At 39.1% G+C, this 82121-nt stretch carries 78 protein-coding genes and 1 pseudogene (1 of these 79 cut by a window edge); 52 read left to right on the forward strand and 27 right to left on the reverse strand.

Going from position 1 to position 82121, the window contains the following annotated elements; translation table 11 throughout:
* On the forward strand, positions 1 to 299 hold the 3' portion of the coding sequence (gene miaA, locus I2F31_RS05145) for a tRNA (adenosine(37)-N6)-dimethylallyltransferase MiaA (protein ID WP_195768451.1). Its footprint begins 646 nt before the window's first position; the window shows 299 of its 945 coding nt (coding positions 647-945); its start codon lies off the left edge, out of view; the stop codon is at positions 297 to 299.
* Between the two features lie 93 nt (positions 300 to 392).
* Positions 393 to 929: an RNA chaperone Hfq gene (gene hfq, locus I2F31_RS05150; protein ID WP_195768452.1), complete on the forward strand. Its 537-nt coding sequence runs from the start codon at positions 393 to 395 to the stop codon at positions 927 to 929.
* A 65-nt stretch (positions 930 to 994) separates the two neighbouring features.
* Here the strand turns inward: hfq and I2F31_RS05155 are convergent, their stop codons facing one another.
* A complete protein-coding gene (locus I2F31_RS05155) occupies positions 995 to 1753 on the reverse strand; it encodes a DeoR/GlpR family DNA-binding transcription regulator (RefSeq protein ID WP_195768453.1) in 759 nt (252 codons plus the stop codon).
* A gap of 73 nt (positions 1754 to 1826) precedes the next feature.
* On the opposite strand from I2F31_RS05155, the gene I2F31_RS05160 reads away from it, so the two are divergent.
* The 7 genes from I2F31_RS05160 (at position 1827) to leuA (ending at position 8948) form a co-directional block, all read left to right on the forward strand.
* On the forward strand, positions 1827 to 2477 hold the full coding sequence (locus I2F31_RS05160) for a TIGR00725 family protein (RefSeq protein ID WP_195768454.1): 651 nt from the start codon (positions 1827 to 1829) through the stop codon (positions 2475 to 2477).
* A gap of 67 nt (positions 2478 to 2544) precedes the next feature.
* Entirely contained in the window at positions 2545 to 3318 is a 774-nt protein-coding gene (locus tag I2F31_RS05165) for an ABC transporter permease (protein ID WP_195768455.1), read from the forward strand.
* A 4-nt stretch (positions 3319 to 3322) separates the two neighbouring features.
* Positions 3323 to 4354, forward strand: coding sequence for an ABC transporter ATP-binding protein (locus I2F31_RS05170; protein ID WP_195773539.1), 1032 nt, complete (start codon positions 3323 to 3325; stop codon positions 4352 to 4354).
* On the forward strand, positions 4351 to 5430 hold the full coding sequence (locus I2F31_RS05175; RefSeq protein ID WP_195768457.1) for an extracellular solute-binding protein: 1080 nt from the start codon (positions 4351 to 4353) through the stop codon (positions 5428 to 5430). The genes I2F31_RS05170 and I2F31_RS05175 overlap by 4 nt, the downstream gene beginning before the upstream one ends.
* 16 nt (positions 5431 to 5446) lie before the next feature.
* Positions 5447 to 6271, forward strand: coding sequence for an ABC transporter permease (locus I2F31_RS05180; RefSeq protein ID WP_195768458.1), 825 nt, complete (start codon positions 5447 to 5449; stop codon positions 6269 to 6271).
* Positions 6272 to 6410: 139 nt separating this feature from the next.
* On the forward strand, positions 6411 to 7184 hold the full coding sequence (locus I2F31_RS05185; protein ID WP_195768459.1) for an AraC family transcriptional regulator: 774 nt from the start codon (positions 6411 to 6413) through the stop codon (positions 7182 to 7184).
* 90 nt (positions 7185 to 7274) lie between these two features.
* Positions 7275 to 8948 (forward strand): 2-isopropylmalate synthase, encoded by a 1674-nt coding sequence (leuA, locus tag I2F31_RS05190; protein ID WP_195773540.1) that lies wholly within the window; start codon positions 7275 to 7277, stop codon positions 8946 to 8948.
* A 48-nt stretch (positions 8949 to 8996) separates the two neighbouring features.
* Here leuA and I2F31_RS05195 read toward each other — a convergent pair whose 3' ends face one another.
* From I2F31_RS05195 to I2F31_RS05205, 3 genes are all read right to left on the reverse strand, one after another.
* Positions 8997 to 9446: a GNAT family N-acetyltransferase gene (locus I2F31_RS05195; RefSeq protein WP_195773541.1), complete on the reverse strand. Its 450-nt coding sequence runs from the start codon at positions 9444 to 9446 to the stop codon at positions 8997 to 8999.
* Between the two features lie 68 nt (positions 9447 to 9514).
* A complete protein-coding gene (locus tag I2F31_RS05200; RefSeq protein ID WP_195768462.1) occupies positions 9515 to 10849 on the reverse strand; it encodes a peptidylprolyl isomerase in 1335 nt (444 codons plus the stop codon).
* The gene (locus I2F31_RS05205; RefSeq protein WP_195768463.1) at positions 10849 to 13281 is read right to left on the reverse strand and encodes an LPS-assembly protein LptD; all 2433 of its coding nucleotides are present in this window, start codon (positions 13279 to 13281) and stop codon (positions 10849 to 10851) included. Before I2F31_RS05205 ends, I2F31_RS05200 begins: the two co-directional genes overlap by 1 nt.
* A gap of 120 nt (positions 13282 to 13401) precedes the next feature.
* Between I2F31_RS05205 and I2F31_RS05210 the strand changes: the two genes are divergently transcribed.
* The 24 genes from I2F31_RS05210 to I2F31_RS05325 all read left to right on the forward strand — a co-directional run bounded on the left by I2F31_RS05210 (position 13402) and on the right by I2F31_RS05325 (position 35433).
* Entirely contained in the window at positions 13402 to 14418 is a 1017-nt protein-coding gene (locus I2F31_RS05210) for an aminoglycoside phosphotransferase family protein (protein WP_195768464.1), read from the forward strand.
* Positions 14415 to 15089, forward strand: coding sequence for an N-acetylmuramate alpha-1-phosphate uridylyltransferase MurU (gene murU / locus I2F31_RS05215; protein WP_195768465.1), 675 nt, complete (start codon positions 14415 to 14417; stop codon positions 15087 to 15089). Before I2F31_RS05210 ends, murU begins: the two co-directional genes overlap by 4 nt.
* An 82-nt stretch (positions 15090 to 15171) precedes the next feature.
* Positions 15172 to 15810 (forward strand): 16S rRNA (guanine(527)-N(7))-methyltransferase RsmG, encoded by a 639-nt coding sequence (gene rsmG / locus I2F31_RS05220; protein WP_195768466.1) that lies wholly within the window; start codon positions 15172 to 15174, stop codon positions 15808 to 15810.
* A gap of 11 nt (positions 15811 to 15821) precedes the next feature.
* Entirely contained in the window at positions 15822 to 16583 is a 762-nt protein-coding gene (locus tag I2F31_RS05225; RefSeq protein WP_195768467.1) for a ParA family protein, read from the forward strand.
* An 11-nt stretch (positions 16584 to 16594) separates the two neighbouring features.
* The gene (locus I2F31_RS05230; RefSeq protein ID WP_195768468.1) at positions 16595 to 17485 is read left to right on the forward strand and encodes a ParB/RepB/Spo0J family partition protein; all 891 of its coding nucleotides are present in this window, start codon (positions 16595 to 16597) and stop codon (positions 17483 to 17485) included.
* A gap of 177 nt (positions 17486 to 17662) precedes the next feature.
* Entirely contained in the window at positions 17663 to 19387 is a 1725-nt protein-coding gene (gene msbA, locus I2F31_RS05235) for a lipid A export permease/ATP-binding protein MsbA (RefSeq protein WP_195768469.1), read from the forward strand.
* Positions 19388 to 19389: 2 nt separating this feature from the next.
* Positions 19390 to 20400: a tetraacyldisaccharide 4'-kinase gene (gene lpxK / locus I2F31_RS05240; protein ID WP_195768470.1), complete on the forward strand. Its 1011-nt coding sequence runs from the start codon at positions 19390 to 19392 to the stop codon at positions 20398 to 20400.
* Between the two features lie 9 nt (positions 20401 to 20409).
* Entirely contained in the window at positions 20410 to 21174 is a 765-nt protein-coding gene (gene kdsB / locus I2F31_RS05245) for a 3-deoxy-manno-octulosonate cytidylyltransferase (RefSeq protein WP_195773542.1), read from the forward strand.
* A gap of 14 nt (positions 21175 to 21188) precedes the next feature.
* Positions 21189 to 22175: a DNA polymerase III subunit delta' gene (locus I2F31_RS05250; protein ID WP_195768472.1), complete on the forward strand. Its 987-nt coding sequence runs from the start codon at positions 21189 to 21191 to the stop codon at positions 22173 to 22175.
* A gap of 23 nt (positions 22176 to 22198) precedes the next feature.
* Positions 22199 to 22543, forward strand: coding sequence for a PilZ domain-containing protein (locus I2F31_RS05255; protein WP_195768473.1), 345 nt, complete (start codon positions 22199 to 22201; stop codon positions 22541 to 22543).
* A 12-nt stretch (positions 22544 to 22555) separates the two neighbouring features.
* Positions 22556 to 23332 carry a TatD family hydrolase gene (locus I2F31_RS05260; RefSeq protein ID WP_195768474.1) on the forward strand — a complete coding sequence of 259 codons (777 nt, stop codon included), beginning with the start codon at positions 22556 to 22558 and terminating at the stop codon, positions 23330 to 23332.
* A 16-nt stretch (positions 23333 to 23348) separates the two neighbouring features.
* On the forward strand, positions 23349 to 23948 hold the full coding sequence (locus I2F31_RS05265) for a TetR/AcrR family transcriptional regulator (RefSeq protein ID WP_195773543.1): 600 nt from the start codon (positions 23349 to 23351) through the stop codon (positions 23946 to 23948).
* Positions 23949 to 24046: 98 nt separating this feature from the next.
* On the forward strand, positions 24047 to 24643 hold the full coding sequence (locus tag I2F31_RS05270) for a 6-pyruvoyl trahydropterin synthase family protein (protein WP_195768476.1): 597 nt from the start codon (positions 24047 to 24049) through the stop codon (positions 24641 to 24643).
* A gap of 18 nt (positions 24644 to 24661) precedes the next feature.
* The gene (gene ung / locus I2F31_RS05275; protein WP_195768477.1) at positions 24662 to 25375 is read left to right on the forward strand and encodes a uracil-DNA glycosylase; all 714 of its coding nucleotides are present in this window, start codon (positions 24662 to 24664) and stop codon (positions 25373 to 25375) included.
* Positions 25372 to 26493, forward strand: coding sequence for an enoyl-CoA hydratase/isomerase family protein (locus tag I2F31_RS05280; RefSeq protein ID WP_195773544.1), 1122 nt, complete (start codon positions 25372 to 25374; stop codon positions 26491 to 26493). Before ung ends, I2F31_RS05280 begins: the two co-directional genes overlap by 4 nt.
* Positions 26490 to 26996: a tRNA adenosine(34) deaminase TadA gene (gene tadA / locus I2F31_RS05285; RefSeq protein ID WP_195768479.1), complete on the forward strand. Its 507-nt coding sequence runs from the start codon at positions 26490 to 26492 to the stop codon at positions 26994 to 26996. Before I2F31_RS05280 ends, tadA begins: the two co-directional genes overlap by 4 nt.
* Before the next feature lie 10 nt (positions 26997 to 27006).
* On the forward strand, positions 27007 to 27681 hold the full coding sequence (gene cmk / locus I2F31_RS05290; protein WP_195768480.1) for a (d)CMP kinase: 675 nt from the start codon (positions 27007 to 27009) through the stop codon (positions 27679 to 27681).
* A gap of 109 nt (positions 27682 to 27790) precedes the next feature.
* Positions 27791 to 29470, forward strand: a complete 1680-nt coding sequence (rpsA, locus tag I2F31_RS05295) for a 30S ribosomal protein S1 (RefSeq protein ID WP_195768481.1) — start codon at positions 27791 to 27793, stop codon at positions 29468 to 29470.
* Positions 29471 to 29630: 160 nt separating this feature from the next.
* On the forward strand, positions 29631 to 29933 hold the full coding sequence (locus I2F31_RS05300) for an integration host factor subunit beta (RefSeq protein WP_195768482.1): 303 nt from the start codon (positions 29631 to 29633) through the stop codon (positions 29931 to 29933).
* A 28-nt stretch (positions 29934 to 29961) separates the two neighbouring features.
* Positions 29962 to 30321 (forward strand): LapA family protein, encoded by a 360-nt coding sequence (locus I2F31_RS05305; protein WP_195768483.1) that lies wholly within the window; start codon positions 29962 to 29964, stop codon positions 30319 to 30321.
* A 34-nt stretch (positions 30322 to 30355) separates the two neighbouring features.
* The gene (gene pyrF, locus I2F31_RS05310) at positions 30356 to 31039 is read left to right on the forward strand and encodes an orotidine-5'-phosphate decarboxylase (protein ID WP_195768484.1); all 684 of its coding nucleotides are present in this window, start codon (positions 30356 to 30358) and stop codon (positions 31037 to 31039) included.
* Positions 31040 to 31208: 169 nt separating this feature from the next.
* Positions 31209 to 32300 carry a cell division protein ZapE gene (zapE, locus tag I2F31_RS05315; RefSeq protein ID WP_228285072.1) on the forward strand — a complete coding sequence of 364 codons (1092 nt, stop codon included), beginning with the start codon at positions 31209 to 31211 and terminating at the stop codon, positions 32298 to 32300.
* A 142-nt stretch (positions 32301 to 32442) separates the two neighbouring features.
* Positions 32443 to 34608, forward strand: a complete 2166-nt coding sequence (locus tag I2F31_RS05320) for a malate synthase G (protein ID WP_195773545.1) — start codon at positions 32443 to 32445, stop codon at positions 34606 to 34608.
* A gap of 165 nt (positions 34609 to 34773) precedes the next feature.
* Positions 34774 to 35433 (forward strand): SOS response-associated peptidase family protein, encoded by a 660-nt coding sequence (locus I2F31_RS05325; RefSeq protein WP_195768551.1) that lies wholly within the window; start codon positions 34774 to 34776, stop codon positions 35431 to 35433.
* Positions 35434 to 35609: 176 nt separating this feature from the next.
* Here I2F31_RS05325 and I2F31_RS05330 read toward each other — a convergent pair whose 3' ends face one another.
* The 9 genes and pseudogenes from I2F31_RS05330 to I2F31_RS05370 form a co-directional block, all read right to left on the reverse strand.
* A complete protein-coding gene (locus tag I2F31_RS05330; protein ID WP_195768487.1) occupies positions 35610 to 36047 on the reverse strand; it encodes an RcnB family protein in 438 nt (145 codons plus the stop codon).
* 237 nt (positions 36048 to 36284) lie between these two features.
* Complete coding sequence (locus I2F31_RS05335; RefSeq protein ID WP_195768552.1) at positions 36285 to 37178, reverse strand: LysR substrate-binding domain-containing protein; 894 nt, start codon at positions 37176 to 37178, stop codon at positions 36285 to 36287.
* Between the two features lie 384 nt (positions 37179 to 37562).
* A complete protein-coding gene (locus I2F31_RS05340) occupies positions 37563 to 39575 on the reverse strand; it encodes an esterase/lipase family protein (RefSeq protein ID WP_195768488.1) in 2013 nt (670 codons plus the stop codon).
* 95 nt (positions 39576 to 39670) lie between these two features.
* Positions 39671 to 40618 (reverse strand): ABUW_2363 family tetratricopeptide repeat lipoprotein, encoded by a 948-nt coding sequence (locus I2F31_RS05345; RefSeq protein ID WP_195773546.1) that lies wholly within the window; start codon positions 40616 to 40618, stop codon positions 39671 to 39673.
* Positions 40619 to 40713: 95 nt separating this feature from the next.
* Positions 40714 to 41520: a serine O-acetyltransferase gene (cysE, locus tag I2F31_RS05350; protein WP_195768490.1), complete on the reverse strand. Its 807-nt coding sequence runs from the start codon at positions 41518 to 41520 to the stop codon at positions 40714 to 40716.
* Positions 41517 to 42362, reverse strand: coding sequence for an RNA methyltransferase (locus I2F31_RS05355; RefSeq protein WP_195768491.1), 846 nt, complete (start codon positions 42360 to 42362; stop codon positions 41517 to 41519). Before I2F31_RS05355 ends, cysE begins: the two co-directional genes overlap by 4 nt.
* A gap of 44 nt (positions 42363 to 42406) precedes the next feature.
* A pseudogene (gene dnaE, locus I2F31_RS05360) lies at positions 42407 to 45880 on the reverse strand (DNA polymerase III subunit alpha); the annotation flags it as partial.
* A 157-nt stretch (positions 45881 to 46037) separates the two neighbouring features.
* Positions 46038 to 47096: a type II asparaginase gene (locus I2F31_RS05365; protein WP_195768493.1), complete on the reverse strand. Its 1059-nt coding sequence runs from the start codon at positions 47094 to 47096 to the stop codon at positions 46038 to 46040.
* Between the two features lie 336 nt (positions 47097 to 47432).
* Positions 47433 to 48668: a pyridoxal phosphate-dependent aminotransferase gene (locus I2F31_RS05370; RefSeq protein ID WP_195768494.1), complete on the reverse strand. Its 1236-nt coding sequence runs from the start codon at positions 48666 to 48668 to the stop codon at positions 47433 to 47435.
* Between the two features lie 152 nt (positions 48669 to 48820).
* On the opposite strand from I2F31_RS05370, the gene msrB reads away from it, so the two are divergent.
* From msrB to I2F31_RS05390, 4 genes are all read left to right on the forward strand, one after another.
* Entirely contained in the window at positions 48821 to 49240 is a 420-nt protein-coding gene (gene msrB / locus I2F31_RS05375; protein WP_195768495.1) for a peptide-methionine (R)-S-oxide reductase MsrB, read from the forward strand.
* Complete coding sequence (locus I2F31_RS05380; RefSeq protein ID WP_195768496.1) at positions 49237 to 49719, forward strand: glutathione peroxidase; 483 nt, start codon at positions 49237 to 49239, stop codon at positions 49717 to 49719. Before msrB ends, I2F31_RS05380 begins: the two co-directional genes overlap by 4 nt.
* Before the next feature lie 147 nt (positions 49720 to 49866).
* The gene (locus I2F31_RS05385; RefSeq protein WP_195768497.1) at positions 49867 to 52800 is read left to right on the forward strand and encodes an insulinase family protein; all 2934 of its coding nucleotides are present in this window, start codon (positions 49867 to 49869) and stop codon (positions 52798 to 52800) included.
* A gap of 83 nt (positions 52801 to 52883) precedes the next feature.
* Positions 52884 to 53963, forward strand: a complete 1080-nt coding sequence (locus I2F31_RS05390) for a phospholipase A (RefSeq protein ID WP_228285080.1) — start codon at positions 52884 to 52886, stop codon at positions 53961 to 53963.
* A 112-nt stretch (positions 53964 to 54075) separates the two neighbouring features.
* Here I2F31_RS05390 and I2F31_RS05395 read toward each other — a convergent pair whose 3' ends face one another.
* Both I2F31_RS05395 and ilvA read right to left on the reverse strand, forming a co-directional pair.
* Positions 54076 to 54522 carry a GNAT family N-acetyltransferase gene (locus I2F31_RS05395; RefSeq protein WP_195768499.1) on the reverse strand — a complete coding sequence of 149 codons (447 nt, stop codon included), beginning with the start codon at positions 54520 to 54522 and terminating at the stop codon, positions 54076 to 54078.
* Between the two features lie 95 nt (positions 54523 to 54617).
* Positions 54618 to 56159 carry a threonine ammonia-lyase, biosynthetic gene (ilvA, locus tag I2F31_RS05400; RefSeq protein ID WP_195768500.1) on the reverse strand — a complete coding sequence of 514 codons (1542 nt, stop codon included), beginning with the start codon at positions 56157 to 56159 and terminating at the stop codon, positions 54618 to 54620.
* A 115-nt stretch (positions 56160 to 56274) separates the two neighbouring features.
* Here ilvA and rpiA point away from each other — a divergent pair, with 115 nt between their 5' ends.
* The 8 genes from rpiA to I2F31_RS05440 all read left to right on the forward strand — a co-directional run bounded on the left by rpiA (position 56275) and on the right by I2F31_RS05440 (position 62951).
* Positions 56275 to 56946, forward strand: coding sequence for a ribose-5-phosphate isomerase RpiA (rpiA, locus tag I2F31_RS05405; RefSeq protein ID WP_195768553.1), 672 nt, complete (start codon positions 56275 to 56277; stop codon positions 56944 to 56946).
* Positions 56936 to 57631 carry a YgjP family zinc-dependent metalloprotease gene (locus I2F31_RS05410; RefSeq protein WP_195768501.1) on the forward strand — a complete coding sequence of 232 codons (696 nt, stop codon included), beginning with the start codon at positions 56936 to 56938 and terminating at the stop codon, positions 57629 to 57631. The genes rpiA and I2F31_RS05410 overlap by 11 nt, the downstream gene beginning before the upstream one ends.
* 110 nt (positions 57632 to 57741) lie before the next feature.
* Entirely contained in the window at positions 57742 to 58788 is a 1047-nt protein-coding gene (argC, locus tag I2F31_RS05415) for an N-acetyl-gamma-glutamyl-phosphate reductase (RefSeq protein WP_195768502.1), read from the forward strand.
* A gap of 45 nt (positions 58789 to 58833) precedes the next feature.
* Entirely contained in the window at positions 58834 to 59586 is a 753-nt protein-coding gene (locus I2F31_RS05420; RefSeq protein ID WP_195768503.1) for a DUF6776 family protein, read from the forward strand.
* A 16-nt stretch (positions 59587 to 59602) separates the two neighbouring features.
* Complete coding sequence (gene clpS, locus I2F31_RS05425; RefSeq protein WP_195768504.1) at positions 59603 to 60013, forward strand: ATP-dependent Clp protease adapter ClpS; 411 nt, start codon at positions 59603 to 59605, stop codon at positions 60011 to 60013.
* A gap of 10 nt (positions 60014 to 60023) precedes the next feature.
* Positions 60024 to 62306: an ATP-dependent Clp protease ATP-binding subunit ClpA gene (gene clpA, locus I2F31_RS05430; protein WP_195768505.1), complete on the forward strand. Its 2283-nt coding sequence runs from the start codon at positions 60024 to 60026 to the stop codon at positions 62304 to 62306.
* 23 nt (positions 62307 to 62329) lie between these two features.
* Positions 62330 to 62677, forward strand: a complete 348-nt coding sequence (locus I2F31_RS05435) for a YnfA family protein (RefSeq protein WP_195773547.1) — start codon at positions 62330 to 62332, stop codon at positions 62675 to 62677.
* Positions 62678 to 62756: 79 nt separating this feature from the next.
* Entirely contained in the window at positions 62757 to 62951 is a 195-nt protein-coding gene (locus I2F31_RS05440) for a hypothetical protein (protein WP_195768507.1), read from the forward strand.
* Positions 62952 to 63000: 49 nt separating this feature from the next.
* Here the strand turns inward: I2F31_RS05440 and I2F31_RS05445 are convergent, their stop codons facing one another.
* Both I2F31_RS05445 and I2F31_RS05450 read right to left on the reverse strand, forming a co-directional pair.
* A complete protein-coding gene (locus I2F31_RS05445; protein ID WP_195768508.1) occupies positions 63001 to 64308 on the reverse strand; it encodes an MFS transporter in 1308 nt (435 codons plus the stop codon).
* 372 nt (positions 64309 to 64680) lie between these two features.
* Positions 64681 to 65988, reverse strand: a complete 1308-nt coding sequence (locus I2F31_RS05450) for an MFS transporter (protein ID WP_195768509.1) — start codon at positions 65986 to 65988, stop codon at positions 64681 to 64683.
* 328 nt (positions 65989 to 66316) lie between these two features.
* On the opposite strand from I2F31_RS05450, the gene I2F31_RS05455 reads away from it, so the two are divergent.
* Positions 66317 to 66487, forward strand: a complete 171-nt coding sequence (locus I2F31_RS05455; RefSeq protein ID WP_195768510.1) for a hypothetical protein — start codon at positions 66317 to 66319, stop codon at positions 66485 to 66487.
* Positions 66488 to 66595: 108 nt separating this feature from the next.
* The gene (ykgO, locus tag I2F31_RS05460; protein WP_195768511.1) at positions 66596 to 66721 is read left to right on the forward strand and encodes a type B 50S ribosomal protein L36; all 126 of its coding nucleotides are present in this window, start codon (positions 66596 to 66598) and stop codon (positions 66719 to 66721) included.
* 523 nt (positions 66722 to 67244) lie between these two features.
* Here the strand turns inward: ykgO and I2F31_RS05465 are convergent.
* The 4 genes from I2F31_RS05465 to I2F31_RS13430 all read right to left on the reverse strand — a co-directional run bounded on the left by I2F31_RS05465 (position 67245) and on the right by I2F31_RS13430 (position 71863).
* Positions 67245 to 67598, reverse strand: coding sequence for a hypothetical protein (locus I2F31_RS05465; RefSeq protein WP_195768523.1), 354 nt, complete (start codon positions 67596 to 67598; stop codon positions 67245 to 67247).
* 726 nt (positions 67599 to 68324) lie between these two features.
* Positions 68325 to 70643: a DEAD/DEAH box helicase gene (locus I2F31_RS05470; RefSeq protein WP_195773548.1), complete on the reverse strand. Its 2319-nt coding sequence runs from the start codon at positions 70641 to 70643 to the stop codon at positions 68325 to 68327.
* Between the two features lie 68 nt (positions 70644 to 70711).
* Positions 70712 to 71299: a tyrosine-type recombinase/integrase gene (locus I2F31_RS13425; protein WP_323127560.1), complete on the reverse strand. Its 588-nt coding sequence runs from the start codon at positions 71297 to 71299 to the stop codon at positions 70712 to 70714.
* Between the two features lie 102 nt (positions 71300 to 71401).
* Entirely contained in the window at positions 71402 to 71863 is a 462-nt protein-coding gene (locus I2F31_RS13430) for an integrase arm-type DNA-binding domain-containing protein (RefSeq protein ID WP_323127561.1), read from the reverse strand.
* Between the two features lie 348 nt (positions 71864 to 72211).
* Between I2F31_RS13430 and I2F31_RS05480 the strand changes: the two genes are divergently transcribed.
* Complete coding sequence (locus I2F31_RS05480; RefSeq protein WP_195768526.1) at positions 72212 to 72682, forward strand: winged helix-turn-helix domain-containing protein; 471 nt, start codon at positions 72212 to 72214, stop codon at positions 72680 to 72682.
* 113 nt (positions 72683 to 72795) lie between these two features.
* Here the strand turns inward: I2F31_RS05480 and I2F31_RS05485 are convergent, their stop codons facing one another.
* The 5 genes from I2F31_RS05485 to I2F31_RS05505 form a co-directional block, all read right to left on the reverse strand.
* Complete coding sequence (locus I2F31_RS05485) at positions 72796 to 73074, reverse strand: hypothetical protein (RefSeq protein ID WP_195773549.1); 279 nt, start codon at positions 73072 to 73074, stop codon at positions 72796 to 72798.
* A gap of 27 nt (positions 73075 to 73101) precedes the next feature.
* Entirely contained in the window at positions 73102 to 73476 is a 375-nt protein-coding gene (locus I2F31_RS05490) for a hypothetical protein (RefSeq protein WP_195773550.1), read from the reverse strand.
* A complete protein-coding gene (locus I2F31_RS05495) occupies positions 73451 to 73987 on the reverse strand; it encodes a hypothetical protein (protein WP_195773551.1) in 537 nt (178 codons plus the stop codon). The genes I2F31_RS05490 and I2F31_RS05495 overlap by 26 nt, the downstream gene beginning before the upstream one ends.
* An 83-nt stretch (positions 73988 to 74070) precedes the next feature.
* A complete protein-coding gene (locus I2F31_RS05500; protein ID WP_195773552.1) occupies positions 74071 to 74229 on the reverse strand; it encodes a hypothetical protein in 159 nt (52 codons plus the stop codon).
* Positions 74230 to 74316: 87 nt separating this feature from the next.
* Positions 74317 to 74631, reverse strand: a complete 315-nt coding sequence (locus I2F31_RS05505) for a hypothetical protein (RefSeq protein ID WP_195768531.1) — start codon at positions 74629 to 74631, stop codon at positions 74317 to 74319.
* Between the two features lie 175 nt (positions 74632 to 74806).
* Between I2F31_RS05505 and I2F31_RS05510 the strand changes: the two genes are divergently transcribed.
* Genes I2F31_RS05510 through I2F31_RS05525 form a run of 4 tightly spaced genes read left to right on the forward strand, consistent with a single transcriptional unit; the run spans position 74807 to position 81402 of the window.
* A complete protein-coding gene (locus tag I2F31_RS05510; protein WP_195768532.1) occupies positions 74807 to 76357 on the forward strand; it encodes a type I restriction-modification system subunit M in 1551 nt (516 codons plus the stop codon).
* Positions 76354 to 77520: a restriction endonuclease subunit S gene (locus I2F31_RS05515; RefSeq protein WP_195773553.1), complete on the forward strand. Its 1167-nt coding sequence runs from the start codon at positions 76354 to 76356 to the stop codon at positions 77518 to 77520. The genes I2F31_RS05510 and I2F31_RS05515 overlap by 4 nt, the downstream gene beginning before the upstream one ends.
* A gap of 60 nt (positions 77521 to 77580) precedes the next feature.
* On the forward strand, positions 77581 to 78126 hold the full coding sequence (locus I2F31_RS05520; RefSeq protein ID WP_195773554.1) for a DUF2939 domain-containing protein: 546 nt from the start codon (positions 77581 to 77583) through the stop codon (positions 78124 to 78126).
* An 18-nt stretch (positions 78127 to 78144) separates the two neighbouring features.
* On the forward strand, positions 78145 to 81402 hold the full coding sequence (locus tag I2F31_RS05525; protein ID WP_195773555.1) for a type I restriction endonuclease subunit R: 3258 nt from the start codon (positions 78145 to 78147) through the stop codon (positions 81400 to 81402).
* A 274-nt stretch (positions 81403 to 81676) separates the two neighbouring features.
* Here I2F31_RS05525 and I2F31_RS05530 read toward each other — a convergent pair whose 3' ends face one another.
* A complete protein-coding gene (locus I2F31_RS05530; RefSeq protein ID WP_195768536.1) occupies positions 81677 to 81847 on the reverse strand; it encodes a hypothetical protein in 171 nt (56 codons plus the stop codon).
* Between the last annotated feature and the right edge of the window lie 274 nt (positions 81848 to 82121).

Below are 82121 nucleotides of genomic sequence, written 5' to 3' on the forward strand. Positions count from 1 at the left end.
ATAAAATGTGGGATATTGGTTTTTTAAATGAAGTAAGATTTTTAATTGAAAAATATGATCTTTCAGCGGATACACCTTCAATGAGAGCCGTTGGTTACCGCCAAGCACTTGAGTTTTTACTGAATGAAGAGTTAAAAGGTGTTAATACTAAAAATATGGAGGATAAAGCACTCTTTGCAACCAGACAACTTGCAAAAAGACAATTCACTTGGTTACGATCTTTGAGTGAAAAACATCGAATTGTAACGTTTTTATCTATAAAACAAGCACAAGAACACTTGCGAAACTGTTACAGATAAAGCAAAATCTGCAAACTGTCTTTTTTATAAATTTTTAAAAAACTAAAGGCGGTTTTGCGCTAGTTTCATTTTTATTTTTTTGGAGTAAATAACATGTCTAAAGGCCAGACCTTACAAGATCCTTTCTTAAACTCTTTGCGCAAAGAGCGTATTCCTGTTTCTATTTTCTTGGTAAATGGCATTAAGCTACAAGGCCATATTGAATCATTTGACCAATACGTTGTACTTTTAAAGAATACTGTCAGTCAAATGGTTTATAAACACGCTATTTCTACTGTTGTACCAGCAAGAAACCCTCGTCCAGCAGGTGCTCCAGCAGGTGGTGCAGCACAAGGTGCAAACTTTAACCAGAATCAAGGTGGTTTTGGTGGTGGTAACCAAGGTGGTTTTGGTGGCGGACATCAAGGCGGTTTTGGTGGCGGACATCAAGGTGGCTTCGGTGGTAACCAAGGTGGCTTCGGCGGTAACCAAGGTGGCTTCGGCGGTAACCAAGGTGGCTTCGGTGGTAACCAAGGTGGCTTCGGTGGTGGTTTTAACCAAGGTAACTTTAGTGCAGCACCTCAAAGTAATAATTTTGAAGCTGAGCAAAAATTTGAAGAAAATCAAGACGAAGATAAAAACAACCGTTAATCGTTCTTGTGTAGGATTATTTTATAATCTGAAGGCCCTAGCGTTTTAGAGCGCTAGGGTTTTTTTTATACCACAATAAGTTTCACCCGGTTGGCTTTAAGCATTTGTGTATACGCTTGGTTGGGTTGTTGATCTGTAATTAAATAATCGAAGTCTGTAATTGATGCAACAATTTTGACGCCTGTTTTTCTAAACTTATCAGAACTTAATAATAAAACGCGTGTGGTTGAAGCCCGCATCATTGACTTTTTGACTTCTACTTTTTCTAAATCAAAGTCAAGTACATTGCCTGCAAGGTCTAAGCCTGATGCAGAAATAATACTCATATCTGCAATATAAGATTTAATTTGGCGATAGGTTTCATCTCCTGTTACTGCACCATCACCTCCACGAATAACACCACCTAAAACCACAACGGTATGTTTATCTTGTTTTGCTAGAATCAGTGCAGCTGATAAGTTGTGTGTAATCACTTGCTTGTTGCTGAGTTTACTCATTGCGTGAGCAACTTGGTCACAAGTTGTGCCTGTATCTAAAAAAAGACTTTCTATTGGTTTTATTCTTTCTAATAAATATTGTGCAATTTGGCTTTTTTCTTTCACCATATGTGAAGATTTAAAGGTATGTCCTAAACGGACATCATTACTATGAATAAGGCTTACACCACCATGAAAACGTTGTAATAGGTTGTCATCGCAAAGCTTTTTAATGTCTCTGCGAATGGTGGGTTGTGAGCATTCAAGTTGTGCTGCCAATTGTTCAATAGAGGTATAGCCATTTTTTTTAACAATTTCGAGTAGTTGGTGTTGTCTAACTTTAGACATGGTTTTCCTTAAAATGTCATAATGATCGTTTATGATCAAATTTAATCATACTTTATGAATTATATATGATCTTATGCGTAAAATAATCTCAAATTTAAAATTTACAGTCTGTGTAGATAGTCACATCTTATACTGCAATCAACGTCCTACACAGATTAGACTCATTTCATTACAGCCTCATTTAATAGATGCTTTGACACAATGTAATGATACGAAACAGTGTCTGATGTTGCTAAAACAATACTCGCAATACTTACAAATTGCACCTGTTGGCGTGATTGGTCCCAAAGAGGCATCTGAGCAAGAGTATGCCTTTGCTGAGAAGTTAGGGGAGTATTTGGCTGATATTGGATTGCCCGTGATTTGTGGTGGTCGTAATGGGGTGATGGAAGCGGTATGTAAAGGCGTATATCAGAAAGGTGGCATAAGCATTGGCTTGATTCCAACAGATCATATTTTTGATGCAAATAAATATGTAAAACAAGTTGTTACCACAAATATGGGGCCCACAAGAAATTCTTTGATTGCATTATCTGCCTTCAGTTTAATTGCTGTAGGTGGTGGTATGGGTACTTTGAGTGAAATGGCTTACGGTTTGCATTACAGCAAGCCTGTGTTTGCAACATCGACTGCACCTGCTGTTGAGGGGGTAGTGGTGAGTGATGATCTCGATGACATTGTGTCGGCAGTGGTTGCTGTATTATTAAATTTTTATGACCAATAATATATTTCATTGTTTTGTCATGTTTTGAAAATATGATCATAAACAATCATTTTAATCCTTTGTGATCATGAAAAAAGTCACCTATTTGTATTTAATCTATTTGTTATTGCCTATTGTACTGTTAATTGCAGGTTCTTTTGGGCAGAGTTGGACAAATAGTTTGCTCCCAACAGGGTTCACTACACAGTGGTATCTGGAGATTTGGCAGTCTACAGCGTATAAGCGTGCATTAATCACCAGTTTAATTGTATGTGTTTGTGCCTGTTTACTCAATTTTATCATGATTACACCATTGGTTTATCAGCTACACATCAGTGAAAACAAGAGAGTACAGCGTATTACACGTACTTTGGCTTTATTACCTATTGCTGTGCCTGAGCTGATTTTAGCATTTGGTTTTATTTTATTTTTTAGTCAAGAAGTGACGCCTTGGCTAGGTACAACATGGTTGCTTGTACTTGGTCATTGGGCGATTACATTTCCATATTTTTATTTTACTGTGACTGCTGAAATTTCTCGCTCACCTTTGGTGTCTTTAGATCAGGTTGCACAGTCATTTGGTGCCAATGGGTTCACTCGGTTTAGAACAGTATTTTTACCGCTTGCATCAAAGTCAATTTTCTCAGGCTTAGTCACTGTCGCAGCAATTTCACTGGGGGAGTTTCAACTCAGTAATTTTATTGCAGGTTTTATGAACCGTACTTATCCAACTTTATTGCTACAAGCCTTTTATGGTGCAACAGGTTTGGCATGTGCAGCAACAGTGATCTTACTTTGTATGGCAACCAGTATGTCGTTGTTGTCAAGCTGGCAACCTTGGAATAAAAGAAAGGGGTTTTAATCTCATGATAGAGTTTCGTTCAGTATCTTTTACTTATCCGAATAGTAGCGTTGGTGTTGATAATATTTCTTTATCGGTTGAAACAGGCGAAATTGTTGCAGTATTGGGGCAAAGTGGTTGTGGCAAAACCACGTTACTTAAACTGTTGGCTGGTTTTGAGCAACCGAATGCGGGTGAAATTTGGATTAATCATAAAAACCAGCATAACCTTTCATGTGCTGAGCGTAAGCTAGGTATTGTTTTTCAAGATTACGCACTGTTTCCACATTATAGCGTGGCACAAAATATTGCGTACCCTTTAAAAATTAATCGAGTAAAAGACATTCAAGCCAAAGTTCAAAAAATGATTGATTTGGTTGGTTTAGCGGGTATGGAAGGGAATTATCCAAGTCAGTTGTCGGGTGGTCAAAAGCAACGAGTTGCATTGGCTCGAGCTTTAATTTTTGAGCCACAAGCTTTGTTGTTGGATGAGCCATTATCTGCGCTAGATGCTTCACTTAGAGAAGAGATGCGTACAGAGATTAAGCGCATTCAAAAAGCATTAAATATTACGACATTTCTCATTACCCATGACCAAGAAGAAGCCATGACCATGGCCGATCAAGTTGCTGTGATGGGGAAAGGTAAAATTGAACAATCTGCATCACCGCAAGATATTTATCATCGACCAAATTCTTTGGCTGTTGCTCAGTTTGTCGGTAAAGCAAATGTTTTGGTTGGTACGGTACTTACGCAAGACACTGTACAAACCGCGTTAGGGGTTTTAAGCATGACAGCAACATCTTTGGCTGTGGGTTCAAAAGTCAATGTGATGGTTAGACCTGAAAAAATGATCATTAATCCATCTGTCAGTGAAGTAAATGTGATTGATGTAAATAAAGTTGTAAGTTCTCAATTTCTGGGTGGTTTTAATGAGTATGTGATTGAAAGTCATGGTGAGTTGGTAAAAGTACATACCGCTTTCCCTTGCGATCAATTACAGCACATTTCAATCCCTGCACATGCAATACATCTAATTATGGAAAATTCGTTATGAAATCAACATTGTTAAATACAATGCTCGGTGCAGTATTGTTTATGTCAGCAACATCTACATTTGCTAATCCTTTGGAAGGTGGTGAGTTGTATCCAAATGAGCAGCAACAGTATGAGAAAGCTCAAAAAGAAGGCATGGTGGTGTCTTTTGATACTGGGCCAACTTGGGCAAACTGGAGCAGTTTGTTTACAGATTTTAAAAAGCGTTATCCTGGTGTTGAAATTGTTTATAATGACTTGGGTTCAGCAGCAACGGTAGTTGCTTTGGAGAAATCAAAGCATCGTCCACAAGCAGATACGGCATATTACTTTGGTGCATCTGCAATTGATGCTTCTAAGAAAAACTTATTGGCATCTTATAAGCCTGTTAACTTTGACAAAGTCCCGCAAGTGTTTAAAGAGGGTAATGGTCAGTGGTTTACTGTGCACTCGTTAACGGTTGCAATTTTAGTCAATAAAAAACTGGTTAAAAATGTACCTGAGTCATGGGCTGATTTACAAAAGCCTGAATATAAAAATAGTATTGTGTATCAAGACCCGCGTACTACAGGCCAAGGTCAGGTTGTGGTCTTGGCTGCAAACTTGAGCCAAGGTGGGGATATGAAGAATATTAACCCTGGTGTTGAATACTTTGGTAAGCTACAAAAATCTGGCAATGTTTTACGTGTTGTGGGCACAACACCATATGCACAGTTCTTAAAAGGTGAAATTCCAATTTGGATTGGTTATGAAAATGACGGTCTAAAAGCGATGAATAAAGATGGTATGGGTGATCAGGTTGCCGTTGTGATTCCAAAAGAAGTGTCTTTAGCTGCACCTTACGCCATGTCTTTAGTTAAAAATGCGCCAAACCCAGAAGCAGCAAAACTTTGGGCGAATTATGTAATGTCATCAAAAGGCCAAGCGCTATTTGCTGAAGGTTTTGTTCGCCCTGTTGTGACAAGTACACCATTACCTGAAAGTGTGAAAGATAAGCTTAAACCAGCACCTCAAATTAAACCACTCGATTTGAATGCGGCGGCAGAGATTAAACCTGAGCTCGATAAGCGTTGGGCTTCTGCTGTACTTTCACAATAAATTTAAGGAGACCATTGTGAGTTTTAAAAAAATATTTAATGGTTGGCTGGCAACTGTACCTGTATTGGTCTGTTATTTGTTTTTTTTCATTGCTCCAGTGGTCTTTGTATTTTATGAACCGTTGCAGGCACCTGTTGCAACATTTAACCGAATGTTATCAGACAGCTATTTATTAAGTAGTATTACGGGCAGTATCGTACTTTCAGTGATGACCTCTTTGGCCTCACTTGTGGTTGCTTTGTTTATTTCATTTCATTTAAGCCGTTGCCCTGAGGCAACGAGACAGTTTTTTAGTGTACTGATTTCTTTACCATTGGTGTTTAGTGGCTTAATTGTTGCTTATGGCTTTATATTGGTCTTTGGTCGAGCTGGCTTTGTGACGCAGTTGTTAGGTCAAGTGGGTTTTTCAGAGCAGTATATTGGTAATGTTATTTTTACACCTGTGGGCTTGGGTATGGCATATTGTTATTATCTGATTCCAAGAGCAGTATTTATTTTATTGCCTGTATTTCAAAGCTTTGATTGGCGCCAGATTGATGTATCTAAAAGCTTTGGTGCAACGACATTGCAAAGTTATCGCTTTATTTTATTTCCGCAAGTTTTGCCAGCAATGATCACGTCTTTGTGTGTGATGTGCTCTGTGGCTTTAGGGGCATACGGTACGGCGTTGGCACTGTCAGGTACGCAATTGAATATTTTACCACTGGTTCTGTATAGTAAAATTTCAGATGGCGGTACTGATTTTCCTGTGGTTGGTATGTTGTCTATAATTTTAATTGCATTATGTTTAGCTTTTACATTTATTTCGGACTATTTAACCCGTAAGTATGATTATAAATAGCCTAAGATGATAGGTCGGTTTTTGAAAATATAAGTTTTATGTTTTAATCGCTGTATTGTATAAGTGTATGCAATATGGCGATTTTTTTATTACTTATAAAAAGATAAGTTGATTCAACGAGTAAAGAGAGAAGCATATTGTGCACTATTTTCATGGGCAACTTAATTATCCAGTTTATGCATATGCTCAGTCATACAACGATGGCTACTCAGAAGGTAAGCATCGGCATGATCGTATTCAGTTATTGCATACATTATCTGGTGTGATTCATGTAAAAACTGATGAAGGCATTTGGGTGATTCCGCCAACAAGAGGGATATGGATTCCTGAAGGCAAAGCACACTCAATCACAATTCATGGCAATGTAGAAGCGCGGGGCGTGTTTATTGATTCATTGGCTCGAGCAGATTTAAGCGCCGTGTGTAGTGTTGTTGCCATTCCTAAGCTGTTGTCTGAGTTGATTAATCAGGCAGTACATATCTCAGATGAAATTTTACCGCACACGAGAGATGAAAGGTTATTACAGTTAATTCTTGATGAAATTCGGTTTTTAGAAGAGGTACCGTTTCGATTACCCGAACCACAGTCTGCAGTGCTGAAAAGCATTTGTACTTATATTTTAACAGACTTGTCAGTTGTACATCATTTAGATCATATTGCTAAACAATATCATGTCAGTAGTAAAACACTTGCAAGGCTTTTTCAAAAAGAGATGAATATGAGTTTTACGGTATGGCTTACACAGGCAAAACTATTAAAAGCACTAACTGATTTAGAAAGCAAAAAACCAATCTTAAATATTGCGTTTGATTTAGGTTATGAGAGTTCAAGTGCTTTTTCTTATATGTTTAAAAGAGAAATGGGTTTGACACCCACAGCATATTTGAAGAAAAGTCATGGTGAAGTTGTCTGAATGTATAGATAAATTGTCTGTTCTTCGAAAGATGAAATAAATTGTATCAGGCATGATCAACATAAATACATTATATAGCGTTGTTTACATATGTTGATACATCCTGAAAATAAATATAGAGCATCTAGCTGTTTAGATTTTCCACAAAGAACATGGCCTAATCGTAAAATAATGGTTGCACCGACATGGTGTTCAACGGATTTAAGAGATGGTAATCAGGCACTTGCTAACCCCATGGATCAAGCTAAAAAGATTAAGTTTTTTCAAATGCTTGTAGATTGCGGGTTTAAACAAGTTGAGGTTGCATTTCCTGCATCATCAGCCACTGATTTTAATTTTGTACGTCATTTAATTGAAGATAATAAGATTCCCAATGATGTAACGATTCAAGTGATGACGCAGGCTAGAGAAGATTTAATTGAAAGAACATTTGAGTCTTTGGTTGGTGTGCATTCGGCAATTATTCATGTTTACAATGCAACGGCTGAGGTGTTTCGGCGAATTGTTTTTAATAAGACCAAGCAAGAGGTGATTGACCTTGCGGTGAACTCGGTGAAACAGGTTAAAGCATTGTGTTTAAAGCACTCTGAAACTCGTTGGACATATCAGTACTCTCCTGAAACATTTTGTTTTACAGAAATTGAGTTTGCACTTGAAATTTGTGAAGCTGTAGCAGAAGTTTGGCAACCCAGTCCAGATTTCCCGATGATTATTAATTTACCAACAACGGTTGAGGTCAATACGCCAAATGTTTTTGCTGATCAGATCGAGTATTTCTGTAACCACTTTTCTAAAAGATCATTGGTGGATATTAGTGTTCATCCTCACAATGACCGAGGAACAGCAGTTGCTACAACAGAATTGGCGTTACTTGCAGGAGCTGATCGGGTTGAGGGGTGTTTGTTTGGTAATGGTGAGCGTACAGGAAATGTAGATTTAGTGAATCTTGCTTTAAATATGTATACTCAAGGTGTTTCTCCTCAGTTAGATTTTTCTAATATTCAAAATATTGCTGATATTGTAAGCTCATGTAATGCATTGCCTATTCACCCAAGACATCCTTATGTGGGAGAGTTGGTCTTTACAGCATTTTCAGGGAGTCATCAAGACGCCATTAAAAAAGGCTTTCAAGCAAGGCAAAGTCAAAATCACTTATTTTGGGAAGTGCCTTATTTAGCAATAGATCCAGCAGATTTAGGCTGTAGTTATGAAGCAGTCATTCGTGTAAATAGTCAATCTGGAAAGGGTGGTACAGCTTGGGTATTACAGCAAAATCATGGTGTAAACCTCCCTAAAAATTTGCAAAAAGATTTTAGTCAAGTGGTACAAAGTGTTGCCGATGGTCGCCAACAGGAGTTGTCTTATGCTGAAATTTGGAATTTATTTATAAAAGCGTATGACGTTGAAAATTATGTATTAGCGTTAATACGTTATCAATCTTTTAAAAAAGGCGATATATACGAGGTGAAGCTATCAGTTAAATGGCAAGATGAAGTCATATCTTTAGATGGAAGTGGCAATGGTTTATTGTCAGCGGTGATTGATGCTCTAAATGTTAAATGGGCATCTACAGTCAGTATTTTTGAGTACTTTGAGCATGCTTTAGGTCAGCAAAGTACGAGCCGATCAATCAGTTATATTTCTTGTATAGATAAAATCAGTAAAGTTCCTGTATGGGGGGTTGCAATTAATACTGATATTGCGACTGCATCTATTCAAGCGTTGCTTAATGCTTTTTCAAAGTTGGTGCTGTTATCTAAATAAGTTCTTTAGCCCGTATTTAATACCTAAATATGGGCTAAAGTGATTCTTTTAATAAGAATATTCAAAGAACATCGTCTGGTTTTGTTCAATAAAACCCATACGCTTATACAGTGTTTGAGCTGCCAAGTTGTCGAAGCCAGTTTCTAAAGCTAAATATTTAGCTTGGCTTGTTTTGCCTAATTCAATGGCTTTTGTCATGAGTTGTTCTGCAATGCCTTGTCTACGGTAATTTTTATCTACATACAAATCATTTAAAAGCCAAGCCTTACTTGCAGACACAGATGAAAATGTTGGATAAAGCTGCACAAAGCCCATGACACAATTTTCTTGATTTTTTGCAATAAAGATTTTTGAATCTTTTTGGTTGAGCCTTTCTTGTATAGAATGACGTGCTAAAGAGAAGTTATGTTTTTGATGATAAAATACTCTATAGGCATTAAAAATTTCTGCTAATGCATCAAGGTCATTTAATTGTGGTTCTACAATATCAATTGTCATTTTTATTCCAGTTTTATCTATTATAAATGAAAAAATCGCCCTAATAAGGGCGACTTTTTAGGTGGCTATTATTGAGCAGTTGGGTTTGTAATATCTGCTTTACGGTCTAAGCTTGGGTCTTTAATTTGAACATAAGTATTGGCACGTAATTCACGTAACCAACCATCAAGTTCGGTATCAAACTGCTGTTCGCCTAAATATTGGCGAGCAAGGCGACGTTGATAGTCTTTGGTCATGTCTTGTTTACGTGTATCTAGTACTTGCAAGATATGCCAGCCAAATGGGCTTTGGAATGGTTTACTGATTTGACCAACAGGCGTTACTTTCATTTGCTCTTCAAATTGTGGCACCATGGTCCCTAGGTTAACCCAACCTAAGTCACCACCATCTGCTGCTGATCCCGGATCATTTGAAAACACAGAAGCCAATACGGCAAAGTTTTCACCTGCTTGTAGACGCTTGTAAATGCTATCGATCTTTTGTTTTGTTTGATCTGCACTGAGTACTTCAGAGGGTTGAATTAAAATATGGCGAACATGATATTGTTCAACAATCACTTTTTGGTCACTTGCTTTACGGTCAAGTAATTTCAAAATATGTAAGCCATCTGCCGCAGGAATAATCTCGGTTGTTTGACCCGGTTGAATTACTGCTGCACGAGCCGCAAGCTCTGCAGGAATGTCTGCGAGATTGCGGTAACCCATATCTGCGCCATCAACTTTAATACTACTGTTAGAGAAGCGTTTGCTAATGGCTGCAACATCATTTGATTGTGCTAAAGCGGCTTTGACTTCATCAGCAGTTTTATTTAACAGCTCAGTATTACCATCAGTTGATGCAACACGTAGGTGTATAAGGTGTGCTTGGCTACCAATAGCTGCTTGGCCTTGAGGGGTATTTAAGAAGTTATCAATATCTTGGTCACTGATGCGAATACGTGACATGACCTGTTGCTGACGTAAGGTGTTAATCGCAAGCTCTTGGGCAATACGCTTTTGTACAATTTGATATGCACCTGGGTACTGTGCATCTAGACGCTGTTTGAATGCATCTAGAGTTGTTACACCTTGTTGGTTGGCATATTGTAAAACGGCAGCATTTAACTCAGTATCAGTGGGCTGGATGTTATACTTTTTAACCAATTCAAGCTGTGCTTGGTGCACAATAATATTACTTAATGCTTGTTGTTGTAGCGTTTTTTCATCTGGAATCGGTTGATTTTTTGCTTGTAACTGTTGTTTTAAATCATTGGTGATTTGATCTAAGTCACTTTTTAAAATCGCACTATCGCCTACAACAGCAACAACTTCATCGCTTGTTGCCGCAAAAACAGGCACTGAACTAGAAATAAAAAGTGCAAGTGTTGTTGCTTTAAAAAATCGTTTAAGTTGTTGGTTCATCATTAAGGTTGTATCCAAGTTTGGTTAGATTTGTTAAAACCAGTGATTCGCTGCTCTAATAAAGAGGCAAGGCGATTATTTAATGCACCTAAACCTTTTAGAGTAAATTCAGCCATCACAGCATTTGTTCTTTTGGTAGATGCACTTTTGATGTCATCTAGGTCATTAAAGTATGAACGACCGTAAACTGAAACTGCCCAACAGCATGAATCATAATTTACACCAAGTAAATATTCACGAGCAATATGATTGTTAATATCGTACTGTACGTGTCCAATAATACGCCAATCATTTTTTACAGGTTGTATTAAAGATGCAACCACTTGATCATATGTTTGTTGGGTGTTGTTGGTATTTTTACGTTTGTAATAGCCTAAGTTATAAATTTGTCCAGTATTGGCTAAATAGTAGGCTTGAAAATTGGCTTGAGAAACATTTTTACCATTAAAGGCAATATTAGAGCTAATAGTGAAGCTATTAGATAACTGACTAGACAGTGCAAATACAGGATCAGAAGTTTTTTCTGTTTGTACGCTGTCACTTGAACTTAACAAGACTTTTCGGTCAGAAAAATAAAAACTTTGTCCAACAGCAGCTTTGAGGCGCTCTAAACCTTGTTGGTCAAATAAGCTATAGCTTATGCCTAAAGACATAAAGTTATTGTCATCTAAACGGTCATGGCCATAAAAGCGGTAAGGGTTAAACAGCTGGTCATAACTGAGTGACGGCGTTGTGGTATCAAAATTAGGATAGTCTGTTTGGTCTTTGTATGGCGCATAGGCATAAAACAAACGTGGGGTAATGGTCTGTAAGTATTTACCTTGTTTTTCAAAATTTAGGCCGGTATCTAGGGTAAATTGAGGCACAATAATATTTTTATTCTTGCTACCACCAGGGTTGTTGTCTTGAGCATCTTGGTCATAAAAGTAGTTAAGTGAACGTACAGATGCTTCAGGAATAAAAAAGCTCCACGGCGTTCGGTAGTTATAACGTGTAGCAACAGAGTTATAAATACGTGTGCCACTGTCCTCTAAAGCACTGCCATCATTAATGGTTTTTTTGAAGTATGCGGTGTCGTTATGTGCTTCAAACTGCCAACCTTGTGGGTTTACGGTTTTGTAGTTGAGTAAAAACTGTGGTAAGCGAGCATAAGGCTTGTCTTTATCTTTAATGGTTTTATCGAGTGTTTGATAGCTTTCTATTTTTAAGCTTGCATCTAAGCCCTCAATGGCACGTGCAAAATTGACTTGAAAGAGTCGTTTTTGGTTTAAGTCCGTCGTCACATTTGGATCATTTTCTAAATCATAGAGGTAGTCTATATCTGATAAATAGTTGTATTCAAAATATGTAGAGAAATATGGGTTGATATCCCAATAATGTTTAATCGCTAAAGAGTCACGGTCTTTATCTGAATACGATTTGTCATTTGGTAAGTATCCTGCATTAATACTACCTTGACCATAATACTGTGTTTTAAAGTTAAACTTGCCTTCAAGCATGCCACCATGTTCTTCTAAATAGCGTGGTGTGATGGTCGCATCATAGTTTGGTGCAAGGTTTAAATACACAGGCAGGCCGAGCTGTACCCCAGAGCTACTTGACCAACCAAAGCTTGGTGTAAGTAAGCCTGTAGTTCTGCGGTCATCTATTGGAAAGTTGTAGTATGGCAGTACCATCACGGGTACATTTTTTACATAGAGTCGAGTATCTTTGGTTGTGCCTCGTCCTGTATCTTGGTTGAGCTCAATTCTTTTGGCTTTAATATGCCAATCAGGATTATTCGTTGGGGCACACGTGGTGTAGGTGGCATTTTCTAAAACAATTTGAGTAGGCGAGCTGCGTGCAATCTGCTGTGCATAGCCATGTGCATGGTTGAGCTCAGAAATATAGTAGCTATTGTTTAATTCACCGGTCTGTTTACGTAGGTTGTAGTCAATGCTATCACTTTGTGACACGAGGCCATTTTGTGCCATTTGTACATTGCCTTGTGCAGAAGCAAGGGTCTGTGTTTTATCAAGTGTGAGTTTCTGTGCTTTAACTTGGCGACCTTCTTGGTCAACAATCACATTGCCTTCAAGAACAGAGTCCCCATTGGGGTTGTAGTGTGCGTAATCTGCACTAACATGCGTTTCACTGTCTTGTACAGCTTTTGCTGTCGTATTTGTTGCAATCGGTGTAATCCAAATACCCTGACAGTAGTTACTGTATTGCGGATTGGTTGGGCGTTTTTCGACACTGACATCATTTTTATTAATATAGTATTGATCGAAAAAAGCTTGCCCTGCATTGGCCTGTGCTAACTGCTGTTTAAGCTGTTGATTATTTAGCGTAGAGGGACTGTCATTTGAATCGGCATAGCTTGATTGTATAGACCCACTACACAAAAGTGCTAAGATCGCAGTTGCTAAAGGATTAAATTTGAACTGTTGCTTCATTTGCTTCATTAACCAAGTATGCTTTTTTGCAATTAATTATTAATGCATCATAGAGAAAAAGTACATAAGTAGCTACACTTATGACTCCAAAAAGTTTGACTGTGGTCGATTATTTTACAAATGAATATACAACGTGAACAACAGATAAAAGTATGGCTGACTGAAGTTCTAGGCTCAGAACAATTTGAAATCAATTATTTAGCAGGTGATGCAAGTTTTCGTCGCTATGCACGTATCAAACAAAATAATAAAACATTTATGTTAATGGATGCACCGCCAGAAAAAGAAGATTGCGAACCATTTGTGCGTATTGATGAGTTTTTAGCACATCACGGCGTGCGTGTACCACAGATTCAAGCCAAATCACTTGAGCACGGTTTATTACTTCTAGAAGACTTTGGTGATGTGGTATTGGCACAAAAGTTAAATCAAGACACTGTACAAGAGTATTACACGCAATGCTTCACACAGCTCAGTGCATTGCAAGCCATAGATGCCACAGCACAATTGCCACATTATAGCCGTGAAAAACTCCTCATAGAAATGCAACTGTTGACCACGTGGTTTATACCATCAATTGGACTGCAATTGAGTAAGTCAGAAACCAATACCATTGAGGAAACCTTTAATCTTTTACTAGACAATGCATTAGCACAGCCACAAGTGATCGTTCACCGTGACTTTCATAGTCGTAATTTAATGGTATTAGAGAATCAAAGCACCTTAGGTGTGATTGATTTTCAAGATGCGGTCATTGGGGCAGATACCTACGATCTCATTTCACTGGTTAGAGATGCGTATGTGCGGTGGCCAGTTGCACAAGTCAATGCGTGGATTGAGCAATTCTATGTGCAATTGCCAAGCTCACATAAGCAACAGCGTGATATGGCACAATTTAAAAAAGATGCAGATTTTATGGCCTTACAGCGTCATATTAAAATTTTAGGCATTTTTGTGCGATTGTTCGAGCGTGATGGCAAACAAAATTATTTAAAAGACCTACCTTTGGTGATGTGGTATGTATTGGAGCAAAGTCAGCGTTACCCAGAGCTAAATGCATTTTATCAGTTGCTCGAACAAAAAATTCGCCCTGCATTTGAGCAAAAATATGGTGCATGCCCAAAGGTGACCTTATGAAAGCCATGATTCTTGCGGCAGGACTAGGCAACCGCATGCGACCACTGACTTTACATACTCCAAAACCTTTATTAAGAGTGGGTGGTAAGCCATTAATTGTTTGGCACATTGAAAATCTAAAGCGGGCAGGCATTACAGATATTATCATTAATACCGCTTGGCTTGCAGGTGAGTTGCATAAAGCCTTAGGTGACGGTCGTGCTTTTGGGGTTCAAATCACATGGTCAGACGAAATAGAAGGCTTAGAAACAGCAGGTGGCATTATTCGTGCTTTACCTCATTTAGGGGAAGAGGCATTTGTTTTAGTGAATGGTGATGTTTGGACAAATTTTGAGTTTAAACATTTGCTCAATGTTGAACTTGGTACAGCACTTGCACATTTAATGCTGGTTGATAATCCACCGCAACATCTAAAAGGTGACTTTATGTTGTGTGATGGTTTTGCACAGCAAATAGAGGATGCCACGGCTCAAACATTTACCTATAGTGGTATTGCAGTATTGTCACCACAATTATTTGCAGGGCTTGATGATGGTAAAAGACCACTTGCCCCCTTACTAAAAACTGCGATGCAAACCAAGCAAGTAAGTGCAGAAAAGCTTATAGGTCAATGGGTTGATGTGGGAACACCAGAACGTTTGGCGGATTTAGACCAGCGTTTACAATCATAACTGCATATTTGCTAACCAGCATACGCTATGATTGAAAAGATAAATCGGTATACTTTGCCTAAATTAAATGAGAGAGTCAGTTATGCATCTGTTTTTTCAAACGCTCAAGCAAGGCACAAAAGCGCTTGGCTTGACACTCAGCGATGACACGTTGAACATGTTGTTAAAATATCAAGATGCATTGGTACTGTGGAATAAAGCCTATAACTTAACCGCGATACGTGAACCAAAAGACATGTTGGTTAAACACTTGCTTGATAGTTTGAGTATATTAAATCAATTGCCACAAGGCAGAATGTTAGATATTGGCACAGGTGGTGGTATGCCAGGCATGTTGGTGGCACTGTGCCAGCCTGAGCGTGAGTGTGTGTTACTTGACTCAAATGGTAAAAAGATTCGCTTTTTAAAACAATTTATTGCAGACATGAAACTCAGTAATGTTACTGCGGTACAAACACGTGTAGAAGATGTAGACATGATTGCCCAATTGGGTAAGTTTGATGTATTAACCAGTCGTGCTTTTGCTTCATTGTCAGACTTTGTGGAGGCATCTACGCCGTATATGCATGAGCAAAGTGTGATTTGTGCCATGAAAGGGCTCGTGCCAAGCGATGAAATAGACGTGTTAGCCTCTAGATTTGAGATCCAAACCATTGCACTGAAAGTACCTCATTTAGATGAGCAACGTCACTTAATTATTTTAGAACAAAAACAAGGGTAGGGTTGTATTGTATGGCTCAGGTGATTGCAATAGCAAACCAAAAAGGCGGTGTCGGCAAAACAACCACAGCAGTAAACCTCGCAGCATCTTTGGCTGTACTTAAAAAACGTGTTTTACTCATAGATATGGACCCACAGGGCAATGCCACGATGGGTTCTGGTATTCAAAAAAACGACTTAATTTACTCAATTACAGATGTTTTGTTGGGTGAAGCACCGATTGAAAATGCCATTATGGGCTCAGAGGTCGGCTATAAAGTATTGGCGGCCAATCGTGAGTTGTCTGGTATTGAGCTCATGATTGCTGAGCAAGATGAACGTGAGTTTATCTTAAAAAAGGTACTTAAAAATATTGAACAAGCATTTGATATTATTTTAATTGATTGTGCACCAAGTTTGAGTTTAATTACCATTAATGCCATGGCTGCCGTTAATGGTGTGATTATTCCAATGCAATGTGAGTATTATGCACTAGAAGGCTTAGCAGATTTGACTCAAACCATTGATCGTATACAACAGGCGGTTAATCCAAACTTAGAGATCATTGGTGTTCTTCGTACCATGTATGATGCACGTAGTGCACTTACACGAGATGTTTCTGATGAATTAAAGCAATATTTTGGTACAAAGTTGTATGACACAGTGATTCCTCGTAATATTCGACTAGCAGAAGCACCTGCACATGGCTTGCCTGTGCTTTACTTTGAAAAAAGTTCAAAAGGTGCGGTGGCTTATCTTAAATTAGCAGCTGAGATCATTAAAAAAATAAAGTAAAGGGACAATCTATGGCGGTAAGTAAGCGTGGTTTAGCAAAAGGTCGTGGTTTAGATGCATTGCTCGGTTCAATACAAAAAGAGCGTTTGAGTATTGAGTCACAATCACAAGATCAAGGCCAACTGAAGCTGGTTGATGTCAACCTATTACAACGTGGTACATATCAGCCACGGCGAACCATTCGTGAAGATGAGTTGGTTGACTTATCTGCATCGATTAAAAAACACGGTGTCATGCAACCGATTGTGGTTCGACCTGTAGAGGGGCAAGAACAGCCTTACGAAATTATTGCTGGTGAACGCCGTTGGCGTGCTGCAAAAATGGCTGGGTTGACAGAAATTCCTGCGATTGTACGTCACTTAAATAACCAAGTTGCCATAGCATTGGCTTTGATTGAAAACATTCAACGCCAAGACCTAAATCCGATTGATCAAGCACTGGCCTTACAGCGTTTTCACGACGAGTTTGGTTTAAGTCATCAAGAAATTGCAGATACCGTAGGTAAAGCCCGTACCACCATTAGTAACTTATTGCGTTTACTGACTTTGCAAGATGCTGTAAAAGACCTGATGCAAGAAGGCGTGTTAGATATGGGCCATGCCCGTGCTATTTTAACTCTGAAAGCATCAGAACAAGAAAGAGTTGCCCAAATTGTGGTTGAAAAAAGCTTGTCTGTACGTCAAACGGAACAGTTTGTACGTGAGCTAAATCAACCTAAAATTGCACCCAATAATGCAGTGAAAAAGGCATCTCCAGACATTGAGCAGTTAACCCAACAGCTTTCTGATCGTTTTAATGCCAATGTGAAACTTGACCATAATAAACATGGTAAAGGAAAATTAGTGATTCATTACCATTCATTAGATGAGTTAGATGGTATTTTGAATATTTGCTTACATTAACGTGCAGTGCTGCTCCTACTACAACGATAATCTGTAAGGCATAGATTAGACGTTTTATTTTCGTATGTGTATTCACTTCTGTTAATATGTGCACAGTATGTAGATCGCCATGCAAGGTAAAAAACTTTTGTCGTGAATGTATCTAACAGGGTGAAAGTGCCTATTTAGAGGTTATGTGTGAAACAAGATTTTCAAGTTTATTTTCGTCTGATTGCCTATCTGAAACCGTATTGGGGATATGCACTTTTAGTGCTGATTGGCTTTACACTCAGTGCTGCAACCGAAGTTTCTATTGCTAAGCTGTTAGAATTTATTATTAATGCCATTCAAAATAAAAATACTGCTGAAACCTCTTTATTTCCTTTTTTAATTGTTCTACTTATATTTGTGCGTGGTGTTGGCTCATTTCTCGGTGACTATTTCTCTGCGTTAATCTCTCGTAATCTTATTTTTACCATTCGAGAAGAAGTCTTTTCTAAGTTACTTCGTTTACCATCAAACTACTACCTAGAAAACTCAAGCGGTCATATTACTTCAAAAGTCTTATTTAATATTGAGCAGTTAACAGCTGCATCTTCTGAGTCTGTACAAACCTTATTTAAAGAGGGTTTAATTACACTGGGCTTACTTGGCTATTTACTGTATCAAAACTGGCGTTTAACTTTAGTGATCTTGGTTTTTGCACCGCTGATTGGTTTGAGTGTTAGTAAAGCCGCCAAGCGTATGCGCCGTTTATCGACCCAAGTGCAAGACACTATGGGAGATGTAAACCATGTGGTACAAGAGTCTATTTTGGGGCAGTCAGTCGTTAAAGGATATTGTGGGCAAACGCTAGAAGAACAAAGACTACACACACACTCTATGGCAAATCTGAAGCGAGGGTTGAAACTACTTGTCGTGAATGTGCTGAATACTCCTGTTGTACAACTAATTATGGCATGCTCTATGGCCATTATTATGTGGTTAGCATTACGTCCCGAAGTGCTTGGCAATACATCAGCGGCACAGTTTGTGTCATTTATTACTGCAGCAGGTATGTTGAGTAAGCCGATTAAAAACCTAACCACAGTGAATGAGAAATTACAGCGTGGTTTGGCGGCTGCTCACTCAGTGTTTGAAATACTTGACTTGGCTGAAGAAAAAAATACAGGAACGCTACAGCCAAAACTGCAAGGAAATATTGAATTTAAACATGTAGACTTGGTTTATCCAGATGGCTCACAAGCGATTCATGACTTTAATCTGAAAATTGGTGCGGGTCAGACAGTAGCTTTGGTTGGGCGCTCAGGGGCAGGTAAATCATCTTTAGTGAATTTAGTCACCCGTTTTCAAGAAGTAAGTAAAGGCGATATCTTTTTCGATGATCATGCGATACAAGACATCGAATTAAATAGCCTACGTCGTCAAGTAGCGATTGTGAACCAGCAAGTGTTTTTATTTGATCGTACCATCAAAGAAAATATTGCCTATGGTCAGTTGGGCGATGTAGATGATGAAAAAGTCATCGCTGCTGCTAAAATGGCATATATTCATGACTTTATTATGACCTTGCCAGAAGGCTATAACACACGTTTAGGTTCGCAAGGTCTGAACTTGTCAGGTGGTCAACGTCAACGTATTGCCATTGCTCGAGCAATTTTAAAAGATGCGCCGATTTTAATTTTAGATGAAGCGACCAGTGCGTTAGATAATGAATCGGAATACTTTATTCAGCGTGCATTTGAAGAAGCCATGCGTGAGCGAACCACCATCGTGATCGCACATCGTTTATCTACCATTGAAACAGCAGACCAAATTGTGGTGATGGATCATGGTCGAATTATAGAGCAAGGTACACACCATGAGTTGTTAGCGCAACGTGGTGCATATTACCAGCTGTATCAGCGAAATTTTGAGGAATAAAAATGGCGTTGGCAGACTTTATTCAACAGGCGTGGAACAAACAATCTAAGTGGTTGAAACTGCTACGCCCGATGTCTGCATTGTATGGTTATGTGTCTGAACGTCGTAAACAACAATACCTTGTAGGTAAGAAGGAAACCTATACTGCACCTGTACCAGTCATGGTTATTGGTAATATTACCGTTGGGGGTAGTGGTAAAACACCACTACTGATACAACTGGTGCAGTACTTGCAACAAAAAGGTGTGCGTGTGGGGGTCATTAGCCGTGGTTATGGCGGAAAAGGCCCTTTTCCGATGTGTGTGACTACAGAAAGTACAGCCCAGATGGTAGGCGATGAGCCTGCTTTGATTGTCGCGAGAACACAAGTACCTATGGTGGTTGGGCCGAATCGAAAGCAAGATATAGAGCTGTTATTGTCAAAATATGCTGTTGATTTCATTCTAAGTGACGATGGTTTACAGCACTGGGCTTTGGGTCGGCAAATTGAATGGATTGTACTTGATGCGAAGCGTGGCTTAGGTAATGAGAAACTATTGCCTGAAGGATTTTTACGCGAACCTAAAAGTAGGTTAAATGACAGTACGGTCATTGAGCACAGTACTTTCAATGACTGTGAAACAGCATTAAATATGCATTTAGCGGTAGGAAGGCCGTATTTATTGAACCCTAATACAGCAAATAACCACAATTTTTCTGCCAGTGGTTGTATGCATGCTGTTGTAGGGATTGGTTATCCGCAACGTTTTTATCGGTCGCTGTCTGAAATTGGTGTCACAGATATTATTGAGCATGCATTTGTAGATCACCATAGTTACACTATACAAGATTTACAGTTTAATGATGATTACCCAGTGATTACCACTGAAAAAGATGCGGTAAAAATTAAAACTTTACTCAAAGATCAGATCTTTACACGACCAATTTGGGTGCTTCCTGTCAATGCTGTGCTTTCAGAGCCATGTTATCGCTTACTCAAAGATCAGCTGGCATCAGTTCATATTTCTATTTAGGCTTCAATTATGAAACACATTGTTATTCCTGCTCGCTATGCCAGTTCAAGATTGCCGGGTAAGCCTTTGCTACAAATACATGGTCGTGCCATGATTTTACGTGTGGTTGATCAAGCAAGAAAAGTACAAGGCTTTGATGATTTATGTGTGGCTACAGATGATTTACGTATTGCAGAGCTATGCCAAAAAGAAGGTGTTGATGTGGTACTTACAGATGCAAAACATGCATCTGGTACAGACCGTTTGAGTGAAGTGGCACGTCTTAAGGGTTGGCATGAGCAAGATATTGTGGTGAATGTACAAGGTGATGAACCATTGTTACCTGCAAGTTTAGTGACACAAGTGGCTGACCTATTAGAGAAAAAGTCACAGTGTTCAATGTCGACCTTGTGTGAGCCGATTCATACTCTAGATGAGTTTAAGCGTTACAGTATTGTAAAAGTAGTGATGTCACAGCACCAAGAAGCCTTGTATTTTAGTCGTGCAACCATTCCTTATCACAGAGATGCTACACAATCGCCTGAGCAGGCTTTACATGATCATAGTTTTCGGCATTTAGGCTTATATGCATATCGAGTACAACTGTTAAATGAATATGCCACATGGCAGCAAACGCCTTTAGAGCGGTTAGAGTCATTGGAGCAATTGCGAGTTTTAGAACAAGGGCACCGTATTGCGATTGATATTGCTCAAGCTAGTCTGCCACCTGGTGTAGATACACAGCAAGACTTAGATCGCCTAAATGCGTTAAGTCCCGACACCTTTTTCATATAAGTGGCCTGATATCTATGTCAGATCAGTTTTTTAAACAGCCCATGGTCTATGCTTGGCAACAAGAGACTTGGCAACGTTTAACCCTGCGTTTTCCAGATATTGGGCATGGTATTTTATTGTATGGAAAAAAAGGTGCGGGTAAAAAAGATTTTGCTCTGCATTTTGTAGCGTGGTTATTGTGTTTAGATAAAAAACCACAGGCCGCGTGTGGTGTATGTGCAAGTTGTCAGTGGCTAAAGTCAAACACGCACCCTAACTATGTGCATATTTCTACAGATGATGACAGTAAGCAAGTACATGCTCAAATTAAAATTGATAAAATTCGTGAAATACAACCTTTTGTGCAACAAACAGTTGAGGGGTGGCGGGTTGTTCTGATTGAACCTGCCGAAGCACTCAATACGGCAGCGGCCAATGCACTGTTAAAAACGTTGGAAGAGCCGGGTGAGCGTACCATGATTATCTTGTTGACTGATCATTTGCTTAAACTGCCTGCCACCATTCGAAGTCGTTTACAGCGTTACGCACTTGATCGTCTTTCGACTGAGGAAGCATATACGCATGTGAGCCAACATGCACCTGAGCTTAATCAGCACCAAATACAACTGTTATTAAACTTGGCTTATGATATGCCATTACGTGCACTAGAACTTGCCCCTCAAGCATGGTTGGAGCAGCGACAGGCACTGCTTCATGACTGGTTGTCTTTGGTTAAGCATAAAAATGGTTTGGTTCGCTATGCCAATAAATGGGCAAAAGCACTCAGCTTTATAGAGCTGTGCCAGATGATGCAATACTTGATTACAGATATGATTGCCTTAAAGCTAAATCAACAGATTAAAAACATAGATCTTAATTTTTCTGACATTTTGTCTTATTATGATTTAAACACTTTATTTAATATCTCCCACAAGCTACAAGATGCAAAAATGTACATGCAACAAAATATTCAAAGTCAATTAATGATTGATGATCTGTTTGTCATGTTATTGAATCTATAGCCTGAAGACTTGAAGGAAATGCTATGCAAACCATGCAACGAGGCGGTGTATTGCAGGTGAATATTACCAATATTGATATTTTACAAGCCAGCTATATGCCATATGTGACGGGTGGTGGGCTTTTTGTACCTTCTGCACAAGCAGTTTCTTTAGGTGAAGATGTTTTTATTTTAGCGACACTTCCGGGGCAGAACCAAAAAATACCACTGACAGGTAAAGTGATTTGGATTAACCATGCTCCGACAGAGACTAAGCCACAAGGTTTTGGTATTCAACTGGCAGGTGAAAAAGGACGTTTTTATCAAGAAGAAGCTGAAAAGCTGTTAGGAAATCGTTTATATAGCCAAGCACCGAGTTACACTATTTAAAAGGAAACCATTTTGTTTGTAGACAGCCATTGTCATCTTAATTTACTTGATCTGACGCCGTATGAAGGTGATTTAAATCAGGCATTAGCCGAAGCGAGAGCAGTCGGTGTACACCGGTTTATGGCGATTTCAGTCGACATTGATGACCATATTGTACTTGGTGAGATTGCGGCGCAACATGTAGATGTAGGCTATAGTGTGGGGGTACACCCTTGTGAGTCGCCTGAAGTCATGCAAAAAGCATCTGTTGACTATTTAGTACAACTTGCACAGGCTGAAAAAGTGTGGGCATTGGGTGAAACAGGCTTAGATTATTATCATAGCACTGAATATGTTGCTGAACAAAAAGCATGTTTTGCTCGCCATATTGAAGCTTCAAAAATTGTTAAAAAGCCTGTGGTTGTGCATACTCGTGCTGCCAAAGCGGACACAGTAGATTTAATTCGTGCTGAAGGTTCAAACCACGGAATCTTACACTGTTTTACTGAAGACTTAGACACGGCAAAAGCAGTGTTAGATTGTGGGTATTACATTTCATTTTCGGGTATTGTGTCATTTAAAAATGCACAAGCGCTCAGAGATGTTGCAGCTTACGTTCCTTTAGATCGCTTGCTCATAGAAACAGACAGTCCATATCTTGCACCTATGCCATTTCGTGGCAAAAGTAATGAGCCAAAATACGTGCCTCATGTAGCACAAGCTTTAGCAACCGTTTATGGCAGAACAGCAGAAGAAATTGGTGAAATTACCACCCGAAACTTTGAGCAATTGTTACAAGGTTCGGCATAACTAAGGGAAGTGTGGTATGCCAAGTCATTGCCAAAGCAAATTTAAACAGCGAGAAGAGCAAATTTTTAAAGTTGCAGAACAATTGTTGATTGAATATGGCGATATTGGCATGACTTTAGCTGGACTTGCCCAAGAACTAGATATCGCCAAAGGAACTTTGTATAAACATTTTAGTAGTAAAGATGAATTATTTTTGCAACTGATTTTAAGAAATGAATATTTACTTTATGAGTGTATGCGAAATAGCCCCCCACGTTTTGATGCACAGCTCAATGGCTTAATTCGTTATCATTTAGATGATGCTGAACGTACCATTTTGTATCATAACCTAGAAGAAAAGTTGTCTGGCGTTGGTGGAGAAACCAAACAACTGTTTCGCCAGATTTATCAAGTCAGAAAGCAAAGGCTTAAAAAAATTATTTATACAACAGATGTTTATTTACGTCAGCAACAATCTAAAGTCAGCGTAAGAGACTATTTGGCTATGACATGGTCGCTTATTTTTGGTGGTGCATTACTTCTGAACTCTAGTTTTTATCAACGCTATTTAGGCTCAAGAGAAACATTAAAAATAAGCTACTTTAAACAAGCCCTTGAAATTGCAAATAAAAAATAAATAAACAACATCAATGCGATTGAGCGGTTAAAAAATACTGCAATATGTTATATTTGATTTATAATCTAAATTCTCCCCTAAACTAAACACAAGTGCCTATGTTAATCCGAAAGTTATTTAAATTTGAAAATGCCCATATTGTACGTAACTGTAGTTCAGACCGTTGCAAACGTTCATTGCATGGCCATAGTTACAAAGTAGAGCTATTTTTAAAAGCCAATGCACTTGATCATGGTCAAATGGTATATGACTTCGGTTTGCTTAAAGGAGTGATTAAAGACTTATTTGACAGTTTTGATCATGCCATTTGTTTTTGGAACCAAGATGATCCTGCTTACATTCAAGCGTGTAAACAATTTAGTGCAAGATGGGTGAGTTTACCTGTTTCACCATCGGCAGAGCAGTTTTCAAGAGTATTTTTCTTTCTTGCTCAGCAAGTGTTGGCAAATACAAATATGAAAAACGGGGAAGGTGATGTCGAAGTCTATTCTGTGATTGTGCATGAAACTGATACAGGATATGCACAAAGCTTTATTGAAGACATCAATAACCCACAAATGGGCGTATTAACGCTCGATGACATTGAATTTTCAGAACAAATACAAGTGGAATGGACAGACCCACAAAGTTACAACAAACTTAAAGGTGGCGAAGCATTTGAAAACCCTCAAGTAGAGCCACAAGTTAAAATTTAAAAACTAGATGATACTGTAATGCAATTAAACGAAATACAACAACAGAAACTTGACCGAGTGCAGCTTGATAGTAGCTGGAAAGATAAACTTCAAGATTTTTTGTTGAGTCCTAAAATGGACCATCTTAGAGGTTTTTTACTTGAGCAAAAACAAGCGGGTAAAGTGGTTTATCCACCAAGCGCACTTATTTTTAATGCCTTTCAACTTACACCGCTTCATCAGGTAAAAGTGGTGATTTTAGGGCAAGACCCATATCACGGTCCGAATCAAGCACATGGCCTCAGCTTTTCCGTGCAAAAAGGTATGCCTATACCTCCATCGTTGCGTAATATGTTTCATGAGCTATCTACAGATTTAGCAATTAGCCCAAGTCCGCATGGTGACTTGACATCATGGGCACACCAAGGGGTATTACTTTTAAATAGCGTACTGACGGTTGAAGCAGGGCAACCGACATCACACCAAAAACAAGGTTGGGAAGATTTTACAGACCATGTGATAGATGTCATTAATGAACATACATCAAATGTTGTATTTATTTTGTGGGGAGCATATGCACAACGTAAAGGGCAACGTGTTGATCGGGAAAAGCATCTTGTACTGACAGCGGCTCATCCATCACCACTTGCAGCCAACCGCGGTGGTTTTTTCGGTTGTAAAGCATTTTCTAAAACGAATGATTATTTAAAAGCACACCATATTGCTGAAATAAACTGGCAGTTAAATCCATGACAACATACAGTGACTATCACCCAGATGTGAATGTAAAGTCTTATCCAAATGGTTGGATTAATATACAGCTTGACAGACCAAACGCTTTGCATGCATTAGACTTAAACTTGGTCAAAGCACTCATTTCCTTATTTAAACAAATTGCAGAAGACAATACGGTTAAAGCCATTTGGTTTGACTCAAGTACACCAAAAGCATTCTGTGCAGGTGGCGATGTAAGAAAACTACGCCAACAAGTCATTGATGGTGAGCAAGATAAGGCCACGGAGTTCTTCAAACAAGAGTATCAGCTTGATCTCCTTCTACATTATTACGCCAAACCGATCGTTGTCTGGGGTGGGGGCTATGTGATGGGTGGTGGCTTAGGCTTGTTTATGGCGGCCCCTTTTCGTTTAGTGACCCCTGCATCACGCTTAGCCATGCCTGAAATTAATATTGGTTTATACCCAGATGTAGGTGCAACTCGCTTTTTGGCAGACCGTGGACGCATTGGCTTATTTCTGGGCTTAACGGGTACGATGATGACTGCCTCTGGTGCATATGCTATTGGTTGGGCAACACATATTTGTGCCATGAAGAAAGAGCTTGTATTTAATAGATTACTACAAATTGCTTGGCAAGATTACCCTGCGGGTACATTTAGAGCACTTGATGATGTACTTCATAGTCTACATAGACCCGTAAGCGTAGGCCCACTGCAAACAGCACTAGATGCGATTCATACCGTATGTAATGGACTGAGCTTTGAACAAGACTATGATGCCATTTGTCAGCTCAGTGAAGCACATAGTGACTGGTTACGCCAAGCAGGTGAAAGCTTAAAAGAAGGCTCGCTGGTGACAGCTGCACTGACGTGGTTACTTTGGCAATGGGGTAAATTTGGCCATAGTTGGGCGGATACCTTTGAGTTAGAACAACAAATTTCTACTTGGAAAATTAACCATGTTGATTTTGTAGAAGGTGTACGTGCAAGGTTGATTGATAAGGATTTATCACCAAAGTGGCAAACATCAGAAAACCGTAGTTTGAAAAGTATTTTTAGTGAGCAAGTACCCATTACAACCATAGAAAGTTGGAATGACTTACTCAGAGATTACGACATCATTGAGAGAATATGACTGCATTAAATGATCAATCCGCATCATTTACAGCACAGGACTTTAAATGGATGCGGTTGGCCTTTGAACAAGCAGAACAGGCCGCTCTGCAACAAGAAGTTCCTGTGGGTGCAGTGATTGTGAGTGAAAACCAAGTCATTGGTTTAGGCTCAAACGCTCCTATATCTCGTTGTGACCCCACAGCACATGCAGAAATTGTGGCTATTCGGCATGCTTGTTTAGCGATAAATAACTATCGACTGCCTGAAGATGCCACTTTATATGTGACGTTAGAGCCATGTACCATGTGTGTTGGGGCATTAATACATGCCCGAATTCATAAAGTCATTTTTGCGACTCCTGAAAACAAATCTGGGTCGTTGGTCAGTGCAAGGCGTTTGCTTGAAGATGGCTACTATAACCACCGTTTTGAAGTCGATTCAGGGTGTATGGCAGATGAGTGTGCAACTCAGCTCAGTCAATTTTTTAAACAACGGCGACTGGCAAAAAAAGCACTAAAATAAAGGCAAATCTATGAATATTATTACGATTGATGGGCCAAGTGGCTCAGGTAAGGGAACACTTGCAACGAAGTTGGCACAGCATTATCAATTTCAGTTATTAGACTCAGGTGCAATTTATCGATTACTTGGTTTAAGCTTGGCTGAGCAAGGCTTGCTCAATACGCTCAATGGAAATATTGCAGAAGCTGTACACGTTGCAACCCATTTAGATATTGAATTTATCCCTTCAAATGCAGGCATTTTGACGTATTTAAATGGTCAAGATGTATCGAAGCAGATTCGTCAAGAAGACGTCGGACAGTTTGCCTCAAAAGTTGCCGCTGTTGCACCACTTAGAGATGCTTTATTGGCGCGTCAACGCCAATTTGCAACATTGCAAGGTTTAGTGGCAGATGGCCGTGATATGGGTACAGTGGTATTCCCACAAGCACAAGCAAAAATTTATCTGACGGCATCTGTAACATCTCGTGCAGAAAGAAGATACAAGCAGTTGCAGGCTATGGGGGTTGATGCTAAACTGAGCGCCATTTTAATCAACATCGAAGAGCGCGACCGCAGAGACATGGAGCGAGAAGTTGCTCCGTTAAAGCCTGCGACTGATGCAATCATTATAGATAGTTCTCATTTGTCTATCGATACTGTGTTTAATCAGATGTGTGCTTATATCGATACAAAGTTGATTTAACTTATTTTTTTGTTTATATGTTGCTCGATCAGTTCTAAAGTAGACAACGTATAGACGTAACTAAACAGGCCTTGACTGATCCAAGACCGCTGAACATATCAGGTATATCATGACCGAATCTTTTGCAGCCCTCTTTGAAGCAAGCGAATTAAATCTTAATGTTGAAAAGGGTGCAGTCATCCAAGGTGTTGTTGTAAACATCGATGCTGACTGGGTAACTGTTGACACTGGCCTTAAATCTGAAGGCGTTGTTGACCGTGCAGAATTCTTAAACGACCAACGTGAGCTAGAAGTTCAAGTTGGCGACACTGTTGATGTTGTTGTTGAAGCACTTGACAACGGTATGGGTCAAACAGTTCTTTCACGTGAAAAAGCAAAACGTGCTGAAACGTGGACTAAACTTGAAAAAATCTTTGAAGACGGCGAAATTGTTACTGGTCTTATTTCTGGTAAAGTTAAAGGCGGTTTCACTGTTGACATCGGTCCTGTACGTGCATTCTTACCAGGTTCTTTAGTAGACACTCGTCCAATCCGTGATACGACTCACCTTGAAGGTAAAGAGTTAGAGTTTAAAGTCATCAAACTTGATGCGAAACGTAACAACGTTGTTGTATCTCGTCGTGCAGTAATGGAAGCTGAATCTTCAGCTGACCGTGAAGCGCTACTTGCTCAACTTGAAGAAGGCCAAACTGTTACAGGTACAATTAAGAACCTTACAGACTACGGCGCATTTGTTGACCTAGGTGGTATTGATGGTCTTCTACATATCACAGATATGGCTTGGAAGCGTATTAAGCACCCTTCAGAAGTTGTAGAAGTTGGTCAAGAAGTCACTGTTAAAGTCCTTAAGTTTGATCGCGATCGTAACCGTGTTTCTCTAGGTCTTAAACAACTTGGCGAAGATCCTTGGTTAGCGATCATGAACCGTTACCCTAAAGGTTCTATCGTGAAAGCACGTGTAACTAACCTTACAGACTACGGTTGTTTCGCTGAAATCGCTGAAGGCGTTGAAGGTCTTGTTCACGTTTCTGAAATGGATCACACAAACAAAAACATCCACCCATCTAAAGTTGTTCAGATTGGTGATGAAGTTGATGTTATGGTTCTTGAAGTTGATGAAGAACGTCGTCGTATTTCTCTTGGTATTAAACAAACTCGTGCTAACCCATGGGAAGAGTTTTCTAAAAACCATGACAAAGGCGAAAAAGTTTCAGGTACGATTAAATCAATCACTGACTTTGGTATCTTCATCGGTTTACCAGGCGGTATCGATGGTCTAGTTCACTTGTCTGATATTTCTTGGAATGAGCAAGGTGAAGAAGCAATCCGTCGTTACAAGAAAGGTGACACTGTTGAAGCAGTTATCTTGTCTGTAGATGCTGAAGGCAACCGTATTAGCTTGGGTATCAAGCAATTAAACAACGATCCGTTTAATGACTTCCTAGCGACAAACGAACGTGGTGCTTTAGTTAAAGGTACTGTGATTGCTGTTGATGCTAAAGCTGCAACTGTAAAACTTGCTGACGAAGTTGAAGCACAATTGAAAGCGTCTGAAATCAACCGTGATCGCGTTGAAGATGCGACTAAATTCTTAGAAGTTGGTCAAGAAATTGATGCGAAAATCATCAACGTTGACCGTAAGTCACGTACAATCAACTTGTCTATCAAAGCGAAAGACGAAGCTGAAGAGCGTGAAGCTGTTGCAAACTTACGTCAAGCAGCGCCTGCTGCTCAAGACAATGGTCCTAAAACCATTGGTGACTTGATTAAAGCACAGCAACAAAAGTAAGAATAAAAGTAAAAAATTAGTGTAACTAATTGATGCTTTATATTTAATTACTGTTAACGGTAGTGTAGTATTGACTTACTGCACTACCGTTTTGTATTTAAACAAGTTATTATTTGATAACGAACAAATAAAAGTCGCTAAAAATCAATGAGGTCGTTAAATGACTAAAGAAGCACTCAATAAATCAGATTTAATAGAGCGTATTGCTCTGAAAAATCCACATTTGGCTGAACCATTGGTCGAAGAAGCAGTAAGAATCATGATTGATCAAATGATTGATACGCTGTCGGCAGATGATCGTATTGAAATTCGTGGTTTTGGTAGCTTCGCGTTACATCACCGTGATCCTCGAGTGGGACGTAACCCTAAAACAGGAAAATCTGTTGAAGTTGCAGCCAAATCGGTACCGCATTTTAAACCAGGTAAAGCACTGCGTGATGCTGTAAATGAGCAAGTGAAATAATTAAAACTACATTTTATATGGTGATATTATGCGTTTTATCTTATTAATTTTACTTATTTTAGTCTTTGTATACTCTCTGGCATTGGTTTTATTTAATGGTACAGAAGTCTCTGTGAACTTATGGTTTGCAACAGTACCAGAAATGCGAGTAGGTTTACTGATTCTAATTACATTAGCGATAGGCGTTGTATTAGGTTTACTGATTGGCGTACAAGTATTTAAAGTATTTCAAACACGTTGGGAAATTAAGCGTTTAAATAAAGAAATTGAGCGTTTAAGAAAAGAGCAAGTTGAAGTAGCTCAATTGGCTGCCAAAGAAGCAGCTGCAAATACAAGACATGAAAAAACTGTTTTAGATATTAACTCAAACAATCAAAGCCCATTATAATGGGCTTTGATTTGTTATTTGTTGAGGTTATACCTTGAGTATTATTGTTGCTTTAGATTCGAAAAGTAAAAAAGAAGCTTTACAGCTTGCTGACCAGCTCGATCCTGCACTTTGTCGAGTAAAAGTAGGTAAAGAGCTTTTTACTCATGAAGGACCTGATGTGGTAAAAGCTTTACATCAACTCGGGTTTGACGTGTTTTTAGATTTAAAGTTCCATGATATTCCAAATACGACTGCACAAGCTGTATGTGCGGCGGCAGACCTTGGTGTGTGGATGGTGAATGTACACGCATCAGGTGGGCGAAAAATGATGGAGACCTGTGTAGAGCGGTTACGTGCAGGGAATTATCAAACACAACTGATTGCAGTGACTGTACTGACATCTATGGCACAAGAAGACTTAAAAGATATTGGTTTAGATGTTAATCCTGTAGATCATGTACGTCGTTTAGCACGCTTAACGAAAGATTCAGGTTTAGATGGTATTGTCTGTTCAGCTCAAGAGGCTGCCTTTTTACGTGCAGAACTTGGATCTGACTTTAGTTTAGTAACGCCAGGTATTCGACCTGAGGGTAGTAGTAGTGATGACCAAAAACGAATTGTGACTCCACCGCAAGCGATAGAAGCGGGTGCAACACATTTAGTGATTGGTCGACCAATTACTAAATCTGCTCATCCTCGTGAAACATTACAACAAATTATACAATCAATCACGTAAGCATATTTTGAGCTAAAAAACCCATAATGATATGGGTTTTTTTATGTATAGTGAAACTTCATTAAAATCATTGACTACTACAAAACAGCATATTTACATCTTCTAAAACAGATATAGTCTAAGTCGAATTTTTGCTATGCTTCATATTATTTGTTAGATGCTTTTTATTATGGATCAGCACTCACCACTCGTTATTTATCAAAAAGCCATAGATCTAGGGCAGTTGACCCCAGATACTGCACAAAAAAAAGCAGTAGATGCTTTAGATTTATTGTGGCAACAGTTGTTAGCTGAAGCAAAAGCATCAAAAAGCATTTTTTCATTTTTGCGTAAAAAGCAAAGTCCACAAGGTGTATATATGTGGGGTGGCGTTGGCCGTGGTAAGACATGGTTGATGGACTTGTTTTTTGAAGCATTGCCTTTAGAGCGTAAAATGCGTTTACACTTCCACCACTTTATGCAGTATGTGCATCAGCAACTTCATGAACGGGTCGGACAACAAAACCCTTTAGATGCTGTCGCAGATCATATTTTTGAGCAAGCACAAGTGATTTGTTTCGATGAGTTTTTTGTATCTAGTGTGCCAGATGCAATGATTCTGAGTGATTTATTCCAAAAGCTCTTTCAAAGAGGCGTGAGTTTGGTCGCAACGTCAAATATTGCACCTGATGGTTTATATAAAGATGGCCTGCATAGAGATCGGTTTTTACCAACGATTGCGTTGTTAAAACAGCATTGTCATATTTTAAATGTAGATGCGGGTGTGGATTATAGGTTGCGTGAGTTACATCAAGCGGGCCTATTTCAGAGTCCTTTAAATGAACATACCGCAGAGTGGGTACAAGCACGGTTTAATGATGCCGTTGGAGTAGACACGGTAGAACATACAGCGATTGAGATTAATCATCGTGAAGTTCTAACCTTGGCACATACAGAAAATACCCTATGGTGTCATTTTAATGAACTATGTTTAAAACCACGAAGCCCAAGTGATTTTATTGAAATAGCGAATAGGTATCCTACCGTTTTTGTGAGTGAAATACCGAATTTGACGGATCAATTGGCTGATGGTACACGACGGTTTATTTATCTGGTTGATGAATTTTACGACCGTGGTGTGACGCTAATTTTAACATCACAAGTACCTATTTTAGAGTTATATCAGGGAGAGAAGTTAGCGTTCGAAATTGAGCGAACACGTTCTAGACTATTAGAGATGCAGTCTGATGAGTATTTAAACAAAGGGCATCGCTTGGGTTGATTTTTAGCTAATCTGGTGTGGTTTTTGCTTTGCAATAGCTAGACTAAATGCGTACTGCGATTTTTAACAAGATCACGTAATGTATTGATAATACAACAATACAGCTTAGTGTATTCAAGAATAGATCAGATTAGGAAAGAAAATGACGCAACGTGTACAGATTGGTGATTTGGCAATAGACCAAATCCTTTTTGATTTTATGGAAAAAGAAGCACTGCCAATTGCAGGTTTAAATAGTACGAGTTATTGGACCGAGTTCGAACGTATTGTAAAGGCGTTTACAGGTAAAAATAAGCAACTTTTGCAAAAACGTCAAGATTTCCAATCTGCACTGACCAAATGGCATACAAATAATGTATTTGAGTTAGAAAAATATAAAGAATTTCTCTATGAAATTGGTTACTTATTACCTGAAGTTGCTGATTTTTCTATTGAAACTGCCCCTGTAGATGCTGAAATTTCTACTATTGCAGGCCCTCAATTGGTCGTTCCTGTACGTAATGCACGTTATAGTTTAAATGCTGCCAATGCACGTTGGGGCTCATTGTATGATGCTTTGTATGGTTTTAATGTCATTTCTGAGCAAGATGGTGCAACCAAAACAGCACAATATAATCCTGTGCGTGGTCAAAAAGTGATTGCGTTTGCAAAGCAATTTTTAGATGAAAATTTTGCTTTAAAAGTAGGCTCACATGCAGATGCTGTAAAGTATCATTTTGAAAATAAGCAGTTGGTTGTTGTGCTAGAAGACGGTCAAATCACTACACTTGCAGATGATTCACAATGTGTAGGCTTTAATGGGGAATCATCAGCACTTACTGAATTAGTATTTAAGCGTCATCAACTGCATGTCATTATACAATTTGATGTGAACCATTTTATTGGTCAGACAGATAAAGCACATATCAAAGATATGATTTTAGAGTCTGCTGTGACCACCATTCAAGATTTAGAAGACTCTGTTGCAGCAGTGGATGCCGAAGAAAAAGTAGAGGGCTATCGTAATTGGCTTGGCTTAATGCAGGGTACACTGAAAGATCGTTTTGAAAAAAATGGTCAAGTCCTAGAGCGAACCCTAAATGCTGACCGCTCTTATCAAACGATTAATGGTGAAACTGTAAACCTACATGGCCGTTCAGTCATGCTTCTACGTAATGTGGGGCACTTAATGACAAACCCAGCCATTTTAGTTCATGGTGAGGAAATTTTTGAAGGCATTTTAGATATTCTTATTACACCAATGTTAAGCAAGGTTGATATTTTAGGTCAAAATACGCTAAGAAACTCTCGTACAGGGTCTATGTATATTGTGAAACCTAAAATGCATGGTCCTGATGAAGTAAAATTTGCTGTTGAATTATTTGAGCAAGCTGAGCAATTGATCGGATTACCACCCAAAAGCCTGAAAATAGGTATTATGGATGAAGAGCGTCGTACCTCTGTAAATTTAAAGGCATGTATTGCTCAGGCTAAAGACCGCGTCATTTTTATTAATACAGGGTTTATGGATCGTACAGGTGATGAAATTCATACCTTTATGGTAGCAGGGCCAATGGTCAGAAAGGCAGATATTAAACAGCAAAAATGGTTTGCTGCCTATGAAAACCGTAATGTTGCAATTGGCTTAGCCTGTGGTTTACAAGGTAAAGCCCAGATTGGTAAAGGCATGTGGCCTAAGCCAGATCAGCTCTTTGAAATGTATGAAAGTAAAATAGAACATCCACAAGCGGGTGCTTCTTGTGCTTGGGTGCCTTCACCATCGGGTGCAGTGATTCATGCCATACATTACCATCAATCTAGTGTGTCTGAAAGACAAGATGAGCTTGCAAAACAAGAGATGCTTAGTTTAGATGATTTACTCACACCACCTTTAGCGGAACAGGTAAATTGGACAGCTGAACAGATTAATCAAGAGCTTGAGAACAATTGCCAAGGTATTTTAGGGTACGTAGTACGCTGGGTTGACTTGGGTATGGGGTGCTCTAAAGTGCCAGACATTCACAATGTGGGCTTGATGGAAGATCGAGCAACGTTACGTATTTCTTCACAGCATATTGCCAACTGGTTGCATCATGGTATTGTGACTGCAGAGCAAGTCCGTGAAACATTAAAGCGTATGGCTCAAATTGTAGATCAGCAAAATGCACATGATCCAAAATATAAAGCGATGTCTGAAAACTTAGCCAATAATATTGCATTCCAAGCGGCATCTGACTTGATTTTTAAAGGAGAGGTTCAGCCTTCGGGGTATACCGAACCACTGTTACACGCTGCTCGTTTAAAGCTAAAAGGTTATGTTGCAAGCTAATCTAGTCTAATCTTCTATTACACCCTAAATATCGTCTATATTTAGGGTTTTTTATATTAAATATAGGATTTTTCTATCTTTTGTATCTAAAAAAACACGTATGTAAGAATACTCAGTCATGATAAAACAGGTTAAAATAACAGTAAGTTTATTTAATCAATGATTATGTGTGCAAATTTTAGACCCTTGACGCTCAGTCAACAGCAACAATTAAACTTACCAGAAATTACTTTTGACTATGTAAAGGAAGTTTTTCCTATGGGGCGGTTTCCATTACTCTTTTGCTCAGAACATGGCAAAGAGTGGAGGGAAGTTGTTTTTGGGCTAGTACCAAAGTGGGCAACTGAGCTGGAGATTGCTAAGAAAACGTATAATGCTCGCCAAGAAACTTTATGGGATAAACCTAGTTTTCAAAATGCTTTGCATAAATACAAATTTGGTGTATTTGCTGTGACAGAGTTCTACGAAAGTAAATATGTTGCAGGGCAACCACAGCGTTGGGGTGTTCGCCGTAAAGATGGTGAAGCATTTTATATTGCAGCACTTTATGAAATTTGTAAGATAAACAATGATATTATTCGCTCAGCAACCATGTTGACCATGGATGCGATAGATCATCCGATGATGAGTAAGTTTCATGAACCAGGTAATGTGAAACGTTCGGTGATTGTCATTCCTAAACATCGGTTAGATGAGTGGCTGACCTTCAAAAGCCCTAACATTGCTTCATTTGTGCAAGGCTTTGATGTAGAAGCATTTGAATGCTCTCATGTACCAAAAATAAAATACAGTCAGCCATCACCACAGCTCGATATTTTTAATTAATTTAAATCTCTGAGTAAGTCATTTCTTTTGAGGTGGGTAAATTGATTCAATACTTTGATGGGCGGTCATGAGCGTATATGACCGACCGCTTGCATCAAGTTGGATTATTTCACTTTAAAAGAAGCCTTTAGGCTTTTAAAATCAATGGCTATTTTTAAAATAGAGTTAGGTTGGTTTTAGTGTTGGTGTAGTAAGATTGAGCTAATCACGCCTGTAGCGACCGCTACTAAAATATAGTCACCATTCACATTTAGCCAACGGTGGCCACGAGGTGGTGTTGGTAACTGTTGACGTCTCCAATCATTGACATAGTAGTGTGATGATCGGTATTGTTTTGGTATGTATTGGCCTTTACGCCATTGTGGATTTTCTCCTCGTGGTCCCTGTTGAGCATAATATGGCCCTTGTTGATGAGGACGATCTGGGCCACGATCACGTTGTTGAAATTGAGGTTGTGGTCCATTGGGACTATGTCTTTGTTGGTTGGGTTGACGATCTGAGAAGTCATCTGGGCCACGTTGTGGGTCATTTGGGCCCGCAAAAGCAGCAATACTTGTAAATGTTGTTGATGCAATTAATCCAACAGTGAGTAAGCGTTTTGTTAAAGGTTTCATTCTAAAGTTCTCGTGTCTTTATGACGTTGGAGAGAACATTAACAAAAGATTTTCTATAAATAATGAAGAAAAAAAACCGCTATGTAACGGTTTGAGAGGCTTGTATGACAATGTATCTTCATCTGTATAAATTGTTTTTTGATTAAAAATAAAAATATATCAGTAGGTTATACGTTTTATCTGCTGTATTTTGTATTTAACAAAAGATATATGATGTTACATGTGTATGTATATCAATTACTTTAAATGCTCTACAAGATAGTCAATTAAGACCCGTACAGCAGGAAGTATACCTCGGCGTGATGGGTAGACTAAATGTAAAATACCATGCGGTACGTTCCACTCGGGTAACACATAGTGAAGTTGTTTTTGATTAATTTCATCACAAACAATGGTGTCTGGTAGTAGAGCAATGCCTTGATTTTTTATTGCTAAAGCTTTAAGTAAATTGAGATCAGACCCCATAATGGTGGGTTTAAGCTGTACTTTTACATTGGCTTGTTGATGGTGGCTTAAAGTGAGTGTTTGTTCTGTAAACTCTTCAGACATGCTTAAAAAATGGTGTTTGCTCAAGTCTTGTGGAGACTTAGGCGTGCCATATTGGTTGAGGTAAGCTTGGCTTGCAAATAGGTGTTGTGTTTCTTGTCTAAGTGATCGGACAATCAGGTTCGGATCATCATCAATTTGTGTGCGTACTCGAAGTGCTAGATCGACATTTTCATTCATTAAATCTACACGGCGGTTACTGACGATCATTTGAATTTTTACTTCAGGATACTGTTGTAAGAAATCGGGAAGGATTTGAGGAAGTTGATTTTGTGCAACAGATACGGGAACGCCTATTCGAACAACACCACGAGGTTGCATACTCAAGTGGTTGATCAGATCATGTGCAGCTTGTGCTGCGCTAGTCATTTCTTGGGCATGTCTATAAACGTTTTGCCCAATGTCGGTCACTGAAAATTGTCTAGAGTTACGTTGAATTAAACGTACACCTAAATGCTCTTCAAGTGCATAGACTCGGCGACTGAGTTTAGATTTTGGAATGTCTGTTGCACGTTCTGCAGCACTAAATCCACCATGTTCTACAACCATGGCAAAGTAGTAAAAATCATCAAGCATATTAAGTATTAGATATGAGGCTCTGTTGAGTAGTATCTATGATTTTAGCGATGATTTAAATATTTTTTCGCTTGATCTTTTTATAAGTGGTTGAAAATGACTGGCTAATGCTGAGGAATACTTATTGGGAGAGATAAAAAATAAAAACCGATGATATTAGTAAGTGTATGATTTAAATTATAAAAATTATAGTTTTAGCATGAAACTACATATCAATAAGAGTAATGCAGTATTATTTACTGTGTAAGGAGTTAGATAGTTTTATTTAGCTATACATCAAAAGTTGTTTGAATGGTAAATACAAGGCTACAGCGAGCTTATCTTTTTGCTTGAATATAAAAAGCTAAGCAAAATGCTTAGCTTTTTTAATAGTAGTACATGTAGTAAATAAAACTAAGGCTTTTTTACTTGATACAAGCCATGTTCAATTAAATGCTGTCGTAAAATTCGCCTAAGCTCAAGCACTGCCTCAGGTGTTTCTTGTATAGAGTGCCCACCTTGGATGACTTTTTCAGAAACAGCACCATCTAAATGTGCGCTTTTATATGGCACAATCCCATCTGTCATGATGTTAGGATCTGTACTATTGGTGCTATTTCCCATGACTGAATGATATGGTAGTTTGGCTTTTGGCATAATGCCTTGAGTGAGCTCCATAAATTTTGATTTATAGCTTAAGTCGCTTGGGCCATTTTGTATGAGGCCATTATCTATATGTTTGACAAAATCTTTAGGATCAATATCACCTTGTAATGAGTCAGCGACTGCACCTAAAAAAGCACCAGGTAAACGAATCACTTTACGTGCTACGCGAGTAAACCATAAATCTGCATATGCTGTTCCTCGATGCGGTGAAGCTAAAAAAACAGCTCGATCAAAATTATTAATCGACTTCATTTTTAAGCGATCAACAATAAATGGTATGTTTTTGGGCTGAGCGAGTTGTCTTTGTTTAAAAATTTTAAAGGCTTGTTTGCTAATATCAGCATTACTAACCAAAAGGCGAGATATCACGCCACCCATACTGTGTCCAATCAGTACTGCATTTTGTGCCGCAGGGGCCTTAGGATCCAATTGACCAAATGCTTGTTGGGTAATCGCATAAATTTGGTAACGACTTTCAAGCATAGGCATATTGGTTGAGTAAAAAACTTGCCATACTTGATAATGCTCACGTAATACAGCATCTCCCATAATATCATTGGTTAATCGAATCCATGCCTCGGGGCTACTGGCTAAACCGTGTACCAATACAATCACTTTTTTATTTGGGTTATAAGGCTCTAACATATACAAATGAGGCATTGTCAGTTGCTGATCACGATCAATCAGTGACAAGTATGCTGCTTTACCTAAATTAGTACTTGCTAACCATAGGCCATAGGGTGCAGAGAAGTTTGCTGCAAGTGGATAGGCTTTGCCTTCAACTTGAAGTTGATCAAATTGATAGGGGTCGGTGACTTTAATATATAAAGGTGCATTGCTGAGTAAAGATTTAAGGCTGGTATTGGCTGCAGGTTCTATTGAAATAGTGGTTGCAAGGTATTCTGGTGAGTGAATATTGGGGTTGACGCCATCTTTAAATTTATAGTTCAGAGGGTCTAAAATATATTTGTTTTCTTCACTCATTTTAGGTTTGGCAAGCACAGTCACAAATTCAGAGCCAAAACCGTCTCTGCGGTTAATGGAGCGGAGTCCTGAAAAGTTTAAGTTGTAGCTTGAAATAAAGTCTTCAATTTTTTGGTCTTTAAGCTCGGGGAAGCGACTGAAGTCAATAATATATTGGTTATTGGCAACATTAAAGCCACTGTTGGCTGTATTGGCAGGTTTTTGGGTCGATGACAGCATAATCAGCTTCGCAATGGCCTGATTATAAAAGTCACGAACCTGTACTTGGCGGTTATCAAAAATTCGTTGATCTGGGTGACGCTCAGTCTTAAATAAATAAGCATAGCTATAGCGAATACTGCGGTCGAGCATCTGCATTTCTTGTTGAATACAGCTATTTTGAGCGTTGAGTTTTTCCTCTTGTTTGGCTGATAGTACCTTATCTTGAGTAATTTTAGATTTACACTCAGAAGACTTTTCAAGTGACATCGCTTTGGCTAAATACAATTCACTTGCCGTTGAGAAAAACTGTTCGTTTGGAATCTGTGGAATTTGCTCAATGTCTGATAGGCATGATGTCGGGTCATTGCTACAGATTTTGGCCTCACGGCCTGTCATAGACAAGATATTTAAACTGGCTTCACTAATCTTGTCACGGGTAAGAATACTGTCTCTTTCATTGGAGATGGTCACGTTAAATGCTTGTTGTTTCACACTCACGACCTGACAGCCATGAAGTGCAATTGCACTGGTGAGTGTAAGCAATAGGGGAATTGCTTTTTGTGGGAATTTGAGCATAAAGGCTTAAAAAAGTTAAATTTATACTCAAATTCTACATGAATAGGTCAAGGCAAAGCTAGGGCAATGATTTGACCACATGATGAGGTAGGGGTTTAATAACTGCCTTTTTTCATGTTGTTTAGATTTTCCCAGACGTTGGTTCGGCCTTGTGTTTGAATATCTTTAATCAGTTGGTCTGTTACTAGCGTTTCTTGTGGGTATTTCACTTTGTAGTTACGTAAAACAGTAATTGCATTTTTATTTTGCTCTAAATATAAGTAATTATTAGCAGCAGATAAATACGCCTCTTGTACGCCGCCTTTCATGGCTTTATCTAAATATGGAATGGCTTCACGCTGACCACCGCCTTCAGATAGGTTGAAACCGAACCAAAAATTAACTAAAGGGTCATTCGGTACCATTTTTAACAGTCTTTGTCCGTATTTTAGCGATAGGGTGGTGTATTGAGCACCTAAGTCTAAATTACGTGCCATGATACTGGCTTTAAATGCTCTTATGAGTACATCATAAGATGCATTGTCTTTGCTTGCATAGCCATCTAAAAATTGAGTGGTTTGTTTAAGCTTATTTTCAAAGCCACGGCGAACCATTTTACTGGTAAATTTAGGTGGGTAATGGCGTGCTTGGCCTTCAACGAGTTGTAAAAAGTCATCTATTGCTGTGACATCTAACTCATTTTGACCCGCCAAAGGTGAAAATTTAATGGTGTTTTTATTGCTGTCTATGGTTGGAATAATAAGATGGTTTTCATCAAAAGTTTGCGTTTGGGTTGGGTCTTTCGGGTTGGTTGCAATCATTTTAGTGACAGGTTGCGCAGCAGCTCTTTGTAAGTCCACTTCAAAATCAGATGGTTTATCATAATTTACTGGATTTAAAACATAAAATGGTGCAGGTAAGTCAGGTTCTTTAAATATAATTGGTCCTGTTGGTGCGGCTACTGTTGCGGTAGGTGCTACAGGGTGTTTTGCTGTGTCCATGTTTGAGCATGCCGAAAGTATTGCTGCTGTTGTTACTGTTATGGCAAGGGTTTTTACTTTCATAAGATTTTCCAATTGTAATTGTTGAAGATCATGCATTGATTGACGCAGTTTAATGTAAAAGAAAACAGCTGTGCAATGTAATGCATGTAACCAAGCTAAGTCTTTGGTGTAGATTTTTGTTCATTACATACTTGTCTAATTTTTTCTAAAATTTCAAGTTGTTCTTGGGTCATTTGATCTTGAGGTGTCGTTGCAACGTATTTGGGGTCAAGGGCAGTTAAGCGCTCATTTAACAGACTCATTTGCTTTTCATTGTGTTTGAGCCGATCAAGCAATATATTCATGCCTTCTAAAATAGGGTCAGACTGATTTGGTGAGGCGGCATAGGCTTGAAAGCCAATACTTTTAGCATAAGCTTCACGTTGTTGGTCTGTGTCAGAAGGCTGTTTATTTTTGACAATATAGCGGGCAGGACTTCCTACAGCGGTAGTGTCTGTTGGTACTGCTTTTAAAATGACAGTATTTGAGCCGATTTTTGCATTTTTTCCAACGGTAAAAGGCCCTAAAATTTTTGCACCTGCACCAACAATCACACCATCTTCTAAAGTAGGGTGACGTTTGCCTTGTTTCCACGTGGTGCCACCTAGGGTTACGCCGTGGTATAGCGTGACATCATCCCCAATTTCAGCAGTTTCACCAATGACAATGCCCATGCCGTGGTCAATAAAAAGTCGGCGACCGATTTTAGCTCCAGGGTGGATTTCAATGCCCGTGGCAAAACGACTAAATGACGCGAGTGTGCGGGCACTGGTTTTAAAGTTATTTTGCCACATTTTATGTGCAACACGGTGTAACACTAAGGCATGTATGCCCGGATAGGTTAATAGCACTTCTAATGTATTTCTTGCTGCAGGATCGCGTGAAAAGACAGCAGCAATATCTTCTTTGAGCTGTTTAATCATGGTATTTGATCCTCTTGTACTTGAGTATGTTCTGATTTTTTCCATTGACCTTGACTGAGTGCTTGTACTCGGCTAAATACACCACGCAGTAAATTGTATTCCATACGGTCAAGTTGGATTCGTCCAAATAAGCGTTTGAGTCGTGTGGGTAATAGTCGTGGATTGTTTGGGTCGAAAAACTCAATGTCAGCAAGCATTTTTTCCATATGTGGGTAAAATTCTTGCATCTGTTGTTGTGTAACTAAGGGCTCGTCCCACTGCATGTGCTGTTGGTTTGTCACAGGCATGTGTTGTGAGTCAGCGTCTTGTGTTGTCTGTGTCGCTGCGGTGGCCATGCGTAGCTCATAACAAATAATTTGAATGGCTTGAGCAACGTTAAGTACGCCATAATCTGTATTTACAGGAATGGTGAGGTGGTAGTTGGCAAGTGCCAGTTCTTCATTGGTCAGACCACGGTCTTCACGGCCAAATACGATAGCGACCTCATGTTGTTGCTCACAAATATGTTTTGAAATGAGCTCTGCTGCGGGGCGAACATCAAGCAATGGCCATGGTATGGTGCGACTACGGGCACTGGTGCCAAAGACAATATGACAGTCTGCAATGGCCTCTTGTAAGGTCTCTACAACTTCTATTTTTTCAAGTAAATCAGTTGCCCCTGCGGCCAATGCGGTAATGTCTGGGTGCGGGAATGTTTTGGGTGCAACAAGGGTTAAACGGCTGAGTCCCATGGTTTTCATGGCACGTAAAGCACTGCCAATATTGGCAGGCAAAGTAGTATTAACCATGACAATACGGACATGTTGTAATTGTGTATTGATTTCTTGGTTATTCGATGACATAAAAATTTCCGAGCAAAGTGGCTTAGTGTAAATATGGGCTAGTTTGGTCTTGTTGGTTGCTGTAAAGTCTTTGATTTGACCTGATATTCTATATGAATCGTATCTTTTCCAAAATAGTCACGTAGTGCACACAGGGCTTCATCTAAAGGGGCTATCCGCCATTGTGTATTTGGCTGGATCTTTGCTTGAGCATAGTCTGTATCTATTTTAAAGAGTAAAGGAATATGCTGACACATGTCTACTTCACAATACGGGTGAATGAGTGTTTTTATGTCATTTGCCAGTGTAGGGGTAAGGACATCGGGTGCTAGACTAATTTGAATGTTTTGAGCACGTTTTTGTCGTATTTCATTCAGACTAAATGCCTTTGATAGTCTAGACATTGGACGATCAAAACCTTCACGCTCGTATAGGTCACCTTCTATAATTACGACTTTTTCGACTTGTATGATGTCTTTAAAGCGTTGAAAGCGTTCATGGTTACAACTGACTTCTAAACGTGCTGTACCATCGTCAAGCGTGATCATCATACGGTTTGGGAAGTTCGCGACATCAAGAACCAAGCCTGCAAAAACAGTGGTTTGCCCACGCTTTGTTGGAGTGAGTTGGTTGAGTTTGGCTGGAATAAAGGCTTTGAGTTCTGCACGATAAACATCAATAGGGTGGCCTGTAAGGTATAAGCCAAGGGTATCTTTTTCCCCTTTTAAACGGACTTCATCTGACCATGGTTTCAGTGGCTTACTTGGTTTTCGTTGAATTTCCTCAACTTCACCAAACAAATCCATCATGCCTGTTTCACGGTTTTGTCGTGCTTGGTCGGCCGCTTGTACAGCTTCTGGAAGTTCCGCCATGAGTGTTGAGCGTTCAGTATTTAGGCAGTCGAGTGCACCTGCACGAATGAGCGCTTCAAGTGTTCGCTTATTCATTTTTTTAAGGTCAATACGGTGACAAAAGTCAAAAATGTCACGATATGGGCCATCTTGCTCACGTGAGTCAATCACAGATTGCATGGCTTGTTCGCCTACGCCTTTAATTGCACCAAGCCCATAGACAATGGTTTTATCATCAATGGCATGAAAGCGATAAATAGACTGATTGATAGACGGTGGTAATACCTCTAAGTGGTTGTTTCGGCAGTCATCAATTAAAAAGACCACGCTGTCCGTGTTCTGCATTTCCGAGGTCATCACCGCTGCCATAAATTCAGCAGGGTAATGTGCTTTTAGCCATGCGGTGTGGTAAGCAACCAAAGCATAAGCGGCCGCATGCGATTTGTTAAAACCATAGCCTGCAAATTTTTCCATAAAGTCAAAGATATGGTTGGCTGTGGCTTCGTCAATGTCTTTTTTTGCAGCACCTTCGGTAAAGATTTTTCGCTGTTTGACCATTTCTTCGGGTTTTTTCTTACCCATGGCACGGCGTAATAAATCTGCACCCCCAAGTGTATAGCCTGCACACAACTGTGCTGCTTGCATCACTTGTTCTTGGTACACCATAATACCGTAGGTCGGTTCAAGTACACCTTCGAGTAGTGGGTGTAAGTATTCAAACTCGCCACCGTGCATACGGTGAATAAAGTCAGGAATAAGATCCATTGGGCCGGGGCGATACAATGACACAAAGGCAATAATTTCTTCAAACTTGCTCGGGCGAGCTTCTTTGAGCATACGTTTCATGCCCACAGATTCAAACTGAAATACTGCCGTAGTATTGGCTTCAGAGAAAATCTTATAGGCTTTGCTGTCATCTAAAGGAACATGAATAATATTGAGTGGCTCATCTAATTTGAGTCGCTTATTAATATTTTGTATGGCATCTTCAATGACCGTGAGGTTACGTAAGCCTAAAAAGTCAAACTTGACTAAACCTGCTGACTCGACATCATCTTTGTCGTACTGTGCAACACGGTTGGTACCATCTGCATCGCACATGATGGCTGAAAAGTCGGTGATTTTCCCAGGTGCGATGACCACACCACCTGCGTGTTTACCCGTGTTTCGGGTAATGCCTTCAAGTTTAAGCGCCATTTCCCAAATTTCACTGGCATCGTCATAATCTGGGTTAGATGGGTTGGTGACAATGTCTTTAAGCTGCGGTTCCATATCAATGGCAGTGGCAAGGTCAACACCGAGTGGTTTTGTGGGCACCATTTTGGAAATACGGTCTGCTAAACCGTAAGATTTACCCAGTACACGGGCAACGTCTCGTATCGCACCTTTGGCGGCCATTGTACCAAAAGTCGCAATTTGTGAAACAGCATCACGCCCATAGTGTTGTGCCACGTATTCAATGACACGGTCACGCCCTGAAATACAAAAGTCGACATCAAAGTCGGGCATAGATACCCGTTCAGGGTTTAAGAAACGTTCAAAGAGTAAATCATAACGCAGAGGGTCTAGGTCGGTAATATTTAAGCTATACGCAACCAATGAACCTGCACCTGAACCACGACCCGGCCCTACAGGTACGCCGTTGTTTTTAGCCCAGTTAATAAAGTCCATCACAATCAGAAAGTAACCTGGGAAACCCATGCCTAAAATAATACGCACTTCATATTCAATGCGTTCATCGTAAGGTTTTCGGATCTCTGCCCAGTGCTCATCACGTTCACTGACAGGGTAAAGCTGTTTTAAGCGTTCTTCGAGTCCTTCTTTTGAAAGGTGCTCAAAGTAGGTGTCTATGGTGAAGCCTTCAGGAATAGGGTAGTCAGGTAGAAAGTACTCACCAAGGCGTAAGTTGACATTACAACGCTTGGCAATATTTACGGTGTTTTCAATGGCACTGGGAATGTCTGCGAATAAAGCGGTCATTTGCTCGGCAGTTTTAAAGTACTGCTCTGAGTTATAAATATGCGGACGCCTTTGGTCTGCAAGTACATAACCATCTGCAATACAAATACGTGCTTCATGAGCTTCAAAGTCTTCTGCATGAATAAAGTGCACGTCATTGTGTGCGACAACCCCCACTTGATAGGTTGATGCAAGTTGTATGGCTTCGTTGATAAATAGTTCTTCATTGCTACGGTTGGTACGCGTTAGGGCAAAGTACGCACGGTTAGCAAAGGTGTTATGCCATGCTTCGAAAAGCGGAACGGCTTTGTCTGGGTGTGATGAGCACATGGCTTGACCCACATCACTTTGTTGGCCGAGTAAAATAATCAGGTCTTGGTGCTGTTCTAAAATCCACTCTTTTTTTATGCATGGAATATCAAGTTTTTGCCCTTCGATATATCCTTTTGAAATAATTTCAGTCAGATTGCGCCAACCTGTATTGGTCATAGCAAGTAGCGTAACGCGGTGTTCAGCATCTTCAAGTTGTACGCTTGCCCCTAAAATAGGTTTAATGCCTTTAGATTGGCATGACTTAAAAAATTTAACCGCTGCATGTATATTCGATAAGTCAGTAAGGGCAAGTGCGGGCATATTGTCTTTTGCCGCAGCTTTCATGAGCTCTGGTATACGAACAATCGATTCAGTAATAGAAAATTCAGTGTGAATACCCAGATGAACAAACTGCATTAAAAGATCCTTAGCGTCATTTAAGTTGTTATTTTAACATGCTATGGTTTAAACGCATGTGTTGATTATGCTTTTTACGCCGATTTAATGCACTACTATAAAGCAAAAAAGGTGTGCCAGTTTGGCACACCCTTGTCTATTATCGTGCAATACGATTTTAGTATGCGTAGAACATTCTTTGTAATTCTTTTGCATCTTTAGTTTTGGTCAGTGCAAGTGCAGTCAGTAAACGTGCTTTTTGTGGGTTTAAGTCATGTGCAACAACCCAACCGTATTTGTCATCTGGTTGTTCTGCATTACGAAGAACAAAACCTTGCGGTACACGTGAAGAGCGGACAATTTGAATGCCATCTTGCTGAATTTTAGTCAATGTCGGGACAAGGTAGTTTGCGACAGAACCATTCCCTGTGCCTGCATGAATAATGGCTTTTACGCCTGCTTGTTGAAGTGCAAGGTAAGATTGAGCCAACATGTTGTCTGAACCGTACACGATTTGTACTAGTGGGAGTGTATCACCTTTAATATTTTCAATATTAAATTCAGATGAGTTGTTATGTAACTTACTTACATCTCTAAACCAGTATGCTTTACCTTCAACGACGCTACCTAAAGCACCCCATGGGCTTGTAAAGGCATTGGTATGAATGTTGATGGTTTTAGTCACATCACGGGCAGCAAAAATATCGTCATTCATCATGACTAAAGTGCCTTTACCTTTTGCAGAGTCTGAAGATGCTAATGCCACAGCGTTATAAAGGTTAAGTGGGCCATCAGCAGAAAGTGCTGTACCAGGACGCATTGAACCTACTAAAACAATCGGTTTGTCTGTGTGTACAACAAGATTTAAGAAGAAGGCAGTTTCTTCCATCGTGTCTGTACCATGTGTAACAACAATACCATTTACATCTGGTTTCTTAACTAACTCATTGATTTGACGTGCAAGTTGAATCAACTCTTTATCTGTAATGCTTTCAGATGCAATTTGTAGGGCTTGAACACCGCTCACGTTTGCCAATTCTTGTACTTGTGGTACAGCATCAAGCAGTGCATTTACAGGAACTTTTGCTGCTGTATATGTTGCACTGTTGGTTGCACTTGCACCCGCACCTGCAATTGTTCCCCCAGTTGCAACAACAACGACATTATTTTTTGCAAAAAGTGCAGTTGGAGAAAGAAGTGTTAAAGCCATTGCTAAAGAGGTGAGCGTTTTTTTCATGGAGAGGATATCCTTGCCAATGTGTTCATTAAATTGTTCAGGCATAACTAAGCACTATGTATGCCAATTTTATGAGTTGTGTATTTTTATGGTTATATTTTGTTCTTCAACTTATTTTTGTGTAAGTGGTGTAGTTTACCTTACATAGGGTGTCTAAAACGTATTCTTGCCAAAAGTCTATTTTTATTGCCATTAAATCTACGAGCAGGTATTTTTTGCTGTTGATAAGCACTGAGGCGTGTAGGATGCTAAACAAAGAGTAGATATAAATAGCAGAGCTTTAAAAATGAGATGACAGCGACCCACTCAAAGTGAGTCACTGTAGGGCTTCAAAGACTAGCGTATGCTGGCCAAGAAACGGCCAATACGTGAAATGGCTTCTTTAAGTTCATTTTCTGCAGGTAAAAATACCACACGGAAATGGTCTGGGCTTGGCCAATTAAAACCAGTACCTTGTACCAATAGTACTTTTTCAGCACGTAGTAACTCAAGCATGAGCTGTTCATCGTCTTGTATTGGGTACATATTTGGGTCTAAACGAGGGAAGCAGTACATTGCACCTTCTGGTTTAACACAGCTCACACCTGGTATTTCATTGAGCATTTCCCAAGCAATGTTGCGTTGCTCGTACAAACGACCACCAGGTCGAATTAAATTATTAATACTTTGGTAACCGCCTAGCGCCGTTTGAATGGCAAATTGTGCTTGATGGTTGGCACACAGTCGCATAGATGCCAACATGTTTAAACCTTCAATATAGTCTTCAGCACGTGTTTTATTGCCGGTAATGGTCATCCAACCTGCTCTATACCCTGCAACACGGTGGGATTTTGACAGACCATTAAATGTAATACAGAGTTGATCACCTGCGAGTGCCGCTACAGAGACATGCTCTATACCATCGTAAATAATTTTGTCGTAAATTTCATCTGCAAACAAAATAAGGTCATGCTTTTTGGCAAGCGCAATGATCTTTTCAAGTACATGGCGTGGGTAGACCGAACCTGTAGGGTTGTTCGGGTTAATAATCACAATACCACGGGTACTTTGCGTGATTTTGCTTTCCATATCTGCAATATCTGGATACCAGTAGTTTTCTTCATCACATTTATAATGAATCGCTGTACCACCAGATAAATTGACGGCAGCTGTCCATAATGGATAGTCAGGCATCGGGACTAAGACTTCATCGCCATCATCTAGCAAACCTTGCATTGCCATAACAATCAGTTCAGATACGCCGTTGCCAATATACACATCATTGACGTGCATATCTCGAATGCCTTTTTGTTGGTAATACTGACATACGGCTTTACGTGCAGGGAAAATACCTTTTGAGTCTGTGTAACCAATCGCATTGGGTAGGTTGAGTGCAACATCATTAATAATTTCTTGTGGTGCTTCAAAACCAAAAGGGGCAGGATTACCAATGTTGAGTTTAATGATTTTGTGCCCTTGTTCTTCCATTTCATTGGCGGCTTGTAACACTGGTCCACGAATGTCATAGCATACATGCTCAAGCTTAGATGACTTTTTGATCTCGCGTGGTGGGGTGTTACCTTGAACGGGCATAGTGTTGTCCAATTATATGTATGTTAAAAGAAAATAGATTACTGAAAATGCACAATCTACTTGAAATTTTTCTAGCATTTTAGTCTGCGGTAGCGTAAATATAAAGACAATAACATGCGATATTGAATTTTATATCTTTCAAGGAGTTTGTCATGGGAAAAGTCAATAAAACAGACCGTGAGTGGCGAAGAGAGCTCTCTGCAGAGGAGTATCGTGTTACACGACAAAAAGGCACAGAGGCGCCGTTTACAGGACAGTATTGGAACACCAAGCAAGCAGGACAGTACAGTTGTAAATGTTGTGGTGAAGTGTTGTTTTTATCTGATTCTAAATATGACAGTGGTTGCGGTTGGCCGAGCTTTTTTAGACCAGCAAATCAAAGTGTTGTGGCAGAACAAGAAGATTTAAGCCTTGGTATGATGCGTACAGAAATCACCTGTGAACGTTGTGGTGCGCATTTGGGGCATGTCTTTGAAGATGGGCCACAACCGACAGGGCTACGTTACTGTGTCAATTCAGCATCATTAACATTAAAAACAGAAGAAAAAAATGATGGAGAGAGTTACCCATGACCACAATTTACCAACTACAAGCAGATTTACTCAGTGGTAAACAAAAGCATTTCTCAGATTATGAAGGGCAGGTGCTACTTATTGTAAATACTGCCAGTAAGTGTGGGTTTACACCACAATTTGCTGGCTTAGAAAAATTGTATGAGCAATATAAAGCACAAGGTTTAGAGGTTTTGGGTTTCCCATGTAACCAATTTGGTGGGCAAGACCCAGGTACACATGCAGAAATAGAGACATTTTGTCAAAAAAACTACGGTGTGAGTTTTCCTATGTTTGCCAAAATAGATGTAAAAGGCCCAGAAGCACACCCTATTTTTAGATTCTTGACCCGTGAGGCAAAAGGGGTATTAGGTACACAAAGTATTAAATGGAACTTCACCAAGTTTTTAGTCGGAAGAGATGGCAAGGTGATTGCACGTTATGCACCAACGGCAAAACCTGAAACATTACGAGAAGATATTGAACGTGCACTCGCTTAAAAATAACACAGTTAACGGCATGCCTTATCGCTTGCCCAAACGCTGTGTTAGAGTAGCCTAGTTTTGCCTATATATTAGGTTGTTTGTCGTTGATTGCATGACAGTGAACGGATTTAAGTTATTAGTTAAAAGGTTTTTGGAGATCACATGACGGTTGCAGTTACCGAAACACAAAAAAATACCCATGAAGCATTTGAGTTTGTGCGTAAGCAGTATGTAGAGGCGTTAGATGTTGAGGTGTCTGAGTATCGTCATGGTGTGACGGGAGCGATACATTATCATCTTGCAAGCCAAAATACTGAAAATGTATTTTTAGTGGCTTTTCGTACGCAACCGATGGACTCTAAAGGGACGGCACATATTTTAGAACACACTGTACTGTGTGGTTCGGAAAAGTTTCCTGTACGTGACCCATTCTTTTTAATGATTCGCCGTTCACTCAATACGTTTATGAATGCGTTTACAGCAGCAGATTGGACAGCGTATCCATTTGCCACTGAAAATAAAAAAGACTACTTTAACCTACTTTCAGTGTATTTAGATGCTGCTTTTGCTACGAACCTGAACCCTTTAGATTTTGCACAAGAAGGCATACGTGTTGAGCTTGAAAATGACAAGCCTGTATTTAAAGGCGTGGTATTTAATGAAATGAAAGGGGCAATGAGCTCACCGTCAGATCAGTTATATCACCGTTTAGCGCATCATTTATTCCCTGAAACGACATATCACTATAACTCAGGTGGTGAACCGAGTGACATTCCAGATTTAACCCATGAGCAGTTGGTTGCTTTTTATAAGAAGCACTATCACCCAAGTAATGCCATTTTTATGACTTTTGGTGATTTACCTGTTGTTGAAATTCAAGAAAAGATTCAGCAACAAGCGTTGGTTAACTTTACACGTGGCGAAACCATCTACTCTAAACCCGAACGTCGTTTAACTGCACCTGTAGAAGTGGTTGAGCCATATGCCGTTGACTCGACTGAGCTCAAAGACAAAACCTATCATGTGGTCTCTTGGTTATTGCCAGAAGTGAGTAACATTAAGCTACGTTTGGGTATGCGTTTGGTTGAAGGTATATTGCTAGAAAACTCAGCATCGCCGTTACGTCAGTATTTAGAAACTTGTGATTATGCAGAATCTTCAGGCCCATTTATGGGCGTAGATGACAGTAATTTTGAAATGACTTTTTTCTGTGGTGTACAAGGTTCAAACCCAGAACATGCCCAGCAGTTCCAAGATGGTGTTTTGAATATTTTAAAACAAGTGGCAGCAAAACCTGTAGATGCTACAGAGATTGAGTCGATCTTACACCAAATAGAGTTGACGCAACGAGAAATTACCGGTGGTACACCGTATGGCTTAAGCCTGATAATGAATGGTATGGGTAGTTTGATTCACCACAATGACCCACTGGCTGTATGGGATGTAGATAGTGCCATTGAAATGGTACGTGCAGAATTAAAAGACCCAATGTGGCTGTCTAACTTAATACAAACCTATTTATTAGATAACCCACACCGTGTTTTATTAACGCTTGTACCAGATGCAGAAAAAACTCAGCGTGATCAAGCGGCTGAGCAAGCACGTTTAGATGCGATTGAAGCAACATTAACTGCTGAACAACGCACACAAATTATACAACAAACAGAAGACTTAAAACGCCGTCAAGATACGGTTGATGACTTAAATCTCTTACCTAAAGTAGGTTTAGAAGATATTCCTGAAAGCATTGATATTATGACAGGTGAAGCACAAAGTGTTTTACTTGATGGTCAGGCAACGCCTTTGCATGTATATCATGCAGGAACCAATGGCTTGTATTACCAACAAGTGGCGATTGAAGTGCCATTAGAGGTTGTGCAGTCGCCTTACTTTAGCTTGCTGAGTATTTTAATGGGTGAGGTGGGTGCAGGACAATACAACTATCTAGAGTTACAACAGTTGCAAACAGCTGTAAGCGGTGGCTTTGGTATGGGTGTGTCATTACGTTCGGGGCTGAATGATAAAAATGAAATGAGTTCATTTTTAAGTTTAACCACAAAATCACTGACTAAAAAATTAGATGCCATTGCACTGCTGAAGTTGGCATTTGCAGATATGCGTTTTGATGAAAAAGACCGTATTATAGAGTTACTCCAAGAGCGTAAAACCCGTTGGCAGTCACGTATTAGTGGTGCAGGCCATAGTTATGCCATGCAAATTGCTTCTCGTGCCATGAATACTTACGCAGAACGTGAATATTTTAATACAGGTCTTGGGGCACTGAATTGGTTGGCCGATTTAATTAAAAAGATTGAATCAGATCCAGTGGCTTATGCAGACTTTATTACTCAAATGCAGTCTATTCAGCAACGTTTATTACAGTCACCAAAACAATTCTTATTGGTGAGCGAAGAGCAACACAGTGCGAGCTTAGTACCATACATTGAGCAGGCATGGCAAAATGTAAATGTGACAGGTGATGTGATTACACTTGCTGATGTACCACGCCGTCATGTCGATGGTGATCAAGCTTGGCTTGTACAAACCAATGTGCAGTTTTGTTCAGCGGCTTACCCTGTAGTTGCTGCTGCACACCCTGATGCTGTCGCACTGATGGTGCTGTCTGCTTATTTAAGAAATGGTTTCTTACACAGTGCATTACGTGAAAAAGGCGGTGCGTATGGTGGTGGAGCAGCTTATGATGCAAACAGCTGTTCATTTAGGTTTTATAGTTACCGTGACCCACGTTTGGCAGAAACCTTTGCAGACTTTGAGCGTAGTGTCACGTGGCTCTTAACAGAAGAGCACCAAGACCATCAACTTGAAGAGGCAATTTTAGGGTTGGTTGCATCTATGGATCGTCCAACATCGCCAGCAGGCGAGGCAATTACTGCCTTTTATGCACAGTGCCATGATCGTACCCCTGAGTTTAGACAAAAGATGCGTCAAAACTTATTGGCAGTCACTTTAGATGATGTCAAGCGTGTTGCAGTTCAGTATTTACAAAACGGTGTTGCCACACGTGGCGTGGTTGCACCATTTGCAAAACGTGAAGAACTAGAGCAACTTGGGTTTGATATTCAACAACTCAACTAACAAAACAATAAGGAAAATCAATCATGCAATATAAAGTGAATAAAAAATACACACATATGGTGGTTGCATTTTCCTTATGTGAGATGCTTTTTTTATCCCAGAGTGCTCATGCTGGAGATGTTGCGGTATCATCTCCACAACCCGCATCGGCACAAGCTTGTGCTGGCATCGCTTTTAATGCAGACCGTTTGGCATGTTATGACCAATACTTTGGTGTACCCAAAGCCACGGTGGTGGCTCAAGCAGAAACACCAGCTGTGGTGCAAGCGACTTCAACTACATTGGTTGATAAATTTAAAAGCTCGGTGAGTTCGGTATATAGCAGTGACACGGGGCAACCTGCATCACCAACCACGTCTTTATTAGACAGCCGTTGGGAGTTGTCTGAAGCGAGTAAGCTTGGCACATGGAATATTCGCAGTTATAAACCTGTGTATGTTTTACCTGTGTTTTGGACCAGTGAAAAAAACACGACGCCGTATAGTCCAAACCCTGAAAATCGTGTGCCTTACCAGAGCTTAGATGCAACAGAGCTGAAATTTCAGTTGTCATTAAAAGCTAAAGTTTGGGAAAATATTTTCCCAAATAATGGTGACTTGTGGGTAGGTTATACGCAGTCATCACGTTGGCAGGCCTATAACGCAAAAAACTCTAGTCCATTTCGTGAAACCAACTATGAACCAGAGGCGAGTTTGGTGTTTCGTACCAACTATAAGTTGTTTGGTCTAGATGGGCGTTTGCTTGGGTTTACTTTAAACCATCAATCAAATGGTCAAGCTGACCCATACTCTCGTAGTTGGAATAGGGTGATGTTAAATCTGGGCTTGGAACGTGGTAATTTTGCGATGGTGATTCGACCATGGTACCGCATTCCTGAAAGTGCCAGTAATGACAATAACCCTGACATTGAAAATTATGTGGGTCGAGCTGATATCACCACATTTTATAAGTGGAACGATCATCAATTTTCTTTAATGCTTAGACATACCTTAAAAGGTGGTGAAAATTCACGTGGTGCAATGCAGTTTGATTGGACTTTTCCAATTAAGGGACGTTTGCGTGGACAATTACAGTACTTTAATGGTTATGGTGAAAGCTTGATCGATTATAACCATCGTGCAAATTATGTAGGTGTTGGTGTGTCCTTACTCGATTGGTACTAAATTTTAAAAATAAAAAAGCACAGCTATATTTGCTGTGCTTTTTTTGTACCATACAAATATGTTTTTCAATATTTAAGGGATCAATTTACAGCATTTAATCAAATGATTTGGTTTATTCTTTATAAATATTGGGTCTAAATGTTTGCCAAACAAAGTTTTCTGTATTGATTGGGGTATATCCTATTTTTTTGTAAAAATTTGGTGCAGTTGATGTCACAAGCATTATTCTACGCAAACGTGATATCGTTGGATGAGCATGACAACATGCCATGAGCCATTGCCCAAGTTTTTGTTGTTGCCAATTTTCTAAAATGTATACATCACATATATATCCAAAAGTGGCCTCATCAGTGATTACGCGAGCGAAACCGATTTGTTTATGATCATAAAAAAGCCCAAAGCATAGACTATTTGAAATACTTTTAGATACTGTCTCGAAACTAATACCTTTCGCCCAAGATGATTGTGTTAAATAGTTGTGAATTGCAGGAAGGTCGAACACGTTATGATTTGTTGTAATTGTATATTGGTTGGATTGCCAAGTATAAACTTTCTTCATTTATATTGTTCTTTGTAAGTGGGAGGGCTTTTAAAGTGAAGGTTTATCAATTACATTGATACATCTTTAATTAAAAGCCCTACAATATTAAAAAATTATCTTAAAAAGCGTTGATAGCCTGCATTTTGGGTAATCTCTTGGTATGGGTAGTTAATACCATTGAGTTTTTCAATCAGGTCATCATTGCTTGCTGTTGCAGATGCGTGTTGTTCTGACTGTAAAGCCACTAAAACACGGCCTTCGGCTGCACCATGGTTGCGGTAGTGGAAAAGTGTAATGTTATGTGCAGGGCCAAGACGTTCTAAGAAAGTCAGTAATGCACCTGGGCGTTCTGGAAACTCTACTCTAAATAAGCGTTCTTGGTTTTTGGTATGTCCACCAACCAAGTAGCGAATGTGTAGTTTTGCCACTTCATCGTCAGATAAATCATCTACATCGTACTGTTGTTTGAGCGTGTTGAAAATTTCATGGCGTTCTTCTTCGCCATATTTTAAGCTCACACCAACAAACACTTGGGCACTTTGTTCGTCATTGGCTCTATAGTTAAATTCAGTCAGGTTACGACCTTCTAAGGCACGGCAAAAATCTAAAAAGGCACCTTTCTTTTCTGGAATGGTAACTGCGTAAATTGCTTCACGCTTTTCACCAAGTTCGGTACGTTCAGCAATGTACCTTAAACGGTCAAAGTTCATGTTTGCACCGCAGACAATAGAAACAATGTTTTTATTGCTGAGCTGATGCTGTGCGACATATTTTTTAATGCCTGCAAGAGCCATTGCACCTGACGGTTCTACAATGCTACGTGTTTCATCAAACGTATCTTTAATGGCAGAGCAAATTTCATCGGTATTTACTGTAACCACGGTTTTATCAACAATTGGGCTACCATCTGCTTTTTTTAGATTTAAAATTTGAAATGGTAAGTCACCAATACGAGCCACGGCCGTACCATCGGCAAATAAGCCAACGTGCGGTAGTGTTACTCGCTCGTTGTTTTCAAAAGCTGCTTTTAAACAAGCAGACTCTTCATATTCTACAGCAACAATTTGTACATGCGGTGCAACCTCAGCAAAGTAAGCCGCAACGCCAGAAATAAGGCCACCGCCACCGACAGCAACAAAAATATAGTCGACTTCACGCCATTGACGATGAATTTCGTTGGCAATCGTTCCTTGCCCTGCAATGACCAATTCGTCGTCATATGGAGGTACAAAAACTAAATTTTCTTGTTTTGCACGTTCAATCGCATAGCTGTTGGCTACATCGAAGCTGTCGCCGTGTAAAACCACCTGTCCGCCAAGGCGTTTTACTGCTTGTACTTTAATGTCAGGTGTTGTGCTTGGCATGACAATAATAGCGGGAATACCTAGTTTACGACCAGACAAGGCAACCCCTTGGGCATGGTTACCTGCAGATGCACAGATTACCCCTGCTTGTAATTGCTCTTTTGGCATTTGGCTAATGCGGTTATATGCACCACGTAGCTTAAAAGAAAAAACAGGTTGAAGATCTTCTCGTTTAAAACGAATGTTGTTATTAATTTTTTGACTAATTCGTGGTGCTGCTTCGAGAGGAGATTCAATGGCAACATCATAGACAGTTGCTTGTAAAATTTGTCTGACCAAGCGAAACAACATGGTTATCTTCCGTTTAACAGTTTAAAATAAAGCGTGATTGTAACAAACACTCTATAGGATTGGATTGAATAATCAACAGAAATCTGTGATTAATCAACAAAAACAAGTGATGACTATGACTTTATACGCAAATCAAGATGCAAAAAAACAAGCTGCTGCACAAGCTGCACTCAAACATTTACCTCATGGTGGCATATTGGGTGTGGGTACGGGCAGTACAGTAAATTTTTTAATTGATTTATTACCACAACTTGAGCTCAAAGGTGCTGTAGCCAGTTCAGAAGCGACAGCAAGCCGTTTAAAAGCGTTGGGCATTGACGTCATTGATATGAACCAAGTGGCAAGCTTAGATGCGTATGTAGACGGTGCAGATGAAATTGACCGTAATTTACATATGATTAAAGGTGGTGGTGCTGCACTTACACGTGAAAAAATTGTGGCCTCTATTGCGCATAAGTTTGTGTGTATTGTAGATGACTCAAAATGGGTGGGACAGCTCGGACATGATTTTGCTTTGCCTATAGAAGTCATTCCAATGGCTCGTTCTGCTGTGGCACGTAAGATTGTCAGCTTAGGTGGAGACCCTGTGTATCGCCAAGGTGTTGTGACAGACAATGGTAATGTGATTTTGGATGTTTATAACTTAAATATTTTAGATGCACTTGATATTGAAAAAACCATCAATGATATTCCTGGTGTTGTGACCAATGGTATTTTTGCTTTAAATAAAGCAGATATTGCGATTGTTGCAACAGATCACGGGATTGAAGAACGCGTTGCTGAGTAATCATAATATTGCTGCACATATTAAACGTGTGCAGCATGCCACAGCAAAACGCTTAAAATTGACTGTACGTGCAGATCATATCCGTTTGACTGTACCTAAACATTGTCCTGAAGCACTGATTCAGCAGTTTTTGGTGCAGTCACAGGATTGGTTAGAAAAAGCATGGCAACAGCAGTTGAGCCGTAATGTATCTGAAGTCAAACCACCTACACACATTCATTTATTTAACTTAAATATGGCTGTGCAGGTGTGTGTTACTGATATGGCACAGTTGTATCGTTATGAGCCTACGATATTATATATAAGTGCATCGACACCATTTAAAGCTTTAAAAGCCTTTTTATTGGATTATGCGGGTGAACATTTATCTGCATATTTAAAAACAGTGTCGGCAGAAACAGGGCTGAGTTATGGTGCTGTACAAGTACGTTTTGTGAAAACGCGTTGGGGGAGCTGTAATACCCAACATAAAATTATGCTTAATGCCACATTGGTGCTTTTAGACCAATCGTTGGTAAGAGCAGTGTGTATACATGAGTTAGCACACACAAAAGTGTTTAATCACAGTACTATGTTTTGGCAAACGGTAGCACAGTTTGATCCTAATTACTTAAATCATCATGAGCAAATGAAACAAAATACATGGCCGAGTTGGGTGAATGCGATGTTAAACCATCGTGAATAGCGGTTTTTGCGGTAAAATTGAGGTAAGGCATGGAAAAAGCTATTTAGAAAAAATATGCTTCCTGTCATACTAATTGGCTTTGATAAATTTAATCTTTGAGGTGGCGTAAGGTGATTTCAGTTGGAATTGTTGGTGGAACGGGCTATACAGGTGTAGAACTTCTTCGTATTTTATTACGTCACCCACAAGTCACTGTACGTATGCTGACATCACGTACCGAAGCAGGTCGTGCAGTTGCGGATATGTTTCCAAGTTTACGTGGACATACAGACCTTAAATTCTCTGATTTAACCCTAGAAGCACTGCAAACGTGCGATGTGGTATTTTTTGCAACGCCTCATGGTGTAGCCATGAAATATGCAAAAGAGTTGATTGCTCATGGTGTGAAAGTCATTGACTTGGCGGCTGATTTTAGATTACAAAACTTAGCAGACTTTGAAACGTGGTACGGTATGCAACATACATGCCCTGATGTACTTAAGCAGTCTGTATATGGTTTGCCTGAGCTAAACAGAGCGCAAATTAGCCAAGCACAAGTGATTGGTAACCCAGGTTGTTATCCAACGACAGTGCAGTTGGGTTTAGCACCACTGTTAAAACAACAGGGGTTAATTGATCCAAATAGTATTATTATAGATGCGAAGTCTGGTGTGTCTGGTGCTGGGCGTAAAGCAGATTTAAGTTTGTCTTTTAGTGAAACCACAGACAGCTTCAAAGCGTATGCAGTGGCAGGACACAGACATCACCCTGAAATTGTGGAAGGGTTAAACCGTATTGCGTCTACACAGACTGAATTTAAACATCTTGTTTTTGTACCGCATTTAGTGCCAATGATTCGTGGTATGTTAAGTACAATTTATGTTGATTTAACCGAGCAAGGGACAACGACAGATATACAGTCGCTTTATGAAGGGTTTTATCAAGATGAATACTTTGTCGATGTTATGCCACAAAAAAGCGTGCCAGAAACACGCAGTGTTAGAGGTTCAAACACCCTACGAATCGCACTGTACCAACCACAGCCTAAAAAGTTAGTCATTGTTGTGGTACAAGATAACTTGGTGAAAGGTGCAGCAGGTCAAGCAGTGCAAAATATGAACCTTATGTGTGGTTTATCTGAACAACTTGGCCTAACAGGAATTGCATTAATGCCATAGTACTGAAATACAGTATGATTAAAAATCAATGCATTGAGTATAAAAATGAATGAAAATACGCTAGAAGAACCTGCTGTAAAGCATAGTAAGGTTAAAAAGCCAAACTTTGTTCAAGCAAACAAATTTTTATTGCTTGGCAGTGTGTTACTGTGTTTTGGTGGGTTTGCACTTGGTTACACTATCGGGCATAAACAAGGCCTAACCGTGGTTGGGTATGATGCAGATGCACAGCAACTTGTTGATGTGATACAAAAGCAAAAAGACACCTTAGCCGAGCTCAATAAAAATTTTAACCTTGCAACACAAGAACGTGATTTAGCCCTGACCAATACTACTACTTTGACACACACCTTGACGGAAAATAAAGCTGACTTAAGTATTGCACAAACACAAAGTCAAATTTATCGCAATTTGTTGCGCCAAAGAGGCGGTGTAGGGCTTATGGTACAAAATTTATCTGTACGTCCATTGCCAGAAAATGCATTTGAATATCAACTTGATTTATTACAAGTCAGTCCAAGCCAAAGAAAGGCCAACGGTTCAGTTGAACTCAGATTGATTCGCGGTGATGAGATATTAGTTGTACCTATGGAAAATAGTCGCTTTAGTTTTGAGAATTTTCAAAGGCTCACAGGGCGTTGGACGATACCAGATGGTTTTGTGCCCCAATATATTGAAGTCAGAATTAATGGTGGTGTAAATGAAATACGCCGTTTTAATTGGTTGAGAGGTAAAGAAGTTGACAGTCCAGAACGATTGGCAACAGATATTCCTCAAGCCGAAGCCAAAATCCAATAATGTGAAATGATACGCTATGCATGGTTTAAAAAAGAAGATGGACTTAACTGACTTAAAAGCTGCTTTTAGTGATACGGGCTATGTCGATTGGCATCTTCAAATGTCTGCCACTGACCAAGATCACCATGATGATGGCGATTTAGATGTTAAGGTTGCACCACCTGAATTGAAACGTCCACCATTATATGTTGTTGTTTTATTGAACGATGATTACACACCAATGGACATTGTAATTGAAATTTTACAACAATTCTTTGCAATGAATCTTGACCAAGCCACAGAAGTAATGCTAACTGTACATTACGAAGGAAAAGGTGTCGCTGGTATCTATCCTAGAGATATTGCTGAAACAAAAGCGAATCAGGTCAATAATTATGCTCGCTCACAAGGTTATCCATTACTTTGTCAGATAGAGCCAAAACAATAAGGGGATTGGTATGCTTAGTCGTCAACTAGAGGTTTCTTTACGTTTGGCTGTTAGTATGGCAAGACAAAAAAGACATGAGTTTCTTACAGTTGAACATCTACTTTTAGCATTATTAGACAATGACTCAGCTGTGAATGCATTACGTGCATGTGGGGCAGATATTGTCACTTTACGTAAAGAACTTGAAGAGTACGTTGAGCAACATACCCCTAAACTTGGTGAGCACAGTGAGCAAGCACCACACCCGACAGAAAGTTTTGACCGTATTTTACAACGGGCGATTTTTCATGTGCAATCAGGTGGTGGAGACCGTACCGTAGAGGGTGCAGATGTATTGGTTGCAATGTACTCAGAGCGAGATGCATTTGCTGTATATTTACTTAAACGCCATCAGATTAATCGTTTAACTTTAACGCAGTATTTGTCACATGGTACCTCTAAAATTGAAAGTGCTTCTTCTGAAGAAGACACAGAAGAAGCAGATGTAGAAGCAACCAGCAAAGATTCTGTAGATACAGTATTAGATGCCTATACGCTGAATTTAAACGTAGAGGCGGCCAAAGGAAAAACAGACCCTCTTATTGGTCGAGAAAAAGAAATTGAACGTGCGGCACAAATTTTATGTCGTCGCCGTAAAAATAACCCATTGCTTGTTGGTGACCCTGGTGTAGGTAAAACCTCTATTGCTGAAGGGTTAGCATGGTTAATTGTCAATGAGAAAGCACCTAAACCATTGCATCAGGCTGAAATCTATAGTTTAGACTTAGGTGCATTGGTTGCAGGTACAAAATACCGAGGTGATTTTGAAAAGCGTCTCAAGCAATTGCTGAATGCACTCAAGAAAAAGCCAAATGCAATTTTATTTATTGATGAAATTCATATGATTATTGGTGCTGGCTCAAGCATGGGTAGTACCATGGATGCATCAAACCTGATTAAACCTGCACTTGCAAATGGGACGTTACGCTGTATTGGTTCAACGACTTTCCAAGAGTATCGTCAAGAGTTTGAAAAAGATCATGCACTGTCACGCCGTTTCCAAAAAATAGATGTTAATGAGCCGAGCGTGAGTGAAACCATTGAAATTTTACGTGGTCTAAAAAGTCGTTTCGAAGACTTCCACCATGTAGAATATGACGATCAGGCACTTGCAAGTGCAGCAGAGTTATCTGCAAAATTTATTAATGACCGATTCTTACCAGATAAAGCCATAGATGTGATTGATGAAGCAGGGGCTCAGTGTCGTTTAAAAGGTTTAGAAGAACGTACACACATTTCTGTAGAGCAGATTGAAGATGTGATTTCGAAAATTGCCCGTATTCCGCCGAAAACAGTTTCTAAAGATGATAAATCTGTATTACAGCATTTAGAGCGTGATTTGAAACGTGTGGTCTTTGGGCAAGAAGAAGCAATTACTGCATTATCATCTGTGATTAAACTTTCTAGAGCAGGCTTAAAATCACCAAATAAGCCTGTTGGTAGTTTTGTATTTGCAGGGCCTACAGGTGTAGGTAAAACAGAAGTGACCAAACAGCTTGCGAAGTTGCTAGGTGTAGAGCTGATTCGTTTTGACATGTCTGAGTACATGGAGCGTCACGCCGTGTCACGCTTAATTGGTGCACCTCCAGGATATGTTGGTTTTGATCAGGGTGGTCTGCTTACAGATGCTATTCATAAAAATCCGCACTGCGTTTTATTGTTAGATGAGATTGAAAAAGCACACCCAGATGTCTTTAATTTGCTTTTACAAATTATGGATCATGGCACACTTACGGACAATAACGGTCGTAAATCAGACTTCCGTAATGTGATCTTAGTACTGACTACCAATGTGGGTGCAGAAAGTATTTCTCGTTCAAGCATTGGTTTTACAGAACAAGATCATAGTCTTGATAACCAAGATGCAATGAAAAAGGCATTTTCACCAGAGTTTCGTAACCGTTTAGACAGTACGATTCAGTTTAAAGCGTTGCCAAAATCAATTATTGAGTCGGTTGTTGATAAGTTCCTCACAGAACTCCAAGCACAGCTTGATGATAAAAAAGTGGTTTTAGAGGTGGATACTTCTGCGCGCCAATGGCTTGCAGAACATGGCTATGATTACTACATGGGTGCAAGACCAATGCAACGTTTGATTCAAGAGCATTTGAAGAAGCCACTTGCCGATATGATTTTATTTGGTGAGTTAGCAGAGCATGGTGGTAATGTGGCTGTGTCTGTAAAATCTGAACACGGTAAAGATATCGGTTTACTGCTGACAGTATTTGAAGATCAAACCACAGTGGTTGGGTAAGTGTAGAGGCATAGGTTGAAATTATGGATATATTAAAAATACTCTCAACCTTTGCTTTGTTTTTTGTTACTGCAATTGCAGAGATTTTAGGCTGTTACTTTCCATACCTGATGTTCAGTGAAGGTAAAACAAAATGGTTGTGGGTTCCTACAGCCATTTGTTTATTGCTATTTGTATGGTTGCTGACACTACATCCAGCCGCATCTGGTCGTATTTATGCAGCTTATGGTGGTATATATATATTTACAGCTTTATTATGGTTAAGATTTTTTGATAATATTGCACTAACAAAATGGTACATGGTTGGTGGTTTTGTTGTTTTGTGTGGGGCTTTTATCATTATATTGCAACCTAATGGTTTGACAAAATAATCACCTCACAAAATATTTACAATTTCATGTATTGAAATCATGCCTTAAAACCATATGGAATAATGAGGTAATTATCATCATGAGTAATCAACTTGTTGAGTTATTAGAAGCAATAGAAATCGAAAAAAAAGGGTATGACACTATTTATTTTAACAAGGGGTTATTGTTTAAAGTTATACATGATTCAGACAGTCATATTTTAGTTAAAGCAGACAATGATTTTACCTTTACTCTAGCAAAGCTCGGGCAAGATAAATTATGGAAATATCTTTAAGCTAATGAAAATTGAGCAGTGTCTTGTATATTAAAGACACTGCAATTTTTTAAGACGAATGGTTTAAGTCGGTATCTTTAGTTTCTTTAATAAAAATAAAAGCAACAAATGAAATTGCAGATGCTGCTACAAGATAATAACTCACTGCACTTAAGCCAAAGTTTTGGGCAAGGCTTGTTGCGGTAAATGGTGCGATAGATGCACCTAAAATTGCAGCTAGGGTGCATGCTAAGCCTGAACCAGTGTAGCGTACAGATGTTGGGAACATTTCTGATAAAATTGTACCCATTGGACCGCAGGTGCAACCCATAATAGATAACCCAATACATAAAAAAATAGTGACTGTAATGATATGACCTGCAATGAAAAAGTATGGCAGTGCTATAGCAAATGAAGCGGTCATAATGCATATTGCCATGTAGGTGTATTTTCTTCCGTATTTTTCTGAAACCATCGCAGATAGTGGTATAAATGCAGCAAAGAAGAATGTAGATAGTAATTGTATTTTTAGAAAATCACTTCGTGCATAGCCTAACGCTGTTGTACCCCAGTTGAGTGCAAAAACACTAACAATATAAAAGAGTACGAAAGTACATATAGATGCCATTGTGCCTAAAAATAATGTTTTACCATGTTTAGTAAATACATCTTTTAGCGGTACATTGACTTTTTTTTCTGCATGTAAGAGCTGCTGAAAAGCAGGGGTTTCATGCAAAGAAATACGAATATATAAGCCTAATAGCACAAGTAATGCACTAGAGATAAACGGAATTCTCCAGCCCCACTGTAAAAATGCTTGATTTGACATGACTGTACCAAGCAATATAAAAAACAGTGTGGCTAAAATAAAACCTAGAGGAATACCAAGTTGTGGAAACATACCATACCAAGCACGTTTATTTGCAGGTGCATTTTCTGTAGCAAGTAGTATTGCACCTCCCCATTCACCTCCAAGACCAAGACCTTGCCCAAAGCGACAAAGTGCGAGTAAGAATGGTGCTGCAATGCCAATTTGAGCATACGTTGGTAATAGTCCTATACATACGGTAGAAAGACCCATCAGTAAAAGCGCTATGACTAGAGTAGACTTACGACCAATACGATCACCCAAGTGACCAAAAAGGGCCGCACCAATGGGTCTAGCAATAAAAGCCACGGCAAAAACCACTAAAGATTTTAAAGTTGCAGCACTATCGCTATCTATAGGAAAGAAGAGGTGAGGGAATACCAATACAGCAGCAGTTGCATAAATATAAAAGTCAAAAAACTCTATGGTTGTACCAACAAGGCTTGCGATACAAACACGTGTAGATGAGTTGTGGTATGTAGGTTGAGTGGATGAATCTATTTTAGACATAAAAGACCCCTATATTGTTATAGCTTTTTAGTTGAATGAGGCTGAGTAGAGCAAAAAATTAGATGAGATTTGAATAATCATATATTAAATTTGATGGTTTATATGACTATTTTCTTACATGAATGAAGATAATGAGCTAAAGGTGCCATATTCATAAAACGACTAAAACTCACGTAAAGGATTATTCTATTAATAGAAAGTGATGGTATCTGTGCTAAACAAGTCCCCTTGTTTTTTTATTATAGTTTGTATGAACTGGCTATGTTTACCATAAATATGACTAAGTGAAATTAGAGCGGTGTATTAAGTAACGAGTCTAGCAGTAAACCTAACACAGCATAGGCCGTGTTAGGTTTAATAGAAATTGATATTTTAAAGTTCGTTGTTCACATCAATACTTTTGGTTTCACGCATGCATAAGAATGCAATAAATGAAATGGTGGCTGCTGTAATAATATAGTAGCCAACAGCTTGTATCCCGTAGTCTTTAGCAAGACTACTTGCAATGAGTGGTGCAAAAGATGCACCTAAAATACCTGCTAAGTTAAATGCGAGTGCTGAACCCGTATAACGTACAGATGTTGGAAATATTTCTGACAATACTGTGCCAATCGGGCCATAAGTGCATCCCATAATTGCAAGACCGATGCATAAAAATACAACAATTAACACAGGATTGTTAGCAACAAATAGGTAAGGGAGTGCTAAGCCAAATAATGCGGTTAAAATACACATTGCAGCAGAGGTCGTTTTACGTCCAATTTTTTCTGCGAGTAAAGCAGAAATAGGAATAAATGCTGCAAAAAACAGAGTTGCGAATAACTGCATTTTTAAGAAGTCACCACGTGCATAACCAAGTGCAGTTGTTCCCCAGTTGAGTGCAAATACAGTCATCATATAAAATAAAACAAATGTACAAACAGCAGATAGTGTTCCAATAAGTAAAGTTAAGCTATGTTTGCTAAATACTTCTTTAAATGGAATATTTGCTTCTTTTTGTTTGTTGAGTACACGTTTAAATGCAGGTGTTTCATGCAGTTTTAAACGAATATATAAACCAACAAGAACGAGTAATGAACTGGCAATAAATGGAATACGCCAGCCCCATTGTAAAAAGTTTTCATTTGACATGACTGCACCAAGTAGCAAGAATGAACCTGCTGCAAGTACAAAGCCAATCGGTGCACCTAATTGAGGAAACATACCATACCAAGCACGTTTCCCTTCAGGTGCATTTTCGGTTGCAAGTAAAATTGCACCGCTCCATTCACCGCCTAACCCAAGACCTTGACCAAAACGACAAAGTACCAAACACAGTGGTGCGAGAATACCAATTTGTTCATAGGTTGGTAGTAAACCAATACATACAGTTGAAAGCCCCATAAGTAATAAGGCTGCAACAAGAGTGGACTTACGGCCGACTCGGTCACCCAAATGTCCAAATACAGCCGCCCCAACAGGACGTGCAATAAAAGCGACTGCAAAAACAGCTAAAGATTGTAGTGTTGCTGCACCACTACTACTTGCTGGGAAAAATAGGTGAGGGAATACCAATACAGCAGCAGTTGCATAAATATAAAAGTCAAAAAATTCGATTGTCGTCCCAACAAGGCTCGCAATAAGTACTCTGGCCTTTGAGTTGGATTGAGTGTCTTCACTCATGGTTGATGACGTGTCCATAATATCGTTCACATAATTAAAAGTAGATTATTGTTTGAGTCGCTATTAAAAATAGCAACGGAAGAAGCAAAAAAATCATGGGGTATAGATTTTAGCTTCTAAATAAAGCAGAAAATTGTGGGTATGAGGTTCTGTTTTACAATGTATGTTTATTATGCGTATATTAATATTAAATTTATAGTCTAAATATTGCTAGTTTTATGAAAAAATATTCAACTTTAGGGCTGATTTTAGAAAAAATGTAAAAAAAATTAATATAACGCATTTCTTATGTGATCTATGAAAGCCAATAGTTTAAAATAGAGTAATATTTTGAGGTGATAGATTCATGAGTAGTAAAGTTAAAAAACAGGTGGCATTACCATTTCCAGTGGCAAGCTTAGAACAGGCCGAGCAAAGTGATGCAGTACACAACCAAGTACGACCAAAAGCGCAGCAATATGCAGATCGTACATGGGCACCACCACGTGGTACACGACGTTCTATGGGTAAACGCTAAGCCTTGCAATTTATAATGTATGTGAAAACAAAGTAAAAGCATATAAAAAATGCTTTTACTCTCCCACATAGTGTTATATTATAACATAACACTATGTGGGAGATAACAATGCAAGTATTATCATCATTAAAAACGGCAAAAAGAAGATCTTCAGATTGCCAAATTGTACGCCGTAGAGGGAAGATTTTTGTAATTTGTAAATCTAACCCTCGTTTTAAAGCCAGACAAGGCTAAATAAAAAACCGAAGTGTATGCTTCGGTTTTTTATTTTAATTAACTGAATGGGTAAAAAGACAAATCAGAATTTAGGAAATCAAATACACACTATAAGTCATCAAATAAATGAACCAGTAAGTTACAAAGTAGCAGAGAATTATTCAACACAATATTTATCTATGAATCAGTTTGAGGTCAGCATTGAGAAATAAGAGAAATATAAACAGGTAAAACTAATATTAGAAAGAGACGGTTTGACTTGGAAAGTTGTAAAAGTTTATCTTCCAATAGGTGGTAACTAAACGCTAAGGTCTTTGTATTTAAAAATATCTTATGCCTGTTTATCATTTAAAATACTTTAGCAATAGTCGCACCTCTTGTACGTTTGGCTGAGAGAATGGCCTTAAGTATTATTATATATTTTTGTAGTAGTCTATGGATATATCTTAGATATGTATCCCTATGTATCTATCAACAGATATATAGGGATTTATTACGGTTATAATGTGAGTTTAGCTGTAGATCCTAGAAAATCTAATGATTAAGCAATTCTTACAATTTTCAAATCTAGTAAAACTGCGACAATAAAAACAGCTTCATGGTTATTGCTAAAAGCAGGTAATAATTTTGCAACCGAGCCAAAAGTTTTATCAACAACTAGATTTGATAATATAGTACTTAGGTTTACTAACTCTGAATCATCATTTTCAGCAGTTACACGTTTGGTTGAAGAAATATCTTTGATTTCTAACATGTAGTCATTGGTATTGGCACATTGGCTGATACGGTATAGAAGTTTACCAGATGACTTTCTTAGTTTATGGCACTTACAAAAACTACTTGAAATAGGTGTATCTGATGTCAATTGATTGGTTACAACTTTATATTTTGCCATTACTTCGTTTCTAATCTAAAGATTGGTCAAGGATATCTATCTGTACACCTATCGTCAATAAATAGGTGTGATACCTGTATGAAAATCATATCTATACTTCATAGAAATATGATTTTAAAGAGAGTATATGTGGATTACTGTAAATAATATGTAGAAGAAAATGTTAACTTACAATATGTTAGAGTATGGTGTTTAGTTCAAAATGAATTGAAGAGAGTGAAGAATAAGTCAAAAAATTACAGAAAGTTTGGAAACTCTCAAACGCTAGAGACTAAAAAACCCCACAACTCAAACAGTTACGAGGTTTAATAAATGGTGGGCCCACCGTGACTCGAACACGGGACCAATGGATTATGAGAAAAGATATTTTTCAATAAAATATATATCAAAAACAATTACTTAACTATACCAAATAATAAAAACACCAACAAAATCAATGAAGCCGCAATCTTACATATAAGTGTTTGAAAAGAAATGTTTTCTTGCTATGGTCATGAAAAAATATAAATTGAGAAGTTTGATAAGTATAAGAAAAATAAGTCATAATTTTTACAGCTTGGGGGTCAAAGACCGCAGATAGACCCCAAACCGCAACGGTACCGCAAAAATAGACCGCAGAAATCTAACAAGTTTTTGATGGACCGCAAAAGACCGCTCTGCTTTACACCTCAATGTTTGGACCGCAAATGGTCTTTTGCAATATCACATTCATACATTGATCTATGCCTAGATATTATCTAGTGAAGCCTTCTTTGCTTTGGAGTAGGCTTTCCCTGAAAAGTTATCATATTTGAAGCCATTGATTACAACTTTCTCTGAGGTTGGATGACTCATGCTTGGACGATGAATATGATCAAGAAAGTTATACTTGTAGCCTCCGATTTCAATACCATGGAATTGTAGTCTACGCATCTGTGGCTTTTTTCGGTTGATGTCTTTTACCTCAAAATATTTACTGATGAAGTTGAACGCCTTGCTTCCTAGAATTGAAAAGGTATCTGTCTTTGAGTCAAAACTCAGACCTTTTACTAATTTTCCTGCTGCAATGGATTTCATTGGGATATTCAAATTTTTGTGTAGGTAAACCAGTGCATCTTTTACTAGGTTCTGAGCCTCTTTTTCATTGATTTCTTTACTGCCAGTCAAATATTTTTCAGGTCCATACCTGTAGAATCTTTTCATCAGATATTGTACGATCAAGTTGTTTTCATACCCATATACAACTGCTGAAACACGATCATATGACTGACTGTTCAAAATAGAAATGATGTCTTTGATACTACTGATATACTTTGCCAAATGAATGATGTGTTGAGTAGCCTCTGCACATGCTTCTGGATATTGATAGCGCCTAAACATCGCTTGATTGTGCAAAAATTCAGGATCATTTTTTAACTTTTCTGAATGAACGTCTGCGATGACCGCAAGCTCATAGGTTTTGGATATTTTTTGCTTTTTCTTTCCCCTCTGCTTATCTAATTTTTCTTTCTCTTCAATCCTCTCCTTGAACTCATTTTTACTATAGTCATTCAAGAAAATTTCCATCCCATTATAAATACTCTTTTGGTATTGCTCTTGGGTTAGAGTTTGTTCAGCTTTGAAAAAGTCAATGACTTCTTGAGAGGTCACTGTATGTGAATCCTCTTGAAAATCCACGCATAGCTCAGGTTTCAATTGTTGCAGTCTATGTTTCAAATAGTGAATATTTCCATAGCATAAAGATGTATCTGTTCGATAGTTAACTGCTGCAATGCTTGCATAGTTACGAAGAACTTTTCGAGCATGTGCAACAAATAGTTTACACCCACAGATTTCTTCAAAAACGGCATTCAATTTTTTTGCTTTTTCATGCAGGCTAACAACAACCTCATTGTCAAAAACAGCAAGGTCTGAACAGTCTTGCATAATATTAGTCAACATCTCTGCAATCTTTGAAATTTTCTCACAAAACAGTTCAATCTTTTTTTGGAACGCTGCATGTTCTTTTTCTACATCAATTTTTTTGTTTGATATCGCAGTATGTAGAATTAAAAAACAAGGTACTTTGGCATAGCGCAACCGTCCAATGAATTGAATTATTTCCTCAGGGTGTGCAGTCTTTCCAACAATAAATACTGAGTCAATTTCTTCTGTCGAATTATTGATATTGACTGCTTCATCTAAAATTGAGGTCGTAATCACCACTTGGATATGCTTAGGTATTTTTTGTGCGTCGAATATGTCTTGCACATCAGCTTCATTCTTATTACGACTGTGAACCACTAGACTATTCACACCATGAAATTGATTCAGATACTCGGCCAAACCCTCACATCTTTTTCGATTGTTGACACGCACAATTATTTTTTTACTCTGCTGATTCTTCAGTTTCAATTGATCAATCCGAGCAACGAGTTTATGAATAAAACTATACTGATCTCCCTTAGATAGATACTGTATAGTCAAATCTACCGACTTTGGATTTACTTTGGACACAGTGTGTTTGATATCTATTGGAATATCTAACACACGCCAGCGATCAAATGTAAACGTTGCCGTCAAAGCCAAGACATTTTTATACACTCTTTTTTGCAATGCATGAATAATCGGTGTCAATGCAGAGTCTCTAAATGAACCAACAGAATAAAGCTTATGACATTCATCTAACACCAAAAGACTTTGCTGTTTTTGTACATTGCTCAATGCATAATGAATTCTTTCGAACTTGTCATATGTAGATACAATCACACCATTGAAGGTGCTCAAGTCATCGCTATTTGGCAGCTTGTTTTCAGAAAAAAAGCGATACCTCTTTTTCTTTTTGAAACTATAGCTTTTCCACTCTGTTTCAAGTTCTTGTACTTTAAGTACAGAAGGTACAAGCATCCAAACAATTGGGAACTCTTTTCTCAGTTTTTTCATCGTCCATGTTGTTTTCCCAATGCCTGTTGGTGCAATCACAAGTGATATGTTTTCTGCAAGTGGGGTCATTTTTAGATCTGTCAGATAGCATCCTTCAGGTAAAGAATATGTCTTGTCTACTCGTTGTTTTTGCTGATTTTCCACAATAGTCTCCCTAGCAGAGAATATATTCCAATTCTCTGCTATTCATAGTTTGAAGGGTGTTTTGAGATTTAGGTCGCTTGTGATGAAATCACATGAGCAATTTTTTCACTGGCATCACGTAGCGTACTTTGTTGTAAGTGTGCATACCTTTGCGTTGTTTGAGGGGATGCATGACCTAAAAGCCGCTGTACAACATAGAGTGATTCACCACTATTGACTGCAAGACTTGCAAAGTTATGCCGTAGGTCATGTATTCTGATTTGATCGATATCAGCAGCTTTCATGATTTTTTCAAAGGTTTTTCGAATATCCGCATATGGTTTTTGGGTGAGTGGATTGGCAAAAATATATGTACCTATCTTGGGGAGTCGCTGCAAAATACCTAGTGCATCTTTACTCAGTGAAATACGTCTTGCTTTGCCTGACTTATTTTGTTTGAGTAACCATTCTCCAGTTGCCAAGTTTACATCCGACCACTGTATATCCATGGCTTCACGTTTTCTGACGCCAGTCAGCAATAGAAACTTTACAATGGATACAATTCTCAGATTCTGGATATCAAACTGACTGGGTTGGGTTAAGACATCAACCAACCTTTTGAGTTCACCTTCTGTCAGATAACGTTCAATTTGATTGTTCTCTTTGAATTTTTTCACTCGACTCACTGGGTTGATGAGAATCAAGTCATGATCTATTGCTAAGTTAAAAATACTCGACAGCAAAGCTCGAATTCTATTGACTGTGGCATTACTTAATTTTTACTCCTGTTGTTTGTTGGCTAGAAGCTGGCTAAGCTCTGCTGATGTGATATCAGATAATTTTTTCTTTCCTAATACTGGAATCAAATGGATGCGAATACGTGATTCATCATCGCTATATGATTTTTTATGTGGCTTCACCGCAGGCAAATAAATATTCTGGGTAAAGTGTCGAAATAGAACATCTTGTGAATGACCTTCCTCTTTGGACTGATTTGGATTGATACCCTGAGCAATCTTTTGGTCATTTGCTTGAACCTTTGAGATTGCTTCAATCAAATCCATATCAGGATATCTACCTAAGACAACACAGTGCTTTTTGCCTGCAAAGGTATATCTCTGCATGAAGGTTTTGTTTTTTGTGGAAACGCAAACCCGAAGTCCCTTGACATGAGGCACACTAAACTCATGCTTTGATTTACCTGCAGGTAATGTGTATTTATCCATGGTCTGAGAAGCCATAGTTCCTCCTGAGTAGTGATTGCTAAATTAGACTGATGTTTTTTGAAACAGTTTCTTGTGTTGACGTTCATGTTGACTGCCCGTTGAATAGAAAATTTTAGAACTTGAAATTAATTTGACAGCATTGATGTGAATAATCAAATTTTCAAAAATACACAATTAATTTTTTAAAAAATTGATTTATAATATTATTTTTTATCAAAATACGTCCTTATTAATCGTACTTTCCTAAATGTTCTCCTAATTTTCGTGGAGAGAATCCGCTACCTCATCGAAAAAATACATGCTAATCTGCTGATGAAAAAAACCAATCAATCGTTCTTTTTTTAAGCAAAAGAAGAGAAATTAATGCAGGAAAAAGAAATAGTTTTGGAAATCTTGACTAAGAATCCTGAAACTTCTGCAAAGATGCTGAGTTACAAATGCAATATTTCGATTGCGACTGCTTATCGAAGAATCAAAGAATATAAATGTGGTGTATTGTCATCGACAGCTACACATAGAAATATTTTCTTACCTGCCATTGTCTTTGATCAATTCTTGCTGGAGGTTCTAAATACAGGTGGATTTTCAAGTACAAGTGACCTTTTTCAAAAGTTCATCATTTACTTTCAAAACCCTGAGTTCAAATATCAATATCCACATGCAACGTTCATTTCAAAACGGACATTCAGTCGATACTTTTCAGCGAGTCGAGCTCGGTTGGATAGATCAGATTCAATTCATCGACTTCCTATTTTCATGACTCGTTCTCGTAAAAAACCGAAAGTTGGTTTTTTCACTAAGAAAAAGAGAGCATCTAAACTCAACGGACTCTAAGAACGTAAGACACCTCATCTACCATTCTCATCAAGTCATGTTGGGTATGAAAAGATATGAAAAAACCGCAAAATGTATTTTCTTTTGCGGTCTATTTTACGGTACGTGGTAGTTTAATAATCTTGAGCAAGTAAAATGGTGGTCATTGATCGGTCAGCTTCAGTAATAATCCAGACCTTTTCACCGTGTTCTAGGTAACTTGAAAGAATACGCAATGGTTGAGTCAATGCAGCTTCATTAGATGCTTTGTCTTCATCACATAAATCTCCCCAATCGCCATGTTGATGACGATTGAGCAGTTTAAGCAGGTCTAACCCGTGTTGATTGGCATAGGTCAGCACGTTTGCTGTCGCCACAATTTCGCCCAAAGCGAATAGTCTGTGCCTTGTCATTGTTTCACTCCAAATGGTGTTTGATATTTAGTTGTGGTGGGTCGGACTGTTTTTTGCTTGTTGATGTGCTTTGAGTTGATATTGCTCTAGAATCATTTTAGGTACGAAAACCAAAACACCTTCATTGTCATTGAGCATGATATACACCTCGTACCAATCAGGCTTTTTGTCTACATATTCCACTTCGCCAAGATCAAGCTTGTCTTTTAAACTGAATGTAAGGTGAGGGAAGTCTACAGACAGGTCATTTTCTTGCTCACAAATAATAAACCACCCATGTAAGGTGGCTTGGTAAGGTTCTTGGCAACTGTGTTCAAGGCTTTTCATAGTTGCTAAAATAGCGACACTGATGTCTGATTTTGGCAGTAACTTGAGATCAGCTTTTGATCGGATGTACTTCATCTACACTCTCCTTCACTACGATTTCTTTGGGGTCTGACATTGTCACTTTGCCTTGACGTTTCTTTGATTTTCTATCTGAATCAACCGACTCAACCAGTAGACCTTCAAGGGTTAAACTCCAGAGCTCAAAATCTGAATGCACTTCAAGCAGTCGTGCTGTTTCAGGGTGTGGAGTAACGATATTTTGATGCACTAAAATGGCGGCTAAGAAACAATGGTTATTGACAGACTTTCCAATAAATAATGATTTAAAAGCTGTAGCATGAAAGGGCTTTGCTTCTTTGTGCAGTTGTTGCAATGATTGAATAATGTCTTCTACTTGAATGAGTTCAGCACTAAAGCCTCCTGAAGATTCATTTTTCAAGATACTCAAGCCAAATTGCTTTTGATCTTCGTTGTACCAAATTTGATAGTGCAGTTGACCTTGAGCACGATCAGACAGTTTGTTACAGGTATTGGTTTGAATGACTTTAAAACCAACTTTGTCAAATACACGTGGTTGTGGTTGCATGAGATATTCCTTTTCAATAGATATAAAAAATCCCCATACACCAACAAGGCGTATGGGGATCATAGATATTTGAAGCGTTTAGATTAGAGAATCACTTTGAGGATTGAACATACTTTTTTGATGGTTTCTACTTCATCGTCATTACAGGTTCGAATGGCTTTTGCAATCGCATCTGTTTTTGGATGTGGGATACATTCTAAAACCTCTGATACATGGTCTAGCTCTGGATAATATTTGGTCATGATTTAAACACCTTGGTTGTTTGTTCATAGAAATAATATCTATTTGAAACACCTTTCTTTACGGCTTGACCATCTATTGCAAATAAATCAATCCTCAAATAACTTGAATAAGCCATAACCAATGGCAGCGACTGCTGCAATAGGTGCAGCAGCAGTGATGACTGCACCAGCAGCCATACCACCACCAACTACGCTACCGATTGCAGCCATACCAGAAGCAGTTGCAGCACCACCCGCTGTGCCAGCAAGTCCAGCCGAAGCAGCAAGTGTTGCACCTGTTGTTCCTGCCGTTGCTGCCATAATAGTTGCACCAGAACCACCAACCACTGCTGTTGCTGTTGTTCCTGCAACACCACCTGTCGCCAATACACCCGCACTTGCCACTGCTGTTGATTTTTTCATATGATTTCTTCTTGAGGTAAAGTTGTTGTAGGTCAATACTAACAAGAAGTCGAACGACAGCAAATCATTGCGTCACAAAATGACGCAAAACTTTCTATGCATCTAACACCCACCATTTAAATTAGTTATAATTCATCAATCTAAAATACATTTTTATGTCGCAAAAGGGATACACATGGCACGCTCACCCAAGAAAGAAGCTAAACAAGAGCCATTAGAGGTTGTACTTTGGAAAACAGCAGACAAACTCCGCAAAAATATTGATGCTGCTGAATACAAGCATGTAGTGCTTGGCCTTATTTTTCTAAAATATATTAGTGATTCTTTTGAGGTGCACTACAACCTATTGGTTGAAGGCGAAGGTGAGTTTGCAGGTGCAGACCCAGAAGACCGTGATGAATACACTGCGTACAATGTGTTCTTCGTGCCTGAACATGCACGTTGGTCATATCTATTAGAACAAGCAAAACAACCAACAATCGGTGTTAGTGTTGATACTGCAATGGAACTGATTGAAACAGAAAACCCAGAGCTCAAAGGCGTTTTACCCAAAGTCTATGCAAGACAAAACCTCGACCCAACCAGTCTGGGTGAACTCATTGACATGATTGGTAATATTGCATTGGGTGATGCCAAATCACGCTCTGCTGATGTACTCGGTCATGTGTTTGAGTATTTCTTGGGTGAGTTTGCACTGGCAGAAGGCAAACAAGGTGGACAATTCTATACGCCAAAATCCATTGTTTCATTATTGGTTTCTATGCTTGAACCGTATCAAGGTCGAGTATTTGATCCATGCTGTGGTTCGGGCGGTATGTTTGTTCAATCGGAAAAATTTGTTGAATCACACCAAGGACGTATAGACGATATTTCTATTTACGGCCAAGAGAGTAACCAAACCACATGGCGACTGGCAAAAATGAACCTTGCCATTCGTGGGATTAACTCAGAGCATGTAAAGTGGAACTCTGAAGGTTCTTTTTTGAATGATGCACACAAAGATGTCAAAGCAGACTTTATTATTGCCAACCCACCGTTCAATGTGTCGGACTGGAGCGGTGAGCAACTACGAGGTGATGCACGCTGGCAACTTGGCACACCACCTACAGGCAATGCCAACTTTGCATGGATGCAACACTTCTTATATCACATGTCACCACAGGGTCAAGCAGGTGTGGTTTTAGCTAAAGGTGCATTGACGTCTAAAACCAGTGGCGAAGGTGATATTCGTAAAGCATTGGTCGCAGATGCAAATGTGATTGACTGTATTGTCAATTTACCTGCAAAACTATTTTTGAATACACAAATTCCTGCGGCTTTGTGGTTTATGCGTCGTGACCGTACAAATACCAAAACCTACCAAGACCGAAGCAATGAGATTTTATTTATTGATGCACGCAACCTTGGGCATTTAATTAACCGTCGAACCAAAGTATTGTCTGAAGATGACCTCAAGCTTATTACAGATACCTACCACAACTGGCGAAATAAAGACGGGCAATATGAAGATGTGGCAGGGTTTTGTGCCTCTGCACCGATAGAAAAAGTGGCAGAGCTTGACTATGTACTCACACCTGGGCGTTATGTAGGCTTGGCAGATGATGAAGAAGAGTTTGATTTCAAAGAGCGATTTACTAGCCTAAAAGCAGAGTTTGAAGCACAACTTGCAGAAGAAGCAGAATTGAACAAAGCCATTGCTGAGAATTTAGCAAAGGTGGTGGTATGAGTGAGTGGAAATTAGTAACTCTTGGAAGTGTATGTTTTATAAATCCAAAAGAATCTTTAGCTAAGGGCATGATTGCTAAGAAAGTAGGTATGGAATATTTGCAGCCTTTTACTAAGAACCCTATTGGACATGATGTCGAAGCTTATAATGGCGGTACCAAATTTAGAAATGGCGATACATTAGTTGCACGTATTACTCCTTGTCTTGAGAATGGAAAAACATGCTATATTTCAAACTTAAGTAATGATGAAATAGCATTTGGCTCGACAGAATACATAGTACTAAGAGAAAAACCTACGCACACTGATAAGGAGTTCTTATATTATTTTGCTAGATCTGATCTATTTAGAGATGTTGCTATTGCATCAATGACAGGTAGTTCAGGTCGTCAAAGAGTACAAACTGATGTAGTTATAAATCATGAATTTAATATCCCCCCACTCCCCGAACAAAAAGCCATTGCTTCTGTGCTGTCATCACTCGATGATAAAATAGACCTGCTTCACCGCCAAAACAAAACCTTGGAAGCAATGGCAGAAACACTGTTTCAGCAGTGGTTTGTTGAGGAAGCGAAAGAGGATTGGGAGCAAATAAATCTTAGTAAACTTGGAGAAATAGTTTGTGGGAAAACGCCTTCTAAAAAAAATGCATTATTTTTTGGAATAGATATTCCTTTTTTAAAGATTCCTGATATGCACGGAAAGGTATTTGTGACTAAAACAGAGGATCAACTATCTTTAAAAGGCTCTGATAGTCAAATAAAAAAACTCATTCCTGAAGGTAGTATATGTGTTAGCTGTATTGCTACGGTAGGGCTAGTATCTATCACTGCAAAAGCAATGCACACAAACCAACAAATTAATTCAATTATTCCATTTAACAAAAAACATAAATTTTATTTGTATCTTACTATGAAATCTAGATATGAAGAACTACAAAATCTAGCTAGTGGAGGAACTGCAACACTTAACTTAAATACAAGTAATTTTTCAAAAATTGAAGTACCTTTGCCAAAGGAAGATGTCTTATATAATTTTGATCTTATTGTATCTGGTTATTTTTATAAAATAGAATCAAATTACAACCAAATCCAAACCCTCGAAAAACTCCGTGACACCTTACTACCCAAGCTCATGAGTGGAGAAGTTCGAGTGCAATACTAATACATCATTGTATGCTATTGTTTTAATGGCATACGACCTTTACATTTTGAGAAAAATCAGATGAATAAAAAAATACTCAGTGCCATTGTTGCTATTGTCTTACTTGTTGCAGTCTATTTGTATGCATCGCCATATATTATGCTCAACAACTTAAAAACAGCCGTACAAGAAAATGACAGCAACAAAGTTTCTACATATATTGACTTTGCAAGTGTACGCCAAAACCTCAAAGACCAAATGAATGGCTACCTGATGAAGCAAATGAGTGCCTCAAAAAGTAATGATGGTATGGAAGCATTGGGTAGTATGTTTGCCATGACAATGGTTGAAAAAGTGGTAGATATGGCTGTGACACCTGAAGGTATTACACTCATGATGCAAGGTAAAAAACCGAATGTCAGTTTGGATGATCATAAAACAGATCAAACAGACAATTCATCAAGTAATGCATCCTCTAAAGAATACTCAACTCGTTATTTGTCAATGAATCAGTTTGAAGTAAGCATTGCCACAGAGGAAAAAGACCAAACTGTGACTGCAATACTAGAGCGTGATGGCTTGAGTTGGAAAGTCGCAAAAATCAATATTCCTATGGATAAGAAATAACAGGATTCAAAAGACAATATGACTAAGATGACCGAATCAGATATCGAACTCATGGCAATTGAACTACTCGAAGCACAGGGCTATGACTATGTATATGGGCCTGACATTGAAGCAAAATCAGCACACCCATTACGCACATACAAACAGGTCATCTTAGAAAATCAAGTCAGAGAGGCATTACAAAAACTCAATCCACACCTACCGCAAGACAAATGCGAAGAAGCCCTCAAACAAGTCATGCATATTAGCTCGCCTGATTTAACCGCCAACAACAAAGCCTTTCATCGTTTACTCACTGAAGGTATATCTGTTGAAGTAAGTAAAAATGGACAAACACAAGGTGAGCTTGCTTGGCTCATTGATTTTGATTCGCCCAAAAACAATACCTTTTGGGTAGTAAACCAAATCACCATTAAAGAAAACCGCAAAGAAAGACGTCCTGATATTATTCTATACATTAATGGACTGCCCTTGGTAGTGATTGAACTTAAAAATGCGACCAGTGAAAACGCAACTGTTGAAGGTGCATTCAATCAAATACAAACCTATCAAGCAGAAATTCCAAGCCTTTTCACATACAATGCATTCAATATCATTTCAGATGGTCTTGAGGCAAAAGTCGGCTCAATTTCAGCAGATATTAGCCGTTATATGGCATGGAAAACCAGTAATGGTAAAGACAAAGCTAGTCAAACCCAAGCACAGCTTGAAGTACTGATTGCAGGATTACTCAATCCAACGACCTTGCTCGATATGGTACGCAGTTTCATTGTCTTTGAAGATACAAAGTCTGAAGATAAAGACGGTATCATTAGCATCAAAAGCATCAAAAAAATTGCAGCCTATCATCAATACTATGCAGTAAATGCTGCGGTGATCTCAACCATTCGTGCATCTAATGTAAATACACCCTCAGCGAGCATCGCATCATCAGAAACAGCTTTACAACAACAAGGGCGTAAACCCTCAGAGCTTGTGCCACAACAACAACTTGGCGATAGAAAAGCAGGTGTAGTTTGGCATACGCAAGGCTCAGGCAAATCACTGTCTATGGTGTTTTACACAGGAAAAATTGTCCTTGCACTCGATAACCCAACTATTGTGGTCATTACAGATCGTAATGATTTAGATGATCAACTCTTTGCAACATTCAGCGGTGCAACACAACTACTTAGACAAACACCTAAGCAAGCCAACAACAGAGAAGAACTCAAAGAATACCTAAAAGTATCATCAGGTGGTGTCATTTTCACCACCATTCAAAAGTTCCAGCCGAATGATGGAAGCAATATCTACGAAGAGCTTTCAAACCGTACCAATATTGTGGTCATTGCAGATGAGGCACACCGTTCACAATATGGATTCAGTGCCAAAGAAGTCGATTTCAAAGACGAAGATGGGAATGTATCGGGTAAACGTACTGTTTATGGTTTTGCAAAATATATGCGTGATGCACTGCCACATGCAACCTATCTTGGGTTTACAGGCACACCTATTGAAAAAACAGATGTGAATACCCCTGCTGTATTTGGTCACTACGTTGATATTTACGATATTTCTCAAGCGGTAGAAGATGGTGCAACCGTCCGTATTTTCTATGAAAGCCGATTGGCTAAAATTCAAATTAGTGATGAAGGCAAAGAACTTATCAAAGCCTTTGATAAGCAATTCAGCGAAGATGAGCTCACACAAACACAAAAAGAACGTGCAAAATGGGCAAGATTCGAAAGTTTGATTGGTCACAAAGAGCGTGTCAAAGCCATTGCTCAGGATATAGTCACACATTTTGAACAACGTCTGGTTGCCAATGCTCAACAAGGTAAAGGCATGATTGTGAGCATGTCTAGGCGTATTGCAGTTGACCTCTACAATGAAATTATAAAAATAAAACCTGAATGGCACAGTGATGATTTACATGATGGTGTGATTAAAGTGGTGATGACATCTTCTGCCTCTGATGGCCCAGAAATTAGTAAGCATCACACAACCAAAGCCAAGCGTAAAATTTTGGCACAACGCATGAAAGACGAAGATGACAAATTAAAACTGGTCATTGTGCGTGACATGTGGCTGACAGGGTTTGACTCACCAAGTATGCATACGTTGTATATTGACAAACCCATGAAAGGACACAACCTCATGCAAGCCATTGCTCGTGTGAACCGTGTCTACAAAGATAAAATTGGTGGTTTGGTGGTTGATTACTTGGGCATTGCATCAGATCTAAAAGAAGCCTTGTCTTTCTACTCAGATGCAGGCGGGAAAGGTGATCCTGCTCAAGTGCAAGAAGAGGCTGTCAGTTTACTACAAGAAAAATTAGAAGTACTCGATGGCATCATGCATGGCTATGATTACAAAGCCTACTTCACTGCTGCCACCTCAAGAAAACTAAATATTATTTTAGAAGCAGAAAACCATATCTTAGGCATAGATCAGGGCCAAGGGAAAACACGCTTTCTTACGGCTGTTTCTGCCATGTCACAAGCCTTTGCATTGGCATCACCGCATCCAATCGCAATGGAAGCAGCACCTGAAGTATCGTTCTTTCAAGCTGTGAAAGCTCGTTTGGTCAAATTTTCTGAGGCGACAGACCAAACAAGTGATAACGAGAAGACAAAGAAACTTGTAGCGAGAGTGAAACAAACCATTGATCAAGCATTGGTTACAGAGCAAGTGGTTGATATTTTCGATGCAGCAGGTATCCAAAAACCTGATATTTCTATTCTGTCTGAAAGCTTCATGCAAGAAATGAAGGACTATCAACATAAGAATATCGCCCTTGAAACACTGAAAAAACTACTGACCGATGAAATTAAAGTGCGTGGTCAACGCAGTGTGACAGAAGGTAAAAAGCTCATGGAAATCCTGTCATCATCCATCAAAGGCTATCAAAATAAAATTCTGACTGCAGCAGAAGTGATTGATGAATTGATTAAACTTGCAAAAGATATTCAAGAGTCTGACAAACTGGCTGAAGAACTCGATCTAACAGAGTATGAGTTCGCCTTTTACTCGGCTGTTGCAAGTAATGAAAGTGCAAAAGAACTCATGCAACAAGATATACTCCGTGAACTTGCAGTCGTGCTCACAGAGTCTATTCGAAAGAATGTCACACTAGATTGGACAGTCAAAGAGGCTGCACGGGCAAAAATTAGAGTGGTTGTGAAAAGGCTACTGAAGAAATACGGCTATCCACCTGATATGGCTCTATTGGCGACAGAAACAGTGCTTGAACAAGCAGAGTTACTGGCTGAACTCAACAACATTCGCCCTTGAATAGACAGCAGCGTCCGCTCAAGGGTTTACCCAAGAAAAGTGTTTGGTTTTAGCAAAACTCCCCCTCAAAAAAGTATTCTCCCCACGACTTACAGGGGAATATGCTCATTGCCAATTTTATGAAAAACACCCCGTCCACAAAATTTCGACTTCATCGCAGTCGATCAGAGTTTTAGTTGTGAGTCTTCACGACTTAAATGAACTCGAAAAGTTGTATGAAGCATAAATTACAAGAAAAATGAGGGAGTTTTGTTTAGTTATATGGGATTCTCAGTCATTTATCTCTTTTTTTGCCTGCATCAGAGCGTTTTTTACGCCATTGACCATCTTCGTTACGAGAGCGATTTTCTCCTGCTGTTGGTCCAGTCTTAACTATAGGTCCTTTAGTATCTTTTGGAGATGGCATTTTTCTTTTTCTTTTAACTAATATGGATGTGTAGTCCATATTAGTTAAAATCAAAACTAATGCAATACTGTAAAGTACAAACTTATCTTTGAAAGTTTGAAGCCACTGAAAATTAGATGGATTTGCTTACATAGAATAGACCAACGGATCTTTTGTAAGATGGACCACTTTACGGTCCGTGAAAAAAGCATAAAAACTGGAGATTTAGAGACTAAAAAACCTCATAACTCAATCAGTTACGAGGTTTAATAAATGGTGGGCCCACCGTGACTCGAACACGGGACCAACGGATTATGAGTCCGCTGCTCTAACC

Origin of the sequence: Acinetobacter rathckeae, from assembly GCF_015627125.1 — a bacterium.
GTDB lineage: Bacteria > Pseudomonadota > Gammaproteobacteria > Pseudomonadales > Moraxellaceae > Acinetobacter > Acinetobacter rathckeae.

What these genes read in the sequence shown, in the direction of transcription:
- hfq (WP_195768452.1), top strand. Translation starts at nt 393, where the DNA reads ATGTCTAAAGGCCAGACCTTACAAGATCCTTTCTTAAACTCTTTGCGC.
- I2F31_RS05155 (WP_195768453.1), bottom strand. Translation starts at nt 1,753, where the DNA reads ATGTCTAAAGTTAGACAACACCAACTACTCGAAATTGTTAAAAAAAAT.
- I2F31_RS05160 (WP_195768454.1), top strand. Translation starts at nt 1,827, where the DNA reads ATGCGTAAAATAATCTCAAATTTAAAATTTACAGTCTGTGTAGATAGT.
- I2F31_RS05165 (WP_195768455.1), top strand. Translation starts at nt 2,545, where the DNA reads ATGAAAAAAGTCACCTATTTGTATTTAATCTATTTGTTATTGCCTATT.
- I2F31_RS05170 (WP_195773539.1), top strand. Translation starts at nt 3,323, where the DNA reads ATGATAGAGTTTCGTTCAGTATCTTTTACTTATCCGAATAGTAGCGTT.
- I2F31_RS05175 (WP_195768457.1), top strand. Translation starts at nt 4,351, where the DNA reads ATGAAATCAACATTGTTAAATACAATGCTCGGTGCAGTATTGTTTATG.
- leuA (WP_195773540.1), top strand. Translation starts at nt 7,275, where the DNA reads ATGTTGATACATCCTGAAAATAAATATAGAGCATCTAGCTGTTTAGAT.
- I2F31_RS05195 (WP_195773541.1), bottom strand. Translation starts at nt 9,446, where the DNA reads ATGACAATTGATATTGTAGAACCACAATTAAATGACCTTGATGCATTA.
- I2F31_RS05200 (WP_195768462.1), bottom strand. Translation starts at nt 10,849, where the DNA reads ATGATGAACCAACAACTTAAACGATTTTTTAAAGCAACAACACTTGCA.
- I2F31_RS05205 (WP_195768463.1), bottom strand. Translation starts at nt 13,281, where the DNA reads ATGAAGCAACAGTTCAAATTTAATCCTTTAGCAACTGCGATCTTAGCA.
- I2F31_RS05210 (WP_195768464.1), top strand. Translation starts at nt 13,402, where the DNA reads ATGAATATACAACGTGAACAACAGATAAAAGTATGGCTGACTGAAGTT.
- murU (WP_195768465.1), top strand. Translation starts at nt 14,415, where the DNA reads ATGAAAGCCATGATTCTTGCGGCAGGACTAGGCAACCGCATGCGACCA.
- rsmG (WP_195768466.1), top strand. Translation starts at nt 15,172, where the DNA reads ATGCATCTGTTTTTTCAAACGCTCAAGCAAGGCACAAAAGCGCTTGGC.
- I2F31_RS05225 (WP_195768467.1), top strand. Translation starts at nt 15,822, where the DNA reads ATGGCTCAGGTGATTGCAATAGCAAACCAAAAAGGCGGTGTCGGCAAA.
- I2F31_RS05230 (WP_195768468.1), top strand. Translation starts at nt 16,595, where the DNA reads ATGGCGGTAAGTAAGCGTGGTTTAGCAAAAGGTCGTGGTTTAGATGCA.
- lpxK (WP_195768470.1), top strand. Translation starts at nt 19,390, where the DNA reads ATGGCGTTGGCAGACTTTATTCAACAGGCGTGGAACAAACAATCTAAG.
- kdsB (WP_195773542.1), top strand. Translation starts at nt 20,410, where the DNA reads ATGAAACACATTGTTATTCCTGCTCGCTATGCCAGTTCAAGATTGCCG.
- I2F31_RS05250 (WP_195768472.1), top strand. Translation starts at nt 21,189, where the DNA reads ATGTCAGATCAGTTTTTTAAACAGCCCATGGTCTATGCTTGGCAACAA.
- I2F31_RS05255 (WP_195768473.1), top strand. Translation starts at nt 22,199, where the DNA reads ATGCAAACCATGCAACGAGGCGGTGTATTGCAGGTGAATATTACCAAT.
- I2F31_RS05265 (WP_195773543.1), top strand. Translation starts at nt 23,349, where the DNA reads ATGCCAAGTCATTGCCAAAGCAAATTTAAACAGCGAGAAGAGCAAATT.
- I2F31_RS05270 (WP_195768476.1), top strand. Translation starts at nt 24,047, where the DNA reads ATGTTAATCCGAAAGTTATTTAAATTTGAAAATGCCCATATTGTACGT.
- ung (WP_195768477.1), top strand. Translation starts at nt 24,662, where the DNA reads ATGCAATTAAACGAAATACAACAACAGAAACTTGACCGAGTGCAGCTT.
- I2F31_RS05280 (WP_195773544.1), top strand. Translation starts at nt 25,372, where the DNA reads ATGACAACATACAGTGACTATCACCCAGATGTGAATGTAAAGTCTTAT.
- tadA (WP_195768479.1), top strand. Translation starts at nt 26,490, where the DNA reads ATGACTGCATTAAATGATCAATCCGCATCATTTACAGCACAGGACTTT.
- cmk (WP_195768480.1), top strand. Translation starts at nt 27,007, where the DNA reads ATGAATATTATTACGATTGATGGGCCAAGTGGCTCAGGTAAGGGAACA.
- rpsA (WP_195768481.1), top strand. Translation starts at nt 27,791, where the DNA reads ATGACCGAATCTTTTGCAGCCCTCTTTGAAGCAAGCGAATTAAATCTT.
- I2F31_RS05300 (WP_195768482.1), top strand. Translation starts at nt 29,631, where the DNA reads ATGACTAAAGAAGCACTCAATAAATCAGATTTAATAGAGCGTATTGCT.
- I2F31_RS05305 (WP_195768483.1), top strand. Translation starts at nt 29,962, where the DNA reads ATGCGTTTTATCTTATTAATTTTACTTATTTTAGTCTTTGTATACTCT.
- zapE (WP_228285072.1), top strand. Translation starts at nt 31,209, where the DNA reads ATGGATCAGCACTCACCACTCGTTATTTATCAAAAAGCCATAGATCTA.
- I2F31_RS05320 (WP_195773545.1), top strand. Translation starts at nt 32,443, where the DNA reads ATGACGCAACGTGTACAGATTGGTGATTTGGCAATAGACCAAATCCTT.
- I2F31_RS05325 (WP_195768551.1), top strand. Translation starts at nt 34,774, where the DNA reads ATGTGTGCAAATTTTAGACCCTTGACGCTCAGTCAACAGCAACAATTA.
- I2F31_RS05330 (WP_195768487.1), bottom strand. Translation starts at nt 36,047, where the DNA reads ATGAAACCTTTAACAAAACGCTTACTCACTGTTGGATTAATTGCATCA.
- I2F31_RS05340 (WP_195768488.1), bottom strand. Translation starts at nt 39,575, where the DNA reads ATGCTCAAATTCCCACAAAAAGCAATTCCCCTATTGCTTACACTCACC.
- I2F31_RS05345 (WP_195773546.1), bottom strand. Translation starts at nt 40,618, where the DNA reads ATGAAAGTAAAAACCCTTGCCATAACAGTAACAACAGCAGCAATACTT.
- cysE (WP_195768490.1), bottom strand. Translation starts at nt 41,520, where the DNA reads ATGATTAAACAGCTCAAAGAAGATATTGCTGCTGTCTTTTCACGCGAT.
- I2F31_RS05355 (WP_195768491.1), bottom strand. Translation starts at nt 42,362, where the DNA reads ATGTCATCGAATAACCAAGAAATCAATACACAATTACAACATGTCCGT.
- I2F31_RS05365 (WP_195768493.1), bottom strand. Translation starts at nt 47,096, where the DNA reads ATGAAAAAAACGCTCACCTCTTTAGCAATGGCTTTAACACTTCTTTCT.
- I2F31_RS05370 (WP_195768494.1), bottom strand. Translation starts at nt 48,668, where the DNA reads ATGCCCGTTCAAGGTAACACCCCACCACGCGAGATCAAAAAGTCATCT.
- msrB (WP_195768495.1), top strand. Translation starts at nt 48,821, where the DNA reads ATGGGAAAAGTCAATAAAACAGACCGTGAGTGGCGAAGAGAGCTCTCT.
- I2F31_RS05380 (WP_195768496.1), top strand. Translation starts at nt 49,237, where the DNA reads ATGACCACAATTTACCAACTACAAGCAGATTTACTCAGTGGTAAACAA.
- I2F31_RS05385 (WP_195768497.1), top strand. Translation starts at nt 49,867, where the DNA reads ATGACGGTTGCAGTTACCGAAACACAAAAAAATACCCATGAAGCATTT.
- I2F31_RS05390 (WP_228285080.1), top strand. Translation starts at nt 52,884, where the DNA reads ATGCTTTTTTTATCCCAGAGTGCTCATGCTGGAGATGTTGCGGTATCA.
- I2F31_RS05395 (WP_195768499.1), bottom strand. Translation starts at nt 54,522, where the DNA reads ATGAAGAAAGTTTATACTTGGCAATCCAACCAATATACAATTACAACA.
- ilvA (WP_195768500.1), bottom strand. Translation starts at nt 56,159, where the DNA reads ATGTTGTTTCGCTTGGTCAGACAAATTTTACAAGCAACTGTCTATGAT.
- rpiA (WP_195768553.1), top strand. Translation starts at nt 56,275, where the DNA reads ATGACTTTATACGCAAATCAAGATGCAAAAAAACAAGCTGCTGCACAA.
- I2F31_RS05420 (WP_195768503.1), top strand. Translation starts at nt 58,834, where the DNA reads ATGAATGAAAATACGCTAGAAGAACCTGCTGTAAAGCATAGTAAGGTT.
- clpS (WP_195768504.1), top strand. Translation starts at nt 59,603, where the DNA reads ATGCATGGTTTAAAAAAGAAGATGGACTTAACTGACTTAAAAGCTGCT.
- clpA (WP_195768505.1), top strand. Translation starts at nt 60,024, where the DNA reads ATGCTTAGTCGTCAACTAGAGGTTTCTTTACGTTTGGCTGTTAGTATG.
- I2F31_RS05435 (WP_195773547.1), top strand. Translation starts at nt 62,330, where the DNA reads ATGGATATATTAAAAATACTCTCAACCTTTGCTTTGTTTTTTGTTACT.
- I2F31_RS05440 (WP_195768507.1), top strand. Translation starts at nt 62,757, where the DNA reads ATGAGTAATCAACTTGTTGAGTTATTAGAAGCAATAGAAATCGAAAAA.
- I2F31_RS05445 (WP_195768508.1), bottom strand. Translation starts at nt 64,308, where the DNA reads ATGTCTAAAATAGATTCATCCACTCAACCTACATACCACAACTCATCT.
- I2F31_RS05450 (WP_195768509.1), bottom strand. Translation starts at nt 65,988, where the DNA reads ATGGACACGTCATCAACCATGAGTGAAGACACTCAATCCAACTCAAAG.
- I2F31_RS05455 (WP_195768510.1), top strand. Translation starts at nt 66,317, where the DNA reads ATGAGTAGTAAAGTTAAAAAACAGGTGGCATTACCATTTCCAGTGGCA.
- ykgO (WP_195768511.1), top strand. Translation starts at nt 66,596, where the DNA reads ATGCAAGTATTATCATCATTAAAAACGGCAAAAAGAAGATCTTCAGAT.
- I2F31_RS05465 (WP_195768523.1), bottom strand. Translation starts at nt 67,598, where the DNA reads ATGGCAAAATATAAAGTTGTAACCAATCAATTGACATCAGATACACCT.
- I2F31_RS13430 (WP_323127561.1), bottom strand. Translation starts at nt 71,863, where the DNA reads ATGGCTTCTCAGACCATGGATAAATACACATTACCTGCAGGTAAATCA.
- I2F31_RS05480 (WP_195768526.1), top strand. Translation starts at nt 72,212, where the DNA reads ATGCAGGAAAAAGAAATAGTTTTGGAAATCTTGACTAAGAATCCTGAA.
- I2F31_RS05485 (WP_195773549.1), bottom strand. Translation starts at nt 73,074, where the DNA reads ATGACAAGGCACAGACTATTCGCTTTGGGCGAAATTGTGGCGACAGCA.
- I2F31_RS05490 (WP_195773550.1), bottom strand. Translation starts at nt 73,476, where the DNA reads ATGAAGTACATCCGATCAAAAGCTGATCTCAAGTTACTGCCAAAATCA.
- I2F31_RS05495 (WP_195773551.1), bottom strand. Translation starts at nt 73,987, where the DNA reads ATGCAACCACAACCACGTGTATTTGACAAAGTTGGTTTTAAAGTCATT.
- I2F31_RS05500 (WP_195773552.1), bottom strand. Translation starts at nt 74,229, where the DNA reads ATGACCAAATATTATCCAGAGCTAGACCATGTATCAGAGGTTTTAGAA.
- I2F31_RS05505 (WP_195768531.1), bottom strand. Translation starts at nt 74,631, where the DNA reads ATGAAAAAATCAACAGCAGTGGCAAGTGCGGGTGTATTGGCGACAGGT.
- I2F31_RS05510 (WP_195768532.1), top strand. Translation starts at nt 74,807, where the DNA reads ATGGCACGCTCACCCAAGAAAGAAGCTAAACAAGAGCCATTAGAGGTT.
- I2F31_RS05515 (WP_195773553.1), top strand. Translation starts at nt 76,354, where the DNA reads ATGAGTGAGTGGAAATTAGTAACTCTTGGAAGTGTATGTTTTATAAAT.
- I2F31_RS05520 (WP_195773554.1), top strand. Translation starts at nt 77,581, where the DNA reads ATGAATAAAAAAATACTCAGTGCCATTGTTGCTATTGTCTTACTTGTT.
- I2F31_RS05525 (WP_195773555.1), top strand. Translation starts at nt 78,145, where the DNA reads ATGACTAAGATGACCGAATCAGATATCGAACTCATGGCAATTGAACTA.
- I2F31_RS05530 (WP_195768536.1), bottom strand. Translation starts at nt 81,847, where the DNA reads ATGGACTACACATCCATATTAGTTAAAAGAAAAAGAAAAATGCCATCT.